This is a genomic window from Nocardioides sp. Z21_20 (assembly GCF_059766585.1).
This window is the reverse complement of record NZ_JCBAJX010000003.1, coordinates 277,740-388,822: the sequence shown is the minus strand read 5'-3', so window position 1 is coordinate 388,822 and position 111,083 is coordinate 277,740. Positions and strand designations below refer to the sequence as shown.

The following is a 111,083-nucleotide window of genomic DNA, read 5'->3' as shown; positions in this document are numbered from 1 at the left end:
CGACACGCCGCTGGGATCCCGCATCAGTGACGGGTCGGCGATGAATCCTGGCCGGTGGGGGAGTCCACCCTCGCGACCAGGCCCGCCCGGGGCCGGGCTCACCTGTGGAGGCGAGATGACGACGATGCTCCTGGTCGGGACGCGCAAGGGGCTGTGGATCGGGCGCTCCGACGACGCCCGCGAGCGATGGGAGTGGGACGGCCCCCACTTCGACATGATGGAGGTCTACTCCGCTCTGGTGGACACCCGGGGAGAGGCGCCGCGGCTGCTGGTGGGGGCGTCCTCGCCGTGGACCGGCCCGCAGGTGTGCCGCTCCGACGACCTGGGCTGCACCTGGCAGGAACCGGGGGGACTGGCGTTCCCCGAGTCGGCCGGCACCTCGGTGGAGCGCGTCTGGCAGCTCCAGCCCGGGGTCGGCGAGCGGACGGTGTGGGCCGGCACGGAGCCCGGCGCGGTGTTCCGCTCCGAGGACGGTGGCGAGACCTTCGCGCTCGAGAAGGCGTTGTGGGACCACCCGCACCGGCCGCAGTGGTCGGCCGGGTTCGGCGGACAGGCCTTCCACACCGTGCTGCCGCACCCCAGCGATCCCGGATCGGTGACCGCGGCGCTGTCGACCGGCGGGGTCTACCGCACCACCGACGGCGGGCGCAGCTGGGAGCCGCGCAACCGCGGCATCCGCGCCGAGTTCCTGCCCGAGGGCGAGCAGTACCCCGAGTTCGGCCAGTGCGTGCACAAGGTCGCGCGCCACCCCGCCCGCCCCGAGCGGCTCTTCGCCCAGAACCACGGCGGGGTCTACCGCTCCGACGACGAGGGCGGCTCGTGGATCTCCATCGCCGAGGGCCTGCCGGCCGACTTCGGCTTCCCGATCGTGGTGCACCCCCACGACCCCGACACCGTCTACGTCTTCCCCCTCGACGGCTCGGTGGGCCGCTACCCACCGAAGGCGCGGGCCTCGGTCTGGCGCTCGCGCGACGCGGGTGAGACCTGGAGCGAGCTGCGCCACGGGCTGCCCGACGGGTTCTTCGTCGGGGTGATGCGCGACGCGATGTGCGTCGACGCCCACCCCACCCCCGGCGTGTACGTCGGGGCGCGCAACGGCAGCGTCTGGGCCTCCGCCGACGCCGGGGAGAGCTGGCGCGAGGTGGTCCGGGACCTGCCCGACGTGATGGTGGTGCGCGCCGGGGTCGTCTAGGTGGGGGCCGGCCTCAGCCCGGGCCGGGCTGCGCGGGCAGGGGCGGGACCCCGTCGATCGAGGACAGGTCCTCGGGAAGCCGGCTGGGGTCGGGCACTCCGGCGGTGATCCGGGACCCGTCCGCGCGCCGCCCGCCCAGCAGCGGCCGGGTGCCGAGCGTGCCGTCCTGGCGTGGGCCGTGGCCGTCGATGGCGATCGACACCGGCTCGCCGGGGCGCACGACGTACTCGGTGCCGCGCAGGCTGAACGGGACCTCCCCGGTGCCCTCGTCGACCTGCGCCGACAGCTGGGTCTGGGTCAGCTCGAAGCGGACCCGGGTGCCGCGCCACATCAGCTTGAAGCTCAGCGAGGGCCACGCCGCAGGCAGCCGCGGGTCGAAGCTGAGCCGGCCGTCGTGGTCGCGCATCCCGCCGAAGCCGTTCACCAGCGCCGTCCACAGACCTCCGGCCGAGGCGATGTGCATCCCGTCCGCGGTGTTGCCGTGCAGGTTGCACAGGTCGACGTAGAGGCACTGACGGAAGTAGTGCATGGCCACCTCGTGGTAGCCCACCTCGGCCGCGATCACCGACTGCACGACCGCCGACAGCGTGGAGTCGCCGGTGGTGATCGGGTCGTAGTACTCGAAGTTCGCCTTCTTCTCCGCCATCGTGAACCGGTCACCCTGCAGGAAGGTGGCCAGCACGACGTCGGCCTGCTTGAGCACCTGGAAGCGGTAGATCACCAGCGGGTGGTAGTGCAGCATCAGCGGGCGCAGGGCGGCGGGGGTGCGGGAGAGGTCCCAGACCTCGCGGTCGAGGAAGTGGTCGTCCTGGGGGTGGATCGCCAGGCCCTCGTCGAAGGGGATGTACATCCCGGCGGCGCACTCGCGCCACTCCTCGAGCTCCTCCTCGCGCAGGCCGAGGCGGGCCACCATCTGCCCGTACGCCTCCGGCCGGAGCCTGTGGACCTCCTCGACCGCGTGGGAGGCGTGCTCGAGGTTGTAGCGCGCCATCACGTTCGTGAACAGGTTGTTGTTCACCACGGTGGTGTACTCGTCGGGCCCGGTGACGCTGTGGATGTGGAACGAGCGGCCGCCGTTGTGACGCCAGAAGCCGAGGTCGGCCCACATCCGGGCGGTCTCCACCAGCACGTCGACGCCGTCGCGGACCAGGAAGTCCAGGTCGCCGGTGGCGTGAATGTACTTGCTCAGGGCGTAGGCGATGTCGGCGTCGATGTGCACCTGGGCGGTCCCGGCGGCGTAGTAGGCGGAGGCCTCCTCGCCGTTGATCGTGCGCCAGGGGAACATCGCCCCGCTGGTGGCCAGCTCGCGGGCCCGCTCACGCGCGGCCGGCAGCATCCGGGTGCGGAAGTGCAGCGTGCCACGGGCGATCTCGGGCTGGGTGTAGACGAGGAACGGGGTCACGTAGATCTCGGTGTCCCAGAAGTAATGCCCCTCGTAGCCGGCGCCGCTCACCCCCTTGGCGGGGATGCCCTGCTGGTCGGCCCGGCCGCTGGCCTGGGCGAGCTGGAAGAGCGCGAAGCGGATGGCCTGCTGGGTCTCCCGTCCGGCGTCCACGACGACGTCGGAGCGTTCCCAGAAGCGGTCGTACCAGGCTCGCTGCTCGGCGTGGTAGTGCGCCACGCCGTGGTGGCGGACCCGGTCGAGAGTGCGGTCGCAGCGGTCGGAGAGCTCGCGCACCGGCACCCCACGCGAGGTGTGGTAGGCGACGGTCTTGGTGAGCCGGATGCTGCGGCCCTCGACGGCGTCCACCTCGAAGACCATCTTGCCCAGGTCGTCCTCGCTGGCGACGAGCGCGTCGTAGTGGTTCTCGGTCTCCAGCTGATGGTCGGCGGCGACGGCGATCGTCATCCGCGAGTTGGCGCACTGGTAGCCCAGCAGCATCCGGTCGTCGTGGGCGTAGTCGAGGCGGGGGAACAGCACCCGCTCCTCGAACCCGCCGTGCTTGCGCGGGTCGATGCCCTCGCCCATCGCCGCCGCGGCGACGTGGTACTCGTCCTTGCCGTCCTGGCGGTTGAGGATCTGCGAGGAGATGACGATCGGCGCGCTGCCCTGCAGCATCGTCACCTCGAGGGTGAGCACCGCCAGGTGGCGCTGGGTCATCGACACCATCCGGGTGGAGTCGATGCGCACCAGCTTGCCCGACGGGGTCCGCCAGATCAGGCTGCGGCGCAGCAGCCCGTCGCGGAAGTCCAGGGTGCGCTCGTAGTGCTCGAGGTCGGCGGTGCCGATGATCAGCGGCTCGTCGTCGACGTAGATCTTCATGACCTTGGCGTCCGGGACGTTGACCATGGTCTGGCCGGTCCGGGCGAACCCGAAGGCGGACTCGGCGTGGCGGATCGGCCAGGTCTCGTGGAACCCGTTCACGAAGGTTCCGTGGCTGTGGGCGTTGCGTCCCTCCTCGGGGTTGCCGCGCATCCCGAGGTAGCCGTTGGCGACCGTGAACAGGGTCTCGGTGACGCCCAGGTCGCTCGGGTCGTGCGAGGTCTCGACCAGCTGCCACGCATCGGCGGGGAAGCGCCGGCGGTCCAGCAGCTGGTCGGGCCGCTCGGTGCTCACGCGAGGAGCTCCGCCAGGTCGGTGACCACCTGGTCGGCGCCGGCGTCGAGGAGCACCTGCTCGCCGGCGCCACGGTCGACGCCGACGACCAGCCCGAAGCCGCCTGCCGCGCCGGCGCGCACGCCGGAGACGGCGTCCTCGATCACCACCGCCCGCTCAGGCGGTACGGCGAGCATGCTCGCCGCGTGCAGGAACGTGTCGGGCGCCGGCTTGCCGGCCAGGCCCATCTCGGTGGCCACCCGGCCGTCGACGATGCACGCGAACCGCGAGAGCAGGCCGGCGGCGGCCAGCACCGCGGGGGCGTTCGCCGAGGAGGACACCACAGCCAGGGGCATGCCCTGGTCGCGCAGGTGGTCGAGCAGCTTCACCGAGCCGGGGTAGGCCTCGACGCCCTCCCGCTCGAGCACCTCGTTGAAGGCGACGTTCTTGCGGTTGCCCAGACCGCACACGGTGGCCTCGCGGGGGTCGTCCTCGGGGTCGCCCTCGGGCAGCACGATGGCGCGCGAGGCGAGGAAGTCGCGCACCCCGCTGTAGCGCGGCTTGCCGTCGACGTGGGCGAAGTAGTCGGCGTCGGTGTAGGGGGAGCGATCACCCCCCAGGTCGGCCGGCGCGTCGGTGAGGAACTCGTTGAACATGGCGGCCCAGGCGTGCATGTGCACGACCGCGGTCGGGGTGATGACGCCGTCGAGGTCGAACAGGGCTGCGGAATAGTCGTCCCAGGTCACGGACCAAGGCTAGGGCCACGCACACCCTTTGCGCATTCCCCACTAGCCTGGGGCCATGAGCAAGACGCCCGAGACCCCTGACATCAAGCCCCGCTCCCGCGACGTCACCGACGGACTCGAGAAGGCCGCCGCACGCGGGATGCTGCGTGCGGTAGGGATGGGCGACGACGACTTCGCCAAGCCGCAGATCGGCGTCGCCTCGTCGTGGAACGAGATCACCCCCTGCAACCTGTCGCTGGACCGGCTGGCCAAGGCCGTCAAGAACGGCGTGCACGCCGGCGGCGGCTACCCGCTGGAGTTCGGCACGATCTCGGTCTCCGACGGCATCTCGATGGGGCACGAGGGGATGCACTTCTCGCTGGTCTCGCGTGAGGTGATCGCCGACTCCGTCGAGGTGGTGATGAGCGCCGAGCGGCTCGACGGCTCGGTGCTGCTGGCCGGCTGCGACAAGTCGCTGCCCGGCATGCTGATGGCCGCGGCCCGTCTCGACCTGGCCTCGGTGTTCCTCTACGCGGGCTCGACGATGCCCGGCCAGGTCGACGGCAAGGACGTCACGATCATCGACGCCTTCGAGGCGGTCGGCGCCTGCCTGGCGGGCAAGATCAGCCGCGAGGAGGTCGACCGCATCGAGCGGGCGATCTGCCCCGGCGAGGGTGCCTGCGGCGGCATGTACACCGCCAACACGATGGCCTCGGTCGCCGAGGCGCTCGGCATGTCGCTGCCCGGCTCGGCGGCGCCGCCGGCGGTGGACCGCCGTCGCGACGGCTTCGCCCACAAGTCCGGCGAGGCCGTGGTCAACCTGCTGCGCAAGGGGATCACCGCGCGCCAGATCCTGACCAAGGAGGCCTTCGAGAACGCCATCACGGTGGCGATGGCGCTGGGCGGCTCCACGAACGTCGTGCTGCACCTGCTGGCGATCGCCCGCGAGGCCGAGGTCGAGCTGACGCTCGACGACTTCAACCGGATCGGCGACAAGGTGCCGCACCTCGGCGACCTCAAGCCCTTCGGCCGCTTCGTGATGAACGACGTCGACAAGGTCGGCGGCATCCCGATGGTGATGAAGGTGCTGCTCGACGCCGGCCTGATGCACGGCGACTGCCTCACCGTCACCGGCAAGACCCTCGCCGAGAACCTCGCCGACATCGCGCCTCCCGGTGTCGACGGCGAGGTGATCCGCGAGATGTCGCGCCCGATCCACAAGACCGGCGGTCTGACCATCCTCAAGGGCTCGCTGGCCCCCGAGGGCGCGGTGGTGAAGACGGCCGGCTTCGACACCGAGGTCTTCCGCGGCACCGCCCGGGTCTTCGACGGGGAGCGGGCCGCGATGGACGCGCTCTCCGAGGGCCGGATCTCCGCCGGGGACGTGGTGGTGATCCGCTACGAGGGCCCCAAGGGCGGTCCGGGGATGCGCGAGATGCTCGCGATCACCGGTGCCATCAAGGGCGCCGGGCTCGGCAAGGACGTGCTGCTGCTCACCGACGGCCGCTTCTCCGGCGGCACCACCGGTTTGTGCGTCGGGCACGTCGCCCCCGAGGCCGTCGATGCCGGTCCGATCGCGTTCGTGCGCGACGGCGACCAGATCATCCTCGACGTGGCCAACCGGCTGCTCGAGCTCGAGGTGGACGCCGACGAGCTCGAGGCGCGCCAGGTCGGCTGGGAGCCGAACCCGCCGAAGTACACCAAGGGCGTGCTGGGCAAGTACGCGCGCACCGTGCAGTCGGCCGCCGTCGGCGCCGTCACCGGCTGAGTCGTGGGGGGTCCCTCGGCCCGGCGCGGGGGGCCCGGCGACCCGTCGTACGCCGCCGCGCTGGACGCCGACGACCCGCTCGCGCCGCTGCGCGCGCGGTTCGTCGGCGCCGGGGGCGACCTGGTCTACCTGGACGGCAACTCGCTGGGCCGCCCGCTCGAGGTCACCGCCGAGCGTCTCGCCGGCTTCGTGCGCGAGGAGTGGGGCGGTCGCCTGATCCGCGGCTGGGACGAGGGCTGGTTCGACCTCCCGCTCACCCTCGGCGACGAGCTCGGGCGGGTCTGCCTGGGGGCCGCACCCGGGCAGTGCGCCATCGGCGACTCGACCACGGTGCTGCTCTACAAGGCGATGCGGGCCGCGGTCGCGGCGCGTCCGGGACGCAGCGAGATCGTCGTGGACCGCGACAACTTCCCGACCGACCGCTACGTCGCCGAGGGGGTCGCTCAGGAGTGCGGGCTGCGGCTGCGCTGGATCGACGTCGACGCCACCGCCGGGGTCGGCGCCGAGCAGCTCGCCGAGGCGGTCGGTGCGGACACGGCCCTGGTCGTGCTCAGCCACGTCGCCTACCGCTCGGCCTGGCTCGCCGACCTCTCCGGGCTCACCGCGATCGCCCACGACGCCGGGGCGCTCGTGCTGTGGGACCTCAGCCACTCCGTCGGCTCGGTACCCGTCGAGCTGGACGCGGCCGGGGTGGACCTGGCCGTGGGGTGCAGCTACAAGTACCTCAACGGCGGACCCGGCGCCCCGGCGTTGGTCTACGTCGCCGAGCGCCACCTGGAGAGCCTGACCCAGCCCGTGCGCGGCTGGATGGGGGCGCGCGATCCGTTCCTGATGGGCCCCGACTACGCGCCGGCCGCGGGGATCCGCCGCTTCCTCAGCGGCACCCCGCCGATCGTCGGGATGCTCGCCGTACAGGACATGCTCGCGCTGCTGGGCGAGGTCGGCATGCCCGCGGTCCGCGCCAAGTCCGTCGCGCTCACCGACTACGCGGTGGAACTGGCCGACGAGCTGCTGGCGCCCCTCGGCGTCACGCTCGCCTCGCCGCGCGAGGCCCGGCTGCGCGGGGGACACGTGACGCTCAGCCACCCGCGGATGCGCGAGGTCACCGCGGCGCTGTGGCGCCGCGACGTGATCCCCGACTACCGCGACCCCGGCGGCCTGCGCCTGGGCCTCTCCCCGCTGTCCACGTCGTACGACGAGGTGCGGCGCGGGCTGCTGGCGACGCGGGAGGTGCTGGGTGGGTGAGGGTGGCGGCGGCGTCGGCGTCCTAGAGGTCGCCGTTTGGTCCCCAACGGGTGCGTTTCCGGGCTTCTGAGCGCCGTCTGTGACCAATCGGCGTACGTCGTGGCCACGGCGCCGCGGCGTACGGCGCGGCGGCGTACGGCGCGGCGGCGCGGCGGGGCGGCGGCCCGGCGTACGGCGCGGCGGCGTCAACCTGGTTGCTTCTGGGGGCCGGGCACGGCAGGGTCTGAGCGTGCTGATCCGCTATCCCCGTCCCCTCGTCCCCGGCGACCGCATCGGCGTCACCGCCTCCTCCTCCGGCGTCCCCGAGGCGCTGCGGGCCCGGCTCGACCACGGTGTGCAGGTGCTCCGCGAGCGCGGCTACGACGTGGTGGTCGGCGACTGCGTGGAGGGTGACGGCCCGGTCAGCGCGCCGGCGCCCGAGCGCGCCGCCGAGCTGCAGGCGATGCTGCTCGACCCGCAGGTGCGCGCGGTGGTCCCGCCGTGGGGAGGCGAGCTGTCCATCGACCTGCTCGACCTGCTCGACTGGGACGCCCTGGCGCAGGCCGAGCCGACCTGGCTGGTGGGCTTCAGCGACCTCTGCACCGTGCTGCTCGCGCTGACCACGCGGCTGGGCTGGGCGACGCTGCACGGCTCGAACCTGATGGACACGCCCTACCGCCCCGCTCCCGGCCTGGCGCACTGGACCGACGTCGCGGGCGCCACGTCGCCGTTCACTCAGACCAGCCCGGGCCGGTACCGGAGCGCGGGCTGGGACGACTACGAAGGGGAGCCGACCGTCGCGGAGATGACCCTGGACGCGGCGGGTGGATGGCGCCTGGTCGGCGCGGACCGCCTCGACGTCACCGGGCGACTGGTCGGCGGCTGCCTGGAGATCGTCCACCACCTGGCCGCGACGCCGTACGGCGACGTGGCCCGGTTCGGGCGCGAGCACGCCGACGAGGGCCTGATCGTCTACCTCGAGGCGGCGGAGGCCGAGGCCTACGACACCGCGCGGAGCCTGCACGGGCTGCGCCTGGCCGGGTGGTTCGAGCACGCCCGGGCGGTGCTGATCGGGCGGACCTCGGCTCCACCCAGCGCCGCGATGAGCCAGCATGACGCGGTCCTCGACGCGCTCGGTGAGCGCGGCGTACCGCTGGTGCTCGACGTGGAGTGCGGGCACGTGCAACCGTTCCTGCCACTGGTCAACGGCGCCCGGGCGCGGGTCGTCGTGGACGGCGATCGACACGAGATCACCCAGACCTTCGACTGAGAGGCGTGGCATGGACCAGCGGATCAGCTTCATCACGCTCGCGGTGGCCGACCTCGACGCCAGCCGGCGGTTCTACCTCGACGGCCTGGGCTGGCAGGCGGCGCTGGAGGTGCCCGGCGAGGTGCTGATGATCAAGGCGGGGGAGCGGCTGGTGCTCTCGCTGTGGGACGCCGCCGCCTTCGAGGCCGAGGTGGGGCCGATCGCGCGAGGCGACGGGTTGGCACCGTTCGCGCTGGCGCACAACGTCGCCACCGACGCCGAGGTCGACGCGGCGCTGAGTACGGCGCGTGCAGCCGGCGCGGCGCCGGTCCACGACGCCGTGCAGCGCGAGTGGGGCGGCTACTCGGGCTACTTCGGCGACCCGGACGGCTACCGCTGGGAGATCGCCCGCAACCCCGGGCCGATCGGACAGGAGGTGCTGCCATGAGCCCCGCGCCCAGCGCCGAGGACAGCGTCCCGCTCAGCTCCGAGGAGGTGATCGCCGAGGAGCTGACCGACTGGCGCCAGCTGCTGCAGTCGCTGCACACCCGGCTGCGCACCGGCGACCACCGGACCGGGACGCGCCTGCTGCGCGCGATCGCCGAGGCGGCCGACGAGGAGGACCACCACCCCGACCTGGACCTGCGCTACGGACACCTCGACGTGCGGCTCACCAGCCACGACGTCCGGGCGGTCACCCTGCGCGACGTACGCCTGGCCCGGCGGATCAGCGAGCTCGCCGCCGAGGCGGGCGTCACCGCCGAGCCCCAGGCCGTGCAGGTCCTCGAGGTGGCCCTCGACACCCCCGACTACCGGCTGGTCAAGCCGTTCTGGCGGGCCGTGCTCGCCCTCGGCGACCACCCGACGTACGACGCGGAGCTGGGCGACCAGGGCGGCCCGCTGCCGGTGCTGTGGTTCCAGGAGGCGGTGACGCCACCGGGCCCCGACGTCGCGGGGCGCCAGCGCTTCCACCTCGACATCCACGTGCCGTACGACCACGCCGAGGAGCGGGTGTCCGCCGCGCTGGCGGCGGGTGGCACGATGGTGGACGAAGCCGAGGCCCCGACCTTCTGGGTCCTGGCGGACGCGGAGGGGAACAAGGCCTGTGTCTGCACCTGCCTAGGGCGCTGACGCGGGTCGGGGCCGGCCGCCGGACGTGTTGAACGACGTGATGCGCCAACATGTGAGATTCGGATACCAACATATGGGACGCGTGACACACTCGCTTGACGCCGGACGGCGCCAACCACGAACGTAGGTGCATGCGCATGGACCTCCTTGTATGCACGCGACGCGTGAGCTGAGACCCCTCGTCTCACCGCACACGCGTCCGCCCCTCGCTGCCGTCAGGCCGAGGGGTTTTTTGTTGGTCCGAGCAGCACCAGATCGCAAGACAGACGGGAACGAACATGGCCGAGCAGGGCAGTCAGAGTCAGGGTCAGATCACCGGCGCCCAGAGCCTGATCAAGTCGCTCGAGTGCGCGGGCGCGGAGAACATCTTCGGCATCCCGGGCGGCGCGATCCTCCCGGCGTACGACCCGCTGATGGACTCCACCCGGATCCGCCACATCCTGGTCCGCCACGAGCAGGGAGCCGGCCACGCCGCTCAGGGGTACGCCTCGGCGACCGGCCGGGTGGGCGTGTGCATGGCGACCTCCGGCCCGGGCGCGACCAACCTGGTCACCCCGATCGCGGATGCCTACATGGACTCCGTGCCGATGGTCGCGGTGACCGGTCAGGTCGGCGCCTCCTCGATCGGCACCGACGCCTTCCAGGAGGCGGACATCCGCGGCATCACCATGCCGATCACCAAGCACAACTTCCTGGTCACCGACCCCGCGGAGATCCCGCGCACGGTCGCGGAGGCCTTCCACATCGCCTCGACCGGCCGGCCTGGCCCGGTGCTGGTCGACGTGGCCAAGTCGGCGCTGCAGGCGATGACCGACTTCCGCTGGCCCGGCGAGCTGCAGCTCCCCGGCTACCGGCCCGTCACCCGTCCGCACAGCAAGCAGATCCGTGAGGCGGCCCGGCTCATCCTGGAGTCGCGCCGCCCGGTGCTCTACGTCGGTGGCGGCACCATCCGCGCCCGTGCCTCCGAGGAGCTGCGCGTGCTCGCCGAGCTGACCGGCATGCCGGTGGTCACCACGCTGATGGCGCGCGGCGCGTTCCCCGACAGCCACCCGCAGCACCTGGGCATGCCGGGCATGCACGGGTCGGTGGCGGCCGTGGCCGCCCTGCAGCGCAGCGACCTGATCATCAGCCTGGGCGCCCGCTTCGACGACCGGGTCACCGGCAACCTCGACTCGTTCGCGCCCTCGGCCAAGGTGATCCACGCCGATATCGACCCTGCCGAGATCGGCAAGAACCGCCACGCCGAGGTCCCGATCGTCGGCGACTGCCGCGAGGTCATCGCCGACCTGGTCGCCGCGCTGCGCGTCGAGGCCGACGCCGGCAACACCGGCGACTACGAGTCCTGGGTGCAGTTCCTGGCCGGGGTCAAGGTCAAGTACGCGCCCGGCTACGAGACCCCGCCGGGCGGCGCCCTCGCGCCGCAGTACGTGCTGGAGCGTCTCGGCGCCATCGCCGGGCCCGACACGATCTACACCTCCGGGGTGGGTCAGCACCAGATGTGGGCCGCCCAGTTCATCAAGTACGAGCGCCCCAACACCTGGCTCAACTCCGGGGGCCTCGGCACGATGGGCTACTCGGTGCCCGCCGCGATGGGGGCCAAGGTGGGCTGCCCGGACACCACGGTCTGGGCGATCGACGGCGACGGCTGCTTCCAGATGACCAACCAGGAGCTCGCCACCTGTGCCATCGAGGGCATCCCGATCAAGGTCGCGGTGATCAACAACGAGTCGCTCGGCATGGTGCGCCAGTGGCAGACGCTCTTCTACAACGAGCGCTACTCCAACACCAACCTCCAGCGCCACGGCGGGCCCATCCGGATCCCCGACTTCGTGAAGCTCGCCGACGCCTACGGCTGCGTGGGACTCTCCTGCGACAGCCCGGCCGACGTCGACGCGGTGATCAACAAGGCGATGGAGATCGACGACGTGCCCGTGGTGGTGGACTTCCGCGTCCACCGCGATGCGATGGTGTGGCCGATGGTGGCCGCCGGCACCAGCAACGACGACATCAAGTACGCCCGCGACCTGGCCCCCCAGTTCGACGAAGACGACCTCTGAGGAGCAGCGCAATGACCAAGCACACCCTCTCGGTCCTGGTCGAGAACAAGCCGGGCGTCCTGACGCGCATCGCCGGTCTCTTCAGCCGCCGGGGCTTCAACATCGACAGCCTGGCCGTCGGGCCCACCGAGCACCCCGAGGTCTCCCGGATGACGATCGTCGTCAACGTCGAGACCTCGCCGCTCGAGCAGGTCACCAAGCAGCTCAACAAGCTGGTCGAGGTGATCAAGATCGTCGAGCTCGACCCCGGCGCGAGCGTGACCCGCGAGCTGATGCTGGTCAAGGTGCGCGCCGACGCCGAGACCCGCGGTCAGGTGCTGGACACCGTCCAGATCTTCCGGGCCAAGGTCATCGACGTCGCCACCGACGCGGTCACCATCCAGATCACCGGGAACGCCGCCAAGCTGGCCGACTTCCTGCGGGTGCTCGAGCCGTTCGGCATCCGTGAGCTCGTCCAGTCGGGCATGGTCGCCATCGGCCGCGGCTCGCGCTCGATCACCGAGCGCACCCTGCGCCCGGTCCCGGTGCCGGTCCCGGCGCCACCGGTCGGGGCCTCGACCCTCGGCTGAGGCCGGCCTCGGGCTGTCGGTTTCCCCGGCCGGCCGGGGAAACCTGAACCGGGCGGGCGAAACTTCGCCCGACATGTTCAGCGATTGCCCTCTGTTCCTCACTGAGCACCACAATTCACGCATGATCCACACCATGAAGGAGAGCCCCTGTGGCTGAGATGTTCTACGACGACGACGCCGACCTGACCCTGATCCAGGGCAAGAGCGTTGCGGTCCTCGGGTACGGCAGCCAGGGTCACGCCCACTCGCTGTCCCTGCGCGACTCGGGCGTCGACGTCCGCATCGGCCTGCCCGAGGGATCCAAGAGCCGGGCCAAGGCCGAGGCCGAGGGGCTGCGGGTGCTCACCCCGGCCGAGGCGGCCGCCGAGGCCGACGTGATCGTGATCCTGGCCCCCGACCAGGTCCAGCGCGACCTCTACGCCAAGGACGTCGAGCCCAACCTGGTCCCCGGCGACACCCTGGTCTTCGGCCACGGCTTCAACATCCGCTTCGGCTACATCACCCCGCCTGAGGGCGTCGACGTCTTCATGGTCGCCCCCAAGGGCCCCGGCCACCTGGTCCGTCGCGAGTACGTCGACGGGCGCGGCGTGCCGGTGCTCGTCGCGGTCGAGAAGGACCCCTCCGGCAACGCCTGGCCGCTGGCGCTGTCCTACGCCAAGGCCATCGGCGGCCTGCGCGCGGGCGGCATCAAGACCACGTTCACCGAGGAGACCGAGACCGACCTGTTCGGTGAGCAGGCCGTGCTCTGCGGCGGCGCCTCGCAGCTGGTCATGTACGGGTTCGAGGTCCTCACCGAGGCCGGCTACCAGCCCGAGGTCGCCTACTTCGAGTGCCTGCACGAGCTCAAGCTGATCGTCGACCTGATGTACGAGGGCGGCATCGCCAAGCAGCGCTGGTCGGTCTCCGACACCGCCGAGTACGGCGACTACGTCTCCGGCCCGCGCGTGATCGACGAGCGCGTCAAGGAGAACATGAAGGCCGTCCTGGCCGACATCCAGAACGGCGCGTTCGCCAAGCGCTTCATCGACGACCAGGACGCCGGCAGCCCGGAGTTCAAGGAGCTGCGCGCCAAGGGCGAGCAGCACCCGATCGAGGCCACCGGCCGCGAGCTGCGCAAGCTGATGAGCTGGGTGAAGTCGCACGACTCCGACTACGTGGAGGGCACCGCGACGCGCTGAGCCCCCTTGCGGCTTTCACGAGTTAACTCGTGAAACCCCCGCTTCCCACACGAAGGAACACGTGGGAAGCGGGGGTTTCGTGTTCCCAGTGCGGCGCGCAGAGACGCCCGCCATGCCGAATAAGGTTAGGCAAACCTAATCTTCTCCGGCTATGCTCAGCGGGTGTTCGCCAACTACCTGATCGGGCTGCGCGAGGGCCTCGAGGCCGCGCTCGTCGTGAGCATCCTGGTCGCCTACCTCGTCAAGTCCGAGCGTCGAGAGCTGCTGCCCCGGATCTGGGCGGGGGTGGCCGTCGCGGTCGCGGTCAGCCTGGGCTTCGGTGCGCTGCTCACCTACGGACCCCGCGGCCTCACCTTCGAGGCCCAGGAGCTGATCGGCGGCACGCTGTCGATCGTCGCGGTGGGCTTCGTGACCTGGATGGTGTTCTGGATGGCGAACGCCGCGCGCACCCTCAGTGGCGAGCTGCGCGGCCAGATCGACCGGGCCGCCGAGGGCAGCCGCTGGTCGCTGGTGCTGGTCGCCATCCTCGCGGTCGGCCGCGAGGGCCTCGAGACCGCGCTGTTCCTCTGGGCGGCCACCCGCGCCGCGACCCGCGACGGCGCCGGCCCGGTCGCCGCCACCTGGGAGCCGCTGCTCGGCGCCGGCCTGGGCATCGCCACCGCCGTCGTGCTGGGCTACCTGATCTACCGCGGCGCGATCTCGATCAACCTGAGCCGCTTCTTCACCTGGACCGGCGGGTTCCTCGTGGTGGTGGCCGCCGGCGTGCTGTCCTACGGCGTGCACGACCTGCAGGAGGCCCGCTTCCTGCCCGGGCTGAACGACCTCGCCTTCGACGTCTCCGACGTCATCGACCCCAGCACCTGGTACGCCGCGCTGCTCAAGGGCATCTTCAACTTCTCCCCGGCCACCACCTGGCTCGAGGCGATCGCCTGGGCGGCCTACCTGGTGCCCACCATGACCCTCTTCCTGTACGCCGTGCACCGCCGCTCGGGCGCCGCGCCGGCACGCCCCTCGGCCCCCGCCGAGAGGTCGACGCCGGCCACGCCGTCGTCCTGATCCCCCCACCCTCCTCTCCTCAGAAGGACACCGCTCCCATGCAGCTACGCAGGATCCCCTTGGCCGCCGCTCTCCTGGTGGCCCTCCCGGCCCTGACCGCGTGCACCGAGAACACCACGGCCGAGGCCGGTGACGAGCGCGCGCTCACGGTCCGCTCCACCGACGACGCCTGCGAGGTCTCCGCGGTCGAGGCCCCCGCCGGCAACCTGACCTTCGACGTCACCAACGACGGCTCCCAGGTGACCGAGTTCTACCTGCTCGCCGAGGACGGCCTGCGGATCGTCGGCGAGGTCGAGAACGTCGGCCCCAACCTGCAGCGCCAGCTGGTCGTCTCGGTGCCCGCCGGGAAGTACGTCACGGCCTGCAAGCCCGGCATGAAGGGCGAGGGGATCCGCGCCGACTTCACCGCCACCGACTCCGGCGAGGACGTCGAGGTGGCCGGCGACGACGACGAGCTGGTCGCGCAGGCCACCAGCAACTACGCGGCGTACGTGCAGGACCAGTCCGACCAGCTGCTGCTCAAGACCGCGCAGTTCGTGCGCCTGTACAAGAGCGGCCAGGACGAGGAGGCGCGCGAACTCTACCCGCGGGCCCGCGTCCACTGGGAGCGCATCGAGACGGTGGCGGAGTCCTTCGGCGACCTCGACCCCAAGATGGACGCCCGTGAGGCGGACCTCGAGCCGGGCCAGAAGTGGACCGGCTGGCACCTGATCGAGAAGGACCTGTGGCCGGCCCGCGCCGAGGGCTACCAGCCGCTCACCGACCGCGAGCGCGCGACGTACGCCGACGACCTGCTGGCCAACACCAAGACCCTCGACGAGCGCCTGCAGAAGCTCGAGTTCACCCTCGACCAGATCGCCAACGGCTCGCGCGGCCTGCTCGAGGAGGTCGCCACCGGCAAGGTCACCGGCGAGGAGGAGTACTGGTCGCGCACCGACCTGTACGACTTCCAGGCCAACGTCGACGGCGCCAAGGTCGCCTTCGACGGCGTCCGCCCGGTCCTGGAGAAGAAGGACGACGAGCTCGCCGAGACCCTGTCGACCCGCTTCGAGGAGCTCCAGGTGCTCCTCGACGAGCAGCGCGTCGGCGACGGGTTCCGTGGCTACGACGAGCTCAGCCAGGACGAGGTCAAGGAGCTGAAGGTGTCGGTCGACGCCCTCTCCGAGCCTTTGTCGCGCCTCACCGCGGCGGTGCTGTCCTGACCGAGCACGAGACGCACGAGGTCGCCCCGGAGCCCCCGGGGCGGCCCGCGCCGCGCCCGGCCGGCGGGCTCTCGCGGCGCGGACTGGTGGGCGGGGGAGCGGCCGCGGTCGGCGTGGCCGCTGGCGCCTTCGCGGCCGGCCGGGCCACCGCCGCCGCCGAGCCGGCCCCCTCGCCGGGCCGGCGCACCTACGCCTTCCACGGCAAGCACCAGGCAGGCATCGTCACCCCCGCCCAGGACCGGCTGCACTTCGCGGCCTTCGACGTCACCACCGGCTCGCGCAGCCAGCTGATCGCGCTGCTGCAGGCCTGGACCGAGGCCGCCGAGCGGCTGGTCCGCGGTGAGCCGGCCGGGCCGATCGGGCCGGTGGAGGGCGACTTCCGGCTGCCGCCCGACGACACCGGCGAGGCGATCGGCCTGCCCGCGGCGGGCCTGACGATCACCTTCGGGTTCGGGCCGAGCCTGTTCCGCGACGCACAGGGACGCGACCGCTTCGGGCTCGCCGACCGGCAGCCGGCCGCGCTGCAGCCGATGCCGCACTTCCCGGCCGACCGGCTCGACCCGGCGCGCTCGGACGGCGACCTGTGCGTCCAGGCCTGCGCCGACGACCCGCAGGTGGCTGTCCACGCCATCCGCAACCTCGCCCGGATCGGGTTCGGCACCGTCGCGGTGCGCTGGTCGCAGCTGGGCTACGGGCGGACCTCGACCACCTCGACGGCGCAGGAGACCCCGCGCAACCTCTTCGGGTTCAAGGACGGCACCAAGAACGTGATGGCCGAGGAGACCAAGGCCCTCGAGGAGCACGTCTGGGTCCAGCCCGGCGACGACCCGGCGCAGTGGCTCGCCGGCGGCTCCTACCTCGCCGTACGGCGGGTGAACATGGCCATCGAGGTCTGGGACCGCCAGCCGCTGGGCGACCAGGAGGGGTTCATCGGGCGCACCAAGGGCACCGGCGCCCCGATGTCGGGGGGAGAGGAGCACGACGAGCCCGACTTCGACCTGCCCGGACGGGACGGGCCGATCGTGCCGGTCGACTCCCACGTCGCGGTGGTGCACCCCAGCCGCCACGACGGGGCGCGGATGCTGCGCCGCGGCTACAACTTCGTCGACGGCAGCGACCCGCTGGGCGGGCTCAACGCCGGGCTGTTCTTCCTGGCCTACGTCCGCGACCCCCGCACGCACTTCATCCCGATCCAGATGCGGATGTCGAAGGTCGACACGCTGATGGAGTACCTGGAGTTCACCGGCTCGGCGCTCTTCGCGATCCCGCCCGGGGTGCGCGAGGGCGAGTACGTCGGGCAGTCGCTGTTCGGCTGAGCCCGGCGACGGGAACAGCCGGACCGGCCCCGGCGTTGGCACCCACGTGAGAATCGAGATCTGGTCCGACGTCGTGTGTCCCTGGTGCTACGTCGGCAAGCGCCGCCTGGAGAAGGCGCTGGCCGGCTTCACCAGGCGCGACGAGGTGGAGGTGGTCTACCGCTCCTTCGAGCTCGACCCGTCCGCCCCGGCGCACGGCCACGAGCTCACCGAGGTGTCGCTGTCGCGCAAGTACGGCACCGACCTCGCCACGATGCGCCAGATGCAGCAGCAGCTGAGCGAGACCGCCGCCGAGGAGGGCCTGGCCTTCCGGCTCTCCGAGACCGTGCACACCAAGACCGTCGACGCGCACCGGTTGCTCCACCTCGCCCTGGACGCCGGCGGCCCGGCGCTGCAGGAGTCGCTCAAGGAGGCCCTGCTCGCGGCGTACTTCGTGCGCGCCGAGAACGTCGGCGACCACGGCGTGCTGCGCGCGGTGGCGGTGGGCGCCGGGCTCGACCCCCGCCGCGTCGACGAGGTGCTCGCCGGCAGCGAGTACGGCGACGAGGTGGCCGCCGACGTGGCCCAGGCCCGGGCGTACGGCGCGAGCGGCGTCCCGTTCTTCGTCGTCGACCAGCGCTACGCCATCTCCGGCGCCCAGCCGGTCGAGGTGTTCGCGCGTGCCCTGGACCGGGCCTGGGCGGACTCCCGGCCCGCCCTGGAGACGCTCGGCGACGACGCCGCGGCGTGTGGTCCCGAGGGCTGCGCGATCTGATCCGGACGGCTGGAGGCGCCCCCGATTGTATAAACATGCAAAGGTGCGCATAAACTAGGGGACATGTCCAAGGTCCTCACCAGTCTCCCCGTCGGCGAACGCGTCGGCATCGCCTTCTCCGGAGGTCTCGACACCTCTGTCGCCGTCGCCTGGATGCGCGACAAGGGCGCCGTGCCCTGCACCTACACCGCCGACATCGGCCAGTACGACGAGCCCGACATCGCCTCGGTGCCCGCGCGGGCCGGCGCGTACGGCGCGGAGATCGCCCGCCTCGTGGACTGCCGCACGGCGCTCGTCGAGGAGGGGCTGGCCGCGCTGGCGTGCGGGGCGTTCCACATCCGCTCCGGCGGGCGCAGCTACTTCAACACGACGCCGCTGGGGCGCGCGGTGACCGGCACCCTGCTGGTGCGCGCCATGCACGAGGACGGCGTCGACATCTGGGGCGACGGGTCCACCTTCAAGGGCAACGACATCGAGCGCTTCTACCGCTACGGGCTGCTCGCCAACCCCGAGCTGCGCATCTACAAGCCCTGGCTGGACGCGGAGTTCGTCCACGAGCTCGGCGGCCGCACGGAGATGAGCCAGTGGCTCCTCGCCCACAACCTGCCCTACCGCGACAGCACCGAGAAGGCCTACTCCACCGACGCCAACATCTGGGGCGCCACCCACGAGGCCAAGACCCTGGAGCACCTCGACGTCTCCCTGGAGGTCGTCGAGCCGATCATGGGCGTGAAGTTCTGGGACCCCAGCGTGCGGATCGACTCCGAGGACGTCACCGTCCGCTTCGAGCAGGGCCGCCCGGTGGCGATCAACGGCGTCACGTACGCCGACCCGGTGGCGCTGGTGCAGGAGGCCAACGCGATCGGCGGCCGGCACGGCCTGGGCATGTCCGACCAGATCGAGAACCGGATCATCGAGGCCAAGTCGCGCGGCATCTACGAGGCGCCCGGGATGGCGCTGCTGTGGATCGCCTACGAGCGGCTCGTCAACGCGATCCACAACGAGGACACGATCGCCAACTACACCGCCCAGGGCCGCCAGCTCGGCCGGCTGCTCTACGAGGGCCGCTGGCTGGACCCGCAGGCGCTGATGATCCGCGAGTCGATCCAGCGCTGGATCTCCTCCCTGGTCACCGGCGAGGTCACCGTGCGGCTGCGTCGGGGAGAGGACTACACGATCCTGCGCACCGACGGCCCGGCGTTCTCCTACCACCCCGACAAGCTGTCGATGGAGCGCACCGAGAACGCCGCCTTCGGCCCGACCGACCGGATCGGCCAACTGACGATGCGCAACCTCGACATCGCCGACTCCCGCGCCAAGCTGGAGATGTACGCCAACCAGCCCGTCGAGCAGGGCCAGGTGCTGGTCGAGAACGGCACCCTGTTCGGCGAGCTGCCCGCGGGCGGCGCCGAGCGGATCACCGCGAACCCGCTGGTCGAGGGCGAGCTCAGCGACGAGGCGCTCGACGCCGCGGCGATGGAGTTCGGCACCGACTGACGCCGCGGGCGCCTCGGCGTCGTCCACAGCCTCGACAAGTCGGTGTTTCCTGGCCCTCGCCTCGGGCAGAGGAGTGGTCACCCGGCGCACGGCCGGGGCCACGGCGACCAGGACGCAGGGGGACGCGATGTCGACAGCACCCGGCATGCAGAGTGAGGAGCAGGCCCGGGCCTACGTCGAGGACCTCGTCCTCCGGGCGCGCGAGCAGGCCGAGGGGGCTCGCGCGCTGGCCGAGCGGCTCGAGGCCCTGACCTCACGCGGCTCCTCGGCGGACGGCACCTGCCAGGTCACGCTCGGCCACGGCGGCGGCCTCGTCGACCTGTGGCTCTCCCCGGCGCTGGCCCAGGCGCCGCCGCACGCCGTACGCCGCGTGGTCCTGGAGGCCAACGCGGCGGCGCGCCGGACGATGAGCGAGGACGTCGCGGCGCTCGCCGGCGCGCACCACGGCGAGGGCTCCGCGGCGGCCGAGGAGATCACCCGCCCGTTCGCCCGGATGCTGGCGGACCGGAGCCGCGCCGAGGAGGTCGCTCCGCCGCGTGCGGACCGCCCGGCCCCACCGTCCGGCGGAGTGCTGCGATGAGCCTCGCGGTGGACAGCGCCGCCCTGCGCGCGCACGCCGACGAGCTCGACCGGATCGCCGAGGCGGGGCGTGAGGCGGTGGACGCCGGGGCCCACGTGACGGTGCAGGGGGAGGCGTTCGGGCGCATCTGCGCGTTCATCGGCGGCGCCCTCGCTCCGGTCCAGGTGGCCGGCGTAGCCGCCGCCCACGAAGCCAACACGGTCGTCGAGGCGACCGGGCTGGGCGTGCGCGGCGCCGCCGGCGGCTTCGACGAGGCCGAGGACGCGGTCCTCGACGGCCTGGCCAGGATCGCGCGCCGCGTCGGCGAGGCGGCGGGCGAGCGCTGGGGGCTCGAGACATGAACACGCTGGTCGCGCAGGCCGGCGACTCCCGCTCCTGGCACACCGCAGCCGGGCCGCTGGACGCGATGGCCACCTCCGCGGAGGCGCTGGGGCGCGGCGACTGGGTCGAGGCCGGCCTGAACGGCGTCGCCTCGGGCCTGGAGAGCCTGAACGCGGCCGTCGACCCGCTGGGGGCCCTGGTGGCCGCCGGGGTGGGGCTGGCGATGGAGCGCTTCGACCCGCTGCACGCGTGGCTCGACGACCTGGTCGGCGACCCCGACCGGATCCACGGGTTCGCGCTCACCTGGGGCAACGTCGGCGCACGCATCCACGACAACGCCGAGGACTTCGCCCGCGCCGCGCGCGCCGCGTCGGCGCCCTGGGACGGTGTCGCCGCGCAGGCCTACGGCCTGTCCGCGGACGCGGTCGCCGCGGTCCTGCACGGCTACGGCGCCCTCACCCAGGGCGTCGGGTCGGCCACCGACCTGGCCGGCTCCCTGGTGGCCGGCGTGCGGGCGCTGGTGCGCGATGCGCTCAGCGAGTGCGTGGCCTACGCGCTCACCAAGATCGGTCGCCTGCTGACGCCGGACGCGCCCCGGGCGATCGCCGAGATCGTGGCCAAGGTGAGCGAGTGGACCGAGCGGGTCTCCACGTTCGTCCGCGCCCTGATCGCGACCATGGGGCGCCTGGGGCGACTCCTCGACGAGGTGATGGACGCGGTCGCCTCCCTGCAGCGCACGCTGCGCCGGGTGCTTGCCGAGCACCGGGCCCGTCCGGTCAGCCAGGGGCTCCGCCTGCGCGGTCCCGATCCGCACGGGCCGGCGCCGGCGAGCCTCGCCTACACCGTCGGCGCGAACGCGGCCAAGAACCAGGCCGGGCTGGACGACCGCTAGGAGCCTTCGCGGCGCGCCGACGCGACGTCGAACGGCGACGTGGTGATCTCCGCCATCGTGTCGCCGCCGGCGTTCGCCCTCGGGGTGTAGCCCCAGCCCGCCACCACAGGGCGTCGTTCGGTCCACGCGCTCATCCAGTGCCCGGTGCTCACGCAGACCGGCCCCGTTCGTCACCGGCCAGCAGCTGGACTACCACTGGTTCGCCTTCGCCGACATCGCGTCGTTCTCCTGGCTCGCGGGCCACGAACTCGACGTGCTCACCCTGAAGGGCTCCGGGGAGGGCGTCGGCTGCGCCGCGGACACCGGCTCGCCGAGCCGGTGGTCGGGTAGGCTGGTAGGGCGCACAGCGTCGTGCACGAGCGCTGACGCATCTGCGCCGGGCGGTCCGACATCCACGAACGAAGCATCGAGGGATCCCGCTGTGAGCAAGCCCGTCGTACTCATCGCCGAAGAGCTCAGCCCCGCCACGGTGGAGGCGCTCGGCCCGGACTTCGACATCCGCAGCTGCAACGGCGCCGACCGGGCTCAGCTGCTCGCCGCCATCGGTGACGCCGACGCGCTCCTGGTCCGCTCGGCCACCAAGGTGGACGCCCAGGCGCTGGCCGCGGCCAAGCGGCTCAAGGTGGTCGCCCGCGCCGGGGTCGGTCTCGACAACATCGACGTGCGCGCCGCCACCCAGGCGGGGGTGATGGTGGTCAACGCGCCCACCTCGAACATCATCTCGGCCGCCGAGCTCGCGGTCGCGCTGATGCTCGCGGCGGCTCGCCACGTCGCGCCGGCAGACGCGGCGCTGCGGGCGGGGGAGTGGAAGCGCTCGCGCTACACCGGGACCGAGCTCTACGAGAAGACCCTCGGCATCGTCGGCCTCGGACGCGTCGGGGTGATGGTGGCCCAGCGGCTCAGCGCCTTCGGGATGCGCGTCATCGCCTACGACCCCTACGTCCAGGCCGGGCGGGCCGCGCAGATGGGGGTGCGCCTGGTCGACCTCGACACGCTGCTGGCCGAGGCCGACTTCATGTCGGTCCATCTCCCGCGCACACCGGAGACGCTGGGCCTGATCGGCGCCGCCGAGCTCGCCCGGGTCCGCCCGCACCTGGTGCTGGTCAACGCCGCCCGCGGCGGGATCGTCGACGAGACGGCCCTGTACTCGGCGCTCAAGGAGGGCCGCGTCGCCGCGGCCGGCCTCGACGTGTTCGCGCACGAGCCGTGCACCGACAGCCCGCTGTTCGAGCTGGAGAACGTCGTGGCCACCCCGCACCTGGGCGCCTCCACCGTCGAGGCCCAGGAGAACGCCGGCCTCGCCGTCGCCCGGTCCGTGCGGTTGGCGCTGGCCGGTGAGCTGGTCCCCGACGCGGTCAACGTCCAGGGCGGCGTGATCGCCGAGGACGTGCGCCCCGGCGTACCGCTCGCCGAGAAGCTCGGCCGGGTCTTCACCGCGCTCGCCGGCGAGGTCGCCCAGCAGATCGACGTGGAGGTCCGCGGCGAGATCGCCGAGTACGACGTGCGGGTGCTCGAGCTGGCCGCGCTCAAGGGCGTCTTCGCCGACGTGGTGGAGGAGCAGGTCTCCTACGTCAACGCGCCTCTGCTCGCCTCCGAGCGCGGCACCGCGGTGCGCCTGGTGACCGACCCGAGCAGCCCCGACCACCGCAGCCTGATCACCATCCGCGGCACCCTGGCGGACGGCTCGCAGGTCTCCGTCAGCGGCACCCTGGTCGGCATCCACCAGAAGGAGCGGCTGGTCGAGGTCAACGGCTTCGACCTCGACATCGAGCCCACCGACCACCTCGCCTTCTTGGCCTACCGGGACCGCCCGGGCATGGTCGGGACGGTGGGACGCATCCTCGGCGAGGCGCGGATCAACATCGCGGGCATGCAGGTCGCCCGCGACGTCCGGGGCGGCCGGGCGCTGGTCGCGATCTCGGTCGACACCGCGATCGGTGCCCACATCCTCGAGGAGATCCACACCTCGATGGACGCGCACCTGGTGCGCGCGGTCGATCTGGGCTGACCCCGGCCGGACCCGGCGGGTCCGGCCCCTGGGCCCGGCTTACGGCGTGGAGTCGCGCTTGGGGAGGTCGGCCGTCAGCGAGTCCGCCTTCGACGGGTAGCCGGGAGCGGCCGGCTCACGGCCCTGGGAGACCGCTCGCTCGTGCTCGGCGCGGGCCCGCTCCAGCAGCGCCATCAGCTCGTCCTCCTCGCGCACGATCGCGCGGTACTTCGGCTCCATCGCACGGATCTGCTCGCCCTCCTCGAGCAGGGCGCGGAAGACCCGCTCGCGCTCGGCGGGATCCGAGGTGTAGTCGAGGTCGAGGTAGTCGGTGGCGTGGCGTCGCGCGTTCATGATCGAGGTCTGGGCCTTGCCACGCTTGCTGAACAGCGAGGCCAGCACGGTGACCACGAGCGTGCCGACGATCACCGTGAGCGACAGCTCGGTGCTCACCTCGACCACCTTCACGTGCTCGCCGTCGTTGATGAACGGCAGGTTGTTCTCGTGCAGGGCGTGCAGGATCAGCTTCACGCCGATGAACGCCAGGATCGCGGCCAGGCCGTAGGAGAGGTAGATCAGGCGGTCGAGCAGGCCGTCGATGAGGAAGTACAGCTGGCGCAGGCCCAGCAGCGAGAACGCCGTCGCGGTGAAGACAATGAACGTGCTCTGGGTGAGGCCGAAGATCGCCGGGATCGAGTCGAGGGCGAAGAGGATGTCGGTGCCGCCGATGGCCACCATCACCAGCAGCATCGGGGTGAGCGCCCGCTTGCCGTCGTGGATCGTGAACATCTTGTCGCCGTCGTAGTAGTCGGTGGTGTGGAAGACCTTGCGGGCGACGCGGATGATGAAGTTGTCGGCCGAGTGCTCCTCCTCGCTCTCCGGCTTGAGCATGTTGCCGGCGGTGAGCAGCAGGATCAGCCCGAAGAGGTAGAACACCCAGGCGAACTGGTTGATCAGCGCGGCGCCGAGGAAGATGAAGCCGGTGCGGGCGATGAGCGCGAAGACGATGCCGAACAGCAGCACCTTCTGCTGGTCCTCGCGCGGGACCCGGAAGCTGGCCATGATGATCAGGAACACGAACAGGTTGTCGACCGAGAGCGCCTTCTCGGTGATGTAGCCGGCGAAGTACTCCGAGCCGGCGGTGCCGCCGGCCAGGACCCACACGCCGAGGCCGAACAACAGCGCTATCCCGACGTAGAGGGCCGACCAGATGGCCGCCTCCTTCAACGTCGGCACGTGCGCCTTGCGCACGTGGAAGACGAAGTCGAAGGCCAGCAAGGCCCCGATGAACGCGATGGTCAGACCCCAGGCGAGGGGAGTGGCTTCCATGGCTTTCACGATAGGCAACGTCCGGTAACGCCGCCCCCGCCCGCCTCAGACGGCCTCGCCTCGACGACCCGGCACCAGGGCCGCCGTCACCAGCACGCGGGGATCTGCTGGACTGGCGGGGTGCCCGCTCCGTCTCCCGGCCGCCGCCCGGTCCGCGCCCCGCTGAGCAGCCTTGGCCCGATCGACCAGCTGCGGGCGGGTCGGCTCGCGCGCCGGCTGCCCCAGCTCTATCTCGGGCTGCTGCTGTACGGCGCGTCCCTGGCGCTGATGGTGCGCGGCGGGCTCGGCCTCGCCCCGTGGGACGTGCTGCACTCCGGGGTGATCCGGCACGTGCCGCTCACCCTGGGGCAGACGGTCGTCGTGCTCAGCTTCGTGGTGCTGCTGGCCTGGATCCCGTTGCGCGAGGTGCCCGGCCTGGGCACGGTGTCCAACGCGGTGGTCGTGGGCCTGGCGGCGGACGCGACGCTGGCGGTCCTCCAGGCCCCCGACGGGCTCTGGGTCCGCGCGGCGCTGCTCGGCGGCGGGATCGTGCTCAACGCGCTGGCCACCGCGCTCTACATCGGCTCCCAGTTCGGGCGGGGCCCCCGCGACGGGCTGATGACCGGCCTGGCCCGCCGTACCGGGTGGCCCCTGGGGGTGGTGCGCACCGGGATCGAGCTGGCGGTGCTGGTCGTCGGGGTGCTGCTCGGGGGCGTGGCCGGGCTCGGCACGATCCTCTACGCGCTGAGCATCGGCCCGCTGGCCCAGCTGCTGCTGCCCTGGCTCACCGTCGAGCTGCGGGACCCGCCGCCGTCGCCGGCCGCACCGCTCAGCGGCGGGTCGCGATGAGGGCCGAGGCGTCGGGGGCGATCATCACCTCGACCGCGGTGAAGCGCTCGTCGGTGAGCCACTGCTCGCGCAGGGTGTCGACCCGGCCGTAGCTCACCGGAGGCCAGCCCTCGCACGGCACGAAGTCGTCGAGCACCACGATGCCGCCCGGCTCGACGAGGTCGGCGATCGAGTCGACGCCCACCTCCGAGGGGGTGCCCGAGTCGATGAACAACAGCGAGAACGGCCCCTTGTCGCGCAGCGTCGACCAGTCCGCGGCCAGCACCTCGACCTGCGCGTCGTCGACGAAGATCTCCGCGGCCGCGCCGGCCAGCTTGGCGTCGAGCTCGGCGGTCAGGATGCGGGCCCCCTCGCGCATGCCCGAGCGCAGCCACGCGGTGCCCACGCCGCAACCGGTGCCGAACTCGGCGAGGGTCCCGCCGCGGGTCGCGGCCAGGGTCGCGAGCAGGCGCCCCGTCTCGTTGCGGCAGAACGAGACGTAGCCCGCCTTGCGGGAGACGTCGAAGGCGCGGGAGACGATGCCGGGCAGCTCGGGCGGGTGACTCATGGGGTCGAGTGTTCCACCCCGCGGCCGCTGTCTCGCATCGTGAGCAGATGCGGGGGAACCTCGGCTGGGCCCGGGAGGCCGGTCCTAGACTGTGCCCATCATGCGGAGCGTCTACGTACTTATCGACTGCCGCGGCGAGGCCTTCTAAGCAAGGCCACCTCGCCGCGGTGTTCGGCGTTGACGGCCTTGCTTCCTCATCTGAAGACGCCTCCGCGGCGGCTCCGCCAGCAGCACGGCGTGACCCGCTCCCTCCTGGTCCGACGGACCCGGGCTGCCTCACGTGATCCGTGAGCACCTCCTCCGCTTCCTGCCGCGGGGCGTCCTCAGTGCACCCAGCACCCGACGTCCTCAGAGACAGGAGCACGACCATGTACGACATGTATCCCGAGTGGGGCCCGGCCAGCCACAACCCCGAGAACCCGCGCAGCCACGAGGCCGTGCAGTGGGCGCTTGACCTGCGAGACAATGGCGGCGCCCGCCCCGACGACAACTAGGCTCCGGCCCATGACTGACTCCTCGAACCTCCACGCGGCCGGCGCCTCCCACGGCCTCAAGCTCGCTGTCATCCCCGGCGACGGCATCGGCCAGGAGGTGACCGCCGAGGCCCTCAAGGTGCTCGAGGTGGCCGCCCCCGCGAGCGTGAAGTTCGAGCAGACCCGCTACGACCTCGGCGCCGAGCGCTACCTCGCCACCGGCGAGGTCCTGCCCGGCTCGGTGCTCGAGGAGATCCGCGCCCACGACGCGATCCTGCTCGGCGCGGTCGGCGGCAAGCCCAACGACCCGAACCTGCCGCCGGGCATCCTCGAGCGCGGGCTGCTGCTCAAGCTGCGCTTCGAGCTCGACCACTACGTGAACCTGCGCCCCTCGCGGATCTACCCGGGGGTGGCCTCGCCGCTGTCGGAGAGCGTGATCGGCGGGCGCGAGGTCGACTTCGTCGTCGTCCGTGAGGGCACCGAGGGGCCCTACACCGGCAACGGGGGAGCCCTGCGCGTCGGCACGCCGCAGGAGGTGGCCACCGAGGTCAGCGTGAACACCGCCTTCGGCGTCGAGCGGGTCGTGCGCGACGCGTTCGCCCGCGCCCAGCGTCGCCCGCGCCGCAAGCTGACCCTGGTCCACAAGACCAACGTGCTGGTCAACGCCGGCTCGGTGTGGTGGCGCCTGTTCCAGGAGGTGGCCGCGGAGTACCCCGAGGTGACCACCGACTACATGCACATCGACGCCGCGATGATCCACATGACCACCGACCCGGCGCGCTTCGACGTGATCGTCACCGACAACCTGTTCGGCGACATCATCACCGACCTCGCCGCCGCCATCACCGGCGGCATCGGCCTGGCCGCCTCGGGCAACGTCAACCCCGACCGGACCACGCCGTCGATGTTCGAGCCGGTGCACGGCTCCGCACCCGACATCGCCGGGCAGCAGAAGGCCGACCCGACCGCCGCGATCCTCTCCGCGTCGTTGCTCCTGGACCACCTCGGCTACGCCGCCGAGTCGGCCGCGATCGAGGCGGCGGTGCTCGCCGACCTGTCCGAGCGGACGCCGGGCAGCACCCGTCGTACCGCCGAGGTCGGCGACGCCATCGCCGCGCGAGTAGCCGGCTGACCCGACCCTCGCGTCCTCGACGCCGGGCACGGGTCTCCCGTGTCCGGCGTCCCCCATTTCCCCCCGATTGGATAGCGTGCCCTCATGCAGATCAGCACCACCTCCGCCACCGAGCGCGTCGACGACGCCAGGCTCGCCGAGATCCTGGCCAACCCCGGCTTCGGCAGGCACTTCACCGACCACATGCTCACTGTCGAGTGGACGCCCGAGCAGGGCTGGCACGACGCGCGGATCACGCCGTACGGGCCGATCTCGCTCGACCCGGCCACCGCGGTGCTGCACTACGCCCAGGAGATCTTCGAGGGCCTCAAGGCCTACCGCCACGCCGACGGATCGGTGTGGACGTTCCGCCCCGAGGCCAACGGTCAGCGGCTCGCCGCCTCCGCCCGGCGCCTCGCGCTGCCCGAGCTCGACGTCGCCGACTTCCTGCAGAGCGTCGACGAGCTCATCCGCGTGGACGAGCGCTGGGTGCCCGACTCCGAGGGCGAGAAGAGCCTCTACCTGCGCCCCTTCATGTTCGCCTCCGAGACGTTCCTCGGGGTGCGGCCCTCCCAGCACGTCACCTACATGGTGATCGCCTCGCCCGCCGGCGCCTACTTCAGCCAGGGCGTCAAGCCGGTCTCGCTGTGGCTCACCGAGGAGTACACCCGCGCCGGGCGCGGCGGGATGGGCGCGGCGAAGACCGGCGGGAACTACGCCAGCTCCCTGGTCGCCCAGCAGCTCGCGTCGGCCCAGGGCTGCGACCAGGTGGTCTTCCTCGACGCCCAGGAGGGCAAGTACGTCGAGGAGCTTGGCGGGATGAACATGTACTTCGTCTACGCCGACGGCCACATCGTGACCCCGGCGACCGGGACCATCCTGGAGGGCATCACCCGCTCCTCGATCATCGAGCTGGCCGGCAAGCTCGGCCACACCGTCGAGGAGCGGCGCTTCACGATCGACGAGTGGCGCGACGGGGTGACCAGCGGGGCGATCACCGAGGTCTTCGCCTGCGGCACCGCGGCGGTGGTCACGCCGGTCGGCTCGCTGAAGTGGGACGGCGGGGAGATCCCCTGCGCCTCCGAGGGCGGCGAGGTCACCATGCGGCTGCGCCAGGCGCTCGTCGACATCCAGTACGGACGGGCCGAGGACACCTTCGGCTGGATGCACCGGGTGCTCTGAGGTCGAGGCGGCGATGGCGCACCCGGTGATGTTCGACGAGGACGACCCGGTGCTCGCGCGCCTGCGCGAGGTCTGCCTGGCCCTGCCCGGCGCCGAGGAGATCGTCAGCCACGGTCGCCCGACCTACCGGGTGGGCAAGATGTTCGCGGTGTACGGCGGTGGGGTCAAGGTGCGACCCGGCGAGCACGAGGCGCACCCGCACGCGCTGCTGTTCAAGGCCGACCCGGGCGAGGTGGCGGCGCTCGACGAGGACTCGCGGTTCTTCCTGCCGGCCTACTACGGCCCCTTCGGGTGGCGCGGCATCGACCTGGACGCCGGCCCGGACTGGACCGAGGTCGGCGAGCTCGTCGACGCGTCGTACCGGCTGGTGGCGCCGCGGCGCCGGGTCGCCGAGCTCGACGCCCGCGAGGGCTGACCCCGCGTGGCTGGCGGTCGTCTCGCTGCCTCCGGGCGCTAACCTCGTGCGGTGACCACCTCGCCCTCAGCGCGCCCGCCCGGACCGATCAAGGTCGGCGAGTACACGCTGCTGACCCGCATCGGCGAGGGCGGCATGGGCGTGGTGCACCTGGCCCGCAAGCCCGGCGGCGAGCGCGTCGCCCTCAAGGTGCTGCGCCCGCACGTGGTCGGTGACGACGAGGCGCGCCAGCGGCTGGCCCGCGAGGTCGGCTCGCTGAGCCGGGTCCGCTCGCGGCGGGTGGCCGAGATCGTCGACGCCGACCCCTGGGGCGACATCCCGTTCGTGGCGACGCGCTACGTGCCGGGGCTGTCCCTGCACGACCACGTCCAGGCCGAGGGCACGGTGCACGGCGATGACCTGGTCTGGTTCGCGGGCTGCCTGGCCGAGGCGCTCGAGGCGGTGCACGCGGTCGGGGTGCTGCACCGCGACGTCAAGCCGTCCAACGTGCTGATGGAGGGACGCTCCCCGGTCCTCATCGACTTCGGGCTGGCCCGGCTCGCCGACGATCCCAAGCTCACCCACACCGGCTGGCTGCTGGGCACGCCGGGCTACCTCGCTCCCGAGATCCTGTACGGCGAGGAGGCCACTCCCGCCTCCGACGTGCACTCCTGGGCGGCGACCGTCGTCTACGCCGCGCTCGGCCGCTCGCCGTTCGGTCGCGGGCCGGCGATGGCGATCATGGACCGCGCCCGACGGGGCGAGCACGACCTGCGCGGCTTCCCCGAGGACGCCGGCCGCGAGCTGCGCCAGCTGGTCGAGGCCGCGCTCGATCCCGACCCGCTGCGCCGCCCCACGCTCGACACGCTGCTGGACCGGCTGGGTCCGCGCCTGGACCGGCTGGCGCCGGGGGCCGCGGCGAGCATGGAGCCGGAGCAGCTCACCATGCCCTTCGCCGCGGCGTACCCCCCGCACGGGCCGGCGGCCGACGACCCGGCGGACGCCGCCACCGACGTGATCGAGGAGCCGTGGGCCGGTGCGGAGCCGTGGCCGGTCGAGGACGGCTGGCCGGTCGAGGACGGCTGGGCGGGCGAGGACGGCTGGGCCGACGAGGAGCCGGCGGCACGGGCCACCGCGTTCCTGCCCCCCGAGCGCGAGCCCTACCAGGCGCCGCCGCCGGTCGACCACGAGGGGCCCTGGGCCGAGCCGGCGGCGTGGCAGCCCGAGCCGGCGCCGGTCTCGTTCCTGGAGAAGGTGCGCCGGTGGGTGCTGGTGGGCAGCGGTGCCGTGGCCCTCGGCGCCGGCGTCGCCGCCTTCCCCTACCTCGCGGTGACGCTGCTGGCCCTCGCGGTCTGGCTGCTGCGCGGCGGCTCGCTGGCCGCCAGTGCGGTGGGGGAGCGCCGCGCCCAGCGGGGCCGGCGCTGGTACGACGCGGTGGTGGCCTCGGTGGCCGCCCCGTGGCACCTGGTGCGCGCCGTACCGGGCACGCTGCTGCTGCTGTTGTGGGCGCTCGGACTGGCCACCGCGGCGGCGCTGCTCGGCTACGCGGCGTCCCTGGGGGTGGCGCCGACCCTGCTGGGCGCCGGGACGATGCTCGCCCTCGGCCTGTGGGTCGGCCCCGGGAGCGACCGGCTGAGCGGACCGGTCAACCGCGTCGTCCACCCGGTCTGCTCGGGTGCGGTGGGCTGGCTGGTGGCCACCGCGCTGGTCGTGGGGCTCGCCCTGCTCCTGCTCTCGGTGGGGGAGACCCGCGGCGTCGACTGGCTTCCAGCGCAGCAGCCGCCCCTGGACGGGCTGCGCTGAGCGGGCCGGAGCACTGAGCGGCCCGGGGGCTCAGGCGAAGCGGGGCGCGTCCGCGCCCGACTGGTCTTCCAGCTCGCGCACCCACCGGGGCAGCACGAAGACGCCCTCGGCCTCGACCGTCACGCGCCCGTCCGGCTCCGCGATGTGGCCCACCACGTGGGCGGTGGTGCCGTCGAGGCGCTCCACGTGGGCGCGGGCCTGCAGCGCCCCGAGCGGCGTCTTGCGGCGGTAGTGCAGGGTCAGCGTGGTCGTCATCCGCGGGCGGCGGTCGAACCCGGCGGCATGGCCGAGCAGGTGGTCGAGCACCAGCGAGGCGACCCCGCCGTGCACCAGACCGGGCGGGCCCTCGTAGGCGGCACCGAGATGGAACCGGGTCCAGGAGACGCCGTCCTCGCCACGGTGGATCTCCAGCGGCGGCGCCATCGGGTTGCGCAGCCCCATCACCGCGTTGCCCCAGGCCCGCGCGGTGCCGGAGGTGCTCACCCGCATCCCGTAGGGGCCGGGCAGCTGGCGCTCGCGCAGGGAGGCCACCACGCGCTCGATGTCGGCGCGGGCGGCGGCGACGGTCTCGGCGTCGGCCTCGGTGCGGATCACGGCGTCGATCAGCTCGCGCACGCTCTGCGTCAACGGCGCATGCACCTCGGCCTGGGCGGCCACCTGGTCGTCGGTGAGCTGGTCGTGCACGAACTGGAGCATGCGGGCACTCTGCCACACGCGAGAACGTGTTCTGGTTCGCTCTCCCACCGGGTGGTGAGACGCGGGCTGTCGGCCGACGCGGCGTGCCACAATGGTCGGGTGCTGAGCGCGATCATCATTCGCTAGCGCGTCGCGGCCTCCGGGCCCCCGACGCGCCGACCTCTCGTTGACCGGGAGGTTTTTTTGTTGCCCCGACCAGCCGCCCCGGACCCCCGGCCGTACGAATCGAGATGGACACCGATGGACCTGCAGGGCTCGTTCCACGTCTACGACACGACGCTGCGCGACGGGGCGCAGCAGGAGGGGCTCAACCTCTCCGTGGCCGACAAGCTGGCCATCGCCCGCCAGCTCGACGGGCTCGGGGTCGGCTACATCGAGGGCGGCTGGCCCGGCGCCAACCCCAAGGACACCGAGTTCTTCCGCCGCGCGGCCACCGAGCTGGACCTCAAGCACGCCCGGCTGGCCGCGTTCGGGGCCACCCGCCGCGTCGGCCTGCGGGCGGCCGACGACCCGCAGGTGGCCGCGCTGCGCGAGTCCGGCGCCGGCGTGGTGACGCTGGTGGCCAAGTCCCACGACCGCCACGTCGAGCTCGCGCTGCGCACCACGCTGGCCGAGAACCTCGCCATGGTCCGCGACACCGTCTCGCACCTGCGCGCCGAGGGGAAGCAGGTCTTCCTCGACGCCGAGCACTTCTTCGACGGCTACCGGGCCAACCGCGACTACGCCCTGGAGGTGCTGCGCACCGCCCACGACGCCGGAGCCGAGGTCGCCGCGCTGTGCGACACCAACGGGGGCATGCTGCCGGGGTGGGTGGCCGAGGTGGTGCACGACGTGATCGAGTCCACCGGCGTCCGGGTCGGGATCCACTGCCACAACGACACCGGCTGCGCGGTGGCCAACAGCCTCGCCGCCGTCGAGGCCGGCGCCACGCACGTCCAGGGCACCGTCAACGGGTACGGCGAGCGCACCGGCAACGCCGACCTGGTCACCGTGGTCGCCAACCTCGAGCTCAAGCTGCAGCGCCCGGTGCTGCCGACCGGCCTGCTCGGCGAGGCGACCCGCATCGCGCACGCGGTCGCCGAGGTGACGAACGTCGCGCCCGCCTCGCGCCAGCCCTACGTCGGGACCTCCGCGTTCGCCCACAAGGCGGGGCTGCACGCCAGCGCGATCAAGGTCGACCCGGACCTCTACCAGCACCTCGACCCGGCGGCGGTGGGCAACGACATGCGCCTGCTGGTCTCCGACATGGCCGGGCGCGCCTCGATCGAGCTCAAGGGCAGGGAGCTCGGCTTCGACCTGTCCGGCGATCAGGACCTGGTGGGGCGGGTGACCGCACGGGTCAAGGAGCTGGAGTCGCGCGGGCACACCTTCGAGGCGGCCGACGCGTCGTTCGAGCTGCTGCTCGTCGAGGAGGTCGAGGGAAGCCGGCCCTCCTACTTCGACGTCGAGTCGTGGCGGGTGATCACCGAGAACCGGCCCGCCGGCGAGGCCGTGTCCGAAGCCACCGTGAAGCTGCACGCCGGAGGCAACCGCCTGGTGGTGACCGGCGAGGGGAACGGGCCGGTCAACGCGCTCGACCACGCCCTGCGCCAGGCCATCGGCCAGGCCTACCCGCAGGTCGCCCGCTTCGAGCTGATCGACTACAAGGTCCGCATCCTCGACCAGGGCCACGGCACCGACGCGATCACCCGGGTCCTGATCGAGACCTCCGACGGGGAGTCCTCCTGGGTCACCGTCGGGGTCGGCGCCAACGTGATCGAGGCCTCGTGGGCGGCCCTGCTCGACGCCGTCACCTTCGGGCTGCGCCGCCACCACGCCTGAGCCGGCAGGTCAGCCGACGACGCGTCGTACCAGGTCCGACCAGCCGGCGATGATCCGCTCGGGGTCGAGGTGCTCGACCGTCACCTGCTGGCGCAGGATCACCACCTCGAGCGGGGCGAGCAGGGCGGTGGCCAGCACGGGGATGTCGCCGGGCACCTCCAGCGCGGTCAGCAGCAGCCGCACGTGCATCGCGGAGAAGGCGTGGGCCGGGTGCGAGCGCGCGCCCGGCGCCCCGCCGGCGGCCACGATCAGGTCGCCGAGCAGCAGGTTGAGCTCGACCCGCGAGCGCCCGAAGGCCAGCAGCCGCTCCAGCGGCTCCGCGCCGGGACCGAGCGGGGCCGGCCCGGAGATCACCTCGGCCTGCCAGGCCGACTCCGAGCGGTCCAGGAGCGCGGCCATCAGCCCCGCCCGACTGTCGAAGTGGCGGAACAGCGTGCCCTTGCCGACACCGGCCTCCGCGGCGACCGCGTCCATCGTCACGCAGGACACTCCGTCGCGCTCGACCAGGTGCGCGGCCGCGGCCAGCAGCACGTCCCGGTTGCGCTGCGCATCGCGGCGCTGGGGTGGTGGCTGCCCGTGGATCGGCAGCGGAGCGGACGGGGTCACGCCTGGACTCTAGAGCATGGGAAGATAAACGGACCGCGGTCCGTTTACGCTCGTGCAGACCGCATGCCACACCCGTCGAACCTCCAAGGAGAACCCATGACCCACACCCGCGTCGCCGTCCTGCTCGGCAGCCTCCGCGCCGACTCGCTCAACCGCCGCATCGCCGGCTTCCTGGCGGAGCAGTCCGGCGAGGACGTCACCGTCGAGATCGTGGAGGGTCTCGCCGACGTGCCGTTCTACAACGAGGAGCTCGACGCGGACGCCGTCCCGGAGACTGCGGCACGCCTGCGTGCCCAGATCGCCGAGGCCGACCGGGTGCTGGTGATCACCCCCGAGTACAACGGCACCATGCCCGCGGTGCTGAACAACGCCATCGACTGGCTCTCGCGGCCCTACGGCCAGGGCGCCCTCACCGGCAAGCCCCTGGCCGTCATCGGCGCCACCCCCACCCCCTACGGCGGCAAGTGGTCGCACGAGGACGCCCGTCGCTCGGCCGGGATCGCCGGCGCCGTCGTGCGGGAGGACCTGACGATCTCCCAGCCGGCGCTCGAGGGCGACATCCTGGCCGACCCCGAGGTGACCAAGCGCCTGCTCGACACCCTCGCCTCGCTCGTGGCCCACGAGGACGACGCGGCGGCCTGACGCCGCGGCCCTCTGGGCTGCGCGCCCCGGGGCCACTAGCGTCGCCAGCATGGCCGACGCCCCGCAGCACCTGCACGACCTGTCCGCCCTGGCGCAGGGGGACCTCGTCCGACGCGGCGAGGTCTCCGCGCTGGAGCTGGTCGAGCACTACCTCGAACGCCCCGACGCCGTCGGGGCGTTCGTCACGCTCACCCCCGACCTGGCCCGGGAGCGCGCGGCCGCGCTGGGCCGCCCGGGACCCGGGGCCTCCCCGCTGTACGGCGTGCCGACCGCGATCAAGGACCTCAACCTGACCGCGGGCGTGCGCACCACCTTCGGCTCCGCGGCCTACGCCGACCACGTGCCGAAGGTCTCCGACAACGTCACCACCTCGCTGGAGGCCGCCGGCATGGTGAGCCTCGGCAAGACCAGCACGCCGGAGTTCGGCTCGCCCTGCTACACCGAGCCCGACGGTGCCCCGCCGGCGGTGACCCCGTGGGACCCCACCCGGATGGCGGGCGGCTCCTCGGGCGGCGCCGCGGCGGCGGTGGCGGCCGGTCTGGTGCCGCTCGCCCCCGGCTCCGACGGCGGCGGGTCGATCCGGGTCCCCGCCTCCTGCTGTGGGCTGGTCGGGCTGAAGCCGACCCGCGGACGGGTCAGCGGCGCGCCGACGTACGGCGACCCGATCGGGCTGTCGGTGGCCGGTCCGCTGGCCCGCACCGTGCGCGACGCGGCGGCCCTGCTCGACGTGCTGGCCGGGCGCCGCACCGGGGACCCGACCTGGGCGCCCGACCCCTCGGGGTCGTTCCTCGCCGCCTGCGAGCACCTCCCGGGGCGGCTGCGGGTCGGCCGGTTCAGCGCCCCGGTGCTCGTCCCGGACGCGCCGGTGGACCCCGAGTGCCTGGCCGCCTGGGAGGACGCGTCGGTCCTGCTGGAGTCCCTGGGCCACCGCGTGGAGGACGTGCCCGTGCCGCTGCCGCCGGAGTCGGTGCCGGTCTTCGAGACGTGCTGGGCGGTGCTCAGCGCCCTCTCCAGCGCACCGGCCGGCCGCGAGCACCTGGTGCGGCCGCTGACCCGGTGGCTCAGCGAGCGCGGCGCGCGGGTCTCCGGTCCGCAGTTCGGCCTGGCGATCGGTCAGCTGCGGCGCTTCGCGGCGGCGGCGCTGAGCGCCCTCGAGCCGTACGACGTGGTGCTCACGCCGACCCTGGCACAGCTGCCGCTGCCGGTGGGGGCGCTGCGCGACGACGCCGACCCCGCCGCCGACTTCGCCGCCCAGATGGCGTTCACCCCCTGGACGTCGGCCTGGAACGTGACCGGGATGCCGGCACTCTCGCTGCCGCTGGGCACCAGCGCCGACGGGCTGCCGATCGGCGTGATGCTCGCGGGGCGCCCGGCCGAGGAGGAGCTGCTGCTCGCCCTGGCCGCGCAGGTCGAGGAGGCCGCGCCCTGGCACGGGCGCCGTCCCCGGCTCTGGTAGCCGGGCGCTCGGCGCTCGCCAGCCGGGCCTAGCCGATGCCGCGGAAGAGCAGCGCCGACTTGAAGTCCACGTGGGCGTACTTCAGGTAGTTGTCGAGCACCTTGTTGGTGACCTTGTCGGTGCGGGTCGCGACCGTCACCACGACGACGCTCCCCGTCGAGCCGGAGCGGAACTTGCCGGCCGCGAACTCCGGGATGAAGCGGCCGTCCTGGATGGTGAACTGCTCCTCCTTGAGACCGTTCGCCGCCTTCTCGGCGCGCTTGGCGTTGCGCATCACGAAGAAGATGTGGGTGAACTGGAGGTTGCCCCCGCGTGCCTTGTAGCTCGCCTCGACCGCGTAGCGACATCCCTGGGAGGTGAGCGCCCCCTCCTTCTCGACCGGGGCGCAGGTGCGGTAGTTCCAAGCCCCGGCGTTCTTGGCGGAGAGCTTCACGTCGCCGAGCCGGAAGTTCCAGTCGTCGCGGTACTCCTTGGCCCTCAGCTTCCCGGTGGCGGTCGGGTCGGGCCCCTCGGTCGGCTCGTCGGTGGGGTCCTCGGTCGGCTCCTCCGTCGGCTCCTCGGAGGGCTCGTCGGTGGGGTCCTCGGTCGGCTCGTCGGTCGGCTCCTCGGTGGGGGACTCGGACGGGCTGGGGCTGGTCGAGGGCTCCTCGGGGCCGGCGGTCACCGTCGCCGGATCGTTGTTGAGGCCGTAGACGATCCCGGCCGTGCCCAGGATCCCCAGCACCAGCGACGCCACCAGCAGCCCGAGGACGAGCCGGTCGCGACCGCTCGCCGCGGGTCGCGTCGGTGCCCCCAGCGGACCGGACAGGTGCGAGGGCGGACCGAACCCACCGGTGCCCCCGCCGCTGCCGGGATCCGCGGGGCCGTGCGGTGGCTGCTGGGAGTGGGACATGGAGCGGGTCCTCCTGTGGACGAGGTGGGGTGCGCGGGTTGTTCTACCCGAGGTGAGCCGGAGTAGTCCTCATCCGGCCTCCACCCGCGCGCCGGCGAGTTCGGCGATGAGCACGGCGCCGGCCAGGTCGAGCCGGGTCTCGCCCAGACGGGCGGCGAGGAGGTCGACGCCCTCGAGGCTCGCGCCGCGCAGGTCGGCGCGCCTCAGGTCGCTCTCGCGCAGCGTGGCGGAGTCGAGCCGGGCACGGCGCAGGTCGCAGCCGGAGAGGTTGCTCAGGGACAGGTCCGCCTCATGAAGGTCGAGGCCGCTGAGGTCCGTCCGGCTCAGGTCCGCGCCGCGGATCGTCACCGCGCCCCACTGACCGCCGCGGACCTTCATCGTCCGCAGGTTGCACCGCTCGAAGACGGACCCGAGCAGCTTGCAGCCCTCCAGGGTCGCGTCGAAGAAGCCGGTGGAGCGGAACGTGCAGGCCACGAAGGCGGTGCTGCGGTGCACCGAGGAGTTGAGCCGGCAGCGGTCGAAGGTGCAGTTCTCGAACAGCGCGCCGTGGGTGCGCACGCCGCTGAGGTCGACCGCGGTGAACGTGCAGTCGACGAAGCGCGCCGAGCCGAGGTCGTCGCCGTACCAGTCCTCGTCGCGGTAGTCGACGTCACGGGCCTCGCCGTCGGCGCTCACCGGCGCAGCTCGAGCAGCCGGCGGGGCAGACGCGCGGTGGACAGCCCGCCACCGGCTTGGCGCACCTCGAAGTGCAGGTGACAGCCGTCGGGGGCACCGTCGTCGGAGACCCGCGCGATCACGTCGCCGCGCCGTACCCGGTCCCCGCGCTCGACGAAGACCTTGCGGGTGTGCGCGATCAGGAAGTCGACGCCCAGGCGGTGGTTGCGGATCAGCAGCGGGTTGCGGCCGTACGCCGGGCCCAGGGCGCCGTTGTCGACCACCCAGCCGTTGCGCGCGGCCGTCAGCTTGCGCCCACACGGGATCGCGACGTCGATGCCGTGGTGGAAGCCGCGGCCGTTCGCGCAGCGCGGGTCGGCGGAGTAGTAGGGCGCCCGGGTGCACCCGAACGGGATCATGATCCGGTGCCGCCCGGCGTACCAGGGGGAGGAGTACGCCGTCCGGTCGCTGCTGTAGAAGCGCCACCGCGGGTCCGGCTCGGCGCTGGCCGCGGTGACCGGGACGAGCAGTGCCGCGACCAGCACACTCAGCAGGGTGACGAGGGCGGCGCGGATCATGGCGGACACGCTATCCCGACCGCGGCGAGCAGCCGCTCGCACTCCTCGACCAGCCGCCGGCGCAGCGGAGCGCCCCGCTCGGCGAAGCCGCGCTGCTGCGCGGCGTACTCCCGCTTGCCCGCCGGCGTCTCCACCTCGAGCGGCTCGAAGCCCAGCCCGGTCAGGTCGTACGGCGCCGCGCGCATGTCCAGGACCCGGATGTCGCGGGCCAGCTCGAAGCAGTCCGCGACCAGGTCGGAGCAGATCATCGGGGTGAGCCGGAAGGCGTGCTTGTACAGGTCCATCCCGGCATGCAGGCAGCCCGGCTGCTCGAACGCCGCCCGGTCGCCGCTGGTGGGGGACAGGGCGTTGAGCGGGCGCGCGTCGGGGGTGAAGAAGCGGAACGCGTCGAAGTGCGAGCAGGCGATCCGGTGGGATTCCACGACCCGGTCGGTGCCGTCCGCGCCCAGGCGCAGCGGCCAGTCGGCGTGGCGGACCTGCTCGGGGCTGAGCCGGTAGACCATCGCCCACTCGTGCATCCCGAAGCAGCCGAGGTTGGCCGGGCGCGACGCGGTGGCGCTGAGCAGCGCGTGCAGCGACTCCAGCAGCGGCCGCTGCCGCGCGACGTACTCCTCGGTGACGCCCACGCCCTCGCCGAGGTGGGCGTAGCCCTTGAGGTCGAGGTACTCCTCGGCTCCGGTCAGGGCCACCCCGTAGCCGGGGTGCCAGCGGCGCAGCTGGGCGGGGCGCTGGGAGTAGTAGGTGAACAGGAAGTCGTGGACCGGGTGCTTGACCCGGGACTCGCGCCGCGCGAGGTGCGGCGCGACGAACGCGTCGACGCGCGCCTCGTGGGCGGCCCGGCGGGCCGACCACTGCGCCTCGTCGAGCACCCGCACGTCCATCGGGACAAGGGTAGGCGCCGGCCCGCACCGTCCGGCGAGCGGGCGGGGCCCGGGCCGTTAGGCTCGACCCGTGCGTATTGCGAGATTCACCACTGGAGAAGACCCCCTGTACGGCGTCGTGACCGGCGACGTCGACGAGTTCGGCCAGCCGGCCGACGACAGCGTGATCGTGGCGCTGGCCGGCGACCCGCTCTACGTCGGCATCAAGCTGCTCGAGCAGGAGTACCGGCTGGCCGACGTGCGGCTGCTCGCGCCGGTCCTACCGCGCAGCAAGGTGGTCGCGATCGGTCGCAACTACGCCGCGCACGCCGCGGAGATGGGCAGCGACCTGCCCGAGGAGCCGCTGATGTTCCTCAAGCCGAACACCTCCGTGGTGGGGCCAGGCGACCCGATCTTCTACCCCCGCCAGACCCAGGACCTGCACTTCGAGGGCGAGCTCGCGGTCGTCATCGGCCGGATCTGCCGCGACGTGCCGCCCGAGCAGGCCACCGACGTCATCCACGGCTACACCATCGCCAACGACGTGACGGCGCGCGACCTGCAGCGCAAGGACGTGCAGTTCACCCGGGCCAAGGGCTTCGACTCGTTCTGCCCGCTCGGGCCGTGGATCGAGACCGACCTGGACCCGCAGACGTTCGCCGACGGGGTCTCGATCCAGACCCACCTCAACGGCGACCTGAAGCAGGACGGCAGCACCCGCGACCTGATCTTCGACATCCCCACGTTGATCGCCCACGTCACCAGCGTGATGACGCTGCTGCCCGGCGACGTCATCCTCACCGGCACCCCCGAGGGTGTCGGTCCCATGAACGTCGGCGACGAGGTGGAGATCTCGATCGCCGGCATCGGCACTCTCACGAACAAGGTGGCTCAGCGCTAATGGTCTCGACAACCCCGACCGACGACGACGCAGGCTCGACCAACGACGCGACCCCCCAGGCGCGCCCCGTCCGCGTCCGGATGGCGCCCTCGCCGACCGGCAGCCCCCACGTCGGGCTGGCCCGCACGGCGCTCTACAACTGGGCCTTCGCCCGCCACAACGGCGGCACGTTCGTCTTCCGCATCGAGGACACCGACGCGGCCCGCAACACCCAGGAGTCCTACGACTCCCTGATCGAGGTCATGCAGTGGCTCGGGCTGGACTGGGACGAGGGCCCGCTGGTCGGCGGCCCCTACGGCCCCTACCTGCAGAGCGAGCGCTCGCACATCTACCGCGACGTCCTCCAGCGGCTGCGTGAGTCCGGCTACACCTACGACTGCTACTGCACCAACGCCGAGGTCGAGGAGCGCCGCAAGGCCACCGGCTCCAAGGTGATGGGCTACGACGGCTTCTGCCGCGAGCTCAGCGAGGAGCAGCTCGCCGGGTTCGCCGGCCGGCCCAGCGTGGTCCGCTTCCGGATGCCCGAGGGCGAGATCACCTTCGACGACGTGGTGCGCGGCGAGATCTCCTTCCAGACCGAGTTCGTCCCCGACTTCGCGCTGGCCCGCGCGAACGGCGACCCGCTCTACACGCTGGTGGCGCCGGTCGACGACGCGCTGATGGAGATCACCCACGTGCTGCGCGGCGAGGACCTGCTCTCCAGCACCCCGCGCCAGATCGCGCTCTTCGACGCGCTCAAGGAGATCGGCGTCGCCAAGATGACGCCGCAGTTCGGCCACCTGCCCTACGTGATGGGCGAGGGGAACAAGAAGCTCTCCAAGCGCGACCCCGAGGCCCACCTGCTGCACTACCGCGAGCAGGGCTTCCTGCCCGAGGGGCTGCTCAACTACCTCGCCCTGCTCGGCTGGGCGATCGCGGAGGACCGCGACATCTTCACCCTCGAGGAGATGGTCGAGGCCTTCGACATCCGCCGGGTGAACCCGAACCCGGCCCGCTTCGACCTGAAGAAGGCCGAGGCCATCAACGCCTCGCACATGCGGCGCCTCACCCTCGACGACATGACGCACCGGGTGCTGCCGTTCCTCAAGGACGCCGGCGTCGTCTCCGACCCGGTCTCCGACTCCGACGCACGCCTGCTGGAGCTGGCGATGCCGCTGGTCGCCGAGCGCATCAACAAGCTCACCGAGGCCGTCGACATGCTGGCGTTCCTGTTCGTCGAGGAGGAGGCGTTCACCCGCACCGACTCCATCGACGACGCCGGACGCGAGGTCGTCCGGGCGGCGTACGACGCGCTGGCGGCGCTGCACACCTGGTCGACCGCCGACATCGAGGAGGCGCTGCGCAAGGCGCTGGTCGAGGAGCGCGGCCTCAAGCCGCGGCTGGCCTTCGGCCCGGTGCGGATCGCGGTGTCCGGGCGCAAGATCTCCCCGCCGCTGTTCGAGTCGCTCGAGCTGCTCGGCCGCGAGCGGGCGCTCTCCCGGCTGCAGCGCGCCCAGGACGCCTGAGCGTGCAGCCCGGCGCCCCCGGCCCCGCGCTGACCCAGGAGGAGATCGACGCGGCGTACCCGCCGCTGGGGTTCCACGAGCTGCACCGGGCCGGGGAGCGCGGCTGGTGGCGCACCCTGCTCGGGGTCGTGCTGCTCGCGGTCACGATGGTCGTGCTGGCCCCGGTGGCCTGGCTGGTGCCGTTCACGGTCGGCTTCGTGGTCGCCGGGGAGCCGGTGGGTGAGGCGATGGGCGACCTGCTCGATCTCGGCGACCCGACGCCGCTCGGCCTGGCCTACCTCAACCTGTCCCTGGCCACGCTGATCCCGGTGGTGTGGCTGCTGACCCGGGTGCTGCACGGGTTGAAGCCGCGCTGGACGACCTCGGTGCGGCCACGGATGCGGTGGGGCTACTTCGTCGCCTGCCTGGGGCTCTCGGTGCTCGCGCTGGTCGCCACCGTGGTGGTCTCCGCGCTGCTGCCGGTCCAGGACGGCGGCGCGGACGTCACCTCGACGCCGCGGGAGTTCACCCGGGAGATCCGCGACTTCGTGATCGTGGTGCTCTTCCTCACTCCGCTGCAGGCGGCGGGGGAGGAGTACGCCTTCCGCGGCTACCTCACCCAGGCGTTCGGCGGCCTCTTCCGCAGCCGTGCGGTGGCCGTGGTCGTGCCCGCCCTGCTCTTCGCGCTGGCGCACGGGCTGGGGCAGAGCCTGCCGATCTTCTTCGACCGGTTCGCGTTCGGGATCGTGGCCGGGCTGCTGGTGGTGCTCACCGGCGGCCTGGAGGCGGCCATCGCCATGCACGTGCTGAACAACTGGCTGGCCTTCGGTCTGGCACTGGCCTTCAGCGACATGGCCACCGCGCTGAACCCGACCGGGGGAAGCTGGTGGTCGATCCCGACGACCCTCACGCAGTCGCTGGTCTACCTCGCTCTGGCCCTGCTGGTGGCCCGCGCGATGCGGCTTCGGAACACCGCGGATTCGGCCGTTTTGGTGGCCTCCCGGGGGCGCGTGTATGGTTTCTCTCCGGCGCCAGAACGGGCCTGAAGCCCCCAAGAATTACGTGGGGGCTTGCATTACCTTGGGATATGGTGTAATTGGCAGCACGACTGGTTCTGGTCCAGTTAGTCTAGGTTCGAGTCCTAGTATCCCAGCGAGATCGCGGCGCAGGCCGCGATTTTGTGCGAGAGGCTAGCCCCGCTAGAGTTTCGCTCGCGAACGAAGCCGCAAGGCGGAAGATCGCAATGCCCCCGTTGTGTAGCGGCCTAGCACGCCGCCCTCTCAAGGCGGTAGCGCCGGTTCGAATCCGGTCGGGGGTACAGACACGAAGGCCCCGCGGTCACCACCGCGGGGCCTTCGTCGTTCCCAGGCGCTCCCGCCTGCGAGCTCACGCCGATTCGGCGGGTTTTCCGCGCGAGTGCGCGCCGACTCGCTGTGGGGTCTGATTTCCGCCAGTCGGGGCGGGGGTGGGGTGTCAGGATGGGGGTGTGTCGATGACCACGTGGCTGGACCCGGAGAGCTGCTACCGCGCGGTGCGCAGTCGCGACCGTCGCTTCGACGGGGTGTTCTGGACCGCGGTGCGCACCACCGGCATCTACTGCCGGCCCTCGTGCCCGGCGCGCACCCCCGCCTTCGCCCACGTGAGCTTCCACCGCAGCGCCGCGTCCGCCCAGGCGGCCGGGCACCGCGCGTGCAAGCGGTGCCTGCCCGACGCCGCCCCCGGCAGCCCCGACTGGGACGTGGCCGCCGACGTGGCCGGGCGGGCGATGCGGCTGATCTCCGACGGGGTGGTCGACCGCGGCGGCGTCCCCGAGCTCGCCCGGCGCGTCGGCTACACGCCCCGGCACCTCAACCGGATCCTGCTCGCCGAGCTGGGCGCCGGCCCGCTGGCGCTCGCCCGGGCGCGGCGCGCGCAGACCGCCCGGGTGCTGATCGAGTCGACCACGATGTCGTTCGCCGACGTCGCGTTCGCGGCCGGGTTCTCCAGCGTCCGGCAGTTCAACGAGACCGTCCGCGAGGTCTACGCCAGCACGCCGTCGCAGCTGCGCGGCCGGCGGGGCGGGCCTCAGACGGCCGGCACGCTGACGATGCGGATCCCGGTGCGCACGCCGTACGCCGGGCGGGCCCTGCTGGGCTTCCTGGCCCGGCGGGCGATCCCGGGAGTCGAGTACGTCGAGGGGGACTGCTATTCGCGCACCCTGGCCCTGCCGCACGGCCAGGGCGCCGTGGCGGTGCGGGTGCCCGACGTCGCCGACGGTGCCGGCGTCGCCTCGGCCGAGGCGACGTTCACGCTCACCGACCTGCGGGACACCTCCGCGGCGCTCGAGCGCGTACGCCGCCTGCTCGACGCCGACTGCGACCCGTTGGCGGTCGACGGACAGCTCGCCGACGACCCGCTGCTGGGGCCCCTGGTCCGCGCCACCCCGGGGCTGCGGGTGCCCGGCCACGTCGACGGCGACGAGGTGGCGGCTCGCGCGGTGCTGGGGCAGCAGGTGAGCGTCGCGGGGGCTCGGACCCTCGCCGCCCGGCTGGCGCAGGCGCACGGCCGCGAGCTGTCCACGCCGGTGCCCGGCCTCGAGCGGCTGTTCCCCACGGCGGGGACGCTGGCCGCGCTGGCGCCGGAGCAGCTGGCGATGCCGCGCTCCCGGGCGCGGGCGCTGACGGGCCTGTGCGCGGCGCTGGGCGACGGCTCGGTGGCCCTGGACCGGGGCCCGGACCGCGGGGAGGTGCGGCGCCGGCTCCTCGCCCTGCCCGGCATCGGGCCGTGGACGGCCGACTACATCGCGCTGCGGGCGCTGGCGCACCCCGACGTGTTCCTGCCGACCGACGTCGGCGTGCGCCAGGCGCTGACCCGGCTGGCGGGCCCGGCGGCTTCGGCACCGGCCGCGGCCGCCGCGGCAGCGGAGCGCTGGCGCCCCTGGCGCTCCTACGCGCTGATGCACCTGTGGCACTCCCTTACCCTGTCGAGCGAGGAGACCTGAGATGTGGACGGAGATGGAGTCGCCCGTGGGCGACCTGCGCATCGTCGAGCGCGATGAGGCGATCGTCGCGATCGAGTTCGCCCCCTACCCGCCGGTGGGCCGCGAGCCCGCGATCGGGGGACGCGCCGACGATCACCCGGTGCTCGTCGAGGCGCGCGCCCAGCTGTCGGCCTACTTCCGTGGGGAGCGGACCACGTTCGACCTGCCGCTGCGCCCGGTCGGGACGCCGTTCCAGCAGCGGGTGTGGGACCAGCTGCGCACCATCGGCTTCGGCGAGACCACGTCGTACGGACGGATCGCGCAGCGCCTGGGGATGACCAACGCGGCCTCGCGTGCCGTGGGGCTGGCCAACGGCCGCAACCCGATCGCGGTGGTGATCCCGTGCCACCGGGTGATCGGGGCGAACGGCAAGCTGGTCGGCTACGCCGGCGGGCTGGTGCGCAAGCAGGCGCTGCTCGACCTCGAGCGCAGCGGCGCCGACGTCCTGTTCTGAGCGGGGGCTACTCGGCGGCGGCGCGGCGCAGGGACTCGGAGAGCCGCTCGGCGGCGGCCAGGACGGCCGGGGCGTGCATCCGGCCGGGCTGGCGCGAGAGCCGCTCGAGGGGACCCGAGACCGAGACCGCGGCGATGATCTTGCCGCTCGGCGAGCGGACCGGGGCCGAGACCGAGGCGACGCCCTGCTCACGCTCGCCGATGGACTGGGCCCAACCGCGGCGGCGGATGCCGGACAGGGCGGTGGCGGAGAAGGCGGCGTTCTGCAGGCCGCGGTGCATGCGCTCGGGGTCCTCCCACGCCAGCAGCACCTGTGCCGCGGATCCCGCCCGCATCGTCAGCTGAGAGCCCACCGGGATCGTGTCGCGCAGGCCGCTGGGGCGCTCCGCGGCGGCGACGCAGACGCGGTGATCACCCTGGCGGCGCCACAGCTGGGCGGACTCGCCGGTGATGTCGCGCAGCCGCGCCAGCACGGGCCCGGCCGCGGCGAGCAGGCGGTCCTCGCCGGCCGCGGCGGAGAGCTCGGTCAGTCGCGGGCCGAGCACGAAGCGGCCCTGCATGTCACGGGCCACGAGGCGGTGGTGCTCCAGGGCGACCGCGAGGCGGTGCGCCGTCGGGCGGGCCAGGCCGGTGCCGCTGACTAGACCGGCCAGAGTCGCGGGGCCCGCTTCCAGCGCTGCCAGCACCAGTGCTGCTTTGTCGAGAACGCCCACGCCGCTAGAGTTGTCCATATGGCAATACTGCCGTCTCAGATCATGGGATGCAAGGGGTAGATTCCAGGTCCGAGAGAAATCCGATGGCCGGCCGGCGTCACCTGCCGTGCCAGGCGAGTCAGTGTGGAGGGGAAGTTATGGGCAAGACCCTGGCCGAGAAGGTGTGGGACGAGCACGTGGTCCGCAGTGCACAGGGGGAGCCGGACCTCCTCTTCATCGATCTCCATCTTCTCCACGAGGTCACCTCCCCGCAGGCCTTCGACGGGCTGCGGCTGGCGGGGCGCTCGGTGCGTCGTCGCGACCTGACCATCGCCACCGAGGACCACAACGTGCCCACGATCGACTGGGACAAGCCGATCGCCGACCCGGTCTCACGCACCCAGGTCGACACGCTGCGTCGCAACGCCGAGGAGTTCGGCGTGCGGCTGCACCCGCTCGGCGACGTGGAGCAGGGCATCGTCCACGTGGTCGGACCGCAGTTGGGGCTCACCCAGCCGGGGATGACGATCGTGTGCGGCGACTCCCACACCTCCACCCACGGCGCGTTCGGGGCGATCGCCTTCGGGATCGGCACCTCCGAGGTCGAGCACGTGCTCGCCACCCAGACGCTGATGCAGGCGAGGCCGAAGACGATGGCCGTCACCGTCAACGGCACCCTGCCCGCCGGCGTCACCGCCAAGGACCTGGTGCTGACCCTGATCGCCCACGCCGGGACCGGCGGCGGCCAGGGCTACATCGTGGAGTACCGCGGCGAGGCCATCGAGCAGCTCTCCATGGAGGGCCGGATGACCATCTGCAACATGTCGATCGAGTGGGGCGCCAAGGCGGGCATGATCGCCCCCGACCAGACCACCTTCGACTACATCGAGGGCAAGCCCGAGGCGCCGAAGGGCGCCGACTGGGACGCCGCGGTCGCGCACTGGCGGACCCTGGTCACCGATGACGACGCCGTCTTCGACAAGGAGATCGTGCTCGACGCCTCGACGATGACCCCGTTCGTCACCTGGGGCACCAACCCGGGGCAGGGGGTGCCGCTGGGCGCCTCGGTCCCGAGCCCGGACGACTTCGAGGACCCGACCGACAAGATCGCCACCGAGCGGGCCCTGCAGTACATGGACCTGCAGGCCGGCACCCCCCTGCGCGAGGTGAAGATCGACACCGTCTTCGTCGGCTCGTGCACCAACGGCCGGATCGAGGACCTGCGCCTGGCCGCCGAGATCATCAAGGGTCACAAGGTGGCCGAGGGGACCCGACTGCTGGTCGTGCCGGGCTCGGTCCGGGTCCGCCTGCAGGCGCAGGAGGAGGGCCTCGACTCGATCTTCCTCGAGGCCGGCGCGGAGTGGCGCGGGGCGGGCTGCTCGATGTGCCTGGGCATGAACCCCGACCAGCTCGCGGTGGGGGAGCGCAGCGCGTCGACCTCCAACCGCAACTTCGAGGGACGTCAGGGCAAGGGCGGGCGCACGCACCTGGTCTCGGTGCCCGTCGCCGCCGCGACCGCGGTCCGCGGCACGCTCTCCTCGCCCGCCGACCTGATCAACGCCTGACGGCCCTCGCAGAACAGGACATCGACATGGACAAGTTCACCACCCACACCGGAGTCGGGGTGCCGCTGCGGCGCAGCAACGTCGACACCGACCAGATCATCCCGGCCGTCTACCTCAAGCGGGTCACCCGCACCGGCTTCGAGGACGGGCTGTTCGCCGCCTGGCGCAACGACCCCGACTTCGTGCTGAACAACCCGGCGTACGCCGCGGGCTCGGTGCTGGTCGCCGGACCCGACTTCGGCACCGGGTCGTCGCGCGAGCACGCCGTCTGGGCCCTGCAGAACTACGGCTTCAAGGTCGTCCTCTCCCCGCGCTTCGCGGACATCTTCCGCGGCAACTCCGGCAAGGCCGGCCTGCTCGCCGCCCAGGTCGACGAGAGCGTCGTGGAGCGGATCTGGGACCTGCTCGCCGCCCAGCCCGGCGCAGCCGTGACCGTGGACCTGGAGGCCCGCACGGTGCGGGCCGGCGAGGGCCCGGACGCGATCGAGGCCCCCTTCGACATCGACGACTACACCCGCTGGCGGCTGCTCGAAGGGCTCGACGACATCGGCATCACCCTCTCCCACGAGGCGGACATCACCGCCTACGAGGCGACCCGGCCCTCCTGGAAGCCGGTCACGCTGCACGCCTCCTGAGGCCCGCTGCACCCCCCGCATCACCCCGCTCCACTCCGACGGCCCGACGCTGCCCGCGTCGGGCCGTCGGCGTTGGACGACCGGTGGGTGAGCAAATCGCCCAAGGGTGATTGTGAGGGACCTCACAAGTCCCTAGCGTGCAGGCATCCATGCCGAGCACCGGGCTCGGCCCACGTTCCTAAGGGGACCGCAGTGAACAAGACGCAGCTGATCGACGCCCTGGCGGCCCGCTACGACGGCAACCGCAAGGCCGCGGCCCAGGCCCTCGAGTCCGTGCTGGACACCATCACCCGGGAGGTGGCGCGGGGGGAGAAGGTCGCCATCACCGGCTTCGGCTCCTTCGAGAAGCGGATCCGGGAGGCCCGGTGGGTCCGCAACCCGCGCACGGGCGAGCGGATCATGGCGGAGAAGACGGCCGTGCCGAAGTTCACGCCCGGCGCCGATCTGAGGAACGTGATCTCCGGAGCCAAGAGTCTCCCCGCGCTCACCCTGGCCGTGGCGACGGCGCCGGCCCGGGCAGCGGCCGCGACCGCGCTCGGGGCGGCGGGTGGCGCAGCCAGGAAGGCGGACGCGACGAGCACGGGCGCGAGCGCGACGGCGACTCCGGCGACGTCGGCGAAGAAGACCGCCACCAAGAAGACCGCCACCAAGCAGGCTCCCGCGAAGAGCACCGCGAAGAAGGCCCCGGCGAAGGCCACCGCGAAGAAGGCCACCGCGAAGACCACCACGGCGAAGAAGAGCACGGCGAAGAAGACCACCACCGCGAAGAAGACCACGGCGAAGAAGACCACCGCGAAGAAGACCACCGCCAAGAGGAGCACCGCGAAGAAGGCGGCCGGCGGCTCCTCGAGCTGATCAGGCGCGGCCGGTGACCTCGGCGGTCCGGGTCCCCACCCCCAGCACGAGGGCGTGGCCCAGGTCGCCGGGGTCGTCGACGTCGGAGCGCAGGCTGACCAGCGCCCCCTCGATCTCCCGGGCTCCGCCCGCCAGGTGAGCCGCGCGGGAGCCGGCGCCGAACCGGGGGGCGAACCCGGCGTGTCCGGCGGCGTACATCGTCGTGCCGATGCCGGCGCGGTCGGCGACGAAGCAGGCGTGTCCGGCGGCGGTCTCTCGGGCAGCCTGGGTGAGGGCGGCCTGCAGGTCCTCGGGACGCAGCGCCGGCAGGTCGGCGCACAGTGCGACCGGCACCAGCCGCGGCCAGCGCCGCAGCGCCTCGGCCGCGGTCTGCACCAGGCTGGCGTTGAGATCCTCCGCCGCGCCGTCGGGCACCACCGAGCAACCGGCCGCGCTGAGCTGGGCGGCGAAGCGGTGGTCGTCGGTCACCACCAGCACCTGGGCGACCGCGGGGGTGCGCAACGCCGCGGTCACGGTGTCCAGGGCGAAGGCGGCCGCCAGGCGGCGTCGGTGCTCGTCGGGGAGCCCGGCCAGGCGCGACTTGCCGACCGCGGGCGGCTTGACCGGGACGAGTACGACGAACCCGTCGGCGGCGCCGTCGGGGGTGGAGGGTGCGGAGTCTGTCATCGGGGACGATCCTGCCACCGTCGGGCGCCGCAGCCGCAGAGTGTCGAGCCAAGGACCGCCCTGGACCGGACGAGCGAGTAGCCTGCACCTCGACGTAGGGCGCGTCACGACCGGCGTGGACGGTCGCCGGCAGGGACGGGGAACACAGGTGAGGGTACGCAGGCTCGAGGGGAGGCGCGGCTGGGCGTTCACGCTGGGCGCGGTCATCCTCAAGCCGACGTTCCTGGCCACCACCCGGCACACCTGGCTCGACGGGGACAAGATCCCGGCGACCGGTGGCTGCATCGTGGTGCTCAACCACCTCTCGCACCTCGACCCGCTGATCAGCGCCCACCTCCTCTACGACCACGGCCGGCTGCCGCACTACCTGGCCAAGGCCGGGCTCTTCCGCAACCGCGCCCTGCGCCGCTTCCTCATCGCCGCCGGCCAGATCCCGGTGGAGCGCCTCTCCGGCACCGCCGTCGGCGCGTACGACGCGGCGGTGCGCGAGGTCGCCGCCGGCAAGTGCGTCGTCGTCTACCCCGAGGGGACCCTGACCCGCGACCCCGCGCTGTGGCCGATGGTCGGCAAGACCGGTGCGGCCCGGATCGCGCTGGAGACCGGCGCGCCGGTGATCCCGGTCGCCCACTGGGGGGCGCAGCAGCTGCTGGCGCCGTACAGTCGTCGGCCCCATCTCTTCCCGCGCAAGCACCTCACGGTGAAGGTCGGTGACCCGGTGCCCCTCGAGGACCTGCGCGAGGCTACCCGCACGGCCGTTACCATCCGGGCGGCCACCGACCGGATCATGGATGCGATCACCGGCCTCCTCGCGGAGATCCGCGACGAGCCGGCGCCCGCGGAGCGCTTCGACCCTCGCCGTGCGGGCGTGCGGCAGATCGGCAACCCCCACCGGAAGGACCGTTGATGACGAAGGTCGCAGTGATGGGCTCCGGCTCGTGGGGGACCGCGTTCTCCATGGTCCTGGCCGACGCCGGGAACGAGGTCACCATGTGGGGCCGTCGCGAGGAGGTGTGCACGGAGATCAACAAGACCCGTGAGAACACCGACTACCTGCCCGGCATCGAGCTGCCGCGCTCGGTGCGCGCCACCCACGACCCGGAGCAGGCGCTTGCGGGCGCGGACGTCGTCGTCCTGGCCGTGCCGTCGCAGAGCCTGCGGGAGAACCTCGTGGCCTGGGCTCCGCACGTGCCCCGGCACGCGGTGCTGGTCTCGCTGATGAAGGGCGTGGAGCTCGGCACCCTGGAGCGGATGAGCGAGGTGATCGCCGAGGTCGCCGACGCGGGACCCGAGCGGATCGCGGTGGTCAGCGGGCCCAACCTGGCCAAGGAGATCGCGCGGCGGGAGCCGGCCGCGTCCGTGGTGGCCTGCGCCGACGAGGACGTGGCCAGGCGCCTGCAGCGGCTGTGCCACTCCAAGGCGTTCCGGCCCTACACCAGCGTCGACGTGCTGGGCTGCGAGCTGGGCGGCGCCTACAAGAACGTGGTCGGGCTGAGCGTGGGCATGGCGGTGGGCCTGGGGTTCGGCGACAACACCACGGCCTCGGTGATCACCCGTGGTCTCGCGGAGACCGCCCGCCTGGCCACCGCGCTCGGCGCCAACCCGCTGACCCTGATGGGGCTGGCCGGCCTGGGGGACCTGGTCGCCACCTGCTCGTCACCGCTCTCGCGCAACCGGACGTTCGGCGAGAAGCTCGGCCAGGGCATGACCACCAGCGAGGTCTACGCCTCCACCCGGCAGGTCGCCGAGGGGGTCAAGTCGTCCTCGTCGCTGCTGGCCCTGGCCCGGCGCACCGGCATCGACGCGCCGATCGCCGAGCACGTCGACGCCGTCGTGGCCGGCCGGATGACCGCGCCCGAGATGATGGACTCCTTCATCGCCCGTGACACCAAGGCCGAGACCGACTGAGCCCGACGTCGCGAGACGCCGGTGACCGGTGACGCTGGTGACCAGCGTCACCGGCGGCCGCGGGGAGCCAATGGCGCGTTTGTCCGGACAGGGCGGCGCCCGGCAGGCGAAGATATACGAACGGTCGGCTCTTCGCCGGGCGTTGCGACACGGGGGTGTCAGACATGGGGAATGCCGGGGGGCCGGCCAAGCGAGGCCGGGGCGCGCCCCTGAAGGTCCTGGAGGACCTCACCGCGCTGCATGAGGGCACCGTCGACGCCAACGTCCGCTCCGGCTGGCTGCTGCGGATGGCCCGGCTGACCGCCCGGCCCGGCTCCTTCGCTCGCCAGTCGGACATGATCACCGCGCTCGAGGAGCGCGGCATCCCCACGACCCCGTACACGCTGAGCCGGATGGAGTCCGGTCAGCTGCGCTCGGGCAGGCTGATCGACGCCTACGAGGAGCTGCTCGGCCTGTCGCCCGGCGTCCTGCGGGCGCCGGTGGACCTGATGTGCCGGACCTTCCCCCAGGCGCGGGCCGACCGTGACCGCGAGGCGCCCCTGCGCGACGACGACATCACGCTGGCCACCGAGGCGGTGCGCGCCGGTCGACCCACCGGGGGAGAGTGGCTGCACTGGGCCCGGATCGTCTCCCGGCCCGGGGTCGGGTTCCCGCACCGCCTCGCCGTCGAGCTGGCCGCGCGCCTGGTCAGCGAGCTGGAGCGCGGCGTAGGAGCCGCCTTCGCCCCACGGTTCGAGGCGCTGGCGCTGCTGCGCTGCGGCCCCCGCGCCGACGCCGTCGTGGAGGCCGTCGCGCGCCGGCTGGCGGATCCCGACCTGCAGCTGATCTACAACGTCGCGGTGGTGATGGGCCAGAGCGGCACGCACGAGGGTTGGATGTGGGGGGTCGAGCGGCTCCGCGACCCGCGCTCGCACGTCGTCTACGCCGGGGTGTGGGCGATCGAGACGGCCGCGGTCACCCGCGGCTTCCGCCACGAGTGGTGGTTCGACCTGGTCGAGCCCTTCATGGAGGCGTGCCGGGAGGTCGAGCACGGCAGCGAGCACTGGCGCTCGCTGTCGGTGCTGTTCTGGAACCTGCCCACGGACGTGCAGCGCGGGCTGGAGCGGCACCTGCCCTGGCTGCCGGAGTCCGCGCCCCCGGAGGAGACCTGGTCGCCCACCCGAGGGAACGCCGACTGGGTGGCCTGCGAGCGGATGTCTGCCGAGATCTGCCGCCGGCTGGGCCTCGACGAGCAGCCCATCCTCACCCGGCTGCTCTTCGAGCTGGTGGCCGGCCCGTCGAACGCCACCATGGTGACGAGCTACCTGCTGCTCGCCGCCCTCCCGTTCTCCGGGCTGATCATCGAGACCCTGGCCCGGACCGTGCAGGACAGCACCGACCAGCGCCTGCGGGAGCGGGTCACCTTCACCCTCGTCTCGATGCGCGCCCCGCGCTTCCCCGCGGCGATGAGCGCCTGGTTCGAGGGCCCGCGCGACCTGCAGCTCGCCGCGGCGACCATGGCGGCCACCGCCGGCCACCCGATCCCCGAGGGCCTGCTGGAGTCGCTGCTCAAGGAGGGCGACGTCACCAGCCGGCGCGCCGTGTTCGCCGCCGGGATGGCCCAGCACCCCACGCTGGAGCTGCTGGCCGGCGCCGGCGCGGCGACACAGGAGATCCAGGGCGCGGCCGCGTGGTGGCTGCGTGAGGGCGGGGTCGTCGCCGACGACCCGCCGGCCGGGCGCTAGCTACCGCTCGGCGGTCAGCGTGTCCAGGGCCCGCTCGAGGTCGTCCCACAGGTCGTCGACGTCCTCGATCCCCACCGACATGCGCACCAGGGCGTCGGGGATGGTGGCCGGCTCGGACTTCCAGCGCCGACGTCGCTCCAGCGTCGACTCCACGCCGCCCAGGCTGGTGGCGTGGACCCACAGCCGGGTCTTGTGGGTGAAGAGGTCGGCCGCCAGCGCTCCCTCGGCCAGCACCACCGACACGATGGAGCCGAACCCGGGGTAGCGGACCTGCCCGATGGCGGGGTGGGCGTCGAGACGGCGCACCAGCTCCTGGGCGTTGGCTTGGGCGCGCTCGACACGCACGTGCAGGGTGCGCAGGCCGCGCAGGGCCAGCCACGCCTCGAGCGTGCCGGGCACGGCGCCGATCAGGTCGCGGCGCCCCTTCAGCACCCGGTGCAGCTCGTCGTCGCGGGTCACGATCGCGCCCATCAGCACGTCGCTGTGCCCAGAGATGTACTTCGTCGCCGAGTGCACGACCAGGTCCGCGCCGAGCTCGAGGGGACGCTGGAGCAGCGGCGTGGCGAAGGTGTTGTCGACGACGACGTAGGCGCCGGCCTCGTGCGCCGCCGCCACGATGGTCTCGATGTCGGCGACCTCGAGGGCCGGGTTGGTCGGCGACTCCAGCCAGACCAGCGCCGCGTCCGCGCACGCCTCGACGACTGCGGGGGTATCGGTGATGTCGACCAGCTCCGAGCGGATCCGACCTCGGGCCTCGAGGTCGCCGAGCTGCATGATCGTGCCGTTGTAGCTGTGTCGCGGCGCCACCACGAGGCCGTCGTGTCCGACCAGGTCGAGGACGGTGGCGACCGCCGCGAGGCCGCTGGCGAAGGACAGGCACCGTCCGCCCTCGAGCGCGCCGAGGGCCTCCTCGAAGGCCTGCCAGGTGGGGTTCCCGTAGCGGCCGTACTCCAGATCGCCGCCCGCGACGTACGTCGAGGCCATCGTGATCGGCTCGTTGAGCGGTGCGTCGGGCTGGACCTTGGGGCGTCCGGCGGTGACCGCGATGGTGGCCGGCTTGAGTGCTCTGGGGGTGTCCTCGGGCATGGCGCCCAGCCTAAGGCCGGTAGGGTCGGCGCCGATGAACGAGCCCAACAGCGATTCCCGTACCACCCGCCGCCCCCGGGTGGCCGTCGTCTTCGGCGGTCGCTCCAGCGAGCACTCCATCTCGTGCCTGTCGGCCGCCAGCGTGCTCTCGGCCCTCGACCGCGACGCCTACGACGTGGTGCCGATCGGCATCACCCGCGAGGGGCGGTGGGTGCTGGAGTCCGACGCCTCGAGGCTGGCGCTGGGGCCCGGCGGTGAGCTGCCCGAGGTCACCGACGGCGCCGACGTGCAGATCGTGCACGGCGAGACCAACGAGCTGCTCGTGCACGCGCCCGGCCAGGTGCCGCAGGTGCTCGGCGAGGTCGACGTGGTGTTCCCGGTGATGCACGGCCCGTTCGGCCAGGACGGCACCCTGCAGGGGATGCTGGAGATGGCCGGGGTGCGCTACGTCGGCGCCGGCGTCCTGTCCTCCGCGGTGGGCACCGACAAGATGTACATGAAGCTGCTCTTCGAGGCCCACGGGCTGCCGGTGCTGCCCTACGTCGTGCTGCCGCCGCGCACCTGGGAGCGCGACCGCGCCCGGCTGCACGAGGAGATCGTCGCCCTCGGGCTCCCGGTCTTCGTGAAGCCCGCCCGGGCCGGGTCGAGCTTCGGGATCTCCCGCGTCGACTCCTGGGACCAGCTCGACGAGGCGCTGGCCGAGGCGCGCCGGTTCGACCCCAAGGTGATCGTGGAGGCCGCCGCGGTCGGTGCCCGCGAGATCGAGTGTGGGGTGCTGGAGGGGGAGCGGGGCGCGGGCCCCGCCACCAGCGAGCTGGCGGAGATCCGGGTCGCCTCGGCGCACGCCTTCTACGACTTCGAGGCCAAGTACCTGCCCGAGGAGAACACCGCCCTGGACGTGCCCGCCGACGTCGACCCCGAGGTCGCCGACCGGGTCAAGGCGCTGGCGGTCGCCGCGTTCGAGGCGCTCGACTGCGAGGGCCTGGCCCGGGTCGACTTCTTCGTCTTCCCCGACGGGCGGGTGGTGCTCAACGAGGTCGAGACGCTGCCCGGGTTCACCAGCCTGTCGATGTTCCCGCGGATGTGGGCCGCCAGCGGGATCGACTACCCCGAGCTGGTCGACCGCCTGGTCCGCCTCGCCCTGGACCGGGACACCGGACTGCGCTGAGCCGGTCGGCGACGCTGCCTCAGGGCAGCTCGCCGGCGCAGGACGACACGTGGTGCAGCGACTCGCCGACCGCGGGAGCGAGCTCGACGAACACGTCCGTGGGCGGCCGCCGCTGCGCGGGCACCCGGACGGTGACGCCCGGCGAGTAGCCGATCGTGCTCATCACCACATCGGCCGACTGGTCGGCGATCTGGTCGGCGGGAACGAACCATTCGATGCCGTCGACCTCCTGGCAGGTGGACAGCGCGTCGAACTCGGCCGGGACCGGGGTCCCGCACTCGACCACCACGGCCGGGTCGCCCCAGGCCCGCGCAGTGGCGCCCTCGGGGGTGGTCTCGCGGGGCCCCAGGCCGACCAGGCGCTCGGGCAGCGCGTCGAGGAACTCGGCGCAGGTCGTGGCGTCGGCGCGGCTGAGGTCGGGAGAGGCCACCTCGACCGCGTCCTGGCCGCAGGCGGCCAGGGTCAGGCAGAGCCCGAGCAGAGCGGGGACGACGACGCCCCGGGTCCGTAGGGACTCGGGGCGTCGAATCGGAGCCAACACGCTCAGATGTGGACGACCGGACAGGTGAGGGTCCGGGTGATGCCGTCGAGGGTCTGCACCTTCGCGACCACGAGCTTGCCCAGCTCGTCGACGTTGCGGGCCTCGGCGCGCACGATGACGTCGTAGGGGCCGGTGACGTCCTCAGCCAGCGTGACGCCCTTGACCTGGGCGATCGCGGCAGCGACCTCGGCCGCCTTGCCGACGTCGGTCTGGATCAGGATGTAGGCCTGCACGACCATCGAGGGCTCCTCAGAGGGGGGTTGCGGAGATGTGAAGGCCTCAACCTACCGCGACGTAGCCGCGTGTCGGTACCCGCCCGGAATCGGCTCAGCGGGGGTGGTCTGATGAGATGGTCCGCATGGTTCCTCCCACACATCTCGATGCCGGCGCGACCCTCGCGGACGTGGGTGAGTTCGGTCTGATCGCAGCCTTCGCGGAGATCTTCGAGCAAGGCGAGCACGTCCTGGTGGGGCCCGGCGACGACGCCGCCGTGCTGCGGGTGCGCACCGGGCACGTCGTGGTGTCCACCGACCTGATGGTCGAGAACCGGCACTTCCGCCGCGACTGGTCCTCGGCGACGGACGTGGGGCACCGCGCCGCCGCGCAGAACCTCTCCGACCTCAACGCCATGGGCGGGCGGGCCACCTCGCTGACGGTCGCGGTCGCGGCCCCGCCCGACCTGCCCGCCGCCTGGCTGCTGGACTTCGCGCGCGGGTTCGCCGAGGAGGCGGCCCTGGTGGGCGCCAGCGTCGTCGGCGGGGACCTGGCCCGCGGGGACGCCATCGTCATCGCGGTCACCGTGCTCGGGGCCTGCACCCAGGCGCCGGTGCTCCGCTCGGGCGCTGAGCCCGGCGACGTGGTGGCGATGTGCGGACGCCAGGGCTGGGCCGGTGCCGGGCTGGCGGTCCTGGGCCGGGGGTTCCGCTCGCCGCGGGTGCTCGTCGAGGCCTATCGCCGCCCCGAGCCGCCGTACGACGCGGGCAGGATCGCCGCCGAGGCGGGCGCCACCGCGATGATCGACATCTCCGACGGCCTGGTGGCCGACGCCGGCCACATCGCGCGCCACTCCGGCGTCGCCATCGACATCGACTCCTCCGCCTTCGAGATCGCCGAGCCGCTGCAGGCGGTGGGCGCCGCCCTGGGTGCCGACCCGCTGCAGTTCGTGCTCGGTGGCGGGGACGACCACGCGCTGCTGGCGACCTTCGCCGATGCCGGCGCGGTCCCGCCCGGCTGGCTGGTGGTCGGCTCGGTGAGCGAGGGGGAGGGCGTCACCGTCGACACCGAGCCCTACGCCGGGGCGCCCGGCTGGACGCACTTCTGAGCAGCGCCGGAACGCAAGAACCCCCCGGGCCGAGGCCCGGGGGGTTCTGACGACACTCGATCTCAGGTCAGCTGTGCACCTTGCCGGCCTTCAGGCAGCCGGTGCAGACGTTGAGACGCTTCGGCGCACCGTTGACGGTGCCCCGGACGCGCTGGATGTTGGGGTTGAAGCGACGCTTCGTAATCTTGCGCGACCACGGACGGTTGTTACCGAAGCCCGGCTTCTTGTCGCAGATGTCACAGACGGCAGCCACCGTGAACTCCTGGAGATTGAGGTTGGAACGAGGATGGGTACCCGTGGACCATGGACGGTCGCGGGCAACCGAATCAGACTATCGGATGCCCGCAGCACAGGCGAATCGGCAGCGGCTCAGGCAGCCGGGCCGCCCACCAGGTCCGGGCGAGCCATTACATTGTGGCACTGATCGCCAAGGGTGGACGTGCCCGGGCACCGCGACTAATCACGAGGTGGACGCATGCAGACCCCGCCAGGTGACAAGGTCGACGTCGCCACCGTCCTGCGCTTCGTCGACGTCGCGACCGACGCGCTCTCCGCGGCGCGTGAGGAGATCGACGCGCTCAACGTCTACCCGGTACCGGACGGCGACACCGGCACGAACATGTTCCTCACCATGTCGGCGGCTCGTGACGCGCTGCGCGAGATCGCCACGGCCGACTCGAGCAGCGAGGAGCTCGGCAGCGCTCTGTCGGCCTTCGCCCGCGGTGCCCTGCTGGGGGCGCGCGGCAACTCGGGGGTGATCCTCAGCCAGATGCTCGGCGCGATCGCGCACCGGATCGCGGCGGCCGCGCCGGGGGAGCGCAACGCCATGGTGATGGCCGAGGCGATGTGCCAGGCCACCGACGCCAGCTACGCGGCGGTGGGCGAGCCGGTGGAAGGCACCATGCTGACGGTCTCGCGCGCGGCCTCCGACGCCGCGCGGCTGCGTGCCGAGGATCCCGCGGCCCGCGCTCGCGACGTCTTCGAGGCCGCCGCGCTGGCCGCCCGGGTGGCGCTGACCCGCACCCCCGAGCAGTTGCAGGTGCTCGCCGACGCCGGCGTGGTGGACGCCGGTGGTCGCGGGCTGAGCGTCGTGCTGGACTCCGCCGAGACGGTGCTCACCGGCCGGCGACCGGTGTCCGCGGAGGCCGCGCTGGGGCGTCACCACATCCCCGTCCCGCTGGTGACCCCCTCCGGCGACCTGACCGAGGACGGCCCGGCCTACGAGGTGATGTACCTCCTCGACGCCGACGACGCGGCGGTGGCCAAGCTGCGGGCCACCCTCTCGGGGCTCGGCGACTCCCTGGTGGTGGTCGGCGGTGAGGGCCTGTGGAACGTGCACGTGCACGTCGACGACGTGGGCGCGGCGATCGAGGCGGGCATCGAGGTGGGGCGCCCCTACCGGGTGCGGGTCACCCACTTCGCCGAGCAGGTCGCCGGCGCCCGCGCGAAGCTGCGCCGGCGGACCGGTCGCAAGGTCGTCACGGTCGCCGCCGGGCCGGGCCTGGAGCAGGTGTTCGCCAGCGCCGGGGCCGTGGTGGTCAGTGGCGGGCCCGGCCGCCGGCCGTCCTCGGGCATGCTGCTCGAGGCGATCACCGGCTGCCGTGCCGCCGAGGTCGTGGTGCTGCCCAACGACCACGACTCGCTGCGGGTGGCGGAGATCGCCGCACGCACCGCCGAGGAGTCCGGCGACCTGCGCGTCGCGGTCGTGCCGACCCAGGCGCAGGTGCAGGGACTGGCCGCCCTGGCTGTGCACGAGCCGGGCCGCAGCTTCGAGCAGGACGTCCTGGAGATGACGGCCACCGCCCGGCACGCGCGGCACGGGGCCGTCACCATCGCCGCGCGCCAGGCGATGACCACTGCCGGCCCGTGCGAGCCCGGCGACGTCCTCGGGGTCATCGCCGGCGACTTCGTGCTGGTCGGCCCCGACCTCCTCGAGGTGGCCGTCGAGGTGATCGACCGGCTGCTCGGCGGCGGCGGCGAGCTGGTCACGCTGGTCTCCGGCAAGGACGACACCGACGGCCTGGCGGCCGGCTGCGCGCAGTACGTCGAGCGCCGGCACCCGACCGTCGACGTGCTGGTCTACGACGGCGGCCAGGAGCGCTACCCGCTGCTGGTGTCGGTCGAGTAGCGAGAGGAGCACCCGATGATCACCCTCGACTCCCCGGTGGCCACCGTGCTGGGCGACCGCGGCACCAAGCACAAGAAGATCACCGAGGGCCTCGGCCTGCGCACCGTCGGCGACCTGCTGCACCACTTCCCCCGCCGCTACCTCAAGACCGGCGAGCTCACCGAGGTGGGCACGCTCGAGCCCGGCCAGGCGCTCACCATCGTCGGTGAGATCAGCCGCAGCCAGGTGCGCACCTACACCGACCGGCGCACGGGCCGCACGGCGTACCGGCTGGAGACGGTGCTGCGCACCAACGGGCCGTCGCTGGTGATGACGTTCTTCGCCAAGTCCCAGCACGTCGCCGACTGGCATGCGCGGCGCCTGCCGGTGGGACGCCAAGGCATCTTCACCGGCCAGGCCAGTACCTTCCGGGACTCCTGGCAGCTGACGAACCCCCAGATGCTGCTCTTCGGCGAGGACGCCGACGACGACGAGACCGCCAGGATCGTCCTGGAGAACCTGCGCGGGCTATACCCGATCTACCCCGTGACCAAGGGGGTGGACTCCTGGGACCTGCAGCGGGCGGTGAGCTTCGCCCGGACGGTGCTCGACGAGGTGCCCGACGTGCTGCCCGAGGCCCTGCGGGGCCGCTACGACGTGGTGGACGCCCGCACCGCACTGGACTGGGTCCACGCCCCGGACGACTACGCGCAGGTCGGCGCCGCGCACCGGCGCTTCCGCTTCGAGGAGGCGCTGGTCACCCAGCTCGTCCTGGCCCGGCGCCGGGCGCTGCTGCGCGCCCAGGGCGCCCGGGCGCGCACCGGGGGACAGGGCCGGCTGCTGGAGTGCTTCGACGCCCGGCTGCCCTTCGCGCTCACCGGAGGTCAGCGGGAGATCGGCGCGCAGCTCGAGGAGGACCTGGCCCAGCCGCATCCGATGAACCGGCTGCTGCAGGGCGAGGTGGGCTCGGGCAAGACCCTGGTCGCGCTGCGGGCGATGCTGCGGGTCGTGGACTCCGGGGGGCAGGCGGCGCTGCTCGCGCCGACGGAGGTGCTGGCCCAGCAGCACCACCGCTCGATCACCGCGCTGCTCGGTGACCTCGCGGGCGGCGGGATGCTCGGCGGAGCCGAGGACGCGACCTCGGTGGCGCTGCTGACCGGGTCGATGGCGCGCGCCCAGCGCAAGGAGGCGCTGCTGCGCATCGCCTCCGGCGAGGCCGGCATCGTGATCGGCACGCACGCGCTGCTCGAGGAGCACGTCTCGTTCGCGGACCTGGGGCTGGTGGTCGTCGACGAGCAGCACCGCTTCGGCGTCGAGCAGCGCGCCGCGCTCACCGACAAGGCCGGCACGCCCCCGCACGTGCTGGTGATGACCGCGACCCCGATCCCGCGCACCGTCGCGATGACCGTGTTCGGCGACCTCGAGACCTCGACGTTGAGCGAGCTGCCCGCCGGCCGGGCCCCCATCCAGACCAACGTCGTGGCGATCGCCGAGCAGCCGCACTGGCTCGAGCGTGCCTGGCAGCGGGTCCGCGAGGAGGTCGCCGCCGGGCACCAGGCCTACGTCGTGTGCCCGCGGATCAGCGGCGAAGAGCTCGAGCAGGGGGAGCGCGACGCACCGGAGCTGGACGCGCAGGGGGAGCCGTCGCCCACCACCCGTCCCGGGGCGCTGGCAGCCGTGGAGGAGGTGGTGACCTCGCTGCGCGAGGGACCGCTGACCGGGCTGCGGGTGGAGCGCCTGCACGGCCGGATGGCCCCCGACGACAAGGAGCGGGTGATGCGCTCCTTCGCGGCCGGGGACATCGACGTGCTGGTCTCGACCACGGTGATCGAGGTCGGCGTCGACGTCGCCAACGCGACGGTGATGGTGCTGCTCGACGCCGAGCGCTTCGGGGTCTCCCAGCTGCACCAGCTGCGCGGCCGGATCGGCCGTGGCGGCCATCCGGGGCTGTGCCTGCTGGTGAGCCACGCGGAGCCCGGCAGCCCGGCCCGGGAGCGGCTCGACGCGGTCGCGGCCACCACCGACGGGTTCGAGCTCAGCCGGGTCGACCTCGAGCAGCGACGCGAGGGCGACGTGCTCGGCGCGTCGCAGTCGGGTTTCCGCTCCTCCCTGCAGAATCTGCGGGTGCTGCGTGACGAGAAGACGATCCTGGCCGCCCGAGAGGCGGCCGGCGAGCTGATGGCCGAGGACCCCGGACTGGGCGCCGCCCCGGGGCTCGCCCGCGCCGTGCGCGACCTCGAGCTCTCCCAGCAGTCCGAGTTCCTGGAGAAGTCGTGACCCGGATCATCGGCGGCAGCGCCGGCGGGCGCCGGCTCAGCACCCCGCGGGGGAGCAGCACCCGACCCACCAGCGACCGGGTGCGCGAGGCGCTCTTCTCGGCGCTGGAGCACGAGCTCGGCTCGCTGAGCGGGCTGCGCTTCCTCGACCTGTACGCCGGATCGGGCGCGGTCGGGCTCGAGGCCTGGTCGCGCGGCGCCGGAGTGGTCACGCTGGTCGAGCAGGACCGCCGTACGGCGATGCTGATCGCCACCAACGCCCGCACGCTCGGCTTCCCCCGTGCCGACGTGGTGACCGGCTCCGTCGCCGCGACCCTGGCCCGCCCGCCCAGTGCCCCCTACGACGTGGTGTTCTCCGACCCGCCCTACCCGCTGCCCGACGAGCAGGTCGCCGCCGACCTGCGCGCGCTGGTGGACAACGGCTGGCTGGTGCCGGGAGCCCTGGTCGTCGTGGAGCGCTCGGCGCGCAGGTCGCTGGTGGCGTGGCCCCCGGAGATCGTGGGGAGCCGGGAGAAGCGCTACGGCGAGACCGTGCTTTGGTACGGTCACGCGGGCTCGCCCCCGAGCTCCGAGCCGGCCCAGGGCCCGGAGCACTCTCACCATCCCAGCGAGGAGTAGCCAGTGCGCCGTGCCGTCTGCCCAGGGTCCTTCGATCCGGTCACCAACGGACACCTCGACATCGTCTCGCGCGCCAGCGGCCTCTTCGACGAGGTGGTGGTGGCGGTCGGGGTGAACGCGTCCAAGAACCGGCTCTTCTCGCCCGAGGAGCGCATCGAGATGCTCACCGAGGCGTGCGCCGGCTTCGCCAACGTGCGCGTCGACGGCTTCACCGGGCTGCTGACCGACTTCTGCCTCGAGCACGACATCCACGCCATCGTGAAGGGCCTGCGGGCGGTCAGCGACTTCGACTACGAGCTGCAGATGGCCCAGATGAACTCCAGCCTGACCGGTGTCGAGACGGTGTTCGTGCCCACCAGCCCGGCGTACTCCTTCCTGGCCTCCAGCCTGGTCAAGGAGGTCGCGACGTTCGGCGGCGACGTGTCCGGGCTGATCCCGGCGTTCGTCAACGAGCGCCTCACCCGGCGCCTCGCCGAGCGGGCGCAGGCGAGTGGGTGACCCCGGTTTTGCAGGCGGGCCGCACCGGCGGCTACGATTCCACCCGATCTGTCGTGCCACGTCACTGGAAGTGAAACTCTGAGCAGCCTGGACCCGAGAGCGCCGCTCGTGCTCGATACACGCGAGCTCGGCCGCCGCCCGGGGTCCCAACGCGAAGTGTTTCGTTCGGTGCCGGCACCGGCAGATCTCGGCATCGAGGTCCTGCGTGTCCCCGAAGGTTCGCCGGTCGAGTTCGACCTGCGGATCGAGGCGGTCATGGAGGGCGTCCTGGTCACCGGCACCGCCACGGCGGAGCTGGTCGGCGAGTGCGCACGGTGCCTGGAGCCCATCGAGGACGAGATGTCCGCGAGGTTCCAGGAGCTGTTCGTCTACGACGACCACGGCCAGGACATCGATGACGAGGACGGCGTCAGCCGGCTCGAGGACGACCTGCTCGACCTCGAGCCGCTACTGAGGGACGCGGTGGTGCTCGCACTGCCGTTCCAGCCGCTGTGTGAGGAGGACTGTCCCGGGTTGTGCGTCGAGTGTGGCGCCCGCCTGGCCGACGATCCCGATCACACGCACGAGGCTGCGATCGACCCGAGGTGGAGCGGGCTGCTGCAGCTCAAGCAAGGCGAAGACTGAACCAGCCGGACACTTCACCGGCTGGACGCAAGTGGCCGGAAGACCGGCCAAGGTAGAGGAGAGAACAGTGGCTGTCCCGAAGCGGAAGATGTCGCGCAGCAACACGCGTCACCGTCGCTCGCAGTGGAAGGCCGTCGCGCCGTCCCTCGTGACCTGCGCCAACCCCGCGTGCGCTGCGAAGCACCTTCCGCACCGTGCGTGCGGCGAGTGCGGGCAGTACGGCGCCAAGACCGACCGTCGCCAGGTCCTCTGAGCGCGGTCCCGGTCCCCTGACCAACTACATCGAGCTTCGCGAGGCGCTCGGGGATCCGAAGTTGGACCCCGAGCTCCTCGAGCGCGCTCTCACGCACCGGTCCTACGCCTACGAGAACGGTGGGCTGCCGACCAACGAGCGGCTCGAGTTCCTCGGTGACTCCGTCCTCGGCGTCATCGTGACCGAAGCCCTCTACACCACCCATCCCGACCTCTCCGAGGGTCGGCTGGCCAAGCTGCGCGCCGCGGTCGTCAACGCCCGGGCGCTGGCCGAGGTGGCGCGCACGATCGGTCTGGGCGCCCACATCAAGCTCGGTCGCGGCGAGGAGACGACCGGCGGCCGCGACAAGGCCTCGATCCTCTCCGACACCGTCGAGGCGGTGATCGGCGCGGTCCACCTCAGCGGCGGGGGCTTCGAGTCCTCTGGCGAGGTGGTCCACCGGCTGTTCGACCCGCTGATGACGGCCGCCGCCGCGCTGGGCGCCGGACTGGACTGGAAGACCTCCCTGCAGGAGCTCGCCGCCGAGCACTCCCTCGGCGTGCCCGAGTACGTCATCGAGGACGACGGTCCCGACCACATGAAGACGTTCACCGCCCAGGTCCGGGTGGGGGACGGGCTCTACGGTCACGGCGTGGGTCGCTCCAAGAAGGAGGCCGAGCAGGCCGCCGCGGAGACGGCGTACGGCGAGATCGCCGGGACGGCCATCAAGAACGCCGCCGACCAGGCCGGCGGCAGCGACCGGGCCTGAGTCGTGCCTGAGCTGCCCGAGGTCGAGGTCGTGCGCGCCGGCCTCGCGCGGCACGTGGTCGGGGCCCGGATCACGCACGTGGACGTGCTGCACACGCGTCCGGTGCGCCGCGACCCCGCAGGGCCGGCCGGCTTCGCGCTGGCCCTGACCGGGCGCCGGGTCGAGGCCGCGCGCCGGCGCGGCAAGTACCTCTGGCTCCCGCTCGACGACGGTGACGCCCTGCTCGCCCACCTCGGCATGAGCGGGCAGCTGCTGGTGCAGCCCGACGGCGCGCCCGACGAGCGGCACCTGCGGGTGCGTCTGCGCCTCGAGGGCGCGCCGGGGGCTCCCGGGGCCGCGGCCCGCGAGCTGCGGTTCGTGGACCAGCGGATGTTCGGCGGCCTGCTGGTCTCGCCCGGCGGGGCCGAGCTGCCCACCCAGATCGCCCACATCGCCCGCGACCCGCTCGACGCGGACTTCGACGACGACGAGTTCGTGCGCCGGGTGCGCCGGCGCACCTCGGGCATCAAGCGCCTCCTGCTCGACCAGACCCTGGTCTCGGGGGTGGGCAACATCTACGCCGACGAGGCGCTGTGGCGGGCCCGGCTGCACGGAGAGCGCCCCGGCGACCGGCTGCGCGTCGCCCAGGTCCGTGAGCTCCTGGCGCACGCGCGCCAGGTGATGAGCGACGCGCTGGCTCAGGGAGGCACCTCCTTCGACGCGCTCTACGTCAACGTGAACGGGGAGTCGGGCTACTTCGACCGCTCGCTGGACGCCTACGGTCGCGAGGCGCTGCCCTGCCGGCGCTGCGCGACGCCGATCCGCCGGGTCGCGTTCATGAACCGCTCGTCGTACTTCTGCCCCACCTGTCAGCCGGCGCCGCGGGCACGGCGCACCGGCCCCGGCGTGGCCGGCGCACGGGCCCTCTGACCTGCGCCTTCAGGGGTCCTACGTCGGATTGACCGGGGCTGGAACCGGTGAGATTCTTGAAGACGGTCCCTGCGGACCGCCCATCCAGGACCGGCCCCACCGGTGTGGGGCCTGGTCTCGCGCTCATCGACTCCGAAAGGCTCATCCATGGCCAAGGCGCTGATCGGTCACCTGCCCAGCGACCTCCCGGCACACCTCGTCGCCGAGAACCACCGGCTCCGCACCCGCGTCGGCGAGCTCGAGGCCCTGGTGCTTCGTCTCTCGACGGAGAACGACCGGCTCACCGAGGCCGAGGCGGCCTCCCTGCTCCAGCTCGACACGGACGCCGCGGCGCTCCAGCCCGCCTGACGGCGCGCCGGCACGGCCCCCGCGGCGTACGGCCGCGCGTCCCTGCGCGGCGGCGCCGGGCGGGTAGCCTGCTGGTCACCGACCCGGGGAGGAGTGCGCGTTGTACCTCAAGAGCCTGACGCTCAAGGGATTCAAGTCCTTCGCCTCCTCCACCACCCTGCAGCTGGAGCCGGGCATCACCTGCATCGTCGGGCCCAACGGGTCGGGCAAGTCCAACGTCGTCGACGCGCTCGCCTGGGTGATGGGGGAGCAGGGCGCCAAGTCCCTGCGCGGCGGCAAGATGGAGGACGTCATCTTCGCCGGCACCTCCGGGCGCCCGCCGTTGGGTCGCGCCGAGGTCCAGCTGACCATCGACAACTCCGACGGCGCGCTGCCGATCGAGTACGCCGAGGTGACGATCAGCCGGACGATGTTCCGCAACGGCGGCTCGGAGTACGCCATCAACGGCAGCTCGTGTCGCCTCCTCGACGTCCAGGAGCTGCTCTCCGACTCCGGGATCGGCCGGGAGATGCACGTCATCGTCGGCCAGGGACAGCTCGACTCGATCCTGCGCGCGACCCCCGAGGAGCGACGCGGCTTCATCGAGGAGGCGGCCGGGGTCCTGAAGCACCGCAAGCGCAAAGAGAAGGCGCTGCGCAAGCTCGACTCCACCGAGGGGAACCTGAACCGCCTCGGTGACCTGCTCAGCGAGATCCGTCGCCAGCTCAAGCCGTTGGGGCGCCAGGCCGAGGTCGCGCGCCGCGCGGCGGCCGTCCAGGCCGACGTACGCGACGCGCGGGCCCGCCTGCTGGCCGACGACCTCGTCACCGCCCGCACGGCGCTGGAGCAGGAGATGGCCGACGAGTCGGTGCTGCTGCAGCGCCGCGCGCAGGTGGAGGCCGCCATCGGTGCGACCCGGGAGTCCGAGGCGGCGCTGGAGGCGGCCCTGCGCGAGGACCTCCCCGCGCTGTCGCGGGCCCAGGAGACGTGGTTCGCGCTGTCGGGGCTGCGCGAGCGGCTGCGCGGCACCCAGTCGCTGGCCGCCGAGCGGGCCCGCAACGCCTCCTCGGCGATGGCCGAGCCGACCTCCTCCGGGGGCCGCGACCCCGACCAGCTGGAGGCCGAGGCCGGACGGGTCCGCGAGCAGGAGGAGCAGATCGCGGCCGAGGTCGAGCGACTGCGCGCCGCGATGGACGAGGCCGTCACCGCCCGCAAGGCCGCCGAGGACGCCGCCGCCGAGGAGGAGCGGCGCATCGCCGGCCTGCAGCGCGCGGCCGCCGACCGACGCGAGGGGCTGGCCCGGCTGAACGGGCAGGTCAACGCGCTGCGCTCACGCGCCGCGGCCGCCGCCGACGAGGTCGGTCGGCTCGGCCGCGCCCGCGAGGAGGCGCTGGCCCGGGCCGAGCGCGCGCAGCGCGACTTCACCGCCCTGGAGACCAAGGTGGCCGGGCTGGACGCGGGGGAGGAGGGGCTGGACGCCGAGCACGAGGCGTCGCTGCTCGCCCTCGACGACGTCGAGCAACGGCTGGTGAAGGTCCGCGAGGAGGCCCAGCAGGCCGACCGCGACCGTTCGGCCCTGGCCGCCCGCAAGGACGCCCTGGAGATGGGGCTCAACCGCAAGGACGGGGCCGGGGCGCTGCTGGCCGCCGCCGAGCCGGTGGCCGGGCTGCTGGGCTCGGTGGCGGCGCTGGTCTCGGTGCGCGCCGGGTTCGAGGCGGCCGTCGCCGGGGCGCTGGGCGCCGCGGCCGACGCGGTGGCGATGACCGACGTCGACGCCGCCACCCGGGCGATCGAGCACCTCACCGGCGCCGACCTCGGACGCGCCGGCATGCTGCTGGGCGACGGCCCGGCGGACGAGGGTGGCTGGCCGTCGCTGCCGGGGCACGCGACGTACGCGGTCGAGGTGGTGCAGTGCCCTGAGACGCTGCGCGCCGGCCTGACCCGGCTGCTGCACAAGGTGGCCGTGGTCGAGGACCTGCCTGCCGCCCGGGCGCTGGTCGCCGACCTGCCCGACGTCTGCGCCGTCACCCGGGCCGGTGACGTGCTGGGGGCGCACTTCGCCTCCGGTGGATCGTCGGCGCAGCCGAGCCTGATCGAGGTGCAGGCCGCGGTCGACGAGGCCACCGATCAGCTGGCCCGCGCGGTCGCCGACTCCGAGCGCCTCGCGTTCGAGACGTCGCGGCTCGAGGCCGAGCGTCACGAGCTTCAGCAGCGCGCCGACGCCACCCTCGCCCGTCTGCACGAGTCCGACGCGACGCTGGCCGCGGTCGCCGAGGAGCTCGGGCAGTACGGCTCGCAGTCCCGCGCCGCGAAGGGGGAGGCCGAGCGTCTGGCGAAGGCGATCATCGCCGCGCAGGAGGCCCACGAGCGGGACCTGGCCGGTCTCGCCGAGCTCGAGCAGCGCCTGGCGAGCGCGGAGCAGGCCCCCGACGAGGAGCCCGACACCAGCGCGCGCGAGCAGCTCGCCGAGGCGGCCCGGGCGGCTCGCCAGGCCGAGATGGACTCACGCCTGGCGCTGCGCACCGCCGAGGAGCGCTCCCGGGCTATCCACGGCCGCGCCGACGCCCTGCTGCGCTCGGCGCGCAACGAGCGCGAGGCCCGCGCCCGCGCCGCCGAGCGGCGCCAGCAGCTGCTGCGCGAGGGGCGCGCGGCCGAGGCGGTGGGGGCCGCCGCGGCCAGGGTGCTGGAGAGGCTGGAGAGCTCGGTGACGGCCGCCGCCGAGGTCCGCGCCGACGTCGAGCAGGCCCGTCAGGGCCGCGAGCAGGAGCTGCTCTCGGTGCGCGCGACGCTGCGCGACCTCCAGCGCGAGCACGACGAGCTGGTCAGCTCGGTGCACCGCGACGAGCTGGCCCGCGCCCAGCAGCGGATGCGCATCGAGCAGCTCGAGGAGCGGGCCCTCGACGAGCTGGGCCTGGGCGTCGAGGCGCTGGTCACCGAGTACGGCCCCGACCAGCTGGTGCCCTCGACGCAGGCCCCCGACGAGGACGGCGTCGTGCCCGACCCGGTCCCGTTCGTGCGCGAGGAGCAGACCAAGCGGCTGCGCTCGGCCGAGCGCGCGCTCGCCATGCTCGGCAAGGTCAATCCCCTGGCGCTGGAGGAGTTCTCGGCGATGGAGGAGCGTCACCAGTTCCTCTCCGAGCAGCTCGAGGACCTCAAGCGGACCCGCAAGGACCTGCTGGACATCGTCCGCGAGGTCGACAACCGGGTCGAGCAGGTCTTCACCGAGGCCTGGGAGGACGTCCGGGTCGCCTTCGACCACGTGTTCCGGCGACTCTTCCCCGGCGGTGAGGGCCGGCTGCTGCTCACCGACCCCGGCGACATGCTGACCACCGGCATCGAGGTCGAGGCCCGCCCCCCGGGCAAGAAGGTCAAGCGGCTCTCGCTGCTCTCCGGCGGCGAGCGGTCCCTGGTGGCGGTGGCGTTCCTGGTCGCCCTGTTCAAGGCCCGCCCCTCGCCGTTCTACATCCTCGACGAGGTCGAGGCCGCTCTCGACGACACCAACCTGGGTCGTCTGCTCGAGATCTACGAGGAGCTGCGGGAGAATTCCCAGCTGCTCGTGATCACCCACCAGAAACGGACCATGGAGGTCGGGGACGCCTTGTACGGAGTGACGATGCGAGGGGACGGCGTCTCGGCCGTCATCAGCCAGCGGCTGCGCGAGACGGAGCCGGCGTGAGCGCCGCGACGACCGGCGCCGAGCCCCGGGCGGCCCGCCCGACGCGAGCCGACTACGTCGCGTGGCGCCGGGTGACCACGCGCTGGCGCGACGACGACGCCTACGGCCACCTGAACAACGCGACGTACTACGAGCTGTTCGACACGGCCGTCAACGCCCACCTCTTCGAGGCGACCGGCACCAACGTGCGCGAGCTGCCGCAGATCGGCGTCGTCGCGGAGACCTCGTGCCGCTACTTCCGCGAGATCGGCTTCCCCGACCCCATCGACACCGGGCTGGTCGTCGACAAGGTCGGCCGGTCCTCGATCGTGTACCGGATCGGTCTCTTCCAGGGCGACAGCGACGAGGCCGCGGCCGAGGGCCGCTTCGTCCACGTCTACGTCGACAACACCCACGGCAAGGGCCGTCGTCCGACCGCGCCGTTGCCCGACGCGATCCGCGCGGCGGTGGAGCCGCTGCTGCGCCGCTGAGTGGGAAGGGTCACGTCGCGTGTGGCGCGCGGCGAGTCCTTCACCGGGTGTGCGAGCCTTTACCTACGGCCGCACTCGGCCGGTGAAGCGAACCCCTCGGGAGTGATCCACCGTTGTTCTCCATCGTCGCGACGATGCTCGTGATCCTGCTCATCGCCGGGGTGGTGGTGGTCTACGTGACCTACCCGCACCGTGGCCAGGACGTGCCCGCCGCTCCCTGGCTGGGTCGCCTGCTGCGCAAGGGTGCGGACTCCGTGCCCGTCCTGGACGAGTCCCGCTTCTGATCAGGCGCGGCCGCTGAGGGGGCCGCGGGGGCAGGGTCGGGCACGCTGCCAGGTCTGGTTGGATGGGCGCCATGGACTTCCTGGGTGACTGGCTCCTCCTGATCATCGGCATCGCCGTCGTCGCCGTGCTGGCGGTGGCCGGGCTGCTCAGCAGCGGCGGGCGGCGTTCGCAGCTGCCGCCGGGCGCGGGCACCGACGTCCTCACGCCCCCGGCGGAGGCCGAGGTCGAGGAGCGCGAGGCCGCACCTCCGGTGACGGCCGAGCCGCCGGCAGAGGCCCCCGTGGCTCCGGCGGCGCCCACCCTGGAGCGCCCCGAGGGCACGGCCTCGCGCCTGGTCCGGCTGCGCCAGCGGCTCTCCCGCTCGCAGGGGACGCTGGGGCGCGGGCTGCTCGCGCTGCTCTCGCGCGACCGCCTCGACGAGGACACCTGGGAGGACATCGAGGACACCCTGCTGACCGCCGACATCGGCGTCGCCCCGACCCAGCAGCTGGTCGAGGCGCTGCGCACCCGGGTGCGCGTGGAGGGCTCCAGCGCGGCCGAGGTCCGCGAGGTGCTGCGCGAGGAGCTGCTCGCGCTGGTCGACCCCACCCTGGACCGCCGCCTGCAGGTCACCGGCGCCGACGGCAGCCCCGGCGTCGTCCTGGTCGTCGGCGTCAACGGCGCCGGCAAGACCACGACCGTCGGCAAGATCGCGCGCATCCTGGTGGCCGAGGACCGTCAGGTGGTCCTCGGGGCCGCCGACACCTTCCGCGCCGCGGCCGTCGAGCAGCTGGCCACCTGGGGTGAGCGGGTCGGGGTGCCGGTGGTGCGCGGCCCCGAGGGCAGCGACCCGGCCAGCGTCGCGTTCGAGGCGGTCCGGGCCGGGGCCGAGCAGGGGGCCGACACGGTCCTGGTCGACACCGCGGGCCGGCTGCAGAACAAGGCCGGGCTGATGGACGAGCTCGGCAAGGTCAAGCGCGTCATCGAGAAGCAGGCCCCGGTCACCGAGGTGCTGCTGGTCCTGGATGCGACCACCGGGCAGAACGGGATGATCCAGGCCCGCGTGTTCAGCGAGGTCGTCGACGTGACCGGCATCGTGCTCACCAAGCTCGACGGCTCGGCCAAGGGCGGCATCGTGGTCGCGGTCCAGCGCGAGCTCGGCGTGCCGGTCAAGCTCGTCGGCCTGGGCGAGGGCGCCGACGACCTGGCGCCGTTCGACGCCGAGACGTTCGTCGACGCCCTGCTGGGCTGACCCCGCGGGGCAGGCACGTCCGTGGAGCCTGGGCAGAGCGCGTGTAACGCGTCAGAAACAAAGGCGGGAATGTCGTTTCCGGAGCGCAACATGTCGTAGCGCAGGTCGAAACCTCCCCGCCGGAGGGTTGTCGTCAATGGGGCGGGACCCCCGGCGGACAGTGCAGTCGAGAGCCGAGTTCCGTCTGTCGCACTGCAACCCCTGGAGGTTCGATGGAGTACGGCTTGCACGCCTGGACGCTGATGGCAGCGTCCCTGGTCCTGCTGATGACAACGCCGGCGCTGGCGCTCTTCTACGGCGGCATGAGCCGCACGAAGTCCGTGCTGAACATGATGATGATGTCCTTCTCGGCCATCGGGGTTGTGGGCATCGTCTACGTGCTGTGGGGCTACTCGATGTCCTACGGCAACAAGGACATCGCGATGCTCTTCAACAACCCCTTCGAGCGCTTCGGCCTCGACGGGGTCTCGGGTCAGGAGTACCTGACGGTCGGATTCCAGATGACGTTCGCGGTCATCACCGCGGCCCTGATCAGCGGCGCGATCGCGGACCGGGTGAAGTTCTCCGCCTGGCTGGTGTTCCTGCCGATCTGGGTGACGCTGTCCTACTTCCCGCTCGCGCACATGGTGTGGGGCTCGGGCTTCCTCTCCGGTGAGAGCGGCGGCCTGGCCGACCTGATCTTCTCCGGTGACGGCGGCGCCGAGGTGGCGCCCATCGACTACGCCGGCGGCACGGTCGTGCACATCAACGCCGGCATCGCCGGCCTGGTCCTGGCGATCGTGATCGGCAAGCGCCTCGGCTTCGGCAGGGAGCCGATGAAGCCGCACAACCTGACGCTGACGATGATCGGCGCCGGCCTGCTGTGGTTCGGCTGGTTCGGATTCAACGTCGCCTCCTGGATCCCCAACTCCGGCCTCGATGACGACGCCAACGCGGCGTACTGGATCGCCGAGACCAGCCTGGTGTGGCTGAATACCACCGTGGCCACCTGCGCGGCCATCATGGCCTGGCTGCTGGTGGAGAAGATCCGCGACGGCAAGGCAACCTCGCTCGGCGCCGCCTCCGGTGTGGTGGCCGGCCTGGTCGCCATCACCCCCGCCTGCGGTGCGCTCTCCCCGGTCGGCGCGATCATCCTCGGTGCGGTGGCCGGTGCGCTGTGCGCCCTGGCGGTCGGCCTCAAGCACGTCCTCGGCTACGACGACGCCCTCGACGTGGTCGGCGTGCACCTGGTCGGTGGTCTGGTCGGCACCATCGGCATCGGCTTCCTGGCCAAGGACGACCTCGGCCTGCTCTACGGTGGCGGCGTCAAGCTCCTCGTCGTCCAGGTCGCGGTCGCGGTGTTCGCGATGATCTGGTCCGGGATCGCGACGCTCCTCATCGCCCTCGCCATCAAGGCGGCCATGGGCTGGCGGATCAGTGAGGAGGACGAGGTCGAGGGCATCGACTTCGCCGAGCACGGCGAGTCCGCCTACGACTTCGCCACCGGCGGCGGCGCCCGCCGTACGCCCTCGGTGCTGGACAAGCAGACCACCTCGGTCTCGGAAGGAGCCAACGCATGAAGCTGGTCACCGCGGTCATCAAGCCGCACAAGTGGGAAGAGGTCCGCGAGGCCCTGGAGACCTTCGGCGTCACCGGCATGACCGTCAGCGAGGTCAGCGGCTACGGACGCCAGAAGGGGCACACGGAGGTCTACCGCGGCGCTGAGTACGACATCGCCCTGGTGCCCAAGATCCGCATCGAGATCGCCGTGGACGACAACGACGCCGACGACATCGTCGGGATCATCGTCAAGACCGCCCAGACGGGTCGGATCGGCGACGGCAAGGTGTGGGTGAGCCCGATCGAGACCGTGGTCCGGGTCCGCACCGGAGACCGGGACGAAGCGGCGATCTGAGAGCCGTGGCACTTCACCCCGACTCATCCGAGCCCGGGAGCGCTCTCCGGCCCCGGCTGTCACCGACAGCCGGGGCCGGCCCGCGTCCCGGTCCCTGTGGAAAGGACCAGCCCGTGACCATCTCGGGACGCGAGCCCGACGCCGGACGGGGCACCCGATGACCGCCGCGCAGCGCTCCGCGCGCACCCAGCAGGCCGACGACCTGTGCCTGCGGGCCTACCGCGAGAGCTGCGGCCCGGAGGAGCGGGTGGCCCTGGTGGCGGTCGGGGGCTACGGGCGCGGGGAGCTCGCGCCGTACTCCGACCTCGATGTGGTCCTGGTCCATGACGACGACGTCGACCCCGGGGGACTGGCGGAGAAGCTCTGGTACCCGATCTGGGACTCCGGGGCCCGCCTGGACCACTCGGTGCGCTCGGTGAGCGAGATGGTCAGCACCGCCGCCGACGACCTGAAGGTCGCGCTGGGGCTGCTCGACCTGCGCCACCTCGCCGGCGACCCGAACCTCACCCTGCGCCTGCGCACCACGATGCTCGCCCAGTGGCGTCGCGACGCCCGGGAGCGGATGCCCGAGCTGCACGCCCTGGTCCAGGCCCGGCACCGGCTGCTCGGCGAGCTGGCCCACGTCTCCGTGCCGGACCTGAAGGAGGCCGAGGGCGGGCTGCGCGACGCCTGCGTGCTCAAGGGGCTGGTCGCCACCTGGCTGGTGGACGTGCCGCACGCCGAGGTCGAGCGAGGACGGCGCACCCTGCTCGACGTGCGCGACGTGCTGCACGCCCACGCCGGGCGCTCCACCGACCGGATCGGACCCGAGATGTGGGGTGATCTGGCCGCCGACCTGGGCCTGGCGGACGCCGGGGAGGTGCAGCGCCGGGTCCGTGAGGCCGGGCGCCGGGTGACTCACCTGTCCCAGCTCACCTGGAGCCGGGTGCAGGCGGTGCTGGCCCGCCCGGCCTCCGTGCGCGGAGCGCGCCGCCCCGAGCTCGTGCCCCTGGCCACCGGGGTCGCCCTCTCCCGCGGGGAGGTCGTCCTGGACGGACGGGTCGCCCCGGCCGGAGACCCGCTGCTGCTGCTGCGCGCGGCGGCCGAGGCGGCCGAACGCGACGTCGCGCTGTCCCCGACCACGGCCGCCCGGCTGGTCCGCGAGTGCCCCGACCTGCCCGAGCCGTGGCCCGCCGAGGCGAGGAGACTGCTGGTGCGCCTGCTCGCCTCCGGACCTGGGCTCCTGGCGGTCTGGGGGACGCTGGAGGAGACCGGCGCGCTGGCGCGGATCCTGCCGGAGTGGGAGCGGATCCGGCTGCTGCCACACGCCTCGACCATCCACCGCTTCACCGTCGACCGCCACGTGGTGGAGACCTGCGTGGAGGCCTCCTCGCTGATCCGCGACGTGGCGCGGCCCGACGTGCTCCTGGTGGCCGCCTTGCTGCACGACATCGGCAAGGGCGGCCGCAACGAGCACAGCGTCGCCGGAGAGCCGATCGCGCGGCAGGCGGCAACCCGGATGGGCTTCGCCGCGGACACCGTCGAGGTGATCGCGACGCTGGTGCGCTGGCACCTGCTGCTCTCCGAGACGGCCACCACGCGCGACCCCGACGACCCGGCGACCGTCGAGCACGTCGCCCAGCGGATCACCTCGGCCGAGACCCTCTCCCTGCTGGTCGCGCTGACCGAGGCCGACGCCCGGGCGGCCTCGCCCCAGGCCTGGTCGGCGTGGCGCGCCGGACTGGTGCGCAGGCTGGCCCAGCGCACGCTGGCCGCGCTCGTCGCGCGCGCCGCGGGAGCCTCGGTGCCCCGCGTCGCCGACGAGGAGGTGCCGATCCCCGACGAGGTGCGTCGAGACCCCGGTGCGGTGGGGGTGACGGTCCAGCCGCTGGCAGACGGAGCTCGGGTGGTCGTGGTCGCGCACGACCGGGTGGGCCTGCTGGCCGACGCCGCGGCCATGCTCGCCCTGCAGCGCACCCACGTCCGGGCGGCGCGCGCCTGGGCGCAGGACCAGTACGGCGTGTCGGTGTGGGAGGTCCCCGACCAGCACCTCGACGCCACCGTGCTGCGCCAGCGCTTCGAGGCGGTCGCGGAGGGTCGGGTGGACCCTCGGGCCAGGCTGCGACCGTCCGGTCCTGAGACGCTGGACCCGACGGTGGCCGTGCGGCCCGAGGCCTCCCGTCTCGCGACGGTGCTGGAGGTCCGGGCCACCGACCGCCCCGGCGTGATGTTCCTGGTCTGCTCCGCGCTCGCGGAGCTGGACATCGCCGTGCGCTCGGCCCACGTCGACACGCTGGGGCCGCAGGCGGTCGACGTGTTCTACCTCCAGGAGAGCGGTGCCGGCGCGCTGGCCGACGACCGAGCGGCCGCCGCGGCCCACGCCGTACGCGCGGCGCTCTCGGGCGAGTCGGACCCGGGGGCCGGCGGCGGCTAGTCTTGCCTCTGGCGACCCTCACCGCACAAGGTGGTCGCCGACCGCTCGACGTCGCTCCACACCGCTGACCACAGGGGATACCCGCCTTGTTCGCAACTCTGTCCGACCGGCTCGCCGACACCTTCAAGAACCTTCGGGGGAAGGGCCGGCTCTCCGAGGCCGACATCGACGCCACCGCGCGTGAGATCCGCATCGCCCTGCTCGAGGCCGACGTGGCGCTGCCCGTGGTCAAGGAGTTCGTGGGCGCGGTCAAGGAGCGGGCCCGCGGCGAGGAGGTCAGCGGTGCGCTGAACCCCGCGCAGCAGATCGTCAAGATCGTCAACGAGGAGCTCGTCACGATCCTCGGCGGCGAGACGCGGCGCCTGCGCTACGCCAAGACCGGGCCGACCGTGATCATGCTGGCCGGCCTGCAGGGCGCGGGCAAGACCACGCTCGCCGCGAAGCTGGCGCTGTGGCTCAAGGAGCAGGGCAAGACGCCGCTGCTGGTCGCCTGCGACCTCCAGCGCCCCAACGCGGTCAACCAGCTCCAGGTCAACGGCGAGCGGGTCGGCGTGCCCGTCTTCGCTCCCGAGCCCGGCAACGGCGTCGGTGACCCGGTGTCGGTGGCGCGCTCCTCGATCGAGGAGGCCAAGCGTCGTCTGCACGACGTGGTGATCGTCGACACCGCGGGTCGTCTGGGCGTCGACGCCGAGCTGATGCAGCAGGCCGCCGACATCCGCGACGCGGTGCGCCCCGACGAGGTCCTCTACGTCGTCGACGCGATGATCGGCCAGGACGCCGTCAACACGGCGCTCGCCTTCCTCCAGGGCGTCGGCTACGACGGGGTCGTGCTGACCAAGCTGGACGGTGACGCCCGCGGTGGCGCCGCGCTGTCCATCGCCTCGATCACCGGCAAGCCGGTCATGTTCGCCTCCAACGGCGAGAAGATGACCGACTTCGACCTCTTCCACCCGGACCGGATGGCCTCGCGCATCCTGGACATGGGCGACATGATGACCCTGATCGAGCAGGCCGAGAAGGCCTTCGACCAGGAGCAGGCGATGAAGGCCGCCGCGAAGCTGAGCGGCCAGGGTGAGTTCACCCTCGACGACTTCCTCGAGCAGATGCAGCAGGTCCGCAAGCTCGGCTCGCTGTCGAAGATCATGGGGATGCTGCCCGGGATGGGGCAGTTCCGTGAGCAGCTCGAGAACTTCGACGAGCGCGAGATCGACCGGATCCAGGCGATCATCCAGTCGATGACCCCGGCCGAGCGGGCCAACCCCAAGATGATCGACGGGTCGCGACGGGCCCGGATCGCCAAGGGCTCGGGCCGGCAGGTCTCCGACGTCAACGGCCTGGTCGACCGCTTCTTCGAGGCGCGCAAGATGATGATGCAGATGGCGCGCGGCGGCGGGATGCCCGGCATGCCGGGTATGCCGGGCATGCCCGGGATGGGCGGCCCGAAGAAGGGCAAGGCCAAGTCGGCGCCCAAGAAGGCCAAGGGCAAGCGGATCTCCGGCAACCCGGCCAAGGCCGCGGAGGCCAAGAAGGCCGCCCAGACCAAGGCGGCCGAGGCGCCGAACCCCTTCGGCCTCCCGGCCGGCGAGGAGGTCGACTACGAGAAGGCCGCCGCGGCGCTCGACCTGCCCAAGGACTTCTCCAAGTTCCTGAAGTGACCCGTCTTGAAGTGAGCCGGTAGTGGCCACCGTCCTGGTCGTCGACGGCGCCAACGTCGTGGGCAGCCGTCCCGACGGCTGGTGGCGCGACCGTGCCGGAGCCGCCCGCCGCCTGCACGAGGGGCTGCTGGTCGCCTCCACGCCCCACGACGTCGTGGTGCTGGTCCTGGAGGGCGCCGCGAAGGGCGGCGTGCCTGCAGGCCGGGACGGCCACGTCCGGACCGTGCACGCGCCCCGGGACGGCGACGCGACCATCGTGGCGCAGGCCAAGGAGGCCGCCGAGCGCGGTGACCGGGTCACCGTCGTCACCGCCGACCGGATGCTGCAGGCCCGCGTCCAGGGCCTCGGAGCGATGGCGCTGGCCCCGTCCTGGTTGCTCGACCGTCTCTGAGCGGTAGCCTCCCCGGGCATGAGCGCTCCCGTCCTCCGCGTCCACGGTCCGGTCCTGCCCGACGGCGAGGTCCGCGACCTCTACGTCGTCGACGGGCGGGTCACCTACGAGCCGCAGGCCGGTGCGGAGACCGTCGCCCGGGGCTGGGTGCTGCCCGGCCTCGTCGACGCCCACAACCACCTGGGCCTCGACGACGGGGGAGCGGTCGACGACGACGAGGTCGAGCGTCAGGCGCTGGCCGACCGCGACGCCGGCGCGCTGCTGCTGCGCGACTGCGGCTCGCCCGCCGACACCCGCTGGGTGCACGAACGCGACGACCTGCCGCGGCTGGTGCGCGCCGGGCGCCACCTGGCCCGGACCCGGCGCTACATCCGCAACTACGGCCTCGAGATCGAGCCCGAGGAGCTCCCCGCCCGGGCGGCCGAGCAGGCCCGTGCCGGCGACGGCTGGGTCAAGCTGGTGGGCGACTGGATCTCGCGCGAGGAGGGCGACCTGGCTCCGTCGTTCCCGGCCGAGGCCTTCGCCGCGGCGATCGCGGCCGCGCACGCCGAGGGGGCCCGGGTGACCGCGCACTGCTTCGGTCGAGACGTCCTCCCGGGGCTCCTCGACGCGGGCATCGACTGCATCGAGCACGGCACCGGCCTCGGGCTCGACCAGGTGGAGCGGATGGCCTCCGCCGGGGTCGCGCTGGTGCCGACGGTGATGCAGACCGCGAAGTTCCCGGGCTTCGCCGAGGCCGGGGCCGAGCGGTTCCCGGCCTACGCCGCGACCATGGAGGAGCTCTACGCGCAGCGCCGCGAGGTGCTGATGAGCGCCTGGGAGGCGGGCGTGGCGCTGTACGTGGGCAGCGACGGGGGCGGCCCGTCCCGGCACGGTCACCTGGCCGGCGAGGTGCTGGCGATGGTCGAGCTGGGCCTGCCCGCCGCGGACGTCGTCGCCGCGGCGTCATGGCGGGCCCGCGAGTGGCTCGGCTTCGAGGCCACCCTCGCGGAGGGGGCCCCGGCCGACCTCGTCGTGCTCGAGCGCGACCCCGTCGCGGATCCGAGCGTGCTCTACTCGCCGAGCCGGGTGATCCTGCGCGGCCGGGTGGTGGCCTAGCCCGGTTCGGGAGCCGCCGTGGGGGACTCCTCCGGCGGGGCCGGCGGGGCCGGCTGGACCAGCCGGTAGCGGGACCGCGGCCGGACCTCGACCCAGCGCGGCGCCTCCGGCTGCTCGCCGATCCGGTTCAGCAGGTTCTCCATCATCGCGTCGATCCAGTCGCGGTCGTGGAAGGGCTGGGTGCGGGAGTTGGCCTCGGTCTCGCCGCGCAGCTGCAGCGCGAGGTAACGGGCCGTGCGGGTGCGGGTCCCCGAGTAGAGCATCAGCTGGAGCAGGTCGAACTGCCGGGAGTTGAGGTCGACGAGGCGGTCGTCGACGACCACCAGGGCGCGGGCGGGGTTGATCCGCAGGCCGTTGAACTCCACCCAGCTGCCGACGAAGCGCATCCCGAGCCCGAGCATCCCGTTGCGCCCGTCCTCGCCCTGCTCGTCCTCGTCTGGATCCGCCTCGTCGCCGGAGGCCTCCGGCGCGGGGTCGCAGGGCGCGACGCTGTCGGGTCGCGCACCCGCGCGCACCTGCTGGTGGTACGCCGAGCGCTCGGGGTCCTCCTCGGCCACGGCCCAGGCCGTCGCAGCGGGCTCGGCGGGCTCGGCGGACACCTCGGCGACCGGGCGCCGGGCGACCGCGGCCAGCCGGGCCTGCAGCTCCCGGGGCCGGATCGGCTTGGGGACGTAGTCGTCGGCCCCGGCGTCGAAGCCCGCCAGGATGTCCTGCTCGGCGGAGCGGCTGCTGATGATGACGATGTAGGTGCCGCTGAACTCGCGGATCCTCCGGGTCGCCTCCAGCCCGTCCATCCCCGGCATCGAGATGTCGATGGTGGCCAGGGCCGGGCGGTGCAGCAGAGCCAGCGCCATGCCGTCGGCGCCGTTGGTGGCGGTAAGGACGGAGAACCCGGCCTGCGTAAGGACCACGTCGAGGAGATCGGCGGTGTCCTCGTCGTCCTCGACGACCAGTGCCACGGGCGCGGGGGACGGGGCCGGGGCAATTGCCATGGCCACAGCATCGGCGGTCTCGGCGGCGATCTGAGAGGTCACGACGCAGCAGTCTCCTTCTGGCGAGGCTCGCCGGTGGCGTAGCGGACGGCGGTGAGCACGAGCAGCAGCAGTCCCGAGGCGCCCAGCACGAGCGGGACGAGCACGGCGGCGGCGATGCCGCCCAGCAGCGCCGCGATCCGGGGGGCGGGCCCGATCTCGACCTCCGTCCTGCCAGGTCCGCTCGCGGTCTCCGTGCAGGCGACCTCGAGCTCGCCCGAACCGGGGTCGAAGCGATGCAGCGCGAGCCAGCTGGCGGACCCGACGCTCCGAGTCATCCTCGCGCCCGGCGGGCGCAGGGCGACGGCCTCGCCGGTGGCGGCGTCGGTCACCGTGCACCGGGGTCGGGGACGCGAGGTGTCGTACCAGAGCATCCGGTCCCGGTCGGTGGCCACGCTCACGGCATGGGCCCGGCCGTCGACCGGGACCGCGGTGTCGGTCCGGACGAGTCCGAGCAGCGTCCAGACCAGCAGACCCAAGCCGCAGAGCGCGCCGGCCACCACCAGCGCCCCGCCCACCGCGAACCACCACGCACTCGGACGCGCCGGGCGCGCCGGAGCGGGGAACGGCGCCCAGGGCGGAGGGGGCGGCCCCGCCGGGGGGAGAGGTGGTGAAGGCGTGCTCATGGCGTCATGATGGCGTGCAACGCGGTCCCGCGTGGGGCTTCCGGGGGCGGGATTTCCGAGGGCCGTGCGACATCTGGCACAATGACGGGCTGAGTCCTGTACTGACGGTCCCTCTCAACCGGCAGTGCAGCGCCCATGGAGGACGACCGCTTGGTCCCCACCCTGTCCGGGAGTTCTCACCCACCACAATTTCCGAGGAGACACCACAAACGTGGCCGTCAAGATTCGTTTGAAGCGCCTGGGCAAGATCCGAGTGCCGCAGTACCGCATCGTCGTCGTCGACGCACGCAAGAAGCGCGACGGCAAGGTGATCGAGGAGATCGGCAAGTACCACCCCAAGGAGGACCCCTCGTACATCGAGGTCGTCTCCGAGCGGGCGCAGTACTGGCTGGGCGTCGGCGCGCAGCCGAGCGAGGCCGTCGCCGCCATCCTCAAGATCACCGGTGACTGGCAGACCTTCAAGGGTCTCCCCGGCACCGAGGGCACCCTGAAGGTCGCCGAGCCGAAGCGCGACAAGCTCGACATCTTCAACGAGGCGCTCGCCGAGGCCCACAGCTCCGCCAAGGGTGACGCGGTCACCAAGAAGTCTGAGAAGCCGGCCGCCAAGAAGGCGGACAAGGCCGACAAGGCTGACAAGGCGGACAAGGCCGAGGAGAAGCCCGCCGAGGCTGCTGCCGAGACTGAGAGCACCGAGGCCTGAGCATGATGCTCGCCGAGGCGCTCGAGCACCTGGTCCGCGGAGTCGTCGACAATCCCGACGACGTCTCGGTCCAGGACAAGCAGCTGCGCCGCGGATCGCTCCTCGAGGTCCGGGTGCACCCCGACGACCTGGGGAAGGTCATCGGCCGCAACGGCCGGACGGCCACCGCCTTCCGCACGGTGATCTCCGCGTTGGCCGGTCGGGGCGGTGCCCGGATCGACTTCGTGGACGTGGACCGGCGCCGCTGAGGCTCGTCCGCGACAGAATGGGTGTCGTCCCTCACCGGGGCGGCACCCATTCGGCGTCCCACGGGGGAGACGCCCGCACGTCACATTCATGCCGGGGCCGCGGGCCCCGGCTTCGAGAGAGGGAACCTGCGTGGAGCGCTCCGGGTCGGATCAGGACACGATCGAGGTCGTGGTGGGCCGCATCGGCAAGCCGCACGGCCTGCGCGGCGAGGTCACCGTCGACGTCCGCACCGACGAGCCCGCCCGGCGGTTCGCGACCGGCGCCACGCTGAGGGCCCAGCCGCCCGCCGGCTCCGCCTCGCCGCTGCGCTCTCTGACGGTCACCGGGTCGCGGTGGCACCAGCAGGTGCTGCTGCTGACCTTCGCGGAGATCGGGGACCGCAACGCGGCCGAGGCCGCGCGCGGGATCGTGCTCTACGCCGACCTGCCGCTCGATGCCCGGCCCGAGGACCCCGAGGAGTTCTACGACCACCAGCTCATCGGGCTGGCCGCCCACGACGTCTCGGGCGCCCTCCTGGGGGAGGTCACGGCCGTGGCCCACGGCGCCGCCCAGGACCTGCTCACGGTCAGGACGCCCGAGGGTCGTGAGGCTCTGGTCCCGTTCGTCGCCCAGCTCGTGCCCGAGGTCGACCTGGACGCTCGGCGGGTGGTCATCGCGGACCGACCGGGGCTGGTGAGCCCCTTCCCCGACGACGAGGACGGCGACTGAGTGCGCATCGACATCGTCTCGATCTTCCCCGACTACCTCGCGCCGCTGGAGCTGTCCCTGGCGGGGCGGGCGCGGGCCAGCGGCCTGCTGGACATCCAGGTCCACGACCTGCGCGAGTGGGCGCACGACCGGCACCGGACCGTGGACGACACCCCCTACGGCGGCGGCGCAGGCATGGTGATGAAGCCGGGCCCGTGGGGCGAGGCGCTGGACGACCTGGGGCTCGACGACGCGACGCTGGTGGTGCCGACCCCCTCCGGCCAGCCGCTCACCCAGGCCCTGGCCCGCGAGCTGGCCCAGCGACGGCACCTGATCTTCGCCTGTGGGCGCTACGAGGGCATCGACCAGCGCGTCATCGACCACGCCGCCACCCGCACCGAGGTGCGCGAGATCTCGATCGGCGACTACGTCCTGAACGGCGGAGAGGTGGCGGCGCTGGCCATCACCGAGGCGGTGGTGCGGCTGATCCCGGGGTTCATGGGCAACCCCGCCTCCCTGCTGGAGGAGTCGCACGAGGACGGGCTGCTGGAGTACCCCGTCTACACGAAGCCGGCCACCTGGCGCGAGCTCGACGTGCCGGCCGTGCTGATGGGCGGCAACCACGGCGCCATCACGCGGTGGCGCCACGAGCAGGCGCTGCGCCGCACCGCCGAGCGACGCCCCGACCTGGCGCACCCGGCCGCGGCGCTGAGCGTCGCCGACGTGTCCGGGTGGCTGCGCCCGGCCGCCCGCGGCGACGCCGGGGAGCTGATGGTGCTCCAGCGCGCGTGCTTGGTCCAGGACCTGCTCGACGACCCCGACGCGCCCCGCGCGGCACTCCACGAGAGCCTCGACGACGTACGCCGCGGCCTCGAGCAGTGGCAGACCTGGGTGCTGCACTGCGAGGGCCGGCTGGTCGGTGCCGTCCGCGCCCGGCTGGACGGCTCCGCCTGGCTCATCGGCCGGCTGCTCGTGGTGCCCGACCTGCAGGGGCGGGGAATCGGCCGGAGCCTGCTGGGCCACGCCGAGGACGCCGCGGCGCCCGCCGCCACGTCGTACGAGCTGTGCGTCGGGGCGGGGAGCGAGGCAGTCGTCCGCTTCGCCCGCCGGGCCGGCTACCGGCCCGCCGGCCGGTCGCCGGCCGGGACGCCGAGGCTGGTGAAGCGGCGCGCTCGCGGCTGAGTGCCCCCACGCGGCGGTGCGGCGGCGGCGCCCACCGGATTGGCTGAGGCGTCCCTGACTGTGGCAGACTCTATCCTCGGCCCAGTCGGCCGAAGGGCAGCTCCGGGATCACGCACGGGGTGTCCGCGTCTGTTCTCCTGCCACAGGGGGAGTCGACGCCGCCGGCCACCCGTACCGGGCCTTCTCGTTCGAACCGATTTCGCGGTTGGCCTGTGGCATCCGTGAGGAGCAGACATGAGCAACGTCATTGCCGAGCTCGGCAACGCGCAGAAGCGCGCCGACGTCCCGGACTTCCGCGCCGGCGACACCATCAAGGTCCACGTCAAGGTCGTCGAGGGCAACCGCGCCCGCGTCCAGATCTTCCAGGGCGTCGTGATCCGCGTCCAGGGCTCGGGCGTCGGCCGCACCTTCACCGTGCGCAAGGTCTCGTTCGGCGTCGGCGTCGAGCGCACCTTCCCGCTGAACTCCCCGATCTTCGAGCAGATCGAGGTCGTGACCCGCGGTGACGTGCGTCGCGCGAAGCTGTACTACCTGCGCAACCTGCGCGGCAAGAAGGCGAAGATCAAGGAGCGCCGCGAGGCCTGAGCCTCGGCTCATCCGCCCTGTGGCTACGCTCTGCGCGTGACTCCCGAAGACCGCGATCCCGCTCCCCACGTCGAGACCGACGAGGAGCCGGGGTCGCGGTCTTCGCGTTCGGGCAGCCCCGCGGCTGCGAAGACGACGCGCAAGGCGCTGCCGCTGTGGCAGGAGACGATCCTGCTGCTGGTCACCGCGCTGGTGCTCGCGGTGGCGATCAAGGCGCTGTTCCTGCAGGCCTTCTACATCCCCTCGCAGTCGATGGAGCCCGGGCTGGTCAAGAACGACCGGATCCTGGTGCAGAAGCCCTCCTACTGGGCAGGCGGCACCCCGCAGCGCGGTGACGTCGTGGTCTTCGAGGACCCCGGCGGCTGGCTCAACGACGTCGAGTCGGCCGGTCCCACCAACCCGTTGGCCAAGCTGATGGCCACCATCGGGCTGTACCCCTCGGGTGGACACCTGGTGAAGCGGGTGATCGGCGTGGAGGGCGACGTCATCGAGTGCTGCGACAAGCAGGGCCGCCTGAAGATCAACGGCGTCGCGATCGACGAGTCCGGCTTCACCAAGGAGGGCTCGACCGCGCAGTGCGCCGGGCCGATGAAGTCCTCGTGCAACTGGAAGGCAGGGCCGGTCCCGGAGGACCACATCTTCGTGATGGGCGACAACCGCGACCACTCGGCGGACTCCTCCTTCCACATGTGCGCGCGCCCCGACGAGGTCAGCGACTGCGTGCCCGGCGACGAGTTCATCGACGAGGACCTGGTCGTCGGCAAGGTGTTCGCGCTGGTGTGGCCGCGCGACCACTGGGACTGGCTGGACCGGCCCGACGCCTTCGCGGACGTGCCCGACGCCCAGTGAGGACCTGGTCTCGTGAGTGAGCTGCCTCGGGGCCTGACCGTACGGCGCGACGCCGGCCTGTACGGCTACGAGCGGGCGCTGCGCCGGGTCGGCATCGAGCCGATCGCGGGCGTCGACGAGGCGGGCCGCGGTGCCTGCGCGGGCCCCCTGGTCGCGGGCGCGGCGATCCTGGCGCCCGGCAAGGGGGGCGTCATCCCGGGGCTGGCCGACTCCAAGCTGCTCACCGCGCGGGCCCGGGAGCGCTGCTACGACGAGGTCGTGAAGCGGGCGGTGGCCTGGTCGGTGGTGGTGATCGGGCCGCAGGAGTGCGACCGTCTCGGCATGCACGTGGCCAACATCGAGGCGCTGCGCCGGGCGGTCGCCCTGCTCGAGGTCCGCCCGGCCTACGTGCTGACCGACGGCTTCGGGGTGGACGGACTCGGGGTCCCGGGGCTGGCGGTGTGGAAGGGGGATCGGGTCGCGGCCTGCATCGCGGCGGCCTCGGTGCTCGCCAAGGTCACCCGCGACCGGATCATGTGCGAGCTCGACGTCGAGTACCCGGCGTACGACTTCAAGACCCACAAGGGCTACATCACCGACGTGCACACCGCGGCGCTGACCGAGCACGGGCCCTGCGAGGTGCACCGCAGGCGCTTCGTCAACGTGCGCCGAGCGGCGGGCCTGGAACCGGGCGAGGACTGTGGGATGCTCGGTAGTCCGCCGGTCGCGCCGGCGAGCGCGCCATGTCCACCCGCCATACGTTCTGTCCAGGAGTCGCGATGAGTGCCGAGGATCTCGAGAAGTACGAGACCGAGATGGAGCTCAACCTCTACCGCGAGTACCGCGACGTGGTCGGGATCTTCAAGTACGTCGTCGAGACCGACCGCCGCTTCTACCTGTGCAACCAGGTGGACGTGAAGGCGCGCACCGAGGTCGGCGACGTCTTCTTCGAGGTGTCGATGAGCGACGCCTGGGTGTGGGACATGTACCGCCCCGCGCGGTTCGCCAAGAACGTCAAGGTGCTGACGTTCAAGGACGTGAACGTCGAGGAGCTCGCGCCCTCGGAGATCGACCCGCCGAAGGTGTAGCCAGCCGGCCGGCGAGACCACCTGGTGTCCACAGGGGTCGAGCCGCCCGGATTCCTCCACAGGCCCCGGCACGCAGCCGCCGTTCGCCTCGTCCTGGCGCCACGCTGGGTCGAGGAGGTCGACATGACACTTTCGGCATCGGCGGCGCGCAGGCTCGCGCTCGGCAACTACGGCGAGACGCTGGCGGCCCGGCACCTGCGCGCGCAGGGCATGGTCGTGCTGGACCGCAACTGGTCGTGCGAGGCGGGCGAGATCGATCTCGTCCTGCGCGACGGCGACGTGCTGGTGATCTGCGAGGTCAAGACGCGCACCTCGCTCGACTACGGCGGCCCGCTGGAGGCGGTCAACGAGGTCAAGCTGCGCAGGCTGCGCCGGCTGGGCGCCCGGTGGCTGCAGGAGCACCGGCTCCAGGCGGTCGAGGTCCGCTTCGACATGGTCGGCATCGTCCGGCCGCGTCGCGGGCCCTCGGTGATCGAGCACGTGCGGGGGATCGGCTGATGCCCTTCGCCACCGCCCACACCGTCTCGTTGCAGGGGGCGCTGGGACACCTCATCGACGTGCAGTCCGACGTCTCCCCGGGCATGGTCGGCACCACGCTCGTGGGGCGCGTCGACTCGGCCCTCAACGAGGCCCGCGACCGCTGCCGGATGGCGGTGTCCAACAGCCACTTCCCGTGGCCGGTCACCCGGCGCGTGACGATCCTGCTCTCACCGGCCGACCTGCCCAAGCGCGGCACCCACTTCGACCTCGCGATCGCGGTCTCCGTCCTCGCCGCCGCGGGCGAGGTGCCGCGCGCGTCCCTGGCCCAGACGGTGTTCCTCGGCGAGCTCACCCTCGACGGCGGCCTGCGCTCGGTGCCCGGGGTGCTGCCGATGGTGCTGGCCGCCTCGGCCCGCGGGATCGCCCGGGTGTTCGTGCCCGAGCCGCAGGCCCGGGAGGCGGCGATGGTGCCGGGGATGTCGGTGTTCGGGATGCGCTCGCTGGCGCAGGTGGTGGCCGAGCTGCGCGGCACGGAGGTCCCCGAGGCTGCGCCGGTGGCGCCGATGTCGGGCAACCGCCTGCTGACGTGGCGCGGCCAGGACCGGATGGGCGAGCTCGACCTCGCCGACCTCGTCGGCATGCACGACGCCCGCTACGCGGTGGAGGTGGCGGCCGCCGGCGGGCACCACCTGCTGCTCTCCGGGCCCAAGGGCGCGGGCAAGACCACGCTGGCGGAGCGGATCCCCGGCATCCTTCCCGACCTGAGCCCGGAGGAGTCCCTGGAGATCACCGCCATCCACTCGCTGGCCGGTGCGCTGGAGCCGGGCGACGACATGATCGTCCGGCCGCCGTTCTTCGCCCCCCACCACAATGCGAGCAAGGCCGGGCTGCTCGGTGGCGGCTCGGGCCGGGTCCGCCCCGGCGACGTCAGCAGGGCCCACTGCGGGGTGCTGTTCCTCGACGAGTTCCCGCTGTTCAACGCCGACGTCATCGAGGCGCTGCGCCAGCCGCTGGAGAGCGGGGAGGTGACGATCTCGCGCGGCGAGGAGTCGGCGACCTTCCCGGCCCGGGGCATGGTCGTGCTGGCGTGCAACCCCTGCCCGTGCGGCGACTTCCACCCCACGGCCAGCGAGAACCGCTGCACCTGCACCGAGGTGCGCCGGCGCGACTACCGGCGCAAGATCACCGGCCCCCTCGCCGACCGCATCGACATCGTGCGCCACGTCCTGCCGGTGCGCCCGCACGAGGCGCGTGACCCGTTCGCGGAGCGGGAGTCCTCGGCCTGCGTGCTGGAGCGCGTGGAGCGGGCGCGCGAGCGCCAGCGCCGGCGCTACGCCGGGCGGACCTGGCGGCTGAACGCGCACGCGCCCGGGCCGGTGCTGCGCGAACGGTGGCCGCTGACCCCGCAGGCGCAGGAGCGCCTCGACGACGAGATGTACGCCGGGCGGCTGAGCAGGCGGGGGGCCACCCGCGTGCACCGGCTCTCCTGGACGGTCACCGACCTTCGGGAGCTCGAGCAACCCGGGATCGCCGAGCTCGTGACGGCGCTGTGCCTGCGCAGTGGGGACCCACTCGCGCTGGCCAGCCTGGAGAGGGCGACCCGATGAGCGGGGCGCCGGACGCCGAGCGGCTGGCCCGCGTGGCGCTCAACCGGATCACCGAGCCGGGTGACCCGCGGCTGATCGCGCTGGTCGCGGAGGTGGGCGCCGTGCGGGTGCACGACCACCTGGCCGCGGAGCGCGACCTCGGGGGCCTGCTCAGCGACACCGCGGCGCGGATGGCCGAAGTCGATCCGCGCCGCGAGCTGGACCAGGCCGCCCGCCTCGGCATCCGCTTCGTGGTCCCCGGCGACGCTGAGTGGCCCACGCGCCTGGAGGACCTCCTGGGCGCGGAGCCGCTGCACCAGCGCGGCGGGCCCCCGCTCGGGCTGTGGGTCCGGGGCCCGATCCGGCTCGACCAGCTCGAGCGGTCGGTCTCGATCGTGGGCTCCCGCTCGGCCACCACCTACGGGGTGGACACGGCGGCCGAGATCGCCTCGGTGGTCGCGCGGGCCGGGCACTGCGTCGTGTCCGGGGCCGCGTTCGGCATCGACCAGGCCGCCCACCGCGGCGCGCTGGCCGGTGGGGGACCGACGGTGGCCGTGCTCGCCTGCGGCGCCGACCGGGTCTATCCGGCGGCCCACCGCCAGCTGCTCGCGCACCTGGGCGAGCACGGGGCGATCGTCTCGGAGGCACCACCGGGCTGTGCCCCGACGCGCGTCCGCTTCCTGGCCCGCAACCGGATCATCGCGGCCCTCACCGCCGGCACGGTGGTGGTGGAGGCGGCGCTGCGCAGCGGCGCGCTCAACACCGCCAACTGGGCGGAGCGCCTGCTCAGGCCGGTGATGGGTGTGCCGGGTCCCGTCACCAGCGCACCCTCCCAGGGCGTGCACCAGCTGATCCGCAGCGCAGCGGCGACGCTGGTGACCAGCGGCCAGGAGGTGCTCGAGCAGGTCGGGGGAGCGGGCGAGCATCTCGTGGAGGTGGCGCGGGCACCGGCGCGGGCCCGGGACCGGCTCAGCGCGCGTCAGCTGCAGACGCTCGACGCCGTGCCGGTGGTGAGCGGCGCGCCGGTGGACTCGATCGCCCGCACGGCCGGCATCGGGCTGGTCGAGGTCCGCGCGACCCTGGGCGCCCTGGCCAGGCTGGGGCTGGTTGAGCAGTCCGGGGTCGGCTGGCGGCTCGCGGACGCGGCGCGGTGACTCGCGGCGCCCTATGCTGGGCCGATGGCCGAGGACGAGGACCTGCCCGAGCCGATGGCCCGGGCGCTGGGGGACTACGAGCGGCACCTGGCCTCCGAGCGGGACCTCACCCCGCACACGGTGCGCGCCTACATGGCCGACGTGGCCGGGCTGCTGCGCCACGCGGCGCGGATGGGGCTGGTGGAGGTCTCCGACCTCGACCTGCGCACGCTGCGCAGCTGGCTCGCGCTGCAGCAGAGCACGGGCAAGTCCCGCACGACCATCTCGCGTCGTGCCACGGCCGCTCGCGTGTTCACCGCCTGGGCGGCCCGCACCGGGCGGGCCGCGACGGACGCCGGCTCCTCGCTGCGCTCACCGAAGGCACACCGGACCCTGCCGCCGGTGCTGCGCTCCGACGAGGCGAGCGGGCTGCTCGAGGCGGCCATCGCCCTCGTTGACGACGCCGGTCCCACCGGCCTGCGCGACGTCGCCATGCTGGAGCTCCTCTACGCCACCGGCATCCGGGTCGGCGAGCTCGTCGGGCTCGACGTGAACCACGTGGACCGCGAGCGCAACGTGGTGCGGGTGCTGGGCAAGGGGCGCAAGGAGCGCAGCGTCCCGTTCGGTCAGCCTGCCGCGACCGCGCTGGATGAGTGGATCTCCCGCGGGCGACCTGAGCTGAGCGGGGACGGATCCGGGGACGCGCTCTTCCTCGGGGTGCGCGGGCGCCGCATCGACCAGCGCGCCGTGCGCACCCTGGTGCACCGGCGCATCGCGGAGGTCCCCGGGGCGCCCGACATCGGCCCGCACGGCCTGCGTCACAGCGCCGCCACCCACCTGCTCGAGGGCGGGGCGGACCTGCGCTCGGTGCAGGAGATCCTGGGCCACTCCTCGCTGGCCACCACGCAGATCTACACCCACGTCACCACCGACCGCCTGCGCCGGGCCTACCAGCAGGCTCACCCCAGGGCCTGAGCCAGCCAGCCGGCGTAGGGCAGCGGGAGGCGCCACGACGGCAGTGGCGAGCTCTCCCGCGGCGCGGCGGGCACGGGGGAGCCGCCCCACAGCGGCAGCAGCCGCACCGGCTGGCCGCCGACCAGCAGCAGCGGGTCGAGGTAGGTCCGGTCGCGGATCCAGCCCCAGTGCAGGCAGGCGCGCGGGAAGCAGTGGGAGCCCGCCAGCTCCAGGGTCCCGATCCGCCTCCCCGCCGCCACCACGTCACCGACCGCGACCGAGGCCCGCACCGGCTCGTAGGTCGTGCGGGTCTCGCCGTGGTCCACGGTGACCACGCCACGACCGGCGAGCCGCCCGGCGTACGCCACCCGGCCCGGCAGTGCCGAGACGACCGGCTGGGCGAGCGAGCCCGCCAGGTCGACCCCGCGGTGGCCCGGACCCCAGGCGTCGCGCGGTGGCCGGAACGCCCCGGTGACCTCGGGCTCGGGTCGCAACGGCCAGACTCCCCGCCCGATCAGCTCGGCGGGCGCCTCACCCTCGGCCCGGGCCCCGGCAGGGGCCGCCAGGAGGAGCATCAACAACAGCGGCACAAGGATCCAGGAGCGGCACATGGGCCCACGGTGCCCGCCCTCGCGGGTGCGCCGCCGCGGCCTGCCGGCGGCTGTGGACACAGGCCCGGCCGAGCGCCCCTGTGCACGCCGGCTGGGCTGCCCGTGCGATTGGCGGGTACCCGCTCACGTGGACTACGCTGCCACCAGCAGTCCTATGGACTGACTTCGCACGCACGTCCTCCGCGGCGGCCCGGCATGCTCCACGCCGACCCGCCCGCGGGCGGCGACCCTCGGTCTCGGCCCTGAGCGCAAGCTCGGAACCGGGTGGGGTTCCCGTACGAGCGTCAGGGCGACCGGCACCCGTCGGTCGCAGGAACTGAAAACAACCGGAGAGCACCACCGGTCCGTCCTGCTGAAGGGCGGGCACCAGCGGCGGTGCCTCCACACAACAGGAGAGAAACCCTCATGGCAGTCGTGACCATGCGCCAGCTCCTCGAGAGCGGCGTCCACTTCGGACACCAGACCCGTCGCTGGAACCCGAAGATGAAGCGCTTCATCATGACCGAGCGCAACGGCATCTACATCATCGACCTGCAGCAGTCGCTGGCCTACATCGACCGCTCCTTCGCCTTCGTCAAGGAGACGGTGGCCAAGGGCGGCACGATCATGTTCGTCGGCACCAAGAAGCAGGCCCAGGAGGCCATCGCCGAGCAGGCGACGCGCGTCGGGATGCCCTACGTCAACCAGCGCTGGCTGGGCGGCATGCTCACCAACTTCCAGACCGTGCACCAGCGGATCAACCGCCTCAAGGAGCTCGACGAGCTCGACTTCGACAACGTCGCGGGCTCGGGTCGCACCAAGAAGGAACTGCTTCAGATGAAGCGGGAGCGCGACAAGCTCGACAAGACCCTCGGCGGCATCCGCGAGATGGGCCGCACCCCGTCCGCCGTCTGGATCGTCGACACCAACAAGGAGCACCTCGCGGTCGAGGAGGCCCGCAAGCTGCGGATCCCGATCATCGCGATCCTGGACTCCAACTGCGACCCCGACGTGGTCGACTTCCCGATCCCGGGCAACGACGACGCCATCCGCGCGGTCGGCCTGCTGACCCGCGTGGTCGCCGACGCCGTCGCCGAGGGCCTCATCGCCCGCTCCGGTGGCAAGGCCGAGGCCGCGGACAGCACCACCGCTGCCGAGCCCCTGGCCGAGTGGGAGCGCGAGCTGCTCACCGGTGACGCCGAGAAGGTCGCCGTCGAGGCGACCGGTGGCGACGCCGCCGCCGAGGCTCCCGCCTCCGAGGCGACCGGTGCGTCCACCGAGGCCGCCGAGTCCGACGCTGCCGCCGAGGCCGTTGTCGACGCTCCCGCCGAGGCGTCCGCCGACGCTCCCGCCGAGACGTCCACCGACGCCCCGGCCTGACGCGCCCGCGCAACGCTTTCGACTACTTCCAGGAAGAAGGACCATGGCGAACATCTCCGCCGCTGACGTCAAGAAGCTCCGTGAGCTCTCCGGCGCCGGCATGATGGACTGCAAGAAGGCGCTCACCGAGGCCGAGGGCGACTTCGACAAGGCCATCGAGATCCTGCGGATCAAGGGTGGCAAGAAGATGGCCGAGCGCGCCGCCGAGCGCGAGGCGTCGGCCGGTCTGGTCGCCACCTCCGGTGGCGCCCTGGTCGAGCTGAACTGCGAGACCGACTTCGTGGCCAAGGGTGACGAGTTCATCGCCACCGCGCAGCGGATCGCCGACGCGGCCGCCGAGGCCAAGGCCGGCGACGCGGAGACGCTCAGCGCCGTCCAGCTCGGCGACAAGACCGTCGGCGAGACCGTGCACGACCTGGCCGTCTCGATCGGCGAGAAGATCGAGCTCGGTCGCGTCGCGTACTTCGACGGCCCGGTCGTGGTCTACATGCACAAGCGTGCCAGCGACCTCCCGCCCGCCGTCGGCGTGCTGGTGGAGTACGAAGGCAACGAGGACGCCGCCCGCGGCGCCGCGATGCAGGTCGCCGCGATGCGCCCGCAGTACCTCACCCGCGACGAGGTCCCCGCCGACATCGTCGCCAAGGAGCGCGAGATCGCCGAGGCGACCTCGCGTGAGGAGGGCAAGCCCGAGCAGGCGATCGCGAAGATCACCGAGGGCCGGCTCAACGGCTTCTTCAAGGACGTCGTGCTGCTCGAGCAGCCCTCGGTCACCGAGAACAAGAAGTCGGTCCAGAAGGTGCTCGACGAGTCCGGCACCACCCTGAAGCGCTTCGCGCGCTTCGAGGTCGGCGCCTGACCCAGTAAGGTTGCTCGGACCGCCCGCCGGCGGTCCGAGCTCGAGGAGGCCGGTCCCACATGATCCGAGAACATCGGAGTCATCGTCGGGCCGGCCTCCTTCGCTGTGCAGACGACCCCGGGCGCTGAGCGGTCACCGCCGCGAACCGCCCGCCAACCGCCGTACGAAGGGAATCTCCAGTGACCGCATACAAGCGAGTGCTGCTCAAGCTGTCGGGCGAGGTGTTCGGCGGTGGCAAGGTCGGGCTCGACCTGGACGTCATCAACAACATCGCCCGTGAGGTCGCCGACGTCGCCCGCGGGGGGACCGAGGTGGCGATCGTGGTGGGTGGCGGCAACTTCTTCCGCGGGGCCGAGCTCCAGCAGCGCGGCATGGAGCGCGCGCGCGCCGACTACATGGGCATGCTCGGCACCGTGATGAACTGCCTGGCGCTGCAGGACTTCATCGAGAAGCACGGCGTCGAGACCCGGGTCCAGACCGCCATCGAGATGGGACAGGTCGCCGAGCCCTACATCCCGCGGCGCGCGATCCGTCACCTCGAGAAGGGCCGGGTCGTGATCTTCGGCGCCGGCGCCGGCATGCCGTTCTTCTCCACCGACACCGTGGCGGCGCAGCGGGCCCTCGAGATCGGCTGCCAGGTCATCCTGATGGGCAAGCAGGGCGTGGACGGCGTCTACGACTCCGACCCCCACAAGAACCCCAGCGCGGTCAAGTTCGACGCCCTGACCTACGACGAGTTCCTGGCCCGGGGCCTCCTGGTCGCCGACGCCACCTCGGTCAGCCTGGCCCGGGACAATGACATGGACATGATCGTCTTCAACCTCTCCGAGACGGGCACCATCGGCCGCGCGGTCACAGGTGAGAAGATCGGGACCACGCTCTCGCGCGACTGAGCCGTCGACGCCCCCACGCACCACACGACACAAGGAGAACCCGTGATCAAGGAAGTCCTCAACGAGGCCGACGACAAGATGACCAAGTCCGTCGAGGCGACGCGCGAGGAGTTCGCGGCGATCCGGGCCGGTCGTGCGCACCCGAGCATGTTCAACAAGATCCTGGTCGACTACTACGGCTCGCCCACGCCGATCCAGCAGCTCGCGTCGTTCACCGCGCCCGAGGCCCGCATCATCCTGATCTCGCCCTACGACATGGGGGCGATGGGTGCCATCGAGCGGGCCGTCCGCGACTCCGACCTCGGCGTCAACCCCTCGAACGACGGCAAGACGATGCGCTGCGTGTTCCCCGAGCTGAGCCAGGAGCGTCGCAAGGAGTACATCAAGGTCGCCAAGGCGAAGGCCGAGGACGGCCGGGTCTCGGTGCGCAACATCCGCCGCAACGCCAAGCAGACCCTCGACAAGATGGAGAAGGACGGCGAGGTCGGCCAGGACGACGTGACGGGCGCCGAGAAGCGGCTCGACGCGCTGACCAAGCAGCACACCGATCAGATCGACGAGATGCTCAAGCACAAGGAAGCCGAGCTGCTCGAGGTCTGAGCCACCCCTTGATGACCGACTCCTCTCCCTCGTCCCCACCCCAGCAACCGGCCCCCGCGGGCCACGGCCGAGCCGGCCGCGACCTGCCGGCCGCGATCACCTCCGCGGTGGTCCTGCTGGGGGCCGTCGCGCTCTCCCTGTACTTCTGGAAGACGGCGTTCATGTTCATCGTGGCCGCCGCGGTCGTGGTGGCGATCTGGGAGCTGCACCAGGGGCTGCGCGCCAAGCAGATCGTGCTGCCCGAGCGGCCGCTGATGCTCGGCGGTGTGGTGATGGTGGTGGTGGCCTACTTCTGGGGCGCCCCCGCGCTGGTCACCGCCACCGCCGTGACCGCCCTGGTGCTGATGCTGCTGCGCCTGGGCGGGGGAGTCGACGGCTACGTCCGCGATGCCTCGGCCGCGGTCTTCACCCTCGTCTACGTCCCGTTCCTCGGCTCCTTCGTGGCCCTGCTGCTGGCCGAGGACGACGGCGCCAAGGGCATCGTCGCGTTCATCCTGGTCACCGTGGCCTCCGACACCGGCGGCTACGTGGCCGGTGTCCTGTTCGGCAAGCACCCGATGGCGCCGGTGATCTCGCCCAAGAAGTCGTGGGAGGGGTTCGCCGGCTCCGCGGTTGCCTGCGTGGTCGCCGGCTGGCTGCTGGTGGTCTACCTGCTCGACGGCGACTGGTGGGTGGGCGTGGTCCTGGGCCTGATCGTGGTGGTGATGGCCACCCTGGGCGACCTGTGCGAGTCGGTGATCAAGCGCGACCTCGGGGTCAAGGACATGAGCCAGATCGTGCCTGGCCACGGCGGCCTGATGGACCGTCTCGACTCTCTGCTCGCCACCATCGCCCCCACCTGGCTGCTGCTGCACTACCTGGTGCTGTGAGCTGACGCGCGACCTCCCCGGGCCCAGCCGGGCTCGACTCGTCCCTCTCTGCGTGAACCGCGCCTGCGCAGCGCCCCGCCATGAAAGGGTGGGGCGACCGCGACGGCTGGGCACACAGGAGGCAGCATGGACCACCCGCACCAGCCCCCTCCCGCGAGGCCGGTGCATCCCGTCGCGCTGGTGGCCGGGGGTGTGCTGGGCTTCGCGCTCAGCTGGCTGTGGATCGCGATCGTCGTGTTCGGGGGCCTGGGCATCGCCTACAACGCGGAGGCTGAGGGCTTCCTGCGCTCGTGGAACTTCGCCCTGCTCGTCATCGCCGCCGCGCTGATCCCGCTGGTGCTCGCGCTGGTCCTGCTCGTCGTTCCCCGCACCCGCCAGGCCGGCGCCGGCGTGGTGATGGGGCTGGCCATCGGGATCGTCGTCGGCAGCGGCGTCTGCGGGTCCGCCCTCACACCCGCTCTGGGCTGAGGCGGACATGTATCCCACACTCGAGGCGCTGCTCGGCCTCCCCGTCCCCACCCACGAGCTCTTCGTGGCCCTCGGCGTGCTGGCCGCGGGCGTCGTCTTCGCGCTGGAGGCGCGCCGTCGCGGGAGCTCCGACGAGCGCCTCGTCTTCGTGGTGGCCGGCGCCCTGGTCGGGGGCGCGGTGATGATGCGGATGGGCACCTGGCTCCAGCACGTCGACCTGCGCCAGAACGCCTCCCTGGCCGAGCAGTGGCTCTACGGCAACCGCTCCATTCTCGGCGGGCTGGTCGGCGCGTGGCTGGGGGTGCACGTCACCAAACGGGTGGTGGGCTACCGCGCCCGCACCGGGGACCTCTTCGCGCCGGCGGTGGCGCTGGGGATGGTTGTGGGGCGCATCGGGTGCCTGCTCACCGAGACCCCCGGGACGCCCACCGCCGGCGGCTGGGGGATCACCCTCCAGGCCGACGCCGCCGCCCGGGTCGGCGCGCCGGCCGGGGTGGGGCTGCATCCGTCGTTCGTCTACGAGATCGTCTTCCACGCGGCGGCGTTCGCGGTGCTCTGGCTCTGGCTGCGCCATCGCGAACTGCCACCGGGGGAGACCTTCGTCTGGTACATCGTGAGCTACGGGGTCTTCCGCTTCCTCGTGGAGTTCGTCCGCGCGAACGAGGTGGCCTGGGCGGGCCTGACCCGCCCCCAGCTCTTCCTCGCCCTCACCGTCCCGCTGCTCCTGGCGCGCATCGCCTGGCGCTACCGGCGGGGCGCCTATCGCCGGCCATCGATGCCGGCCCGACCGGAGGTGGCCGCATGAGCACGGCACAACAGGGCGAGCGCGGGGCGGGCATGCCGCTGCGCGGGGACCGGATCCATCGCTACGTGAACGCGTTCTGTCCGCTGTGCCACGAGGAGCATCCGGACCGGCCGCTGGCCGAGGTGCAGCGGCTCAGCGGCTGGCTGGTCGAGCGCGACGACCGGATCTGGCTCGAGCGTGGCTGCCCGAGCCACGGCCTGGTCCGCACCCTGTACGACGAGTCGCCCGAGATCCTCACCTACCTCGAGCAGTGGACCGCGCCCACCAAGGTCCACGAGCCCGACCTGAGGGGCAACTTCCGGCCGGTGCCGTCGGCCTACGAGCACGGACTGCCGGAGATGCAGACCCAGCACACCTGCATCCTGCTCGAGGACCTGCTCGACCACTGCAACCTCAAGTGCCCCACCTGCTTCGCGGAGTCCTCGCCGGCGCTGGCCTCGGTCGCTCCGCTCGAGCAGGTCCTCGCCTCGATCGACGCCCGGCTGGCCCGCGAGAACGGACGCATCGACGTGCTGATGCTCTCCGGCGGCGAGCCGACGCTCTACCCGTGGCTGGCCGAGCTGCTCGACGCGGTCGTGGCGCGCCCCGTCGTACGCATCCTGATCAACAGCAACGGCCTCGCCATCGCGCAGGATGACGAGCTGCTCGCGCTGCTGCGCCGCCACCGCGAGCGCGTCGAGGTCTATCTGCAGTACGACGGGGAGTCCGCGCAGGCATCGCGCCACCACCGCGGCGCCGACATCCGCCGCTTCAAGGAGCGCGCCATCGAGCGGCTCTCGGGCGCGGGGGTGTTCACCACGCTCACGATGACCGCCGCCCTGGGGGTCAACGACGACGAGATCGGCTACGTCCTCAAGCGGGCCCTGGACACCCCCTACGTCGGCGGCGTGACGATCCAGCCGGTGTTCGGCTCGGGCCGCTCCGGGGCCATCGACGCGCTGGACCGGCTGACCCACACCGGGGTGCTGGCCCGGCTGGAGGAGCAGACCGCCGGGGTGGTCACCTGGCGCGACCTCACCGCGCTGCCCTGCTCGCACCCGCACTGCTGCTCGGTCGGCTACCTGCTGCGCGACGACTCCGGGAGCTGGCGCTCGCTGACCGCGCTGATCGGCCACGACCGGCTCAAGCAGTGGCTCGACCTGGAGCCCGACACCCTGGCGAACCGGATCGCCGACGACTCCCTCCCGGTCTCGCTGCGGGCGGTGGTGAAGGACTCCCTGCTCGACCTGCTCTCGGAGCAGTCGTCGCTCTCGCACCCGTCGATGACCTCGATCTGGCGCGACATCTGCCAGAACTGCGACCTGGGCATCGGCACCCTCAGCACGCTGGTGGCCTCCAAGCTCCCCGGGCAGCACCAGCGGCTGAGGCGGATGCTGGGGGAGCGGGTGCTGCGGGTGACCGTGAAGCCGTTCATGGACATGAACACGATGATCGAGGAGCGGCTGACCCAGTGCTGCGTGCACGTCGGCACCGTCAACGCCGACACCGCGGCCCACCAGTGCGCGCCGTTCTGCGCCGTGCAGGCCTGGGCCCCGCTGGGGCGCACCCGGCTCTCCACGGCGACCGGGGCTCCCGCGGGGGCCGGTGTCGGACCGGCAGCCGGGCCGCGGCTGCCGCTGGTCGAGGGCCCGCGATGAGCCGCGACCCGCGCCTGGTGGAGCCCGCGCGCGCCGTGCCCTCCCCGGCGGCCGGCGCCCCGGGCGCCGAGCCCTTCGACCCGCTGCGGCTGTGCGTCTTCGCCACCGTCGCGCTGCTGGGCTGGGTGCTCGGCCCGGTCGCGCTGGTCGGGTTCGCCGGACTCGGCTTCGTCGGCTACTGGCGCGCGCACCGGGCCGGGCTGACCCGCTCGCAGTGCCTGCTGCGCGACACCCGGCTGGTGCTCGCCTACCTGGCGCTGCTGGTGGCCGCCGGGCTGACCGGGATCTGGTGGTGGCTCCGGTGAGGACCCTGCGCGCGTCGCGCCCACGTCGCCCCCTCGAGCCCTACCATGAGGCGCGAGAGCGGGGTGTGTCCGAATGAGCCAGCCACCGACGGGTCAGCAGCCACCGAACGGGGGGCAGTCCCGACCCGAGGATCGTCCCCAGGGACCGCCCCAGGGCCCGCCCCAGGGCGGCTGGGGCGCGCCGCCGCCGTACGGCGCCCCGGCGGGCCCGCCGGACCCGTACCGCAAGCCCGCTCCGTACGGCCAGCCCGCTCCGTACGGCCAGCCCTCGCCTTATGGACCGCCCGCTCCGCCGGGGCCCGGCCCCTACCCCTCGCCGTACACCACGCCCGGGCCGAACGGCGGCGGGCCCGACCGGACCATGCGCTGGGTGGGCCTGGCCGTCGGGTTCTTCCTGGGCCCGGTGCTGCTGGTCCTCGGCGGCACCTTCGTCAATGCGCTGGCCTCGGTGCCCGGGCTGGACGGCGTGCTCAGCAGCGGGGGGCTGTTCGGCCTGGCGATTACCATGGTGGTCGGCCTGGTCGCGGGGCTCACCCATCCGGCGACGCGCTGGTGGGCGCTGGGCGCGATCATCGGCATCGCGTTGACGTTCATCGTGCTGGCCGGCGCATGCCTCACCCTCATCTACCTCATCACCTCCCAGATGCACTCATGACCGACTTCCCCACAGAGACCTCCGACGGTCGGCTCCGCGAGGAGCGGGCGCCCAGCTGGTGGCACCGCGACCACCCGACGTTCACGCCGATCGCGGGGTTCTTCACCGGCCTGCTCTTCATGGTGTTCGTGCCCGGGGCGTTCGCGACGATCCTGCGGCTGTTCTTCCACTACGAGACCGCCCGGGGGCTGTATCCCTTCGTCGTGCTGACGCTGGCGCTCCCGTTCGCGCTCCTGGTCCCCCAGCGCAGCCGGCGCTTCGGGCTGTACATGCTGCTCGGGATGCTGGCCACCCTCGTCGTGGTGCTCGGGGTGGGGGCACTGGTGCTGTGGCTGATGGTGATGATCGAGGGCTGAGGTTTTCGTCCATCCTTCCCCTCGGTGGGATGATCGAGGTGATGTCTGACGAGCCCACCCCCGCCGCTGCCGGAACCACCCCTCTCAAGCTGGTCTTCGACGAGCCGCGCGGGCGCAAGAAGCCCCCGCGGCACCTCGCCGATCTCACCGAGGCCGAGCGCAAGGAGCTGCTGACCAGCCACGGGCTCCCCGGCTTCCGGGCCAAGCAGCTGTCCACGCACTACTTCGCGCGGCTGGTCGACGACCCCGCCGAGATGACCGACCTGCCCGCCACCCAGCGCACGGAGCTGGTCGAGGCGCTGCTGCCGCGGCTGATGACCCCGCTGCGCACGATGGAGGCGGACAAGGGCACCACCCGCAAGACGCTGTGGAGGCTGTTCGACGGCGCGCTGGTGGAGTCGGTGCTGATGCGCTACCCCGACCGAGCCACGGTCTGCGTCTCCTCGCAGGCCGGGTGCGGCATGGCGTGCCCGTTCTGCGCCACCGGCCAGGGCGGCCTGCAGCGCAACATGTCCACCGCCGAGATCGTCGAGCAGGTCGTCGCCGGCGCCCGGTCGATGGCGCGCGGCGAGGTCGCCGGCGGCCCCGGACGCGTCTCCAACGTCGTCTTCATGGGAATGGGCGAGCCGCTCGCGAACTACAAGGCCGTGATCGGCGCGGTCCGTCGGCTGACCGACCCGGCCCCCGCCGGCCTGGGGATGAGCGCGCGCGGGATCACCGTCTCCACCGTCGGTCTGGTGCCGCGGATCAGGCAGCTCACCGAGGAGGGCATCCCGGTCACCCTGGCGCTCTCCCTGCACGCCCCCGACGACGAGCTGCGCAACGAGCTCGTCCCGATCAACACCCGCTTCTCGGTCGCGGAGACCGTCGAGGCGGCCTGGGACTACGCCGCGAAGACCAAGCGTCGGGTGTCGATCGAGTACGCGATGATGCGCGGCATCAACGACCAGGCCTGGCGCGCGGACCTGCTCGGCGACGTCCTCAACTCCTACGGCGACTGGGGCTGGGTGCACGTCAACCTGATCCCGCTGAACCCGACGCCCGGGTCCAAGTGGACCGCCTCGGACCCCGCAGACGAGCGCGAGTTCGTGCGCCGGCTGGAGGCGAAGGGGATCTCCACGACCGTGCGCGACACCCGCGGCCGCGAGATCGACGGCGCCTGCGGTCAGCTCGCCGCCACCGAGGCCTGACCCCGCCGGACCCGCCGCCCCGACCGGGTCAGGCGCACCGCAGGGTCATCAGGGCGGCGGCCTCCTCGACGGTGTCGACGAGGTGCACCAGCGGCGCCATCGGGCGGCCCTCGGCGAGGGCCTGCAGCAGCGGCCAGGCCGGCAGCTGCTCGGTCCAGTAGCGGCGACCGACGAGGACCATCGGCGCCAACGACGACTCGTCGGCGTAGTAGTTCTCGCAGGCGTCCTGGAAGATCTCCTGGACCGTCCCGCCGGCGCCGGGCAGGAAGACGATCCCGGCGTCGCACACCTCGAGCAGCACCGCCTCGCGGCCCGGGTTGGCGAAGTACTTCGCGATCGCGGTGGCGAACGGGTTCGGCGGCTCGTGGCCGTAGTGCCAGGTGGGGATGCCCAGCGACTGCTCGCCCTCGGGGAACCGCGCGAGCACCTCGAACGCCGCGTCCGCCCAGGCCTCCACCGAGGGCCGGAACGACGGCGCCGCGGCCAGCGCACGCAGCGCCTCCTCGACCGCCTCATCCGGCTGCCGGCTCAGGTAGGCGCCCAGGTTCGCCGCCTCCATGGCGCCCGGCCCGCCGCCCGTCGCCACGGTGAGCGAGCGCCCCAGGGCCCGGCCCAGCCGCGCCGCCGCGGCGTACTCCTCGCTGCCGCGCGCGAGCGCGTGCCCGCCCATCACCCCCACCAGCGGGCGACCCGCGCGCCGCCGTTGGGCCACCCAGCCGCGCAGGGCCGCGTCGACGGCATGGTCGTGCAGGGCGCGCGCGAGCGTCACCGCCCGCCCGGCGCGACCGGGTTGCTGGGCCCAGGCATAGGCCCGGGCGTCGAGAGTGTCGGCGTAGGTGCGGCTGTCGAAGAGCTCGGTGGGGGAGTAGAGCGCGGTGCGGTAGCTGTCGACCGGCACCCCGGGCACCTCGGGGAAGACGATCGCCCCGCGGGCGCGCACCGACTCCTCGTCGCCGTTGCCGAAGCGGCACCCGACGAACAGCGCACCGGCCACCCGGCAGCGGCGCAGCGCCTCGCGCTGCCCGCTCAGGTCCAGGCCCTGCAGGTGCCACCCGCTCATCGAGGTCACCCCGGCCGCCAGGCGTCGCTCCAGGTCGGCGAGCGTGGCGACCTCGATGACCCGTCCACGGCTGTGTCTCATGCCGCGACCTTAGGCGGCGCGGTGCGGACCCGGCGCACCGCGCGCCGGATTCAGAACGCGTGCCCCACCAGCTCCGCGAACAGCGCGTGCTCGTCCACGCCCAGGCCCCGCGAGCGGAACCAGGTGGCCACGTTGATGCAGTCGCGCATCAGGAAGTCCGTCCCACGCGGGTTGGCGACCAGGTCCACGATCTGGGGCAGGTCGATGATCACCAGCCGATCACCCGCCGCCAGCAGGTTGTAGGGCGAGAGGTCGCCGTGCACCAGCCCGTGCCGGGCCAGCTCGGCCATCGCCTCGCGCAGCTGATCGAAGTACGACGCGAGCAGCGCCGGCGCGGGCCGGGTCTGGGCCAGGCGCGGCGCCGTCTCGTCCTCGACGGTGATCCACTCCATCAGGATCTCGGTGCCGTCGATCTGCACCGGGTAGGGGACCGGCAGCCCCAGCCCCCAGCAGCGCACCAGGGCCTCCCACTCGGCCCACGCCCACTGGCCGGCGGCGACCGCGCGACCGTGCGCGCTCTTGCGGGCCAGCGCCCGGGCATCGCGGCTGTTGCGGGTGCGCCGGCCCTCGGCGTACACCCCGGAGCGCTGGAAGCTGGTGTGCTCGGCGCCGCGGTAGCGCTTGGCGGCCATCACCGCCGAGGCGCCGCCGGGCACCGCGCGGTCGAGCAGGAAGACGTCGGCCTCCTTGCCGGTCTTGAGGATGCCCAGGTCGGTGTCGAGGGCGCCCTGGTCGGTGACCACCCAGGCCGGGCGCGGCCGCGGCCCGCGGCACAGCGGCTCGACGCTGGCCCAGGTCGACCAGCGCCGGCCGGGCCCGTCCGGCTCGTCGGCGGGGGTGAAGTCGAAGACGAACGCCGGGTCGAGCCCGGCGAGACGCTCGTCGTGGGGGTGCGGCGCGTCAGTGACGGGCTCGCTGAAGTCGTGCGGCATCGGGGGTGCTCCAAGTGATCGAGAGGTGGTCTGCGGACAGGCCGGGCACAGTCGTCATGGCACGGCTCCTCTCGATCGGGGCACGCCCCGACGGGCGCACGCTGGTGCCATCGTGGTGGCCCCGCTCGCGGGTCGGCAACGGGTTTTCGGATACGTTGCCCACTGCGACAGGGGGGAGCGCCATGACATCCAGGTGCAGCACGAGGACCGTTCAGCCACTTCGACGCGCCCGCGCTGCGCTGGTGGCGCTCAGCACCGCCGCGCTGGTGGCGGGCGCCGCCGTCGTTCCCGCCAGCGGGCAGGACACCGCGCACGGCGCCGGCCAGCGGGTGGCCCCGGCCCCGGGGGCCGCCGGCATCGGGGACCCCTACTTCCCCCAGGACGGCAACGGGGGCTACGACGTGTCCCACTACGACGTGCACGACCGCTACGCCTTCGCCACCGGGCGGCTCAGCGGCTGGACCCGGATCACGGCGCGTGCCGAGCAGGACCTGTCCAGCCTCCACCTCGACTTCATGCTCAAGGTCGGCAAGGTCACCGTCGACGGCCGGCCCGCGACGTTCAGCCGCCCCAACCGCCACGAGCTGCGGGTCGTCCCGCAGCGCCCGATCGCGCAAGGTGCCACGTTCCGGGTGCGGGTGGCCTACGCCGGCAAGCCGGGCGGGCAGCGCTGGCGCGGCGAGCGGCCGTGGCTGGCGGACCGCCGCGAGGTGGTCACGATGGGCGAGCCGCAGATGGCCGCCTGGTGGTTCCCCGCCAACGACCACCCCCGCGACAAGGCGGCCTTCGACATCCACGTGAGCGTCCCGCGGGGCCGCCAGGCGATCGCCAACGGCGAGCTGGTGGGCCGCACCCGCACCCGCACCGAGACGACCTGGCACTGGCGGGCGAAGGAGCCGATGGCCCCCTACCTGGCGTTCTTCGCCGCCGGCGACTTCCAGATCGCCCGCGGCACCGACGGCGGGGTGCGGTGGCTGTCCGCGGTCTCGCGCACGCTGAGGCCCGCGGCCCGGCGCCAGGCGATGGCCCTGATGCGGCGGACCCCGCAGGTGGTGCGCTGGAGCGAGCGCTACCTGGGCGAGTACCCGTTCTCGATCGCCGGCGGGCTCACCACCGGGCTCAGCGTGGGCTTCGCGCTGGAGAACCAGACCCGCTCGACCTACCCGTTCGTGGGCGGGCGGCGCAACGTCGGCCTGGTCGTGCACGAGACCGCCCACCAGTGGTTCGGCGACTCGGTGTCCGTGCACGGCTGGCGCGACATCTGGCTCAACGAGGGGTTCGCGAGCTTCATGGAGCGGCTCTGGGAGGAGACGCACGGCGGCCCGCCCGCCCAGAGCTGGCTGCTGGAGCAGTGGCGCCTGGCCGGCGGCGGCTTCTGGCGCCTGAAGCTGGCCGACCCGGGCCCGCGCCACCTGTTCGACATGGAGGTCTACGACCGGGGCTCGATGGTCGTCCAGGCGCTGCGGCACCGGATCGGCGACGCGGACTTCTGGACGCTGCTGAAGGCGTGGACCCAGGGGCGCGCCGGCGGCAACGGCAGCGTCGCCGACTTCGAGGCGCTCGCCGCCGAGATCAGCGGCGAGGACCTGACCGGGTTCTTCGACGCCTGGCTGCGAAGCACCACCCGGCCGGCGCGCACCGCGGACAACGGCCTGGTCTGAGCCGGGCGCTCGCCGGAGCGCTCACCGCGGCCCGGGACCCGCGGCCCGGGACCCGGGTGGACGCTCCCGGGCCCGGACGCCACGATGGTGACCATGCCGAGCTACCGCGAGACCTTTGCCGCCTCCGTCGCCGACCCCGACGCCTTCTGGCGCGAGGCCGCGACCCGTGTCGACTGGTTCAAGAAGCCCACCCGGGCCCTGGACGCCGAGCGGCCGCCGTTCTACCGCTGGTTCCCGGACGCGACCCTCAACACCTGCTACAACGCCCTGGACCGGCACGTGGTCGCCGGCCACGCCGACCGCACGGCGCTGATCTACGACTCGCCGCTGACCGAGACCAAGAGCCGGGTCAGCTACGGCCGGCTGCTCGAGGACGTGGCGGCCTTCGCCGGCGTGCTGCGCGCGCTCGACGTGCAGCAAGGCGACCGGGTGGTGATCTACCTGCCGATGATCCCCGAGGCCGTCGTGGCGATGCTGGCCTGCGCCCGGATCGGGGCGGTGCACTCGGTGGTCTTCGGTGGCTTCGCGCCGCACGAGCTCGCCGTACGCATCGACGACGCACGCCCCAAGGCCCTGGTCACCGCCTCGTGCGGGATCGAGCCGGGCCGCACCATCGCCTACAAGCCGCTGGTCGACCGGGCCCTCGAGCTCGCCGGCCACGAGCCGAGCGCGGTCGTGGTCAAGCAGCGCCCCCAGGTCGAGGCGACCCTGGTCGAGGGGCGCGACGTGGACTGGGACGAGGCGATGAGGATCGGCCGGCTCAAGCCCGCCGAGTGCGTGGAGGTGGCGGCCACCGACCCGCTGTACGTGCTCTACACCTCCGGCACCACAGGCAAGCCCAAGGGCGTGGTGCGCGACCACGGCGGGCACGCGGTCGCGATGGCCTGGTCGCTGCCGCAGGTCTACGGCTGCGGCGCCGGTGACGTGTGGTGGGCGGCCTCCGACGTCGGCTGGGTGGTCGGCCACTCCTACATCGTCTACGCGCCGCTCATCAACGGCGCCACGACCGTGCTCTACGAGGGCAAGCCGGTCGGCACCCCGGACGCCGGGGCGTTCTGGCGGGTGATCGAGGAGTACGGCGTGAAGGCCCTGCTGACGGCCCCGACCGCGATCCGCGCGATCCGCAAGGTCGACCCCGAGGGCGAGCTCGCCGCGGGCCGCGACCTGTCCTCGCTGGAGACCCTCTTCCTGGCCGGAGAGCGCCTGGACCCCGACACCTGGAGCTGGGCGGGGGAGAAGCTCGGGGTGCCCGTGGTCGACAACTGGTGGCAGACCGAGACCGGCTGGCCGATCGCGGCCAACCTGCGCGGGCTCGAGCCGATGCCGCTCAAGGCCGGCTCCCCGTCGGTGCCGGTGCCGGGGTTCCAGGTGGAGGTCCTCGACGAGCACGGCCGCGAGGTGCCGGCCGGCACCGAGGGTGTGATCTGCCTCAAGCTGCCGATGCCGCCGGGCACCCTGCCCACCCTGTGGGGCGACGACGAGCGCTACGTGACGTCGTACCTGTCCACCTTCGAGGGCTACTACCTCACCGGGGACGGCGGGTACGTCGACGAGGACGGCTACCTCTACGTGATGGGGCGCACCGACGACGTCATCAACGTGGCCGGCCACCGGCTCTCGACCGGGGCGATGGAGGCGGTGATCGCGCAGCACCCGGCCGTCGCGGAGTGTGCCGTGATCGGCGTGGCCGATCCGCTCAAGGGGCAGCTGCCGCACGGGTTCGTGGTGCTCAAGTCGGGTGTCGAGGCCGACCCCGACACGATCGTCGAGGAGCTGGTGGCCCTGGTGCGCGGCGAGATCGGCGCCGTCGCGGCGTTCAAGTCGGTGACCGTGGTCGGGGGACTGCCCAAGACCCGCTCGGGCAAGATCCTGCGCCGCACGATGCGTGAGATCGCCGACGGCAAGGACCCGAAGGTGCCCTCGACGATCGAGGACGCAACCGTGCTCGACGACCTGCGCCCCGCGTTGCGACGCCCGTGAGGACACGGCCCGCCGGGCGCCGCGCCGGGGGCTGCGGCATTGCCGCGCGGGGTGCTGGGAGAATCGCGCGGTGACCTCTCCAGCCTCTCGCGCGCAGCGTCGCGACGTCGTGATCCTCGGCTCCACCGGCTCGATCGGCACCCAGGCCCTCGACCTGGTGCGCGCCCACCCCGACCGGTTCCGGGTGGTCGCGCTGACCGCGGGCGGCTCGAACCCCGAGCTCTTCGCCGAGCAGGTGCGCGAGTTCGCCCCCGCCTTCTCCGGGCTGGGGGAGGACGCCTCGGTCCAGGCGGCGGCGATGGCCTGCGACGTGGTGCTCAACGGCATCACCGGAGCCGTCGGGCTGCGGCCCACCCTGGCCGCGCTCGACGCCGGCAACACCCTCGCCCTGGCCAACAAGGAGTCGCTGATCATCGGCGGGTCCCTGGTCACCCAGCGGGCCAGGCCCGGCCAGATCGTGCCCGTCGACTCCGAGCACTCCGCGATCGCGCAGTGCCTGCGTGCCGGTGCCCGCGGCGAGGTGCGCCGCCTGGTGCTGACCGCGAGCGGCGGGCCGTTCCGCGGCCGCAGCCGCGAGGACCTGCTGGAGGTGACGCCCCAGGAGGCGCTGAACCACCCCACCTGGGCGATGGGCCCGGTGATCACGGTGAACTCCGCCACCCTGGTCAACAAGGGGATGGAGGTGATCGAGGCGCACCTGCTCTTCGGGGTGCCCTTCGAGGACATCGAGGTCGTGGTGCACCCCACCTCGGTGGTCCACTCGATGGTGGAGTTCTGCGACGGCTCCACGATCCTGCAGGCCTCGCCGCCCACGATGATGATCCCGATCGCGCTCGGCCTGGACTGGCCCGACCGGGTCGCCGACGCGGCGCCGCCGGTGGACTGGACCCGCCCGGAGACGTGGGAGTTCCACCCCCTCGACGACGAGGCGTTCCCGGCGGTCGCCCTGGCCAAGCGGGCCGGCGCGCTGGGAGCCACGGCGCCGGCGGTCTACAACGCCGCCAACGAGGTCTGCGTGCAGGAGTTCCTCGCCGGCCGGCTGCGCTTCGTGGACATCGTGGCGACGATCGCCGCCGTTCTTTCCCTGCACGGCGTACCCTCGAAGACGACACAGCTGAGCGTGGACGACGTCCTCGCCGCCGACGTCTGGGCTCGCTCAGAGGCCGTCCGCCTGATCCGGGAGGGGTTCCCCGCCGCATGACCGCGCTCTTCTACATCCTCGGTGTGGTCGTCTTCGTCCTCGCCATCCTCGTCTCCATCGGACTGCACGAGCTGGGGCACATGATCCCGGCGAAGAAGTTCGGCGGGAAGGTGACGCAGTACTTCATCGGCTTCGGCCCCACCGTCTGGTCGCGCCGGCGCGGCGAGACCGAGTACGGCGTGAAGGCCATCCCGCTCGGCGGCTACGTGAAGATCGTGGGCATGCTCCCGCCGGGGGCCGGCAACATCGCCGAGCCGGACGGCGTCGACGCCGCGGGCAACCACGTCTACAAGGTGCGCAAGTCCAACACCGGGATGTTCACCCAGCTGATCTCCGACGCCCGGGCGGCGGAGTGGGAGACGATCTCGCCCGAGGACCACGACCGGCTCTTCTACCGGATGCCCTGGTGGAAGAAGGTGATCGTGATGGCCGCCGGCCCCTCGGTCAACATCGCCATCGCGTTCGTGATCTTCGCCGGCGTCTTCGCGACGTACGGCAACCCCAACGACCCGGTCCTCGAGCCGGTCGTCGACGACGTGTCCGCCTGCGTCGTCCCCTACGAGGAGAGCGACCGGGTCTGCACCGCGAAGGACCCGGTCAGCCCGGCCGTCGAGGCCGGCCTGCAGCCCGGCGACGAGATCGTCGCCTTCAACGGCACGCCGATCGACGACTGGGAGGGGCTGCAGAAGGCCATCCGCGGCAACGCCGGCGGCGAGGCGGAGATCACCTACCTGCGCGACGGCGAGGAGATGACCGGGCGGACCAGCACCACCGTGCAGTCGCGCCCCACGTCGGCCACCGACGAGACCCTCACCGAGGTCGGCTTCCTCGGCGTCACCCCGACCTTCGCCGGCTTCGCCGAGGGCGGGCCGCTCTACACGCTGCGCCAGATGGGCGACATGACCGTCGAGACCGTCAAGGCGCTCGGCACGCTGCCGGTGAAGGTCTTCGACGTCGCCCAGGCGATCGTCGGGCTCGAGGAGCGTGCCGCCGACAGCCCGGTCAGCGTGGTGGGCGGCGGACGCCTGGCGGGGGAGACCGTCTCGCACGAGACGTTCCCGGTCGCCGAGAAGACCGTCTTCATCCTGATGCTCATCGCCGGCTTCAACTTCTTCATCGGGATGTTCAACTTCGTTCCGCTGCTGCCGCTGGACGGCGGCCACATCGCCGGGGCGCTCTACGAGGCCGTGCGCCGCGGCTTCGCCCGGCTGCGTCGACGCCCCGACCCCGGCTTCGTCGACGTCGCCCGGCTGCTCCCGGTGGCCTACGTGGTGGGCCTCGCCCTGCTGGTGATGGGCGCGGTGCTGATCGTCGGCGACCTGGTGGTCCCGCTGTCGCTCTACGAGTCCTAGCAGCCGGCGGCGCCGAGGCGAGGGTGACATCGCTAGGATCGGGAGCATGACCGCAGTCAGCCTTGGCATGCCCGCAGCACCCCCGCCCGTGCTGGCCCCCCGCCGCCCGACCCGGCAGATCCAGGTCGGCAAGGTCGGCGTCGGCAGCGACCACCCGATCTCGGTGCAGTCGATGACGACCACGCTGACCTCCGACGTGAACACCACGCTGCAGCAGATCGCCGAGCTGACCGCCGCCGGGTGCGACATCGTCCGGGTCGCGTGCCCCTCCCAGGACGACGCCGACGCCCTGCCGCAGATCGCGCAGCACTCGCAGATCCCGGTGATCGCCGACATCCACTTCCAGCCCAAGTACGTCTTCGCGGCGATCGACGCCGGGTGCGCCGCGGTCCGGGTCAACCCCGGGAACATCCGGCAGTTCGACGACCAGATCAAGGAGATCGCGCGGGCCGCCAAGGACCGCGGCACCTCGATCCGGATCGGCGTCAACGCGGGCTCGCTCGACAAGCGGCTCCTGGAGAAGTACGGCAAGGCGACGCCCGAGGCGCTCGTCGAGTCCGCGGTCTGGGAGGCCGGTCTCTTCGAGGAGCACGACTTCCACGACTTCAAGATCTCGGTCAAGCACAACGACCCCGTGGTCATGGTGCGGGCCTACGAGATGCTCGCCGAGCGGGGCGACTGGCCGCTGCACCTCGGTGTGACCGAGGCGGGCCCGGCCTTCCAGGGCACGATCAAGTCCGCGACCGCGTTCGGCGCGCTGCTCTCGCGCGGCATCGGCGACACCATCCGGGTCTCGCTCTCCGCGCCGCCGGTGGAGGAGGTCAAGGTCGGGCTGCAGATCCTGGAGTCGCTGAACCTGCGCCCGCGCCGCCTCGAGATCGTCTCGTGCCCCTCGTGCGGGCGCGCCCAGGTCGACGTCTACACGCTGGCCGAGCAGGTCACGGCGGGTCTGGACGGGCTCGAGGTGCCGCTGCGCGTGGCCGTGATGGGCTGCGTGGTGAACGGCCCGGGTGAGGCCCGGGAGGCCGACCTGGGAGTGGCCTCGGGCAACGGCAAGGGACAGATCTTCGTCAAGGGCCAGGTCATCAAGACCGTGCCGGAGAGCCAGATCGTGGAGACCCTGATCGAGGAGGCCATGCGCCTCGCCGAGCAGATGGAGCCCGTCGAGGGCGCCGAAGCCTCCGTCAGCGTCAGCTGAGCGCGAGAGCCGGACGAGAAGTAGGCTCCCGACGTGCTCTCCACCCGGCACGGCGTGCACCTGCTGGGCACGCCGGATCTCGACGAGTTCCTGGCCCTCACCGCCCAGGACCCGGTCGTCAACGTGTTCGCGGACTACCGCGCCCGTACGACGAACCTCGACCCGCGCTGGCTGGGCGGTGAGATGTGGGGCCGCTTCGACGACGGCCGGCTCACCGCCGCCTGTCATGTCGGCGCCAACCTGGTGCCCGTGCAGGCCAGCGCGGACGACGCCGTGGCGTTCGCCGCCCGAGCCCTGGCGAAGCGACGGTCCGTCTCGACGCTGGTCGGCCCCGAGGAGGCGGTCTCCGCCTTCTGGGGGGTGGTCGGCGACAGCTGGGGGAGCCCGCGCGAGATCCGCCGCCGGCAGCCCCACCTGGAGCTCTCCGGGCCGCCGGCGATCGCCGGGGACCCCGAGGTCAGGCGCACCACCAGCGAGGACCTCGAGCAGCTCTACCCCGCCTGCGTGGCGATGTACACCGAGGAGGTGGGCGTCTCCCCGGAGTTCGGCGGGGGCAGCGACCTCTACCGGGCACGGGTGATGCAGCTGGTCTCGCGCGGGTGGTCCTTCGCCCGCTTCGAGGAGGGCCGGGTGGTGTTCAAGGCCGAGGTCGCCTGCGCCTCGCCGTACGCCGCGCAGGTGCAGGGCGTCTACGTGCCGCCCGACCGGCGTGGGGAGGGGCTCGCCACCCGGGGGATGGCCGCGGTCGCGGAGATCGTGCTGGCCGAGATCGCGCCGACCGTCTCGCTCTACGTCAACGAGTGGAACGACCCCGCCCGCGCCGCCTACGAGCGCGCCGGCTTCCGCGAGAGCGCCCGGTTCTCCACAATCATGTTCTGAGCCGCTAGGTTCTCGCCATGTCGACCTCTGCTCTGCCCTGGGATGCCCGGGTGCTCGCCGCCGCCTTCGCCACTTCGGGGGTGATCCACCTGGTCCGGCCGGCGACGTTCGAGCCGGTGATGCCGGCCGCGCTGCCGGCGCACCGCGAGCTGATCCTCGCCAGCGGCATCGCCGAGCTGGCGTGCGCCGCGGGTCTGGTGTTCCCCCGCACCCGCCGGGTCGCCGGGTGGGCGAGCGCCGCGGTGCTGGTGGGCGTCTACCCGGGCAACCTGAAGATGGCCGGCGACGCCAGGCGCGCGCGCAGCAGGCGGTTCAAGGCGATCGCCTACGGTCGGCTTCCGCTGCAGCTGCCGATGATCCGTGCTGCCCTCCGGGCTGCCCGAGGCTGAGCGCGGGCGCCCTCGCCCGATGG

Annotated in this window: 112 protein-coding genes and 2 tRNA genes; 92 read left to right on the top strand and 22 right to left on the bottom strand. The window is 72.7% G+C overall.

The features are described 5' to 3' along the window. Positions 1-115: 115 nt before the first annotated feature. Positions 116-1,192, top strand: a complete 1,077-nt coding sequence (locus AC6EH9_RS08405; protein WP_498422157.1) for a WD40/YVTN/BNR-like repeat-containing protein — start codon at positions 116-118, stop codon at positions 1,190-1,192. A gap of 13 nt (positions 1,193-1,205) precedes the next feature. Here the strand turns inward: AC6EH9_RS08405 and AC6EH9_RS08400 are convergent, their stop codons facing one another. Continuing rightward, entirely contained in the window at positions 1,206-3,749 is a 2,544-nt protein-coding gene (locus tag AC6EH9_RS08400) for a glycoside hydrolase family 65 protein (RefSeq protein ID WP_498422155.1), read from the bottom strand. Beyond that, positions 3,746-4,474: an HAD family hydrolase gene (locus tag AC6EH9_RS08395; protein ID WP_498422153.1), complete on the bottom strand. Its 729-nt coding sequence runs from the start codon at positions 4,472-4,474 to the stop codon at positions 3,746-3,748. The genes AC6EH9_RS08400 and AC6EH9_RS08395 overlap by 4 nt, the downstream gene beginning before the upstream one ends. Positions 4,475-4,529: 55 nt before the next feature. On the opposite strand from AC6EH9_RS08395, the gene ilvD reads away from it, so the two are divergent. The 16 genes from ilvD (at position 4,530) to AC6EH9_RS08315 (ending at position 21,247) form a co-directional block, all read left to right on the top strand. Next, positions 4,530-6,221, top strand: coding sequence for a dihydroxy-acid dehydratase (ilvD, locus tag AC6EH9_RS08390; protein ID WP_498422151.1), 1,692 nt, complete (start codon positions 4,530-4,532; stop codon positions 6,219-6,221). Positions 6,222-6,224: 3 nt separating this feature from the next. Beyond that, positions 6,225-7,466 (top strand): kynureninase, encoded by a 1,242-nt coding sequence (locus AC6EH9_RS08385; protein WP_498422149.1) that lies wholly within the window; start codon positions 6,225-6,227, stop codon positions 7,464-7,466. 79 nt (positions 7,467-7,545) lie between these two features. Next, the gene (locus AC6EH9_RS08380; protein ID WP_498422147.1) at positions 7,546-8,715 is read left to right on the top strand and encodes a S66 family peptidase; all 1,170 of its coding nucleotides are present in this window, start codon (positions 7,546-7,548) and stop codon (positions 8,713-8,715) included. 10 nt (positions 8,716-8,725) lie between these two features. Further along, positions 8,726-9,142, top strand: a complete 417-nt coding sequence (locus AC6EH9_RS08375) for a VOC family protein (protein WP_498422146.1) — start codon at positions 8,726-8,728, stop codon at positions 9,140-9,142. After that, on the top strand, positions 9,139-9,825 hold the full coding sequence (locus AC6EH9_RS08370) for a 4a-hydroxytetrahydrobiopterin dehydratase (protein ID WP_498422145.1): 687 nt from the start codon (positions 9,139-9,141) through the stop codon (positions 9,823-9,825). The genes AC6EH9_RS08375 and AC6EH9_RS08370 overlap by 4 nt, the downstream gene beginning before the upstream one ends. Before the next feature lie 278 nt (positions 9,826-10,103). Next, positions 10,104-11,882: an acetolactate synthase large subunit gene (locus AC6EH9_RS08365; RefSeq protein WP_498422142.1), complete on the top strand. Its 1,779-nt coding sequence runs from the start codon at positions 10,104-10,106 to the stop codon at positions 11,880-11,882. A gap of 11 nt (positions 11,883-11,893) precedes the next feature. Continuing rightward, on the top strand, positions 11,894-12,451 hold the full coding sequence (gene ilvN / locus AC6EH9_RS08360) for an acetolactate synthase small subunit (RefSeq protein ID WP_498422141.1): 558 nt from the start codon (positions 11,894-11,896) through the stop codon (positions 12,449-12,451). Between the two features lie 149 nt (positions 12,452-12,600). Beyond that, complete coding sequence (gene ilvC / locus AC6EH9_RS08355) at positions 12,601-13,629, top strand: ketol-acid reductoisomerase (RefSeq protein ID WP_498422140.1); 1,029 nt, start codon at positions 12,601-12,603, stop codon at positions 13,627-13,629. Between the two features lie 162 nt (positions 13,630-13,791). Next, positions 13,792-14,685, top strand: a complete 894-nt coding sequence (gene efeU, locus AC6EH9_RS08350) for an iron uptake transporter permease EfeU (RefSeq protein WP_498422138.1) — start codon at positions 13,792-13,794, stop codon at positions 14,683-14,685. Between the two features lie 59 nt (positions 14,686-14,744). Beyond that, a complete protein-coding gene (gene efeO, locus AC6EH9_RS08345) occupies positions 14,745-15,887 on the top strand; it encodes an iron uptake system protein EfeO (RefSeq protein WP_498422137.1) in 1,143 nt (380 codons plus the stop codon). Next, positions 15,884-17,203: an iron uptake transporter deferrochelatase/peroxidase subunit gene (efeB, locus tag AC6EH9_RS08340; protein ID WP_498422273.1), complete on the top strand. Its 1,320-nt coding sequence runs from the start codon at positions 15,884-15,886 to the stop codon at positions 17,201-17,203. The genes efeO and efeB overlap by 4 nt, the downstream gene beginning before the upstream one ends. 46 nt (positions 17,204-17,249) lie before the next feature. Then, the gene (locus AC6EH9_RS08335; RefSeq protein ID WP_498422134.1) at positions 17,250-17,957 is read left to right on the top strand and encodes a DsbA family oxidoreductase; all 708 of its coding nucleotides are present in this window, start codon (positions 17,250-17,252) and stop codon (positions 17,955-17,957) included. A gap of 63 nt (positions 17,958-18,020) precedes the next feature. Beyond that, positions 18,021-19,454, top strand: a complete 1,434-nt coding sequence (argG, locus tag AC6EH9_RS08330) for an argininosuccinate synthase (RefSeq protein WP_498422132.1) — start codon at positions 18,021-18,023, stop codon at positions 19,452-19,454. A gap of 127 nt (positions 19,455-19,581) precedes the next feature. Beyond that, entirely contained in the window at positions 19,582-20,034 is a 453-nt protein-coding gene (locus AC6EH9_RS08325; protein ID WP_498422130.1) for a YbaB/EbfC family nucleoid-associated protein, read from the top strand. Beyond that, complete coding sequence (locus tag AC6EH9_RS08320) at positions 20,031-20,375, top strand: type VII secretion target (RefSeq protein ID WP_498422129.1); 345 nt, start codon at positions 20,031-20,033, stop codon at positions 20,373-20,375. The genes AC6EH9_RS08325 and AC6EH9_RS08320 overlap by 4 nt, the downstream gene beginning before the upstream one ends. After that, the gene (locus tag AC6EH9_RS08315) at positions 20,372-21,247 is read left to right on the top strand and encodes a hypothetical protein (RefSeq protein WP_498422127.1); all 876 of its coding nucleotides are present in this window, start codon (positions 20,372-20,374) and stop codon (positions 21,245-21,247) included. The genes AC6EH9_RS08320 and AC6EH9_RS08315 overlap by 4 nt, the downstream gene beginning before the upstream one ends. Here AC6EH9_RS08315 and AC6EH9_RS08310 read toward each other — a convergent pair. After that, entirely contained in the window at positions 21,244-21,381 is a 138-nt protein-coding gene (locus tag AC6EH9_RS08310) for a hypothetical protein (RefSeq protein ID WP_498422125.1), read from the bottom strand. The genes AC6EH9_RS08315 and AC6EH9_RS08310 overlap by 4 nt on opposite strands. A gap of 287 nt (positions 21,382-21,668) precedes the next feature. Here AC6EH9_RS08310 and serA point away from each other — a divergent pair, with 287 nt between their 5' ends. Beyond that, positions 21,669-23,255: a phosphoglycerate dehydrogenase gene (gene serA, locus AC6EH9_RS08305; RefSeq protein ID WP_498422124.1), complete on the top strand. Its 1,587-nt coding sequence runs from the start codon at positions 21,669-21,671 to the stop codon at positions 23,253-23,255. Positions 23,256-23,294: 39 nt separating this feature from the next. Here the strand turns inward: serA and AC6EH9_RS08300 are convergent, their stop codons facing one another. Continuing rightward, positions 23,295-24,563, bottom strand: a complete 1,269-nt coding sequence (locus AC6EH9_RS08300) for a TerC family protein (RefSeq protein ID WP_498422122.1) — start codon at positions 24,561-24,563, stop codon at positions 23,295-23,297. Between the two features lie 120 nt (positions 24,564-24,683). Between AC6EH9_RS08300 and yczE the strand changes: the two genes are divergently transcribed. Beyond that, positions 24,684-25,391 (top strand): membrane protein YczE, encoded by a 708-nt coding sequence (gene yczE, locus AC6EH9_RS08295; protein WP_498422121.1) that lies wholly within the window; start codon positions 24,684-24,686, stop codon positions 25,389-25,391. On the opposite strand, the gene AC6EH9_RS08290 is transcribed toward yczE, so the two are convergent. Further along, complete coding sequence (locus AC6EH9_RS08290) at positions 25,372-25,938, bottom strand: O-methyltransferase (protein ID WP_498422119.1); 567 nt, start codon at positions 25,936-25,938, stop codon at positions 25,372-25,374. The genes yczE and AC6EH9_RS08290 overlap by 20 nt on opposite strands. Positions 25,939-26,306: 368 nt before the next feature. Between AC6EH9_RS08290 and AC6EH9_RS08285 the strand changes: the two genes are divergently transcribed. The 5 genes from AC6EH9_RS08285 (at position 26,307) to AC6EH9_RS08265 (ending at position 30,901) form a co-directional block, all read left to right on the top strand. Further along, positions 26,307-26,432, top strand: a complete 126-nt coding sequence (locus AC6EH9_RS08285; RefSeq protein WP_498422118.1) for a hypothetical protein — start codon at positions 26,307-26,309, stop codon at positions 26,430-26,432. A gap of 10 nt (positions 26,433-26,442) precedes the next feature. Continuing rightward, positions 26,443-27,543 carry a 3-isopropylmalate dehydrogenase gene (locus AC6EH9_RS08280; protein ID WP_498422116.1) on the top strand — a complete coding sequence of 367 codons (1,101 nt, stop codon included), beginning with the start codon at positions 26,443-26,445 and terminating at the stop codon, positions 27,541-27,543. Positions 27,544-27,627: 84 nt separating this feature from the next. Then, positions 27,628-28,704, top strand: coding sequence for a branched-chain amino acid aminotransferase (locus AC6EH9_RS08275; RefSeq protein WP_498422114.1), 1,077 nt, complete (start codon positions 27,628-27,630; stop codon positions 28,702-28,704). 13 nt (positions 28,705-28,717) lie between these two features. Beyond that, complete coding sequence (locus AC6EH9_RS08270; protein ID WP_498422112.1) at positions 28,718-29,119, top strand: MmcQ/YjbR family DNA-binding protein; 402 nt, start codon at positions 28,718-28,720, stop codon at positions 29,117-29,119. Between the two features lie 51 nt (positions 29,120-29,170). Beyond that, positions 29,171-30,901 carry a serine/threonine-protein kinase gene (locus tag AC6EH9_RS08265; RefSeq protein WP_498422110.1) on the top strand — a complete coding sequence of 577 codons (1,731 nt, stop codon included), beginning with the start codon at positions 29,171-29,173 and terminating at the stop codon, positions 30,899-30,901. Between the two features lie 30 nt (positions 30,902-30,931). Here AC6EH9_RS08265 and AC6EH9_RS08260 read toward each other — a convergent pair whose 3' ends face one another. Further along, positions 30,932-31,597 (bottom strand): PaaI family thioesterase, encoded by a 666-nt coding sequence (locus tag AC6EH9_RS08260; protein WP_498422109.1) that lies wholly within the window; start codon positions 31,595-31,597, stop codon positions 30,932-30,934. 240 nt (positions 31,598-31,837) lie between these two features. On the opposite strand from AC6EH9_RS08260, the gene cimA reads away from it, so the two are divergent. After that, positions 31,838-33,418 (top strand): citramalate synthase, encoded by a 1,581-nt coding sequence (gene cimA, locus AC6EH9_RS08255; protein ID WP_498422106.1) that lies wholly within the window; start codon positions 31,838-31,840, stop codon positions 33,416-33,418. 9 nt (positions 33,419-33,427) lie between these two features. On the opposite strand, the gene AC6EH9_RS08250 is transcribed toward cimA, so the two are convergent. After that, positions 33,428-34,024 carry a TetR/AcrR family transcriptional regulator gene (locus AC6EH9_RS08250; protein WP_498422104.1) on the bottom strand — a complete coding sequence of 199 codons (597 nt, stop codon included), beginning with the start codon at positions 34,022-34,024 and terminating at the stop codon, positions 33,428-33,430. Positions 34,025-34,120: 96 nt separating this feature from the next. On the opposite strand from AC6EH9_RS08250, the gene AC6EH9_RS08245 reads away from it, so the two are divergent. Next, the gene (locus AC6EH9_RS08245) at positions 34,121-34,666 is read left to right on the top strand and encodes an NADPH-dependent FMN reductase (protein WP_498422103.1); all 546 of its coding nucleotides are present in this window, start codon (positions 34,121-34,123) and stop codon (positions 34,664-34,666) included. A 49-nt stretch (positions 34,667-34,715) separates the two neighbouring features. Next, the gene (locus tag AC6EH9_RS08240) at positions 34,716-36,122 is read left to right on the top strand and encodes an amidase (RefSeq protein WP_498422100.1); all 1,407 of its coding nucleotides are present in this window, start codon (positions 34,716-34,718) and stop codon (positions 36,120-36,122) included. 28 nt (positions 36,123-36,150) lie between these two features. Here AC6EH9_RS08240 and AC6EH9_RS08235 read toward each other — a convergent pair whose 3' ends face one another. The 4 genes from AC6EH9_RS08235 to AC6EH9_RS08220 form a co-directional block, all read right to left on the bottom strand. After that, positions 36,151-37,014, bottom strand: coding sequence for a hypothetical protein (locus tag AC6EH9_RS08235; RefSeq protein ID WP_498422098.1), 864 nt, complete (start codon positions 37,012-37,014; stop codon positions 36,151-36,153). Between the two features lie 69 nt (positions 37,015-37,083). After that, positions 37,084-37,689, bottom strand: a complete 606-nt coding sequence (locus AC6EH9_RS08230; protein ID WP_498422097.1) for a pentapeptide repeat-containing protein — start codon at positions 37,687-37,689, stop codon at positions 37,084-37,086. Then, the gene (locus tag AC6EH9_RS08225; RefSeq protein WP_498422095.1) at positions 37,686-38,246 is read right to left on the bottom strand and encodes a M23 family metallopeptidase; all 561 of its coding nucleotides are present in this window, start codon (positions 38,244-38,246) and stop codon (positions 37,686-37,688) included. Before AC6EH9_RS08225 ends, AC6EH9_RS08230 begins: the two co-directional genes overlap by 4 nt. Beyond that, complete coding sequence (locus tag AC6EH9_RS08220; RefSeq protein WP_498422093.1) at positions 38,243-39,127, bottom strand: 3-methyladenine DNA glycosylase; 885 nt, start codon at positions 39,125-39,127, stop codon at positions 38,243-38,245. The genes AC6EH9_RS08225 and AC6EH9_RS08220 overlap by 4 nt, the downstream gene beginning before the upstream one ends. 70 nt (positions 39,128-39,197) lie before the next feature. Here AC6EH9_RS08220 and AC6EH9_RS08215 point away from each other — a divergent pair, with 70 nt between their 5' ends. The 7 genes from AC6EH9_RS08215 (at position 39,198) to AC6EH9_RS08185 (ending at position 44,964) form a co-directional block, all read left to right on the top strand. Beyond that, positions 39,198-40,007 carry a fumarylacetoacetate hydrolase family protein gene (locus AC6EH9_RS08215; RefSeq protein WP_498422091.1) on the top strand — a complete coding sequence of 270 codons (810 nt, stop codon included), beginning with the start codon at positions 39,198-39,200 and terminating at the stop codon, positions 40,005-40,007. Then, a complete protein-coding gene (gltX, locus tag AC6EH9_RS08210; protein ID WP_498422089.1) occupies positions 40,007-41,512 on the top strand; it encodes a glutamate--tRNA ligase in 1,506 nt (501 codons plus the stop codon). Before AC6EH9_RS08215 ends, gltX begins: the two co-directional genes overlap by 1 nt. 2 nt (positions 41,513-41,514) lie before the next feature. Beyond that, the gene (locus AC6EH9_RS08205; RefSeq protein WP_498422087.1) at positions 41,515-42,537 is read left to right on the top strand and encodes a CPBP family intramembrane glutamic endopeptidase; all 1,023 of its coding nucleotides are present in this window, start codon (positions 41,515-41,517) and stop codon (positions 42,535-42,537) included. Between the two features lie 35 nt (positions 42,538-42,572). Continuing rightward, positions 42,573-42,644 (top strand) — tRNA-Gln (locus tag AC6EH9_RS08200). A 92-nt stretch (positions 42,645-42,736) separates the two neighbouring features. Then, positions 42,737-42,809, top strand: a tRNA-Glu gene (locus AC6EH9_RS08195). Positions 42,810-42,983: 174 nt separating this feature from the next. After that, the gene (locus AC6EH9_RS08190; RefSeq protein ID WP_498422085.1) at positions 42,984-44,471 is read left to right on the top strand and encodes an AlkA N-terminal domain-containing protein; all 1,488 of its coding nucleotides are present in this window, start codon (positions 42,984-42,986) and stop codon (positions 44,469-44,471) included. A gap of 1 nt (position 44,472) precedes the next feature. Beyond that, on the top strand, positions 44,473-44,964 hold the full coding sequence (locus AC6EH9_RS08185) for a methylated-DNA--[protein]-cysteine S-methyltransferase (RefSeq protein ID WP_498422083.1): 492 nt from the start codon (positions 44,473-44,475) through the stop codon (positions 44,962-44,964). A gap of 7 nt (positions 44,965-44,971) precedes the next feature. Here AC6EH9_RS08185 and AC6EH9_RS08180 read toward each other — a convergent pair whose 3' ends face one another. After that, positions 44,972-45,694, bottom strand: a complete 723-nt coding sequence (locus tag AC6EH9_RS08180; RefSeq protein WP_498422081.1) for an IclR family transcriptional regulator — start codon at positions 45,692-45,694, stop codon at positions 44,972-44,974. Between the two features lie 119 nt (positions 45,695-45,813). On the opposite strand from AC6EH9_RS08180, the gene leuC reads away from it, so the two are divergent. The 3 genes from leuC (at position 45,814) to AC6EH9_RS08165 (ending at position 48,710) form a co-directional block, all read left to right on the top strand. Continuing rightward, a complete protein-coding gene (leuC, locus tag AC6EH9_RS08175; protein ID WP_498422079.1) occupies positions 45,814-47,220 on the top strand; it encodes a 3-isopropylmalate dehydratase large subunit in 1,407 nt (468 codons plus the stop codon). Positions 47,221-47,246: 26 nt separating this feature from the next. Beyond that, complete coding sequence (gene leuD, locus AC6EH9_RS08170; protein ID WP_498422078.1) at positions 47,247-47,855, top strand: 3-isopropylmalate dehydratase small subunit; 609 nt, start codon at positions 47,247-47,249, stop codon at positions 47,853-47,855. A gap of 192 nt (positions 47,856-48,047) precedes the next feature. Continuing rightward, a complete protein-coding gene (locus AC6EH9_RS08165) occupies positions 48,048-48,710 on the top strand; it encodes an HU family DNA-binding protein (protein WP_498422076.1) in 663 nt (220 codons plus the stop codon). Here AC6EH9_RS08165 and cofC read toward each other — a convergent pair whose 3' ends face one another. Continuing rightward, entirely contained in the window at positions 48,711-49,376 is a 666-nt protein-coding gene (gene cofC, locus AC6EH9_RS08160) for a 2-phospho-L-lactate guanylyltransferase (protein WP_498422074.1), read from the bottom strand. Between the two features lie 148 nt (positions 49,377-49,524). On the opposite strand from cofC, the gene AC6EH9_RS08155 reads away from it, so the two are divergent. The 3 genes from AC6EH9_RS08155 (at position 49,525) to AC6EH9_RS08145 (ending at position 53,005) form a co-directional block, all read left to right on the top strand. Next, the gene (locus AC6EH9_RS08155) at positions 49,525-50,280 is read left to right on the top strand and encodes a lysophospholipid acyltransferase family protein (protein WP_498422072.1); all 756 of its coding nucleotides are present in this window, start codon (positions 49,525-49,527) and stop codon (positions 50,278-50,280) included. Further along, complete coding sequence (locus tag AC6EH9_RS08150) at positions 50,280-51,281, top strand: NAD(P)H-dependent glycerol-3-phosphate dehydrogenase (protein WP_498422070.1); 1,002 nt, start codon at positions 50,280-50,282, stop codon at positions 51,279-51,281. The genes AC6EH9_RS08155 and AC6EH9_RS08150 overlap by 1 nt, the downstream gene beginning before the upstream one ends. Before the next feature lie 164 nt (positions 51,282-51,445). Continuing rightward, a complete protein-coding gene (locus tag AC6EH9_RS08145; protein ID WP_498422069.1) occupies positions 51,446-53,005 on the top strand; it encodes a hypothetical protein in 1,560 nt (519 codons plus the stop codon). Here the strand turns inward: AC6EH9_RS08145 and AC6EH9_RS08140 are convergent, their stop codons facing one another. Further along, positions 53,006-54,091 (bottom strand): trans-sulfuration enzyme family protein, encoded by a 1,086-nt coding sequence (locus AC6EH9_RS08140; RefSeq protein ID WP_498422067.1) that lies wholly within the window; start codon positions 54,089-54,091, stop codon positions 53,006-53,008. A 34-nt stretch (positions 54,092-54,125) separates the two neighbouring features. Here AC6EH9_RS08140 and AC6EH9_RS08135 point away from each other — a divergent pair, with 34 nt between their 5' ends. Then, complete coding sequence (locus AC6EH9_RS08135) at positions 54,126-55,259, top strand: D-alanine--D-alanine ligase family protein (protein ID WP_498422065.1); 1,134 nt, start codon at positions 54,126-54,128, stop codon at positions 55,257-55,259. A 19-nt stretch (positions 55,260-55,278) separates the two neighbouring features. Here the strand turns inward: AC6EH9_RS08135 and AC6EH9_RS08130 are convergent, their stop codons facing one another. Both AC6EH9_RS08130 and AC6EH9_RS08125 read right to left on the bottom strand, forming a co-directional pair. Further along, positions 55,279-55,800, bottom strand: a complete 522-nt coding sequence (locus AC6EH9_RS08130) for a DUF3515 domain-containing protein (RefSeq protein WP_498422063.1) — start codon at positions 55,798-55,800, stop codon at positions 55,279-55,281. A 2-nt stretch (positions 55,801-55,802) separates the two neighbouring features. Next, entirely contained in the window at positions 55,803-56,039 is a 237-nt protein-coding gene (locus AC6EH9_RS08125; protein ID WP_344735486.1) for an Lrp/AsnC ligand binding domain-containing protein, read from the bottom strand. Between the two features lie 119 nt (positions 56,040-56,158). On the opposite strand from AC6EH9_RS08125, the gene AC6EH9_RS08120 reads away from it, so the two are divergent. Further along, on the top strand, positions 56,159-57,121 hold the full coding sequence (locus AC6EH9_RS08120; RefSeq protein ID WP_498422060.1) for a thiamine-phosphate kinase: 963 nt from the start codon (positions 56,159-56,161) through the stop codon (positions 57,119-57,121). Between the two features lie 67 nt (positions 57,122-57,188). Here the strand turns inward: AC6EH9_RS08120 and rpmB are convergent, their stop codons facing one another. Then, on the bottom strand, positions 57,189-57,374 hold the full coding sequence (gene rpmB, locus AC6EH9_RS08115; RefSeq protein WP_498422058.1) for a 50S ribosomal protein L28: 186 nt from the start codon (positions 57,372-57,374) through the stop codon (positions 57,189-57,191). A gap of 222 nt (positions 57,375-57,596) precedes the next feature. Here rpmB and AC6EH9_RS08110 point away from each other — a divergent pair, with 222 nt between their 5' ends. The 19 genes from AC6EH9_RS08110 to AC6EH9_RS08020 all read left to right on the top strand — a co-directional run bounded on the left by AC6EH9_RS08110 (position 57,597) and on the right by AC6EH9_RS08020 (position 78,594). Beyond that, a complete protein-coding gene (locus tag AC6EH9_RS08110; protein WP_498422056.1) occupies positions 57,597-59,249 on the top strand; it encodes a DAK2 domain-containing protein in 1,653 nt (550 codons plus the stop codon). 15 nt (positions 59,250-59,264) lie between these two features. Continuing rightward, complete coding sequence (locus AC6EH9_RS08105) at positions 59,265-61,505, top strand: ATP-dependent DNA helicase RecG (RefSeq protein ID WP_498422054.1); 2,241 nt, start codon at positions 59,265-59,267, stop codon at positions 61,503-61,505. Further along, the gene (gene rsmD / locus AC6EH9_RS08100) at positions 61,502-62,122 is read left to right on the top strand and encodes a 16S rRNA (guanine(966)-N(2))-methyltransferase RsmD (protein WP_498422052.1); all 621 of its coding nucleotides are present in this window, start codon (positions 61,502-61,504) and stop codon (positions 62,120-62,122) included. The genes AC6EH9_RS08105 and rsmD overlap by 4 nt, the downstream gene beginning before the upstream one ends. A 3-nt stretch (positions 62,123-62,125) precedes the next feature. Beyond that, positions 62,126-62,620: a pantetheine-phosphate adenylyltransferase gene (coaD, locus tag AC6EH9_RS08095; protein WP_498422050.1), complete on the top strand. Its 495-nt coding sequence runs from the start codon at positions 62,126-62,128 to the stop codon at positions 62,618-62,620. Positions 62,621-62,698: 78 nt separating this feature from the next. Continuing rightward, positions 62,699-63,244: a YceD family protein gene (locus tag AC6EH9_RS08090; RefSeq protein WP_498422271.1), complete on the top strand. Its 546-nt coding sequence runs from the start codon at positions 62,699-62,701 to the stop codon at positions 63,242-63,244. 67 nt (positions 63,245-63,311) lie between these two features. Continuing rightward, complete coding sequence (rpmF, locus tag AC6EH9_RS08085) at positions 63,312-63,497, top strand: 50S ribosomal protein L32 (RefSeq protein WP_460797976.1); 186 nt, start codon at positions 63,312-63,314, stop codon at positions 63,495-63,497. A gap of 61 nt (positions 63,498-63,558) precedes the next feature. After that, on the top strand, positions 63,559-64,245 hold the full coding sequence (rnc, locus tag AC6EH9_RS08080) for a ribonuclease III (protein WP_498422049.1): 687 nt from the start codon (positions 63,559-63,561) through the stop codon (positions 64,243-64,245). Positions 64,246-64,248: 3 nt separating this feature from the next. Further along, a complete protein-coding gene (gene mutM, locus AC6EH9_RS08075) occupies positions 64,249-65,154 on the top strand; it encodes a bifunctional DNA-formamidopyrimidine glycosylase/DNA-(apurinic or apyrimidinic site) lyase (protein ID WP_498422047.1) in 906 nt (301 codons plus the stop codon). A gap of 147 nt (positions 65,155-65,301) precedes the next feature. Beyond that, a complete protein-coding gene (locus AC6EH9_RS08070; RefSeq protein WP_498422046.1) occupies positions 65,302-65,502 on the top strand; it encodes a hypothetical protein in 201 nt (66 codons plus the stop codon). Positions 65,503-65,602: 100 nt separating this feature from the next. Next, positions 65,603-69,157, top strand: coding sequence for a chromosome segregation protein SMC (gene smc / locus AC6EH9_RS08065; RefSeq protein ID WP_498422045.1), 3,555 nt, complete (start codon positions 65,603-65,605; stop codon positions 69,155-69,157). Then, the gene (locus AC6EH9_RS08060) at positions 69,154-69,627 is read left to right on the top strand and encodes an acyl-CoA thioesterase (RefSeq protein ID WP_498422042.1); all 474 of its coding nucleotides are present in this window, start codon (positions 69,154-69,156) and stop codon (positions 69,625-69,627) included. The genes smc and AC6EH9_RS08060 overlap by 4 nt, the downstream gene beginning before the upstream one ends. A 113-nt stretch (positions 69,628-69,740) precedes the next feature. Further along, positions 69,741-69,911 (top strand): hypothetical protein, encoded by a 171-nt coding sequence (locus AC6EH9_RS08055; RefSeq protein WP_498422039.1) that lies wholly within the window; start codon positions 69,741-69,743, stop codon positions 69,909-69,911. A gap of 71 nt (positions 69,912-69,982) precedes the next feature. Next, positions 69,983-71,143, top strand: a complete 1,161-nt coding sequence (gene ftsY / locus AC6EH9_RS08050; protein ID WP_498422037.1) for a signal recognition particle-docking protein FtsY — start codon at positions 69,983-69,985, stop codon at positions 71,141-71,143. A 212-nt stretch (positions 71,144-71,355) separates the two neighbouring features. Continuing rightward, positions 71,356-72,702, top strand: a complete 1,347-nt coding sequence (locus AC6EH9_RS08045; protein ID WP_498422035.1) for an ammonium transporter — start codon at positions 71,356-71,358, stop codon at positions 72,700-72,702. After that, on the top strand, positions 72,699-73,037 hold the full coding sequence (locus tag AC6EH9_RS08040; RefSeq protein WP_498422033.1) for a P-II family nitrogen regulator: 339 nt from the start codon (positions 72,699-72,701) through the stop codon (positions 73,035-73,037). Before AC6EH9_RS08045 ends, AC6EH9_RS08040 begins: the two co-directional genes overlap by 4 nt. A gap of 157 nt (positions 73,038-73,194) precedes the next feature. Further along, positions 73,195-75,450 carry a [protein-PII] uridylyltransferase gene (locus AC6EH9_RS08035; RefSeq protein WP_498422032.1) on the top strand — a complete coding sequence of 752 codons (2,256 nt, stop codon included), beginning with the start codon at positions 73,195-73,197 and terminating at the stop codon, positions 75,448-75,450. An 86-nt stretch (positions 75,451-75,536) separates the two neighbouring features. Next, positions 75,537-77,105 carry a signal recognition particle protein gene (ffh, locus tag AC6EH9_RS08030; RefSeq protein WP_498422030.1) on the top strand — a complete coding sequence of 523 codons (1,569 nt, stop codon included), beginning with the start codon at positions 75,537-75,539 and terminating at the stop codon, positions 77,103-77,105. A 22-nt stretch (positions 77,106-77,127) separates the two neighbouring features. Further along, on the top strand, positions 77,128-77,496 hold the full coding sequence (locus AC6EH9_RS08025; protein WP_498422027.1) for a hypothetical protein: 369 nt from the start codon (positions 77,128-77,130) through the stop codon (positions 77,494-77,496). An 18-nt stretch (positions 77,497-77,514) separates the two neighbouring features. Beyond that, complete coding sequence (locus tag AC6EH9_RS08020; protein ID WP_498422024.1) at positions 77,515-78,594, top strand: amidohydrolase family protein; 1,080 nt, start codon at positions 77,515-77,517, stop codon at positions 78,592-78,594. On the opposite strand, the gene AC6EH9_RS08015 is transcribed toward AC6EH9_RS08020, so the two are convergent. Beyond that, a complete protein-coding gene (locus AC6EH9_RS08015) occupies positions 78,591-79,628 on the bottom strand; it encodes a response regulator (RefSeq protein ID WP_498422021.1) in 1,038 nt (345 codons plus the stop codon). The genes AC6EH9_RS08020 and AC6EH9_RS08015 overlap by 4 nt on opposite strands. Continuing rightward, the gene (locus tag AC6EH9_RS08010; protein ID WP_498422018.1) at positions 79,625-80,251 is read right to left on the bottom strand and encodes a hypothetical protein; all 627 of its coding nucleotides are present in this window, start codon (positions 80,249-80,251) and stop codon (positions 79,625-79,627) included. The genes AC6EH9_RS08015 and AC6EH9_RS08010 overlap by 4 nt, the downstream gene beginning before the upstream one ends. A 211-nt stretch (positions 80,252-80,462) precedes the next feature. Here AC6EH9_RS08010 and rpsP point away from each other — a divergent pair, with 211 nt between their 5' ends. The 12 genes from rpsP to AC6EH9_RS07950 all read left to right on the top strand — a co-directional run bounded on the left by rpsP (position 80,463) and on the right by AC6EH9_RS07950 (position 89,744). Next, positions 80,463-80,951 carry a 30S ribosomal protein S16 gene (rpsP, locus tag AC6EH9_RS08005; RefSeq protein ID WP_498422016.1) on the top strand — a complete coding sequence of 163 codons (489 nt, stop codon included), beginning with the start codon at positions 80,463-80,465 and terminating at the stop codon, positions 80,949-80,951. Between the two features lie 5 nt (positions 80,952-80,956). Continuing rightward, positions 80,957-81,199, top strand: coding sequence for an RNA-binding protein (locus tag AC6EH9_RS08000; RefSeq protein WP_498422269.1), 243 nt, complete (start codon positions 80,957-80,959; stop codon positions 81,197-81,199). Positions 81,200-81,329: 130 nt separating this feature from the next. Continuing rightward, positions 81,330-81,908 carry a ribosome maturation factor RimM gene (rimM, locus tag AC6EH9_RS07995; RefSeq protein ID WP_498422014.1) on the top strand — a complete coding sequence of 193 codons (579 nt, stop codon included), beginning with the start codon at positions 81,330-81,332 and terminating at the stop codon, positions 81,906-81,908. Continuing rightward, positions 81,909-83,069 carry a tRNA (guanosine(37)-N1)-methyltransferase TrmD gene (trmD, locus tag AC6EH9_RS07990; RefSeq protein WP_498422011.1) on the top strand — a complete coding sequence of 387 codons (1,161 nt, stop codon included), beginning with the start codon at positions 81,909-81,911 and terminating at the stop codon, positions 83,067-83,069. A gap of 234 nt (positions 83,070-83,303) precedes the next feature. Beyond that, the gene (rplS, locus tag AC6EH9_RS07985; RefSeq protein ID WP_498422009.1) at positions 83,304-83,654 is read left to right on the top strand and encodes a 50S ribosomal protein L19; all 351 of its coding nucleotides are present in this window, start codon (positions 83,304-83,306) and stop codon (positions 83,652-83,654) included. 36 nt (positions 83,655-83,690) lie between these two features. Then, complete coding sequence (lepB, locus tag AC6EH9_RS07980; protein ID WP_498422008.1) at positions 83,691-84,503, top strand: signal peptidase I; 813 nt, start codon at positions 83,691-83,693, stop codon at positions 84,501-84,503. 12 nt (positions 84,504-84,515) lie between these two features. After that, positions 84,516-85,265, top strand: coding sequence for a ribonuclease HII (locus AC6EH9_RS07975; RefSeq protein WP_498422006.1), 750 nt, complete (start codon positions 84,516-84,518; stop codon positions 85,263-85,265). Further along, positions 85,262-85,570, top strand: a complete 309-nt coding sequence (locus AC6EH9_RS07970; RefSeq protein ID WP_460798039.1) for a DUF2469 domain-containing protein — start codon at positions 85,262-85,264, stop codon at positions 85,568-85,570. Before AC6EH9_RS07975 ends, AC6EH9_RS07970 begins: the two co-directional genes overlap by 4 nt. Positions 85,571-85,693: 123 nt before the next feature. After that, positions 85,694-86,068, top strand: a complete 375-nt coding sequence (locus AC6EH9_RS07965; RefSeq protein WP_498422004.1) for a YraN family protein — start codon at positions 85,694-85,696, stop codon at positions 86,066-86,068. Then, positions 86,068-87,657: a YifB family Mg chelatase-like AAA ATPase gene (locus AC6EH9_RS07960; protein ID WP_498422003.1), complete on the top strand. Its 1,590-nt coding sequence runs from the start codon at positions 86,068-86,070 to the stop codon at positions 87,655-87,657. The genes AC6EH9_RS07965 and AC6EH9_RS07960 overlap by 1 nt, the downstream gene beginning before the upstream one ends. After that, positions 87,654-88,790, top strand: coding sequence for a DNA-processing protein DprA (dprA, locus tag AC6EH9_RS07955; RefSeq protein WP_498422001.1), 1,137 nt, complete (start codon positions 87,654-87,656; stop codon positions 88,788-88,790). The genes AC6EH9_RS07960 and dprA overlap by 4 nt, the downstream gene beginning before the upstream one ends. 24 nt (positions 88,791-88,814) lie before the next feature. Further along, positions 88,815-89,744, top strand: a complete 930-nt coding sequence (locus AC6EH9_RS07950) for a tyrosine recombinase XerC (RefSeq protein WP_498421999.1) — start codon at positions 88,815-88,817, stop codon at positions 89,742-89,744. Here AC6EH9_RS07950 and AC6EH9_RS07945 read toward each other — a convergent pair. Further along, complete coding sequence (locus AC6EH9_RS07945) at positions 89,729-90,334, bottom strand: M23 family metallopeptidase (protein WP_498421997.1); 606 nt, start codon at positions 90,332-90,334, stop codon at positions 89,729-89,731. The genes AC6EH9_RS07950 and AC6EH9_RS07945 overlap by 16 nt on opposite strands. Before the next feature lie 405 nt (positions 90,335-90,739). Here AC6EH9_RS07945 and rpsB point away from each other — a divergent pair, with 405 nt between their 5' ends. The 12 genes from rpsB to rlmN all read left to right on the top strand — a co-directional run bounded on the left by rpsB (position 90,740) and on the right by rlmN (position 100,327). Further along, positions 90,740-91,693: a 30S ribosomal protein S2 gene (rpsB, locus tag AC6EH9_RS07940; RefSeq protein ID WP_498421995.1), complete on the top strand. Its 954-nt coding sequence runs from the start codon at positions 90,740-90,742 to the stop codon at positions 91,691-91,693. A 43-nt stretch (positions 91,694-91,736) separates the two neighbouring features. Beyond that, positions 91,737-92,549 carry a translation elongation factor Ts gene (gene tsf, locus AC6EH9_RS07935; protein ID WP_498421993.1) on the top strand — a complete coding sequence of 271 codons (813 nt, stop codon included), beginning with the start codon at positions 91,737-91,739 and terminating at the stop codon, positions 92,547-92,549. A gap of 179 nt (positions 92,550-92,728) precedes the next feature. After that, positions 92,729-93,442 (top strand): UMP kinase, encoded by a 714-nt coding sequence (gene pyrH, locus AC6EH9_RS07930; protein ID WP_498421992.1) that lies wholly within the window; start codon positions 92,729-92,731, stop codon positions 93,440-93,442. 45 nt (positions 93,443-93,487) lie between these two features. After that, positions 93,488-94,042, top strand: a complete 555-nt coding sequence (frr, locus tag AC6EH9_RS07925) for a ribosome recycling factor (RefSeq protein WP_498422268.1) — start codon at positions 93,488-93,490, stop codon at positions 94,040-94,042. A gap of 11 nt (positions 94,043-94,053) precedes the next feature. Continuing rightward, positions 94,054-94,911, top strand: a complete 858-nt coding sequence (locus tag AC6EH9_RS07920) for a phosphatidate cytidylyltransferase (RefSeq protein ID WP_498421990.1) — start codon at positions 94,054-94,056, stop codon at positions 94,909-94,911. Positions 94,912-95,037: 126 nt separating this feature from the next. Further along, complete coding sequence (locus AC6EH9_RS07915) at positions 95,038-95,379, top strand: hypothetical protein (protein WP_498421988.1); 342 nt, start codon at positions 95,038-95,040, stop codon at positions 95,377-95,379. A gap of 7 nt (positions 95,380-95,386) precedes the next feature. Beyond that, positions 95,387-96,184 carry a prolipoprotein diacylglyceryl transferase gene (locus tag AC6EH9_RS07910; protein ID WP_498421986.1) on the top strand — a complete coding sequence of 266 codons (798 nt, stop codon included), beginning with the start codon at positions 95,387-95,389 and terminating at the stop codon, positions 96,182-96,184. Beyond that, on the top strand, positions 96,181-97,821 hold the full coding sequence (locus tag AC6EH9_RS07905; protein ID WP_498421984.1) for a radical SAM protein: 1,641 nt from the start codon (positions 96,181-96,183) through the stop codon (positions 97,819-97,821). The genes AC6EH9_RS07910 and AC6EH9_RS07905 overlap by 4 nt, the downstream gene beginning before the upstream one ends. Beyond that, positions 97,818-98,126, top strand: coding sequence for a hypothetical protein (locus AC6EH9_RS07900; RefSeq protein ID WP_498421982.1), 309 nt, complete (start codon positions 97,818-97,820; stop codon positions 98,124-98,126). Before AC6EH9_RS07905 ends, AC6EH9_RS07900 begins: the two co-directional genes overlap by 4 nt. 370 nt (positions 98,127-98,496) lie before the next feature. Beyond that, positions 98,497-98,781: a hypothetical protein gene (locus AC6EH9_RS07895; protein WP_498421980.1), complete on the top strand. Its 285-nt coding sequence runs from the start codon at positions 98,497-98,499 to the stop codon at positions 98,779-98,781. Then, positions 98,778-99,137 carry a hypothetical protein gene (locus AC6EH9_RS07890; RefSeq protein WP_498421978.1) on the top strand — a complete coding sequence of 120 codons (360 nt, stop codon included), beginning with the start codon at positions 98,778-98,780 and terminating at the stop codon, positions 99,135-99,137. Before AC6EH9_RS07895 ends, AC6EH9_RS07890 begins: the two co-directional genes overlap by 4 nt. Before the next feature lie 41 nt (positions 99,138-99,178). Continuing rightward, positions 99,179-100,327: a dual-specificity RNA methyltransferase RlmN gene (gene rlmN / locus AC6EH9_RS07885; protein ID WP_498421976.1), complete on the top strand. Its 1,149-nt coding sequence runs from the start codon at positions 99,179-99,181 to the stop codon at positions 100,325-100,327. 28 nt (positions 100,328-100,355) lie between these two features. Here the strand turns inward: rlmN and AC6EH9_RS07880 are convergent, their stop codons facing one another. Together AC6EH9_RS07880 and AC6EH9_RS07875 are read right to left on the bottom strand one after the other, a co-directional pair. Next, positions 100,356-101,468 carry an LOG family protein gene (locus tag AC6EH9_RS07880; protein ID WP_498421975.1) on the bottom strand — a complete coding sequence of 371 codons (1,113 nt, stop codon included), beginning with the start codon at positions 101,466-101,468 and terminating at the stop codon, positions 100,356-100,358. A 50-nt stretch (positions 101,469-101,518) separates the two neighbouring features. Next, entirely contained in the window at positions 101,519-102,400 is an 882-nt protein-coding gene (locus tag AC6EH9_RS07875) for a serine protein kinase RIO (RefSeq protein ID WP_498421973.1), read from the bottom strand. 242 nt (positions 102,401-102,642) lie between these two features. Here AC6EH9_RS07875 and AC6EH9_RS07870 point away from each other — a divergent pair, with 242 nt between their 5' ends. The 7 genes from AC6EH9_RS07870 to AC6EH9_RS07840 all read left to right on the top strand — a co-directional run bounded on the left by AC6EH9_RS07870 (position 102,643) and on the right by AC6EH9_RS07840 (position 111,060). Continuing rightward, positions 102,643-104,061 carry a M1 family metallopeptidase gene (locus AC6EH9_RS07870; RefSeq protein ID WP_498421971.1) on the top strand — a complete coding sequence of 473 codons (1,419 nt, stop codon included), beginning with the start codon at positions 102,643-102,645 and terminating at the stop codon, positions 104,059-104,061. A gap of 93 nt (positions 104,062-104,154) precedes the next feature. Further along, a complete protein-coding gene (locus AC6EH9_RS07865) occupies positions 104,155-106,041 on the top strand; it encodes a propionyl-CoA synthetase (RefSeq protein ID WP_498421969.1) in 1,887 nt (628 codons plus the stop codon). Positions 106,042-106,111: 70 nt separating this feature from the next. Further along, positions 106,112-107,242, top strand: a complete 1,131-nt coding sequence (locus AC6EH9_RS07860) for a 1-deoxy-D-xylulose-5-phosphate reductoisomerase (RefSeq protein WP_498421968.1) — start codon at positions 106,112-106,114, stop codon at positions 107,240-107,242. Next, a complete protein-coding gene (locus AC6EH9_RS07855) occupies positions 107,239-108,594 on the top strand; it encodes a M50 family metallopeptidase (RefSeq protein WP_498421967.1) in 1,356 nt (451 codons plus the stop codon). The genes AC6EH9_RS07860 and AC6EH9_RS07855 overlap by 4 nt, the downstream gene beginning before the upstream one ends. A gap of 46 nt (positions 108,595-108,640) precedes the next feature. After that, a complete protein-coding gene (ispG, locus tag AC6EH9_RS07850) occupies positions 108,641-109,792 on the top strand; it encodes a flavodoxin-dependent (E)-4-hydroxy-3-methylbut-2-enyl-diphosphate synthase (protein ID WP_498421965.1) in 1,152 nt (383 codons plus the stop codon). Positions 109,793-109,825: 33 nt separating this feature from the next. Continuing rightward, positions 109,826-110,671 (top strand): GNAT family N-acetyltransferase, encoded by an 846-nt coding sequence (locus tag AC6EH9_RS07845; RefSeq protein ID WP_498421964.1) that lies wholly within the window; start codon positions 109,826-109,828, stop codon positions 110,669-110,671. A 17-nt stretch (positions 110,672-110,688) separates the two neighbouring features. Beyond that, entirely contained in the window at positions 110,689-111,060 is a 372-nt protein-coding gene (locus AC6EH9_RS07840) for a DoxX family protein (RefSeq protein WP_498421963.1), read from the top strand. Positions 111,061-111,083: the final 23 nt, after the last annotated feature.

Excerpts from the sequence above, each read along its gene's own strand:
- AC6EH9_RS08315 (WP_498422127.1), top strand. The coding sequence starts at position 20,372 with ATGAACACGCTGGTCGCGCAGGCCGGCGACTCCCGCTCCTGGCACACC.
- tsf (WP_498421993.1), top strand. The coding sequence starts at position 91,737 with ATGGCGAACATCTCCGCCGCTGACGTCAAGAAGCTCCGTGAGCTCTCC.
- AC6EH9_RS08035 (WP_498422032.1), top strand. The coding sequence starts at position 73,195 with ATGACCGCCGCGCAGCGCTCCGCGCGCACCCAGCAGGCCGACGACCTG.
- AC6EH9_RS08375 (WP_498422146.1), top strand. The coding sequence starts at position 8,726 with ATGGACCAGCGGATCAGCTTCATCACGCTCGCGGTGGCCGACCTCGAC.
- AC6EH9_RS08370 (WP_498422145.1), top strand. The coding sequence starts at position 9,139 with ATGAGCCCCGCGCCCAGCGCCGAGGACAGCGTCCCGCTCAGCTCCGAG.
- AC6EH9_RS08020 (WP_498422024.1), top strand. The coding sequence starts at position 77,515 with ATGAGCGCTCCCGTCCTCCGCGTCCACGGTCCGGTCCTGCCCGACGGC.
- AC6EH9_RS08105 (WP_498422054.1), top strand. The coding sequence starts at position 59,265 with ATGATCACCCTCGACTCCCCGGTGGCCACCGTGCTGGGCGACCGCGGC.
- ftsY (WP_498422037.1), top strand. The coding sequence starts at position 69,983 with ATGGACTTCCTGGGTGACTGGCTCCTCCTGATCATCGGCATCGCCGTC.
- gltX (WP_498422089.1), top strand. The coding sequence starts at position 40,007 with ATGGTCTCGACAACCCCGACCGACGACGACGCAGGCTCGACCAACGAC.
- AC6EH9_RS08140 (WP_498422067.1), bottom strand. The coding sequence starts at position 54,091 with ATGCCCGAGGACACCCCCAGAGCACTCAAGCCGGCCACCATCGCGGTC.
- AC6EH9_RS07950 (WP_498421999.1), top strand. The coding sequence starts at position 88,815 with ATGGCCGAGGACGAGGACCTGCCCGAGCCGATGGCCCGGGCGCTGGGG.
- AC6EH9_RS07855 (WP_498421967.1), top strand. The coding sequence starts at position 107,239 with ATGACCGCGCTCTTCTACATCCTCGGTGTGGTCGTCTTCGTCCTCGCC.
- AC6EH9_RS07865 (WP_498421969.1), top strand. The coding sequence starts at position 104,155 with ATGCCGAGCTACCGCGAGACCTTTGCCGCCTCCGTCGCCGACCCCGAC.
- AC6EH9_RS08000 (WP_498422269.1), top strand. The coding sequence starts at position 80,957 with ATGCTCGCCGAGGCGCTCGAGCACCTGGTCCGCGGAGTCGTCGACAAT.
- AC6EH9_RS08150 (WP_498422070.1), top strand. The coding sequence starts at position 50,280 with ATGACGAAGGTCGCAGTGATGGGCTCCGGCTCGTGGGGGACCGCGTTC.
- AC6EH9_RS08190 (WP_498422085.1), top strand. The coding sequence starts at position 42,984 with ATGACCACGTGGCTGGACCCGGAGAGCTGCTACCGCGCGGTGCGCAGT.
- AC6EH9_RS08285 (WP_498422118.1), top strand. The coding sequence starts at position 26,307 with ATGTACGACATGTATCCCGAGTGGGGCCCGGCCAGCCACAACCCCGAG.
- leuD (WP_498422078.1), top strand. The coding sequence starts at position 47,247 with ATGGACAAGTTCACCACCCACACCGGAGTCGGGGTGCCGCTGCGGCGC.
- AC6EH9_RS07920 (WP_498421990.1), top strand. The coding sequence starts at position 94,054 with ATGACCGACTCCTCTCCCTCGTCCCCACCCCAGCAACCGGCCCCCGCG.
- rpsB (WP_498421995.1), top strand. The coding sequence starts at position 90,740 with ATGGCAGTCGTGACCATGCGCCAGCTCCTCGAGAGCGGCGTCCACTTC.
- leuC (WP_498422079.1), top strand. The coding sequence starts at position 45,814 with ATGGGCAAGACCCTGGCCGAGAAGGTGTGGGACGAGCACGTGGTCCGC.
- AC6EH9_RS08235 (WP_498422098.1), bottom strand. The coding sequence starts at position 37,014 with ATGTCCCACTCCCAGCAGCCACCGCACGGCCCCGCGGATCCCGGCAGC.
- AC6EH9_RS07965 (WP_498422004.1), top strand. The coding sequence starts at position 85,694 with ATGACACTTTCGGCATCGGCGGCGCGCAGGCTCGCGCTCGGCAACTAC.
- AC6EH9_RS07880 (WP_498421975.1), bottom strand. The coding sequence starts at position 101,468 with ATGAGACACAGCCGTGGACGGGTCATCGAGGTCGCCACGCTCGCCGAC.
- AC6EH9_RS07875 (WP_498421973.1), bottom strand. The coding sequence starts at position 102,400 with ATGCCGCACGACTTCAGCGAGCCCGTCACTGACGCGCCGCACCCCCAC.
- AC6EH9_RS08040 (WP_498422033.1), top strand. The coding sequence starts at position 72,699 with ATGAAGCTGGTCACCGCGGTCATCAAGCCGCACAAGTGGGAAGAGGTC.
- ilvD (WP_498422151.1), top strand. The coding sequence starts at position 4,530 with ATGAGCAAGACGCCCGAGACCCCTGACATCAAGCCCCGCTCCCGCGAC.
- AC6EH9_RS08045 (WP_498422035.1), top strand. The coding sequence starts at position 71,356 with ATGGAGTACGGCTTGCACGCCTGGACGCTGATGGCAGCGTCCCTGGTC.
- argG (WP_498422132.1), top strand. The coding sequence starts at position 18,021 with ATGTCCAAGGTCCTCACCAGTCTCCCCGTCGGCGAACGCGTCGGCATC.
- AC6EH9_RS08260 (WP_498422109.1), bottom strand. The coding sequence starts at position 31,597 with ATGCTCCAGTTCGTGCACGACCAGCTCACCGACGACCAGGTGGCCGCC.
- AC6EH9_RS08110 (WP_498422056.1), top strand. The coding sequence starts at position 57,597 with ATGCAGACCCCGCCAGGTGACAAGGTCGACGTCGCCACCGTCCTGCGC.
- AC6EH9_RS08010 (WP_498422018.1), bottom strand. The coding sequence starts at position 80,251 with ATGAGCACGCCTTCACCACCTCTCCCCCCGGCGGGGCCGCCCCCTCCG.
- AC6EH9_RS07900 (WP_498421982.1), top strand. The coding sequence starts at position 97,818 with ATGAGCCGCGACCCGCGCCTGGTGGAGCCCGCGCGCGCCGTGCCCTCC.
- AC6EH9_RS07915 (WP_498421988.1), top strand. The coding sequence starts at position 95,038 with ATGGACCACCCGCACCAGCCCCCTCCCGCGAGGCCGGTGCATCCCGTC.
- AC6EH9_RS07910 (WP_498421986.1), top strand. The coding sequence starts at position 95,387 with ATGTATCCCACACTCGAGGCGCTGCTCGGCCTCCCCGTCCCCACCCAC.
- AC6EH9_RS08405 (WP_498422157.1), top strand. The coding sequence starts at position 116 with ATGACGACGATGCTCCTGGTCGGGACGCGCAAGGGGCTGTGGATCGGG.
- ispG (WP_498421965.1), top strand. The coding sequence starts at position 108,641 with ATGACCGCAGTCAGCCTTGGCATGCCCGCAGCACCCCCGCCCGTGCTG.
- rlmN (WP_498421976.1), top strand. The coding sequence starts at position 99,179 with ATGTCTGACGAGCCCACCCCCGCCGCTGCCGGAACCACCCCTCTCAAG.
- AC6EH9_RS07840 (WP_498421963.1), top strand. The coding sequence starts at position 110,689 with ATGTCGACCTCTGCTCTGCCCTGGGATGCCCGGGTGCTCGCCGCCGCC.
- AC6EH9_RS08300 (WP_498422122.1), bottom strand. The coding sequence starts at position 24,563 with ATGGAAGCCACTCCCCTCGCCTGGGGTCTGACCATCGCGTTCATCGGG.
- AC6EH9_RS08070 (WP_498422046.1), top strand. The coding sequence starts at position 65,302 with ATGGCCAAGGCGCTGATCGGTCACCTGCCCAGCGACCTCCCGGCACAC.
- AC6EH9_RS07890 (WP_498421978.1), top strand. The coding sequence starts at position 98,778 with ATGACCGACTTCCCCACAGAGACCTCCGACGGTCGGCTCCGCGAGGAG.
- AC6EH9_RS08325 (WP_498422130.1), top strand. The coding sequence starts at position 19,582 with ATGTCGACAGCACCCGGCATGCAGAGTGAGGAGCAGGCCCGGGCCTAC.
- AC6EH9_RS08145 (WP_498422069.1), top strand. The coding sequence starts at position 51,446 with ATGGGGAATGCCGGGGGGCCGGCCAAGCGAGGCCGGGGCGCGCCCCTG.
- cimA (WP_498422106.1), top strand. The coding sequence starts at position 31,838 with ATGGACCTGCAGGGCTCGTTCCACGTCTACGACACGACGCTGCGCGAC.
- AC6EH9_RS08185 (WP_498422083.1), top strand. The coding sequence starts at position 44,473 with ATGTGGACGGAGATGGAGTCGCCCGTGGGCGACCTGCGCATCGTCGAG.
- AC6EH9_RS08225 (WP_498422095.1), bottom strand. The coding sequence starts at position 38,246 with ATGATCCGCGCCGCCCTCGTCACCCTGCTGAGTGTGCTGGTCGCGGCA.
- AC6EH9_RS08240 (WP_498422100.1), top strand. The coding sequence starts at position 34,716 with ATGGCCGACGCCCCGCAGCACCTGCACGACCTGTCCGCCCTGGCGCAG.
- rplS (WP_498422009.1), top strand. The coding sequence starts at position 83,304 with ATGAGCAACGTCATTGCCGAGCTCGGCAACGCGCAGAAGCGCGCCGAC.
- AC6EH9_RS08310 (WP_498422125.1), bottom strand. The coding sequence starts at position 21,381 with ATGAGCGCGTGGACCGAACGACGCCCTGTGGTGGCGGGCTGGGGCTAC.
- AC6EH9_RS08120 (WP_498422060.1), top strand. The coding sequence starts at position 56,159 with ATGGTTCCTCCCACACATCTCGATGCCGGCGCGACCCTCGCGGACGTG.
- AC6EH9_RS07960 (WP_498422003.1), top strand. The coding sequence starts at position 86,068 with ATGCCCTTCGCCACCGCCCACACCGTCTCGTTGCAGGGGGCGCTGGGA.
- ilvN (WP_498422141.1), top strand. The coding sequence starts at position 11,894 with ATGACCAAGCACACCCTCTCGGTCCTGGTCGAGAACAAGCCGGGCGTC.
- AC6EH9_RS07945 (WP_498421997.1), bottom strand. The coding sequence starts at position 90,334 with ATGTGCCGCTCCTGGATCCTTGTGCCGCTGTTGTTGATGCTCCTCCTG.
- AC6EH9_RS07905 (WP_498421984.1), top strand. The coding sequence starts at position 96,181 with ATGAGCACGGCACAACAGGGCGAGCGCGGGGCGGGCATGCCGCTGCGC.
- AC6EH9_RS08270 (WP_498422112.1), top strand. The coding sequence starts at position 28,718 with ATGGCGCACCCGGTGATGTTCGACGAGGACGACCCGGTGCTCGCGCGC.
- AC6EH9_RS08245 (WP_498422103.1), top strand. The coding sequence starts at position 34,121 with ATGACCCACACCCGCGTCGCCGTCCTGCTCGGCAGCCTCCGCGCCGAC.
- AC6EH9_RS07970 (WP_460798039.1), top strand. The coding sequence starts at position 85,262 with ATGAGTGCCGAGGATCTCGAGAAGTACGAGACCGAGATGGAGCTCAAC.
- AC6EH9_RS08125 (WP_344735486.1), bottom strand. The coding sequence starts at position 56,039 with ATGGTCGTGCAGGCCTACATCCTGATCCAGACCGACGTCGGCAAGGCG.
- AC6EH9_RS08220 (WP_498422093.1), bottom strand. The coding sequence starts at position 39,127 with ATGGACGTGCGGGTGCTCGACGAGGCGCAGTGGTCGGCCCGCCGGGCC.
- dprA (WP_498422001.1), top strand. The coding sequence starts at position 87,654 with ATGAGCGGGGCGCCGGACGCCGAGCGGCTGGCCCGCGTGGCGCTCAAC.
- AC6EH9_RS08180 (WP_498422081.1), bottom strand. The coding sequence starts at position 45,694 with ATGGACAACTCTAGCGGCGTGGGCGTTCTCGACAAAGCAGCACTGGTG.
- AC6EH9_RS08365 (WP_498422142.1), top strand. The coding sequence starts at position 10,104 with ATGGCCGAGCAGGGCAGTCAGAGTCAGGGTCAGATCACCGGCGCCCAG.
- AC6EH9_RS08280 (WP_498422116.1), top strand. The coding sequence starts at position 26,443 with ATGACTGACTCCTCGAACCTCCACGCGGCCGGCGCCTCCCACGGCCTC.
- AC6EH9_RS08320 (WP_498422129.1), top strand. The coding sequence starts at position 20,031 with ATGAGCCTCGCGGTGGACAGCGCCGCCCTGCGCGCGCACGCCGACGAG.
- AC6EH9_RS08275 (WP_498422114.1), top strand. The coding sequence starts at position 27,628 with ATGCAGATCAGCACCACCTCCGCCACCGAGCGCGTCGACGACGCCAGG.
- AC6EH9_RS08290 (WP_498422119.1), bottom strand. The coding sequence starts at position 25,938 with ATGAGTCACCCGCCCGAGCTGCCCGGCATCGTCTCCCGCGCCTTCGAC.
- AC6EH9_RS08135 (WP_498422065.1), top strand. The coding sequence starts at position 54,126 with ATGAACGAGCCCAACAGCGATTCCCGTACCACCCGCCGCCCCCGGGTG.
- cofC (WP_498422074.1), bottom strand. The coding sequence starts at position 49,376 with ATGACAGACTCCGCACCCTCCACCCCCGACGGCGCCGCCGACGGGTTC.